Consider the following 115343-nt stretch of genomic DNA (forward strand, 5'->3'; position numbering starts at 1 on the left):
TCTTCGCTTTTTGATAGATGTATCCCTTCATATGTAATAACACTTTTACTTGTTGTTGTTAAGGTTCCAGTTTTATCAAAAACCACAGTATCTATATGAGATAGTTTCTCTAATACATTAGTATTTTTTAGGTAGTATTTATGTTTCCCGTAGATGCGTAATAAATTGCCTAATGTAAAAGGTGCTGCCAAGGCTATAGCGCACGGGCAGGCTACTATAAGTACAGCAGTAAATACATTTAATGCTTTAGAACTGTCGTAAAATAACCAGAATGTCGTAGCTATTACTGCTATAATTAATAAGCTTATTGTAAAACGTTTGCTAATACTATTTGTAATTGTTTCTATTGTACTTGTCTTTGTTTTACTAAAGACTTCATTACTCCATAATTGTGTTAGGTAACTTTGCTCTACAGGTTTTAAAACTTCTAGTTCTATAACTCCAGCTTGTTGTTTGCCTCCAGCAAATATTTTGTCTCCAGATTGTTTACTAACGGGTTCTGCTTCACCAGTTACAAAGCTATAATCTATAAGAGCACTTCCTTTTATTAAAATACTATCTACAGGAATTAATTCGGAGTTTCTAATTATAATACGATCTCCTTTTTTTAAATCGTAAACTTGTATTTGTGTTTCACTTTTTTTATTGGTAGAAGTGTTCGTTAATTTAGTTACTGCAATAGGGAAATAAGATTTGTAGTCTCTTTCGAAAGAAAGAAAAGCATAGGTTTTTTGTTGAAAAAACTTACCTAGTAATAAAAAAAAGACAAGACCAGCCATGCTATCAAAAAAACCGGTTCCCCAGTCCATAATAATTTCAATAGATGAGCGTATAAATAACACAAGGATACCTATGGCTATAGGGACATCTATATTTAACAACTTAGATCGTAGTCCTTTGTAAGCTGAAATTAAATAATCTATACCAGAATATGCAACGACAGGAATTGCAAATGCAAAAGTTAACCAACGAAAAACATGTTTAAAACGTTCTAACCAAAATTCGTTAACTTCAAAATATTCTGGAAAAGACAAAAACATGATATTTCCAAAAGCAAAACCTGCTACGCCTAATTTATAGATAAGACTTCTGTCTGTTTTTGATTGTTTTTTAGTGGCATCTTCTAACGATATGTAGGGTTCGTACCCAATTCTTGATAATAAAATAACAAGTTTTTGTAGTGTTATATCCTCTGAAGAGAATGTAATACGCACAGTTTTCTTTGGGAAATTAACTTGAGAGGCTTTAATAGCTGGATTTAATTTACTTAAATGTTCTAAAATCCAAATACAAGAACTACAGTGAATAGAAGGAATAAGTAAGGATACAATTTGTGTGTTTTGCTCATTGAACTCTAATAGCTTTTCTGCTATTGTTTTGTTTTCTAAAAAATCGAACTTACCTTCAATTTGTAAGGGCGTATTACCAGGCGTGTGCTCTAAATCGTAATAATAAGATAAATCATTATCATTTAAAATATCGAATACCGTTTTACAACCATGACAACAAAAATACTTGTCTTGATGTTGAATAGTATCCGATTTACATAAATCGCCACAGTGGAAACAATTTTCCATACTATTTAAAATTTGCTCAGATTAAAAAAATCTATTATACCTACTGCAAATTTGGTGAAGATTTTTACCTTAAATAATGATATTAGTCACTCTTTAAAACCTTATTAAGTATTATGTTATTTCTTTTTACATTGAAAGCAAAAACTGTAAGGCTTTGTTGTGTAAATATGATGGGAATTAAAAAAAGACAAAAACTAATAAAAGTAAAAAGCCTTCTATTTTATTAGAAGGCTTTCTTTGTTAACTAACTACTTGTTACCCTTATATCTTTACCGTTAAAACTGGTAATTTAGAATGGTTAACAATATCTTCACTTATACTACCAGAAAAGAAGTGTGCTAAACCTCTACGTCCATGAGTAGGAATACCTATAATATCTGCTTTGATTTTTTGAGCGTAATTAAAGACTCCTTTTTCTACAGTATAATCAGAGTAAATAGTAATGTCTTCTGGTAAAACTTTATCTTGTGCGTCTAAATTAATTAAGAAATCTACAATACGTTGGTCTATTGCTGCAGTGCTTAAGTAAGCTTCACCTGGGAGGTTAATAAATACTAAGTTTACTTCCATACCTAGGGCTTTGAATAAACCGGTTGCTTTTTTAAACACCTCAGTACTTTCTAATTTAAAATCGCAAGCAAAAACGGCTTTTTGAGCATTAAAATTAGCTTCTTCTTTAATAACTAAAACAGGAACAGTTGCAGTACGTACTACCTTTTCTGTATTAGATCCAACAAACATTTCGCTAAGTCCGCTACTACCATGAGATCCCATTACTATTAAATCTCCATCATGTTCTTTAGCTACATCATCTAATTCACTAAAAACAGTGTAGTTTTTTACAGTTTGATGTACTGTAATGCCTTCTAAGTAATCCTTGTCAAGGAACTCTTCAAAACGTTTTTGAGCTAATTGTATTTGAAACATACCTTCCATAGAGTTACCTTCTTTGGTAATAACTGCGTCGCTAAGACCCATCATGTGAACAGTAACAATTTCTGCATCTTGTTTTTTTGCAATATTAGCAGCTACTTTTAAAGCGTTTTCTGAATATGTTGAAAAATCTACGGGAACAATAATTGTTTTCATAATTGTACTTTTTAGGGGGTTATTAAAATGATTAACACTTCAAAATTACAGTATATATTTTCTACAGGAGCTGATAAAAATCATATTTTAATAAAAGATTGATACTTGTATTATTTATAATAGTAATTACAATTTTTTTCTTTTATGTAGAGGTGCTTAAATGAACTGTTTCTCTATAGATTCTATAGTGCTTTCACTATCAAAAGTGTAATTAGAGAGCGTTCTGTATGAAGGGTTATGTAAAAGATCATGTAGTCTTTTGGTGTCGTTATCTGAAGCATTAGAACTTAAATAGTCTACAGCTTCTTTTATAGCAAGTACAGGGCGTACATAGATTACTTTTGCATTAAACTCTCTAAATAATTGATGTAATCGATCTAAAAATTTTGGTTGTTTAAAAAAGGTATGCGCTTCATCAAAATTTAAAATAGTACCTGAGTGATTTTTAAGAATATAGTTGGCTAGTTGTAGTTGCATAAACTCCAATTCCTGAATATTAAAAACGCCAGATGTTAACCAGTTTTGGAGCAGTTCAACATCAGAAAATTTTTCGCTTTTTTCAAGTACTTCTACCAATTCTAGAGATCCATAGATTGCTATTTTTTTCTGTTTTATAATCGAGGATTGACTTAAAACGGCTAAGTATAATTCTTTTGAGGTAATACTTGGTTTTTGGTATTGTTTTTCTAAAGCTTTAACTAAATCTGTTTTTTTATCACTGTTAGGGCCAATAATAATTATAGGTTTGTCTTTGTTTGTAATATTGGTTTTAAGAGTGTTTAAAGCTTCTGTTATTTCTTGGTTTGCCCATTTAGAAAATGTAGTTAAAAAGGCATGACCTTGTTCGGTTAGTTTTGCACATTTTTCAATTAAAAACAATCCCTTTTTTACTCTTAATGCATTATGTTCTAATACGTTTAGTACTTGGTTTTTATAATCTGTGTTCCCTTTTTTAAATAGTATGTTATCTAGAGCTAGTACGTGTGTAAAAGCATAGACTCCATGAAATACTGCAGAAATAGGACGAGGAATGTCTAGCCGAATAGGGCTGTCGAAAAGCTCGTGGTCTTCGTTTTTAAATAAAGGACTTTTAGATGTGAAGTGTTGCCCTAAAGCAAAGAGTTTATTGTGCGCCATTTCGTGTACTAATGCCTGCGCTAATAATACAGGGTTATGTACTGTAGCCCAAACTGAACCTAGAGTATTATTTGGTTGATGGCTATTGGAGCCTCCGTAATCTTTCTGGTCCTCAACACCTTGTATTAAAACGGGATTAAATGCAGTAATAATATCTCCAAATTGTGTATAAACTTCTGGCCATAGTTTTATAATGTTTTCGGCTTCTTTTATAGACGGATGATTAAATGGAGCATGTTTAAACCTAGAGAGAAAATTTTCATCCCAAGTAAAATGTCGTAAAGTAACTTTATTATTAAATAATTTGGGCTCGTTTTCTTTGTGTGGAGGTGTTGGTATTAAATTAGAATTTTTAGCATGTTTTAGAATCAACATTGTGTCGCTGGCATCTGGTTGAGGTACAGCCATGATTTCCCAGTCTTTTAAATGCGTTTGTGTTTTAACTGCCATGTTCTAGTCCTGCTTTAAATGATTTTGAATCTGAAATTCTTAAGAAGTTTCTTTTACGATAAGGAAATTGATTTCCTGGTGCACCTTCTTTAGGGTAGCTATTACCTTCAATTTTTATAACATAATTAGTGGCTGTTGCATCTGTATCGTAAGCCATTTTTACAATTGGTGTTCTTAGTTCGCAAATGCCATGGCTAGCGCTCCATGCTACAGGCCAACTATAAATATCTTTAAGCCATAATTGTGCATTATTATAATTGTAATGTGTTAATAATTCTAAGCTTTTGTCTTGTTGATTTTTATAATTCTCACATTCTAAATTACAGCAGTGTTGATTGCCTAAAGTAACCAGCAATTTTTGCCAAAAAATACTTGTATATGTAGTTGCTGGTAATGTTATTTCTTGATGGTCTATAGTATGTAAATTAGATTGTATTGCTGCATTCCAATAGAATTCTTTTCTTTTATCTGCTCTTACAGCGTTACTACAATTTAAGCAACAATTTGGAGTAGCATCTTTTAAGTTTACACCTTTTGTTGTTAGTAGTAATTGATAGTATACTGGGCCTTTTACATTTTTATCTCCTAAAAATAAGGCATCTACCGAAATATTTAAAGTAGCGGCTAGTTCTAATATTTTAAAATACTGCCAACCTTCAACAATAAGATATTGAGAGGTTAATTTGCCCTCTTTTAAGGCTTTAAATGTAGATTGTATTAAAGCATCATTAATTATTTTAAATCTATTATCCCAAATGGTTTTTGCGTTATCGCTAACCCAAGCTACTGTTTTAAAGGGTGGTATAGTATAGTTTAATAGTTCCATACTATGAGGCGTTTTGTTTTTGTGCCACTTGTTCTATCATTCTTTGAATAGAAGGATTTATACCATTACTCCACGATTCTATAAGTTTGGTCTCTATGTAGGGCAATATTGGGTGTTTAGATAGTGGTACTTGTCCGTTGTCTTCCATACGTTTTTCGGTAAGTTCAAATAATGTTTTCCAAACATTACAATGTTCTGTTCTATTACGCCAATCTCCAGATATAGAAGTGCCAGGGCAATGGCCTTTACACATAGAAAAAAAACGACAATCTTTACAACCACCATGTTCTTGTGGTGTATGGTACAATGCAATGTATCTAGAATAGGAGGGAAGCCCTGCTTTTACAAAATCGATACCCTCTTTATTTGTTCTGCCGCAATTACTCCGCTGTCCTTTGCCTTCTACGCCTCTTACAGCTGATGTGGTGTAAGGGTCGCAAGCTTTCCAAACGCAACTTAAACCAAGGTCTTTGGCTTTTAGTAGGTTTTCTATTTCTCCGAATATGTCAAATTTTAAATGCTTCAGTTCGCTTTCTAAGGCATTAAAATAGAGTAGGGTTTCTATATTTTCTTTTTCGGTTAAATGGTAGATGGCTCTTATACTTTCGCTTTCAACTTCCATAAGGTGTAAACGTGCTCCGCCTACTCCCATTTTGTCTAATTTTTTTATCCAAGCCCCCATGCGTTCTCTTTTCTCTAAAGTTCCTACATTACCACGATGTAGTGTTATAATTATAGAGGGTTTTAAACCTTCTTCGCACAATTTAGCAATGGCGTTTTCAGAGTGTTGTGTTAGTTTTCGTGTACGTTCTAAATTACCAGCCCATCTTACATCGTTTAAGTCTTCTGGTCCATCTATAGAGATGCCAACTCCAACATTGTACTTTTTAAATAAATCTATATGTGCATTGGTGATTAAAGAGCCATTGGTTTGTAAAGCATTTTTACCAAAACGTTCTAGTCCCCATTTCCATAGTATTTCTATATCTTCTATAGGCACCATCAAGGCTTCACCTCCAAATAAAGAAAAGTCTGTCCCTTCTTTTAGTATGGCTTCTTTCATTAAATCTATATCGTATTCTTTTTTAGGGTCTTCAACGTCACGTTGCGGATGTTGGTAGCAGTATTGACAAGCAATATTGCATTTTACGCCCATAGGTCTTAGTTCTACTCCCATACTATTTATATTGGGGCATCTATATGAGTGTTTTTATCTCCGTGTACACCTATATGTGCTACATCTGCATGTACCCCTGCATGACCAGTAATATTAAATCTGGCATCTGCATCTAGATTTATATCTGTTAAATCTACAGTAGCATTTACGCCAACAGTTCCAGTAATACCAAGGCTACCGCCTACTAAAGAAGCGTCTAAATGTGGATCTAAACCAATACGTGGTGATGTCGCATTAACATGTACAGAAGGCGGCATAACCATGTCGAAATGTTGTTTAGGGTCTATATCTAAAATAGTAACATCAAAACTGGGAGTAGATATTGTTTTACTTGCACCAAGATCTGCATGTTCGTTAAATTCATGAAAATTAAGCCCCCAATGATCGGTATGTAAATCTGCATGGTGATCTACAATTTTACCAAGATCTACGTGTACGCTTTCTGATGGAATAGAAGGGGCAATCTTTATTGGGAAATCTAATGTTCCATTAACATGGAACTTTGTAGGTAAATTGGCAAGAACTTTAAAGGTGTCTATTATAGAATGTGTATAAACATGGTAGAGTACATTAACTACAAATTCTCCACCAGTAATTAGTCCTTTACCTACAACACTTATATAATTCTCTACTTTAGAAAAATAAGATGAGAATATAGATTCTGCCTCACTTACTATTTTATTTTCTATAACACTTGCTAGGTCTTTTAGGTCTGTAACACTAGCGCCTAAGTCGTAATTAAATCCAAATTTAGTACCATTAAAATCGAAATGTGCGTCTACTTTAGCACTTAAACTGCCATTTATAAACGAAACATCAATTGTACCATTCATGCTATCGTTAATAGGGATTGTACCTAAGTTAATGCCTCCTATTTTTATTGATGGCTTACAAGCTATTGATATGGAAAGGCTACTATCGAAAGCCATAGTGGTTCCTCCATTTTTAAATTCTACACTTAAAGAATCTTCTAAGAATTTTAAGTTAGATTTCATATTAATGTCTAATGCGGTAGGAGATACCTTAGCATTAATAACTTCTGTAATTCCTAATATATCGGCGTCTACGCTTACATCAAAAGATTCTTCAGTTGTATTGAATTTAAAAAAGGGACCGTTAGCTTTTATGCCATGCCCCGCTTTACCTTTACCTGTAAGCGAAATTTTATTGTTAAATAGATGTATTGGATTTACACTAGCTTCTCCACTTATTCCTGAACCTTGATTTATCATTAGCGAAGAATACGTGTCGAATCCCCAAAAATTAATACCAGCATTATAACCTATTCCAACTTGGCAAGAAGTACCGTCTGGTAAGGTCTGCGCTTCATCGCACCAATAGAACATAAGGTCGTTATAGCTAAAATCGCTAAGTACCGAAGGTAATTTTATTCCCGTATCTATTACAGCATTAAATATTACAGGTAAACTTAAGTTTTTAGTTTCGCAATATAATAAAGATGGGTTAGGGGTATCATCGGTAAACTCTATACTAATTGCAAATTTTTCATCTAATTTTGTTTTGCTTTCTCCTAATAGAAAGGCGCCTTCTAAGGTAACACCTGCTCCTGTTTCTGCACCAAAACTAACATCTATACCTATACCAACATCTTCTAGGGTTACACCATAAAAATCGAAAGGTTCATTAATAACCGTATCACTATTTATTGTAGCTTCAGCTCTTACAGTACCATCTGAGTAGGTGAAAGAAATACCACCATTTACATTTATAGAATGTACTGTTGGTTTGGCTGGTATCGTTATAGGTAAACTAACATCTCCTGATAGTATCGCTGTTATTGGAGACGATTTTATCGTCATTGCTATACTGTTTAGCATTAAACTAGAAATTCCAGGAAAAGAGAATGATTTGTCTATTTCTGCTGTAATTTCATAATCTTTTGTTACTGTTAAATCTATAGATATTTCAACAGGAATATCACTTAAACTTTTAGCTAGTTCGTTTACTATTTTTGGTAGCGCAGATGGAGAACTATTAGCTTCTACTGCTAAAGTAGATTTAAATTCTGCACCATCTACAACACCTGTAATACCAGATATTTTTAGTTTTTTATTTGTAAAATCTGAAACAACTATTGCAGAATCTGAAAACTCTAAATCATCAAATAAAGATAAATTACTATCTATTTTTGTTAAAGTAAATCCTTTAGAAACTCCAACGCCTAATGCAGCTCCCCAAACACCTGAATTTTTTTGTACATAAAGCTCTACATCTCCCCAGCTTGTTTTTGCTTTTAAATCTAAAGAGTAATCCTTATCACTAGTATTTATTTTTGCTTGAAAACCAATATTATTTACTGGTAGCCCAGAAAAACTAGAAGGTAAATGGTAAGTTTTAGCTAAGAAGTGGGTAACTATACTATTTATTGTTGAAGCATCATTTGTTGAAGCGCCAAACTGCCACGTAATGGTACCATCTGCACCTTCGCTAAATCCCCAATTTGCAGATAATTGTATTCCAAATAATCTAAAATCGCCTTTAAGTGTAATGCAATTTCCTTTGCACGTTACAGAGGCATTTGTAAAAGCTATACTATCTGTTTTTAAAATATTTTTTAAAAAACTATCAACTTGTACTGCACTGACTTTACTATTAGGCAAACTAAGTTTATTGTCCCCTAATGCTTCTTTTAATTCGGTACAAAGCATAGAAATAGAATTACTCATAATGTTTGGTTTTAATGATTATTTGAATTGACTAGGTTTTAAAAAATAAAAATAGAAAAATATCGATTTCTAAAAATAGGTGTTTATACCTGTTTTTTTAAAGTATTGTTTGATTTATTGCTAAAAAAACGTGTAAATACAGTTTTTTATTAAATGTTTTGTGGAGAAATTTCTTGATTATGGCATCGCTATCTTTTTTAGTTTATAAAAATAGATACTCTATTCTTACTGTGCTGTTAAGTGTAACGTTTCCTGTCTAGGTTTTAACCTAGAAACTCTAAAAGAAAAAGAAAGTAAAAACCCCCAAAAGTAAAATACTCTTGGAGGTTAATGCAACAATCAATGGTAATGAAGACTAATTAAATATAGTATTATGGTATTAATACTTTTTTAGTTATAAATTCTGTACTTGTTTTTAATTTAATAATGTATGCTCCTGTAGCTAATCCGTTAGTAGAAATTAAATGGTTTGTTTTGTTTAAGTCTCCTTGCTGTATTTGCTGCCCTAAAATAGAGTATAATTCAAAAGACTGTAATGGTTTTAAAGTATTGCTATTAATTATTTCTAAATAATTGGGTTTGTTTATAACTTTAATAGTTGAATTTTCTGAGGCTTCAATAGTAGCAACGCTTAACGTTTCTGAAACTTTAAATTTTAATATAAATCGATTACTAAATTCACCATCAAGCATCTCTGCTGTAAATGTTGTGGTATTTAAATCTATTTGAGCACCAGTTTCTAAATCCTCAAGAATGGGTGTAATGGTTTCTGGAAGGTTTACTGCACTTAATAACTTTATAGACATATTTCCTGTTCCGCTAAGTTTTACGTGTAATGGTAAAATAGTCTCTTCTTCTATAGATGGAATCCCCTGAATAACATAATTTTCATCTTCAATAATCCAGTTCATATCATCTGTAGAAGCATCAGAGTTTTTTCCATCGTAAGCTGTATCATATTCTAAAGACGTGTTTTCATCTATAGTTAATAATAACTCTCTAGCTATACCGTTTGGTGAAGTAAACTCTAGTCTTAGTTTTGTTCTATCATCACTAGTATTTGTTGTTGCTGTGCTAGTGTTTTCAGAGTTTCTAAAAAATACAGAATTAGTTACATCTTCTTTTTGAAATGCTCTTTGTCCATTATTAAATGTTATTGCTCCTCCAGAATCGGCTTCAACAAAAAAGCCTTGTGCAACTGCTATGTATTGTTGTGGGGTTTTAGTGGCTACTCCCGCTTGTGATATATTTGGATGTGAAATAGCTTTTACTCCACCAGAAAGGTTGTACACGCCATAACCACCTTGATATTGTGCTGTATTATGAGAGCCTCCTCCAAAATGTTCCCAAAAATATAATGTTCCATTAATTACATTACTAGAGTTATTTCCGCCATCTGCAACAGATATATTGTCTTTTATAAATGCATCTGCATCTAGTGCTGAAGGGTATGGGTTACCAACTAGGTAGTGCTCTCCTGTATTAATGTTTAAATCTATAGTACCATTATTAGGTTTTCCTTTAAAAACATAGTTTTGAGTTTCTGTAACTGAGCCTACTCCAGATCCTTTCATGGTATAGCCTTCTCCTATAATCATGTTGTTAGTGCTTCCTAAATGCGACCAACTGTAGTAATCTTCTGCTGGACCATGAAATTTAAAAATCCAAAAAGAACTTGTTGCGATAGGGTTGGCTACACCTCCATCTGCAGAGGATAATGATGATGAAAAGGCAATGTCTGTAGGGGTGTTAGTATTAGTACCGTCTTTAAGAATTCTATTTATAGCTTCGGGTTTGTTATTTAGTGTTGTGTTTATAGCGCTTACAGGAGAGCTCCAGTAGTTATAAGTATAATTATCTGCAGTACCTTGTTGATCTATTTCTATATAGCCTCTACTACTTGGTACTAATTCACTATTTATATTTTGTATTAATTGAGATTCGCCTTGTAAATCTATAATACCATCTAATTTAAAATACTTTGTATTTTCTATAAATTGGTCATTTTGTACGGTCAACTTAGTATTTTCGTCTAATATTAGTCCCAGTTGTGTATGGCTATCTTTAGTTATTACTTCTGCATTATTAGTAAGGTTTACTATAGCCCAATTTTTATGTGGTGTATTATCTATATCCCAGACATCTCCATGTTTCCATGTGTTTTCATTTGTCCAGTCCCCACTAGTATTAGCTACGTATGGTAATGGTGCATTAATGTCTTGATTGGTTCTCATGTTATGTAAAATTCCACTAACATCAAGACTACTATTGTCCTTAGTGGTTCCCAGCCTACTGTTTACAGATGTTAATTTGTAATATAAACGCAAGCTATTCCATGATAGCCCTTCTATAGTATTATTAATGACTGCTCCTTTAACACTGTTATTGTTATTCTCTATACTTTGGTATACTTGTTCTTGTAATTGTGTTGTTGTTAATGCTGTATTGTATACTCTAGATTCAACAATAGAGCCTTTAAAATAGTTGTTATCATTAAATGTATTTCTTCCTATTTCAAAATCATGGTTGCTATTCCAATTTGCTCCACCTCTTAAATTGTTTCCTAAAACATTATCTACTCTTGAAACTTCTTCACCATTTATATATAAAATAAGAGTTCTTTGATTAGCATTATAAATAGCTGTAAGATGATACCATAAATTAGGTTCTAATGCAGTTAAGTTATTTGCTGGGGTTGTAGCGGTATTTAATACAGGACTATTTGTTTTAACAAAGGCTCTAGGTTTTCTGCTGCTATTAAGAAATAATCTAAAATTACGCTGCCCCATGATTTCTTGAACTCCTGAGGCATCATTGTCTAATTTTATCCAGCTCATCATTGTAACTTCGTCTTCACTTTCTAGAAACGCATCTCTACTAACGTAATCATTAGTACCATCGAAATCTAAAGATTGCGGTGTACAGAAACTAATATTCCCCAAGGCAGAACCGTGTACAAAACCATTAGAACAGGTGTCGCAATCTTGCCAAACCATAGTAATGCTTGTAATGAGGTTCTCGTCGTAGAAATTTAATCCCACTCGTGCGTTATCTCCAGTAGTAGATGGAGCATTAGCGTTAATAACTCCAGTATTATTTGTGGTATAAGATGGTGTTGCCGACTCTGTAAATGTTGGGTATACTGTTTCGCCTAACGTATTAGTTGCTGTAATGGTATATTTATCGCCATTGGTTCCACTTGCATTTACATGGTAGATATCGTAACCTAAACCAAAAACTGGTTCACTAAATGTTATTGTCATTGTTATTCCTTGGTTTGTGTACCCAGATGTAAATAAGTGTAAAATATCGTCTTGACCATTAGTTGCAATATTATCTACATTAGGAGTATCTGGACCTCCAAAAAAATTCCAATCCTCTAAAGCGTATGTGTCTCCTGTAAAAGCAATATTTAAATCGATTCCAGAATTATCTACATTGTTAAAAGAACGATTAATACTTCCTTCTGGAAGCCAGTTATAATTATTGCCACTAGTGTTACCAGAAGTCCAATTTAAGCTAAAATTATTTACACAGCCATTAGTTTCATGGAGTTGCGCAAAGCTTGAAAAAGATAGTATTGTTAAGGCAAAAAATAATGTGTTTTTTAGTTTTTGGGAGCGTATTAGTTTCATGGTGTTAGGTGTAGTTTTTTGTATAAATAGTATGGTTTTTAGTTGTTTTGATTTTTATTAAACACAGATACCTACGTAAAAAGATTAGGGGCGGTTTTATATTTTTTAATTTTTTTTTAAATATTTCATTTTTTTAGTTTTGTAGTATGATAGATAACTTTGAAAATGAATATTTTGGAATAGGTATTCAAAATGGTAAAACACCTGAAAATTTAGGTGTGCTATGGCGTTCAGCACAGAATCTAGGCGCAAGTTTTATTTTTACCATAGGTAATCGTTATGCAAAGCAAGCATGCGATACTCACAATGCTGTGAAATCTATGCCTTATTTTCATTACGAAAATTTTGATGAGTTTTACAATCATTTACCTAAAGGGGCACGATTAGTAGGTGTAGAGTTAACAGATGAAGCAGTAAGCTTAGAGACATTTCATCATCCAAGACGTTGTGTTTATTTATTGGGTGCAGAAGACCACGGACTCTCTAAAAAAGCGATTGAAAAATCTCATTTTTTAATAAAGTTTAAATCTCAATTAAGTTTAAACGTTTCTGTTGCGGGTAGTATTGTAATGTATGATAGAGGAATAGAAAAACCTAGATCGTAGAATTATGAGTTAACTTTCTAAGATTTTTATCATTTTAAATGATTTTAAAAGATGAAATAATCCAGGTATAATTAAGCAGCCGCCAATAATTAATGATATCCCTAGAATATCTATAGTAACTTCTGGAGCCATGCCATCTAGCAAACTTAGCTTGTTTTTATTTGTAATTATTAAGTTTGGATAATGTGTTATAAGGGCTGCGGTTAATATAAAAAAGACTTGCAGGCCAGCAAGTGCACGGCTTAAAATTTGCTTCGCTTTCTTTATGCTTAATAATAAAGGGTATATTAAAATGGCAGAAAGTATTATCAAGCTTATTGTATAAGGATTGTTTATAAATGTGGTAACAAATTGTATCTCATTAAAGAAACCATAACACAATACAATAAAACCTAAAACAATAAGTGTTAGTGTTGCTATTTTGGATTTCCGTAAGTAAATGTTTGTATTAGTAGTATCTGCTTCTCCAATTAATAATATAGAGGATAAAAATGCGCATAATCCTGCAAAAAATAAACCGACTAGAATAGAGAAGGTATTTAGCCAAGGCATAATATAAAGCTGGTTAAAGCTAAAGTTAGTATAGTCTTCTGTAATTATAAGTTTGCCAGATATAGTTGCGCCAAATGTCATTCCTAAAAAAATGGGGGTGACTAGGCTAGAAACTCTAAACATCCAGTCGTAAATTATTTGAGATTTATCTATATAAGCATCATAATGTCTAAACACAAAAGCAATGCCTCTTAGTGTAATGCCTAATAAAGTTAAGGTTAAAGGAATATGTAAATAAATAACTAGAATGTTATAAAATTTAGGAAAAGCAACCCATAAGATAACGACCATAATTATAATCCATATATGATTGGCTTCCCAAACAGGGCCCATAACTCGGTAAATGGTTTTTTTAGTTTGTTCTTGATTTTTTTTTGAAGAGAATAACTCTACAATACCTGCGCCAAAATCTGCACCAGCAAGAACAACATAAAGTAATAATGATATTGCTAAAAACGATAATACAATGTATAACATAGTTGTTAAATTTTAGAGTTATTCAATGCTTTTATTTGGCGAGACATTAACCATGTAACTGCAAGTGTTAAAACAGTATATACAATAACATAAAGATAAAAGCTATACACCATACCTGGCATTGGGGTAACGGCATCTTTAGTTTTCATGATATTATGAATAATCCATGGTTGTCTGCCTACTTCTGTAACAATCCATCCAGCTTCTAATGCAATAAATCCCGTAGGTGCTAATATTATAAATAGAATCCAGTACCGTTTATTAAGGCGCCATTTTTTCTTTTTAAGGCTAATAAAAAAGAACAGGCCAGCTAATAGTAACAGGGTGCCAAGACCTACCATAATTTGAAAAGCATAATGTACCATAGCTACATTTGGTCGTTCATCTTCTGGGAAATCGTTGAGCCCCTTTACTTCTGCATTAAAATCTCCAAAGGCTAAAAAGGATAACGCATTTGGTATTTTAATTTTATAATTTACTTCTTGTGTTTCATTATTTACAATACCGCCAATGTATAAAGGTGCTCCCTTTTCTGTGTTATAATGCGCTTCCATTGCTGCTAATTTTACAGGCTGTCTTTTTGCAATATCTTTAGCAGATAAATCACCACTTATAGGTTGTAATAATGCTGCAATGGCTCCAAAAGTAATGGCGATTTTAAAAGCTTTTTTATGTAGTTCTGGATGTTTGTTTTTATAAACTTGATAGGCATGTATGCCAGCGACAGCAAATCCTGTTGCGGTAAAGGCAGCTAAAGTCATGTGTAACGCCTGTGTAAACCAAGCGGGGTTTAATAAGGCCTTTATAGGGTCTATATTTAGGAACGCTCCATTTACATAGTCAAACCCAGAAGGGGCGTTCATCCAACCGTTAGCGGATACAACTAAAATACCAGAAGAAACACCTGCAATACCAACGATAACTCCTGTAAACCAGTGAAATTTTTCAGGTAATTTTTTCCAACCGTAGAGATAGAAACCTAAAGCTACTGCTTCTACAAAAAAGGCTGCTCCTTCTAGAGAAAAAGGCATACCAATAATGGGGCCAGCGTATCTCATAAACTCGGGCCATAGTAACCCTAATTCAAAAGATAAAGCTGTACCAGAAACGGCTCCTGTAACAAAGAAAATAGCAACTCCTTTTTGCCAAGATTTAGTTAGTGTAAGGTAAATAGGGTTTCTTGTATTTAACCATTTTTTATGAGCAACTATCATAAAAAAAGGCATGACCATGCCTATACAAGCAAAGACAATATGAAAAATTAAAGTGAATGCCATTTGTAGTCTTGCTGCATCTAAATTTTCCATATTTAAAATGTTTAAATTAAACTTTTACAAAGTTAATCTATAACAGTTAATTATGATAAAAAACGAACCTGAAAAAACAAGAAATTTAGATAAAATGATAGTTAATGTATAGTGCAAAAATGGAGTTCAATTCTAGTATCTTTACACCTATTATATTTGAAGCATTTAGTTTAACTATAAATTAATGATTATGCCTTTTCAAAGTTTAAGAACACAGATAGAACAGGTAGATATTTACTTATTAGATCAAATTTTAAAAGGTAGGTATTTAGAAGATGAAATTATTCTTGATGCAGGATGCGGAACGGGTAGAAATTTAAAATGGTTTTATAATAACAATTATACCGTATTTGGTGTAGATGCTAATAAAGCACATATAGACTGTGTAAAGGCTAGATATAATAAGTTTGAAAACAATTTTACAGAAGGTAAATTAGAAACATTAAATTATAAAGCAGAAGCATTTCATCATGTTATATGTAATGCGGTATTACATTTTGCGAAGAGCGAAGCCCATTTTTTTGAAATGTTTTCTGAGCTATTGCGTGTTTTAAAACCCAATGGGACATTATTTATTAGAATGACCTCAATTTTTGGTCTTGAAAATAAAGTACAGGAAATTTTTAATGGAATATATAAGTTGCCTGATGAAAGTGAGCGATTTTTACTAACTAGACCAATTCTTAATAAGCTTTTAGATTTTAATAACTTAGAGCTTCTAGAGCCAATTAAAACTCTGAATGTTTAGGATTTGAGGTGTATGACTACATTAGTGATAAGAAAACGGTAAGTTGTATAGCATCATTTAATTCATAATAAACTCCATATAAAAAATAAATGCAGCCATTATAAAAATAAAATACCCGAAGCCTTTTTTTAATTTTTGTCCGTTTATAAAATTCCCCAGATAGCTTCCAATAAAAATACCTATTAACGAGAGGCTAGTAAATATGGTTAAAAATTGCCAGTCTATTTCCATTTTTAATGCATCTCCTAAAAAGAAACCTAATAGAGATTTAAAAGCTATTATTATTAAAGAAGTGCCTATAGCTGTTTTCATTTCTACATTGGCTAAAATTACCAATGCGGGAATAATTAAAAAACCACCTCCAGCACCAATTAAACCAGTAATACCTCCTACTAATAACCCTTCAGCAAAAATTAAGGGATAATTACATTTTACTTCCTTGTTTACAGGTCTTTCTTTTTTTTCTTTTAGCATAGAAAGTGCAGCCGGAATCATAAGTACAGCAAATAAGCCAAACATTGCCATGCGGCGTGTTAACTCAAAACTTCCAATATTAAAAAGTACTTCTGGTAGTGCAGGCACCACATAATATCTTACTAAGGTAACCCCAAGTATAGCAGGAATACCAAATATTATTGCAGTTTTCCAATCTACATATCCTTTTATATGTTGTTTAAATCCACCAACTAAAGCACTGGATCCTACTATAAATAGTGAATATGCGGTTGCTATTTTTTCGTTTACAGAAAATAAATACGCTAGAACTGGAACGGCCAAAATAGAACCACCTCCACCTATTAGACCTAGAGATATTCCTATAATTAAAGCACATACATATCCCAGAAAATCTAACACATCCATATATAATTTGAATAAAATTATTATTTCAAAAATACGGTTTCATAATGGAGTCTACAAATAGAAAAAACTCGAGTTTTTTCTTTGAGATAGATTTTTTAGATAGGTGTAACTTTTTGTTTATTAGTATTTTGTGTTGTTTTTTGTTAAGGGTTAAATAGTATATTTAATCTATGAAAATACTAGGGTTTTATTGCTGAAAACGCTTAAATAATATTCTGTAGATTTTTGAGCAAAGCATTTTAAAAAAAGCTGACCGAAAATAAAGCCAGCTTTTAAAAAGATAAATGAATTACAAATTATAAATATGGAGAGACATTAAAACTTGATGAAGTGTTTAATGAATAATATGAAATATATTTTGCATAAGTTAAACTTTTATGAAAGTTAAAATCTATTGACTATTATTTAATTTTTTTTATCGATAACATAAAAAGGAATTAGCTTGAAGTTGCTTGTTGCTGCTGGAAAGTAATGATTATAAACTCAGCTGGATGCACAACTGCTACTTTTATTGTAACGGTCATTATACCATCTAAAATATCTTGAGCTGTCATTGTACTCCCTAAACCACAAGCTACAGAAAAAGCATCGGCAGCAGTTGCGCCCTGTAAACCACCTTCTTTCCATATAGAAGTTAAGAAGCTACTAATCATAGCTTTTACAGATTCCCAGGTGTTTTTATTATTGGGTTCAAAAACATAGGCTCTTGCAGCGAGTTTACAGGACTGTTCTAAAAACGTTATTGTTCTTCTTACCGGAAGATACCTCCAATCTTGGTTATTACCGTCTAAAGTACGTGCGCCCCAAATTAAAATACCTAAACCATTAAAAAAACGAATAGCATTTATAGATTTCCCAGATACAGCATCTACATTAAGATTGGCTTGTTGAGTATTAGATAATTTTATAGGTAGAGATACTGCGCTCGTTATAGAGGTATTGGCAGGCGCTTGCCATGGGCCAATTTCATTATCTGTTCTAGTAATAACACCAGCTATTCCACCACTAGGCGGTAGCATGTTAATATCGCTTAATACATGATTAATTATTTTAGCATAAGTACTGCTAGCTTGCATTAAGGCATTGTTATATTGACTAACTGTTAAAGGTTTGCCTGGCGGTATTTCAATATTAGATAAAATAGTATCTACGGTACTATTTGGATTAGATGTGGGACTTAATAAAGGTTGTAGCTTTTTTATAGCACCACCAAATAAATTGGTGTAATCAATGTTAGACGATTGCATTATGGTTGTCTCTATAAAAGGATAGTAAGCAGTGCCATAATTTAATCCATTTGTACCAGTATTATCTCTAAATGTTTCTATGTCATTTGTATATAGAATAGGGTCTGGATCTCGACCGCCTATAATATCGAAAATACAAACTGCGGTTTGCATGCTTTCGGCCTGCAATAACATCTCTTGCATTAAAGTACCATTGTTGTTTACAGACAATAATGTAGCTTCTGGACAAATGTACATGGTAGGTTCTTGTTCTTGTTTTAATAAAGCAAGACCATTGCTAAGTGCATTCAATTCTACATTAGGGTTTATAATGTGCTCTCCAGGTGTTATTCCAGCTCCAGATGGCGCACCATAAGTGCCTACAGAAACAATATAAGCATCTCCACCACCGTTTTCGTAAAATAAGCGAATACTGTTATATAAATAATACACCGTATTTGGGTCTGGTACAATAGAGTAATACGTGCTTTCTATAAGTATATAGTCCCCTTTCTCTGGTTTGCTTTGTTGTGCTACTAAATAGTACTGCGGATTATACTGTTTTGCAAGATCTGCAGGTGCTGGAGGATTAGGATAACAAAAAATAGCCTGAAAATCTGCAAAAGATGTTATTTTTGTTGGTACATTAGTGTAGTCTTTGCCTTCGTATTTTGCTTGCGGTGTGTAGCCAATAAATGCAGGTACGGCTGTAGCTACTGGTACTACAGAATTACCAAAAGCATCTACTTCATTAATGTAAACTCCTGGTGTTTTTATGTTAGGTGAATTCATTGTTAATAGTTGTTATAAGTTTAGATATAAATTAGGTGAGGTTGCCATTATTAATTGAGTATTTCTGTAGGCTTGAATATTGCATCTTTACAGTTGTTATTTTTATAATAACTATAAAATATTTCTACATTAATAAATAAGTTAAATGTATTGGTCATGCATACTGGTTAATTAATAAGGTATAGCTATCAAAAATAAAAATACGGTTTTAAATATATAAGCGTATAAATACGTGTTTTGTTATCCTAAAAAAAACTCATCGGGGTTAATGATATTATTTTGTATAGAATAGATAACCAATCCAGCTGTATTTTTAACACCAGTTTTTAAAAGAATTCGGTTTTTATGTCCCTCTACAGTGCGTTGTGTAATAAATAGTTTTTCACCTATTTCTTTAGCAGTGTATTGAGAGCAAATTAATTTAAGTACATCCATTTCTCGATCTGTAAGTAATTGTTTTTCTTCTAAAATAGGTTTAGGCGAATTGTTTAATATTTGTTCTCTAATAACTTCAATTTGGTTAGGTAAAAAGTAATGCCCTTTTGTATGGACTTCTTCTATTATTTTTAATAAATCATTTAATCCTGTATCTTTTGGTATAAAAGCATTGGCACCAGATTTAAGTATAAATCCTATAAAAGTTGGTTTGTAATGAGAGGATAAAACAATGATTTTAATATCAGGAAAATCCTTTTTTAAAACGGCCATAGTGTCCACTCCATTCATTTTCTGCATGCGTAAATCTAACAAAACAATATCTGGAATTGTTCTACAGCAATGCAATTGTTTTATAAAGTCATGACCATGATGTGCAATTATATTAATGGAAATATGAGTATCTTCTACAAAGAAATTTTTTAGCAGCTCTACTATTAATTTATCATCATCTACTAGAGCTAAGTTTAAGTTTGTTGCGTTCATTGTTTAGGAAGTTGAATTAATATTAGTAAATCTGTCCCTTTATGTATAGTCGATTTTAGCCGGTATTTGCTTTTAAGTAAGTGTATTCTAAGTTCCATGTTTTTTAACCCTAAACCTTTAAATTGTTTTTTAGAATTAAATCCTTTCCCATTATCTTTTATTCTTAAAGCGATATAGTTTTTAGTGATTCGTAAAGCAAAAGACAGTAGGGTAGCATTAGCATGCTTAATGCTATTAGTAATACACTCTTGTAATATGCGTATTAATTGTAGTTTTATGTTTTTTGGTATTTTAAGCTGTAATGTGTTTGAGGTAAATAACTCAATAGTATATTGGTTTTTAAGCGGGTGAGTTATTGTGTTAATCCATTCGGCTATACTAGTTTCTTCTAGTAGCGGAGGTGATAAATCGTGAGAGATTCTACGAGCAGTTGCAATACTCTCTGTTAGCATTTTTTCAGGATTTACAATCTTAGATTTAGAGCTTATAGCTAAAGAAAGTACATTAAGTTTACTAATTAAGTCATCGTGCAAATCGGAAGCAATGCGTTTGCGCTCTCGTTCTTGTATAATTACACTCGTTTTAAGTAATTCTTCTCGATGTGTTAGTTTCTCGATATTTAGTTTTTCTTGCGCTATAAGCATACGTTTTATGTGAATGCGGATAAAAAATACAATGAGAATACCTAAAACTAATATTATTAAGAAAGTGATCATTATCCATAGAGTTAGAGTTTCTGGGATCTGCCAATCTTCCATATGTAAAATGTTAAAAATGAATAAAATAAAGGGGTGGTTGTGATATTGATTAACCAGACATAAGACATGACTTTGTAATTTACTTTTACAAGAAAGTTAGAAATTAAAAACCAAAGACTATTTAGTAAAAAGAATAAAAATACACCAGTATTTAACTTAATTAATTTTGTGTTCAGATTTAAATTTTTGAGTGTGTCCCGGTAAAAGTACAAACTCAAAAATAGTATTGTAAAACCATCTAAAACTCTTCCAAAAGATTGGAACTTTTCAGGAGAGTAAGCATTACATGTAAAAATATCAATTATGATAATAGCTAAAATTAATCCTATGATTAATACAAATAGGCGATTATTTTTAAATATAAGTCGATTATATATCATAGAAAAAATAAATAATTCTATGAAGCCGAAAACGGGTATTAAGATTAGAGTATTGTTATATGTTGCATGTAAAAACCTACTTAGTAAATCGGCTATAAAAGCAGCAAATAAATAGAAAAATAAATGCTTATTAATATAGTTTAGTTTTTTATAATATTTTATCCCAGTGCATATTCCTACAAATGATGTAACAGTTGTAAGTGATATTAATATCTCTAACCACATATTATCATTCAATCTATAGTGTATTAGTTGAATATTTTAGTAAAAAAAACTCAGGCCCTGGAAACATTGGAGGAACTATTCGTACAGTATTATAATAGGTCTGAGGATGTGGAGGTGGTACAGGGTATATAATACTATCGGATACCATATCCCAAACAATCATATCTCCTTTTAAATCAGAAACCAAGCTAGGTTCTGCTTGTGCTTTTTTGTTTAAAGCAAAATAAGCTTGGTAATCCCCATCTTCTTTTAAATAGTGAGTAGGGATTACAAAAATTTGAAAGATTACAATGCCAGTATCTATTTGGTAATCTATCCACTCGTTTCTTTCTGTAATCCAGTTGTTAATTCTTTTTAAAGCTTGTTCTCTTGGTACTTTGTCAGATTTGTCATCTTTTTCTGGAGGTACATCAGTAATAACAGTACATTCCTTAATAAAGTCGGCCATATCACCTCTTTCGTATTGTGATTTTGTATCGTTTGCTGAATTAATAATAAAACATCTTAAAGATTGTTTATGAGTTTCTGGGTCTTTAACAATAGCTACATATACATGCAAAAATGTTTCTAAGCCTATATCGGTAGAGCTGTTGTATTTAAATTGAAAAGCGTTGTGATTGTTTGCAAATAAAGATTTGATAACCTCTTTATCCTTTCCAGAATCAATCCATAATTTTATAGCCTCTTGTATTCTACTTAATTCCATTGTAGTTGGTTTTTACGAGAGTCTACTTCTAGGGAAAGCAGGACAATATGTTTTTAATTAATATGTAAGATAAAACTTTTTTGTTGTGAGTATAAGTAAAACTATAGATTTATTATATTTTTTGCTTTGCAATTCTTTTAATTAAGAATCTAATTTTGCTTTTCACAATAAGTATTATGTTTAATTAAAGTGGAATAAATATAGGAAGGTTGTAACTTTGCAGCGTATTAAAAAAGAAAGACATGAGTCATAAAGCAGGTTTTGTAAATATTATAGGAAATCCTAATGTAGGTAAATCCACACTTATGAATGCCTTTGTGGGAGAAAAACTATCTATAATTACATCTAAGGCACAAACAACACGACACCGTATTTTAGGTATTGTAAACGGTGATGATTTTCAAGTTGTATTGTCAGATACTCCAGGGATAATAAAACCAGCTTACGAGTTGCAATCTTCTATGATGGATTTTGTAAAATCGGCTTTTGAAGATGCAGACCTGTTAATTTATATGGTAGAAATTGGAGAAAAGGAACTAAAAGATGAAGCCTTTTTTAAAAAAATTACTAGTGCTAAAATACCAGTTCTATTACTATTAAATAAAATAGATACCTCTAACCAAGAACAATTAGAAGCGCAAGTACAATTATGGGCTAGCAAAGTTCCTAATGCAGAAATTATACCTATCTCTGCATTAGAAGGCTTTAATGTAAAAGAAGTATTCGATAAAATAATAGAGTTATTACCAGAGTCACCACCATTTTATCCAAAAGATCAATTAACAGATAAACCAGAACGCTTTTTTGTAAACGAAAAAATTAGAGAGAAAATTTTAATGCACTACAAAAAAGAAATTCCTTATGCTGTAGAAGTAGATACAGAAGAGTTTTTTGAAGAAGAAGAAATTATACGCATGCGAGCAGTTATAATGGTAGAACGAGATACTCAAAAAGGAATTATAATAGGGCATAAAGGAAGTGCCTTAAAGCGAGTAGGCGTAGAGGCCAGAAAGGATTTAGAAGTGTTTTTTGGAAAACAAGTACACCTAGAATTATATGTTAAAGTAAATAAAAACTGGAGAAGCAATCAAAACCAGCTGAAACGTTTTGGTTACAATCAGAAATAAAAACTAATAGTTATTTTTTATTAAATTAACATTAAGGTAAAAGAGGAGTTTCATATTTGGGCCTAATTAAAAATCCAAAAAATGAAAACCATTACAAAAGTCGTTTTAGCATGTGTTTTAATGCTTGCTTTTAGTTGTCAAAACGATGACGATTCAGTTTCAGAAGTGCCAGTTAACACCTCTGTAAACTTTCAATACAAGTCTACAATAAATGTAGGAGGAGAAGGAGCAGCAGAAATATCTGCCTACGATGAAGTCTCTAAAAAACTTTTTATAACGAACTCAGAATCTAATATTATTTCTATATATAATATAGAAAATTTAGAAACGCCAATTGAAGAAACAGCAATTGATTTAAGCGCATTTGGAGCACCAAATAGCGTTGCTACCTATAATGGTAAATTAGCTGTAGCTGTAGAAGCACTAATAAAACAAAATCCAGGAAAAATTTTAGTTTATAATACTACCAATTTAGCACTTATAAACCAATATACAGTAGGTGCATTACCAGATATGGTAACGTTTTCTAAAGACGGGGACTTAATTTTATCTGCTAACGAAGGAGAACCAAACGATGATTACACTGTAGATCCAGTAGGAAGCGTAAGCATTATTAATTTAGCAGATAACACTGTAAATACTTTAGGTTTTGAAAGTTTTAACGCACAAGAATCTGCATTAGAAACACAAGGGTTTAGAGTGTTTGGCCCAGGAGCAGACTTAGCAAAAGATGTAGAACCAGAATATATTACTATTTCAGAAGACTCTAAAACAGCATGGGTCTCTTTACAAGAAAATAATGGTATTGCAAAAATAAACCTAGTAAGTAAAACCATAGAAGCTATTTACCCGTTAGGTTATAAAGACTATAACCAATTAGGTAACGAAATAGATGCTAGTGATAAAGATTTAGAAACAGTTCTTAAGAACTGGAATGTAAAAGGAATCTATCAACCAGATGCTATAGTAGCAGTAAATATAGGAGGAATAGAATATGTTATTTCTGCAAACGAAGGCGATTCAAGAGATTACGATGGGTTTAGCGAAGAAGAACGAGTAGAAGACTTAATATTAGACACTACAGTGTATCCCGTATCTGGCGATTATCAAAACGAAATAAATTTAGGGCGCTTAAAAACAACCACAACATTGGGTGACACAGATAATGATAACGATGTAGACCAAATATACAGTTATGGAGCACGTTCGTTTAGTATATGGTCTGCAAACGGTAACTTAGTTTACGATAGCGGAAACAGCATAGCCACAGAAACGTTAGCAATGACACCAGCTAGATTTAATGACGAAGATAAACGAAGTGATGATAAAGGTGCAGAGCCAGAAAGTGTAGACGTATTAAATATAGGAAACCAACGTTATATTCTTTTTGTAGGGTTAGAACGTACAGACCAAGTAATGGTTTACGACATTACAAACCCATTATCGCCAACATTTTTAACAATACTATCTCATAGTGGCGATGAAGCACCCGAAGGATTATTAGTCATTTCGGCAGATAAAAGTCCATCAGGAAAAGATTTACTAGTGGTGTCTAATGAAGACAGTGGAACAGTTAGTTTTTACGAAAATCAGTAATAAACATTATACAATAAACACTAAAAAAACTTCACAATATGTGGAGTTTTTTTATTTAATACCCAATACACTATTCATAAAATTATATAATGTAATCATCTCATCCTTATTAGAAGTACGCCCTATTCTTCCTGCAAAATACAATACAAACCAAAGAATTACCATAAATAACATACCCCATATTTGTAGCATAAAATCTTTATTTAAAGCACTATTAGAATAAGTCCATATAGCTAAAGCAATAAATAAACCAACCACTACAAAATGTAAAAACATAAAAAGAGTCCAAACAGTTGGGTTAGGGCCAAACAACCCTCTAATTAAACTACTGTTAGAATCTACTTTATCTATTTCTAAATGTAATTGTGGTGTCCAAAACTGTTGTTTGCTTTTAGGAAACTTTATAAAAACATGATGATCTACTCTAGAGACTATAAACTCTTTTTGCTCTAGTTTAGCATTTTCAAACTTACTTAAAGCAGTCTCGTTATTTTGTTCTAATGTAAATTTAAACCTAGGCCTTAAAACAATTGTATTAGTAGAACTCATAATTTAGTATGGTTTTTTGAACCTTGAAATTACTATTTTTTCTTTAATAATTGTAAAAAGCTAGTACACATCAGGATATTTCATACTTTTGCAAAAAATTTCTGATTAGATATTTAAAATGTTTTCTATTTATTAATCAGGCAGTTAATACATTATGAGTAATATAGTAGCTATAGTAGGAAGACCAAATGTAGGGAAATCAACATTCTTTAATCGTTTAATACAACGAAGAGAAGCCATTGTAGACGCCGTTAGCGGTGTTACCAGAGACCGCCATTATGGAAAAAGTGATTGGAATGGCAAAGAATTTTCGTTAATTGATACAGGAGGTTATGTAAAAGGAAGCGATGATATTTTTGAAGAGGAAATAGATAAGCAAGTAGAACTAGCAATAGACGAAGCAGACGCCATTATCTTTATGGTAGATGTAGAAGCTGGCGTAACAGGAATGGATGAAGATGTAGCAACACTGTTGCGTAAAGTAAAAAAACCTGTGTTTTTAGTTGTAAACAAAGTAGATAATGGAAAAAGAGCAGAAGATGCAGTAGAATTCTACTCATTAGGTTTGGGAGACTATTATACTATTGCAAGTATTAATGGTAGTGGAACAGGAGACCTATTAGATGCTTTAGTAGAAGCATTACCAGAAAAAGAAGAAGAGGAGATAGCAGAAGAAGATGCATTGCCACGTTTTGCTGTGGTTGGTAGACCAAATGCAGGGAAATCCTCTTTTATAAATGCATTAATAGGAGAAGAACGTTATATAGTTACAGACATAGCAGGAACAACAAGAGACGCTATAGATACTAAGTATAATCGTTTTGGATTCGATTTTAACTTAGTAGATACAGCCGGAATACGTAAAAAATCTAAAGTAAAAGAAGATTTAGAATTCTACTCAGTAATGCGAAGTGTTCGTGCTATAGAACATGCAGATGTCTGTTTACTAGTACTAGATGCCAATAGAGGATTCGATGGGCAAGTACAGAATATATTTTGGCTTGCAGAACGCAATAGAAAAGGAATAGTTGTTTTGGTAAATAAATGGGACTTGGTAGAAAAAGACCATAAAACAACAAAAGAATTCGAGAAAGTAATACGCAGGCAAATGGAGCCATTTACAGATGTGCCAATTGTATTTATTTCTGCACTAACAAAACAACGTATATTTAAAGCAATAGAAACAGCTGTCGAAGTTTATAACAATAGAACTAAAAAAATAAAAACAAGCGAGCTTAATGAGACACTATTACCAATAATAGAACATTATCCGCCACCAGCATACAAAGGAAAGTTTGTAAAAATAAAATACATTATGCAATTGCCAACACCACAACCACAATTTGCATTTTTCTGTAACTTACCGCAATATGTTAGAGAGCCCTACAAACGTTTCTTAGAAAATAAATTAAGAGAAATTTACGATTTTAAAGGCGTGCCAATTAGTGTATATATGCGAAAAAAATAAAACAGTATTTTTTTCTAAAACTTAACAAAAAGATTCTATTGTATACAAAAACAATAGAATCTTTTTTTATACAGGCTTACTTATCAACGCTGCTATGTTTCCAATATAAAAACCTATTTTTTAAATAAATAGATATTATAAGAGTAATCAATATAATACCGTTTAAAGAAGAAAATGGTATTACATCAGTACAAAGAAATAAAGGCGTTAAAAAATAACAACTAGTTATAAAAATTTACCATTCTTTTAAGAAAACGTATACGTTTTTGCATTTATATTCGTTCCCTTAATAATTAAAAAATCATCATCAGTCAAAAAATTAAATTAACACTAACTTATGCGAACCCTATTATTATTCGTTGCACTATTATGTGCCTCATTTTCATTTTCACAATCAGACCCTAAACCCTTTAAAATTTCAGGAAAAATTATAGCAGAAGATGATCAATCTGTTTTAGAGGCCGCAACTGTTTATTTACAACGTGTAAAAGATAGCTCTTTAGTAACATATACAATAACAGATAAAACTGGGGCATTTAGTCTAGAAGATGAAACAGGCGATTCTAGTTTAAACCTATACATCTCTTATGTAGGATATAAAACCTATTTTCAAAATATAAAATTAGATAAAAGAGAAATAGACCTAGAAACCATTCCATTAGAAGTAAATTCAGGCTCATTGGACGAAGTTGTTATTACAGCAACAGCACCAGTAACAATAAAAAAAGATACGTTAGAATTTAATGTTAAATCGTTTAAAACTAAAAAAAATGCCAACGTAGAAGACTTACTTAAACAGCTTCCAGGTGTTGAGGTAGATGAAGAAGGTAAAATAAAAGTAAACGGAAAAGAAGTTAATCAAATATTAGTAAACGGGAAACCTTTTTTTGGAAATGACCCCACAATAACTACTAAAAATTTAACTAAAGACATTATAGAAAAAATACAAGTAGTAGATACAAAAACAAAATCTGAAGCCTTTACAGGAGAAGCAGGAGACTCAGAGAATAAAACGATTAATTTAACAATAAAAGAAGAAAACAATAAAGGTGTTTTTGGACGTGTATCAGCAGGAGGCGGAACCGATAAACGTTACGAATTAGCGGGGATGGTTAATTTTTTTGATAATGACCAACGTATAAGTGTATTAGCTGGAGGAAATAATATAAACTCTCCTGGGTTTAGTTTCGGCGAAATTTCTAAAATGTTTGGAGGTGGTAGAAACCGCTCATTCAACAGCAACGGAGCGTTTTCTATAGATGGTCGTTCATTTGGAGGCGGACAAGGTATTACAACATCGCAAATAGGCGGAGCAAATTATGCCGATAAAATAGGAGAAAAAACAGATGTTTCTGGAGATTATTTTTATTCTTCAAGTAACTCAGAAAACGAATCGGCATCGCAAAGAGAGACCATCCTGTCAGACTCTAGATTCTTTTCTAATTCTAGTTCCCGTTCAGTAAATGATACAGATAGCCATACCGCTAATGCCGAATTTGAAATAAAAGTAGACTCAACGTTTTTAATAAACGTTCGTCCATCATTTAATTACTCAACATCAAAAACAGGCTATACTAGCAGCGATGAAACATTCGATGAAAATAGAGATTTAACCAATGAATCTTCTGTAAACTCTGTAGTAGAAACTACAGCAAAAGAGTTTGGTAATAATTTAAGCTTAACTAAACGATTTGGAAGTAATGGTGCTTTTTTAAGGTTTAGAATGGAAAATAGTTTAAGAAGCGATGATAGCGACGACTTTTTAAACTCTAATACAGAGGTGTTTGGGACAAACCCATCTACAATTATTAGAGATCAATATACAGATGGAGAAAATAATAATTCTGGTTTAGATATAGGTTTAACGTATAGCTATCCAATTATTCCTAAAAAATTATTTTTAAACTTTGAATACGATTACTCTAGAAATAAAGATGAAAACAGAAAAAGTACTTTTGATAAAGATGGTACAACTCAAGAATTTAATGTCTTTAATGAAGCATTAAGTACAGATTTTGAATATACAGATATAGAAAGCTCACCAGGAGTAAGATTAAGATATAGAGGAGAAAAAATGTCTGCAAGATTTGGTGCAAACTATGTGTTTAGAACCCTTAAAAATCAAGACTTATTAAGACCACAGTTTAATGTAGAACGCGATTTTAAAGCGCTAGAGTTAAGCTCTAATATTAATTACAGATTTAGTCCAAAATCATCAGTATACGCAAGTTATAGATTAAGAAATCAACCACCAGGATTACGTCAATTACAAGCATTCGAAGATGTTTCTAATCCATTAAACACTATCGTTGGTAACCCAAACTTAGAACCTTCAAACAGACACTCCCTTTATGCGGGATATAATGCTTACGATTGGAGAAATAGAACAGGATTTTATATATACTCTAACGTAACATTAGTAAATAATAATGTAGTATCTAAAACAATAATAGACCCAGAGACCTTAACAAGACGAACAACTTATACTAACGTAAATGGTAATTATAACGGTTCAGTAGGAGGAGATTATAGTAAGAATTTTAAGTTAGATTCTATTCGTAAAATACGATTAAGATTTGGAGCTAACGGAAGTGTTTCTAAAAACATAAACTTTAATAACGATGTTAAATACGCAAGTAAAGTAAATACATTTTCACCAAGTATAGGTGTAGAATATATTTGGGATAAAGTTATGGAGTTTAAGCCATCATATAGAGTATCATTTACCAATAATAAATACGATATAGATGCATTTGATGATCGTTCGTTTAAAAATCATAACGTACGATTAAGAACCGCTACATTCTTACCTAAAAAGTTTGAATGGCGTAACGATATAAACTATAACTATAATCCAGATGTCGCAGAAGGATTTCAAAAAAGTGCATGGTTCTGGAATTCTACTCTAGTCTATTCATTTTTACAAGACAAAGCATCTTTACAGTTAAAGGTTTACGATTTATTAGACCAAAATACAAATGCTAGAAGAATAGCAACACAAGATTATATAGAAGATTCGCAAAGTACAGTATTAGAACAGTACTTTATGTTTACCTTTAGTTGGAAGTTTAATAGCTTAGGTAAAAAAGGAGAAGTGAGAGATAGAGGTTACTATTCTTTCGATTAAATAGTTAGTTAAGCTAAATAAAAGCAATTAATATAACCCATCCTGAAAAACCGTTACAGTTTTTCAGGATGGGTTATTATATTAAAATATATAACTAATCTTTACAATTACTTAAGGATATAAAACAATATCCTTTAAAAATTTTATAGTATCTTGTATAAAAGATTATAAATATTCAAAATGAAGATTTGTAATTTTGTAACCTACTAATTAATACAAAAAATAACTTTTAGCCTTTAAATCTCATGAAAAGAATAGTCTTATTTGTAGCTGTTTTAAACTTTGTTTTTACTTATGCACAAGAAAATGTAAATGATTTGTTAGCAGCAGGAGTTAGAGATGCACAACGTTTTACTTCAGATTATTTAAATCCAGCTTCAGATGGGTTAATGTTTAGTATGAATCAAGGTTGGTTCAACGGGGCCAAAACAATAAAGAAATTTGGCTTCGAAATTTCTATAATAACCAATGCCGCTTTTGTATCAGACGATAAAAAATCATTTATTTTAGATACGTCTCAATATGAAAATCTTAGATTTAAAGACGGTAGTATACAAAAAGAAGTGGCTACAGCATTTGGCGATATTAATGGTGTTATAGTCGTGGTAGAAGGAGAAAGTTCTGTTCCATTAATACCAGCACAAGATGCAGAATTTGAATTAGTAACTGGCCTAGGAGAATCTAATATTAATTTTGTGCCAACAGCATTTCTTCAAGCAAGCTTTAGCCCATTAAAAGCAACAGAATTGAAAGTTAGGTTTCTACCTAAAATAAATACAAATGACACGGAAATTGGAGTTTATGGATTTGGAATACTACATGAAATTACCTCATGGTTACCTGAGGATAAAGTATTTCCTGTTGCAATATCTGGATTAGCAGCATATACGCATTTAGAAGGAAGCTATGATTTTACTAGTACAAACATAGTAGATGGCGAAAACCAAAAGTTTGAAAATAATACCAATACTTTATTGCTACAAGTTATTGGCTCTACTAAAATGCCTGTTTTTAATGTTTATGGAGGAATAGGTTATATTTCAGGAAAATCTACAACAGATTTAAAAGGAACATATAGAGTGCAATCTGGAATTGTATCTCAAGAAGAAATTGTAGACCCTTTCTCTGTAGAAAGTGAAGTCTCGGCAGTACGAGGAACACTTGGAGCAAAAGTTGCTTTAGGCGCTTTTAAAATAAATTTAGATTATACACTAGCAGAATATAGTGGTTTATCCTTTGCATTAAATCTTAGCTTTTAAAGAAATAGCCAGTTATACATATAGTTACTATTGTATAGTAATCGCAAATAAAAACACTTAATACTTAAACGGTATTTATAACCTTTAAGTGTAGGTGTTACCTTTACCTTTGGCATTCAATTTATCTTCAAAATATAAAATTAAAATAAAGATGTAATGATGTACATCATGGCTGTTGTTACAGCCAAAAAAGGGCGTGAAATCTAAACATGAAATTTATAGGAAATATGGATTATTAAACTATGTAATCTTAACAATTAGCTTTACATAAAAGTCACTTGCTTTTAGTTGTTTACCATCCGCCAGAAGCACCGCCTCCACCGAAGCCTCCGCCACCGAAGCCACCGCCGAAACCACCGCCAGAGCTACCGCCGCCAAAACCACCACCAAAGCCTCCGCCAGAACTGCTACGTCCAGCATTACTTAGTATAATAGTTTCTAGAATACTCCTAGAAGTGTCATTTCTATAATGGCGTCCACCACTACCACCGCCACCTCTACGGTTTTTTGAAATGGAGATTAAAATAATTATAAAAATAATAAAGAGGAAAAAGATAACCCCAAAAGGAAAATCGCCATTAGACGACTGTCTAGAACCTTTGTATTCGCCAGTAAGGACTTCAAAAATAGAATCAACCCCTTTATTTAAACCACCGTAATAATCGCCTTGTTTAAAAAAAGGAATAATATCACGTTCTATAATACGTCTGGACATTGCATCGGTCATTAAATGCTCTACGCCATAACCCGTACTAATGTTTATTTTTCTATCATCTTTAGCTAATAATATAAAAATACCATTATCCTTATTTTTATCTCCAATACCCCATTTGTGCGCCCAATTTGTGCCTAAATAATTTATATATTCTCCTTGAGTAGAGCTTATTACTGCCACTACAATTTGCGTAGAAGTACTGTCGGAATATTTTATAAGTTTGTTTTCTAGGCTGTTTTTTTGACTAGGCGATAATAAGTTAATATAATCATAAACACTAGTTTGAAAACTCGGTTTTTTAGGAATCTCATATTGAGCAAAAGTACTCGAGGTACTTAAAAGTGTAAATATAATTATAAAGCAACTTAATATACTATTTATAGATAAGTAAAAAGGCTTATTAATTATAGGTAATTTATTATAACTGCTCATAGAATATTGTATAAATTAACCTTTAGAAATCGTGTTGGGTAATTCGTCTACATCTGTTGCATCCCAAGGAAAATGCGCCTGTAATTCTTGACCAGCTTTTAAAATACCATCCACCAGGCCTTGTTTAAAATTATTATTTTTAAAATGCGACGCCATAAGTTGAATTGTGTCATCCCAAAAAGTTGAAGAAACAATAGCATTAATGCCTTTATCTCCATAAATAGCAAACGCTTTTTCTTCTACAGAAACATAAATTAAAACACCATTTTGTAATTTGGTGTTATACATTTTTAGCATAGAAAACACCTCTATTGCACGCGCATCTACATGCCCATTAGACGTACTTTCTATATGCACACGAATCTCTCCCGAAGTATTTTTTTCTGCTTCTCTAATAGCAGCTACAACTTCTTGTTCTTCTATGGTTGTTAAAAAGGATTCAACTATATTTTGCATCGTTTTAATTAAAATCGAAGTCTACATCTGGTGCTTTTTCACTACCAGCTTCAGATTGGAAATAGGCTTTTTTATCAAAACCAAATAGACCCGCTAATAAGTTATTAGGGAACGTTCTTATCTTTTTGTTATATGGTTTTACAGTTTCATTAAATCGGTCTCTAGCAACATTAATTCTATTTTCTGTACCTTCTAATTGCGATTGTAATTCTAAAAAGTTTTGGTTAGCTTTTAAATCTGGATAACGCTCTACAGTAACTAATAATCTAGATAAAGCACTACTTAATCCACTTTGTGCTTGGTTAAATTGTTGTAGCTGCTCTGGTGTAATATTAGAAGGGTCTATATTAACAGCCGTTGCTTTTGCTCTAGCATTTATAACAGATTCTAAAGTACTTTTTTCAAAGTCTGCTGCTCCTTTAACCGTTTTTACTAAATTGCCTATTAGGTCACTTCTTCTTTGGTAAGAACTTTCTACTTTTCCCCAAGCCTCTTCTACATTTTCATCTAAACCTATTACTGAGTTGTAAGTACTCATCCCTAATAGCGCAAATATTATGATAATTACGACAGGTACAATCCATTTTTTCATGATAATTAATTTTTTGTTATAGTTGGTTTTTTAATTTTATAAGTTGTGCTTTAACACCCTCTAATTTACTAATAATTTCGAAATTAGTAAGGGTTTTCTGCTTTTCTTCTTTTAAATGTATTTTAGCGCCTTCTAAAGTAAAACCGCGCTCTTTTACCAAGTGGTATATAAACTTTAAATGCTTTATATCATCTGGAGTAAATTTACGGTTGCCTTTGGCATTTTTTTTAGGTTTTAAAACGTCGAATTCTTTTTCCCAAAAGCGAATTAAAGAAGCGTTAACGTCAAAAGCTTTTGCCACTTCACCAATATTATAATAGCGTTTTTCTGGAAGCTCTATATGCATTAGTCTAAAGATTGATTTTCTAAAGACGCTCGATTTAACAACTTGCTAAACTCTTCAGCCGTTAAACTACCATAATAGAAGTTAATAGGATTTATACGTGTACCATCTTTAAAAATTTCGTAGTGTAAATGCGGCGCTTCAGAACGTCCAGTACTACCTACAAAGCCTATTAAATCACCACGTTTTACTTTTTGGTTTTTTCTTATGTTGTATTTGTATAAATGCGCATATAAAGACACATAACCATAACCATGGTTAATTCTAATGTGTTTACCGTAACCAGAAGAATTACTATCCGCACGTTCTACAACACCATCTCCAGAAGCATAAACAGGAGTGCCGCGAGGTGCCGTAAAATCCATGCCCCAGTGCATTTTTCTTGCTTTAGTAAAAGGATCGGTTCGCATACCAAAACCAGAAGCCATACGTGTTAAATCTTCATTAGTTACAGGTTGTATTGCAGGGATTGTTGCTAGAAATTTTTCTTTTTCCTCTGCAAGAACTTTTATTTCATCTAGAGATTTAGATTGTACCACTATTTGTTTTTGAAGTTTATCTATACGCTTATTACTTTCAATAATAAGTTTAGAGTTATCAAAACCCTCAAAAGCTTTATACCTATTAATTCCGCCAAACCCAGCTTTTCGTTGTTCTTCTGGAATTGGGTTAGCTTCAAAATACAAACGATAAATGTTGTTATCTCTATCTTCTATATTGGCTAGAACAGTTTCGGCCTCATCCATTTTTTTATTCAATAAATCAAACTGTAATTGCATGTTTGCCAACTCGCGTTTTAAAGCTTTTTCTTTTGGGGACTCTATGTATAAAGTTGCCAAAAACATAAACAATAAACCAAATAAAGCAGAGGATAATAAAAAACCGAAAAGGTATTTAAAAGCTGTACTTTTTTTGCGTTTTATCTTGCGATAAGACAGTGTGTCAGAATCATAATAATATTTTACCTTACTCATTATCTAATTTATACTATTTTTGCATTTAATTATCACCTAAAAGTTAGGTTAGATTTAAAATAGTTAACGAACAAACCTACAAAAAAAATGCCTTTTTTTGGATATTTTTATAAAAGTAGGTTCACTCTGTCCAAAATTTAAAATAGATTTGCAGAGTAAATATATAAATTGTTTCGCAATGCGAGTAGCAAGCAGAAACAAGGTTATTAACATAGTCCTATGAATTCTCAAGAGATACGCTCTAAATTTTTAAGTTTTTTTGAAAATAAAAAACACAGTATTGTGCCGTCTGCACCAATGGTTTTAAAAGATGACCCAACCTTAATGTTTGTAAATTCTGGTATGGCTCCTTTTAAAGAGTATTTTTTAGGAAACGCCACACCTAAAAATACACGTATTACAGATTCTCAAAAATGTTTACGTGTGTCAGGTAAACATAACGACTTGGAAGAAGTAGGGTACGATACTTACCACCATACCCTTTTTGAAATGTTAGGAAACTGGAGTTTCGGCGATTACTTTAAAAAAGAAGCCATTACTTGGGCTTGGGAATTATTAACTGAAGTTTATGGTATAGATAAAGACATTTTATACGTTACCGTTTTTGAGGGGAGTGATGACGACGATAACCTAAAAATGGATCAAGAAGCATACGATATTTGGAAAAGTATTATTCCAGAAGATCGTATTTTAATGGGAAATAAAAAGGATAACTTCTGGGAAATGGGAGCGCAAGGTCCATGTGGCCCATGTAGCGAAATCCATGTAGATATACGTACACCAGAAGAAAAAGCAAAAGTATCTGGGAAAGATTTAGTAAACATGGATCATCCTCAAGTTGTAGAAATCTGGAACTTAGTATTTATGCAATACAATCGTAAGGCAGATAAGTCTTTAGAGAACTTACCAAACAAGCATATAGATACAGGAATGGGGTTTGAGCGTTTGTGTATGGTTTTACAAGACGTAAAATCTAACTACGATACAGATGTGTTTACTCCAATTATTAGAGAAATAGAAACCATAACCGATACCGATTATGGTAAAGATGAAAAGAGAGATATAGCTATTCGTGTTATTAGCGATCATGTTCGTGCGGTAGCTTTTTCTATTGCAGATGGGCAATTGCCAAGTAACAATGGAGCAGGTTATGTTATTAGACGAATTTTACGTCGTGCTGTACGTTACGGATTTACATTTTTAGATAAAAAAGAACCATTTATATACAGGTTAGTTGATGTTTTAAGTAAAAAAATGGGGAAAGCATTCCCAGAACTTAAAGTACAAAAGCAACTAATTGAAAATGTAATTAAGGAAGAAGAGACTTCTTTTTTAAGAACATTAGATCAGGGGTTAGTATTGTTAGACCGTATTATTGAAACTACTGAAAATAAAATGGTTTCTGGAGAGAAAGCCTTTGAATTATATGATACTTATGGCTTTCCTATAGATTTAACAGCGCTTATTTTAAGTGAAAAAGGAATGACCTTGGATGAGGCTGGTTTTGAAGTGGAATTACAAAAACAGAAAGAACGTTCTCGTTCAGCAAGTGAAATGTCTACAGATGACTGGACAGTATTACTAGAAGATTGTGAAGAGGAATTTATAGGTTACGACTCACTAGAAGCAAATGTAAAACTAACAAGATATAGAAAAGTAGTCTCTAAAAAAGACGGAGAAATGTATCAGTTAGTCTTTAACATGACACCTTTTTATCCAGAAGGAGGAGGGCAAGTAGGAGATAAAGGGTATTTAGAAGTGCCAAACGGAGATGTCATTTATATTCTAGATACAAAAAAAGAGAATAATGTTATTATTCACTTCTCTAAAAACCTACCAAAGCATTTAAATGAAACCTTAAAAGCTGTAGTAGATGCTAAGCAACGTTACAGAACAGAATGTAATCATACCGCAACACACTTACTACACCAAGCACTAAGAGAAGTTTTAGGAACACATGTAGAGCAAAAAGGAAGTGCGGTACACTCTAAATATTTAAGATTCGATTTTTCACATTTCTCTAAAGTAACAACAGAGCAATTAAGAGATGTAGAAAACTTTGTAAACTCAAGAATAGAAGGAAAACTACCATTAGAGGAAAATAGAGCAGTACCAATGGAGCAAGCAATTGCAGAAGGCGCAATGGCATTGTTTGGAGAAAAGTATGGAGATGCAGTAAGAACCATTCGCTTTGGACAGTCCATGGAACTTTGTGGAGGAACTCACGTAAAAAATACAGGCGATATTTGGCATTTTAAAATTGTATCAGAAAGTGCTGTGGCATCAGGAATTCGTAGAATAGAAGCAATTACTAATGATGCAGTTAAAGACTTTTATTTTGATAACAACCGTGCTTATTTTGAAATGAAAGACCTGCTTAATAATGCAAAAGAACCAGTAAAAGCTTTAGTGTCTTTAAAAGAAGAAAACGTAAATTTAAAAAAGCAAATAGAAGGCTTATTAAAAGATAAAGCTAAAAATCTAAAAGGAGAATTGGCAAATGCGTTAACCGAAATTAATGGCGTACAATTTTTAGCGCAAAAAGTAGATTTAGACCCAGCGGGAATTAAAGATGTAGCTTTTGGAATGGGCGAAAAACATAAAAACCTATTTTTATTGTTTGGTACAGCAAACGAAGGAAAAGCGATGTTAACCTGTTATATCTCTAAAGAACTAGTAGCAGATAAAGGATTAAATGCAGGGCAGGTAGTTAGAGAACTAGGAAAACTAATCCACGGCGGTGGAGGAGGTCAGCCATTTTATGCAACAGCAGGTGGTAAAAATCCAGCAGGAATAGATGAAGCTTTAAGTAAAGCAAAAAGTTATATAGAGTAGTCTTAATTTGAAAAAGATATTCGCATACATTTAAGATAAGACGCAAAGCATTTATAAATGAAAGCTTTGCGTTTTTGTTTTTATAACAAGACCATGAAACTATTAACAGAAATAAAACTCGAAAAACAAGAACAACAAATAGATTATAACTCTAAAATGTTGCTGTTAGGTTCGTGTTTTGCTGAAAATATAGGAAAGAAGTTTAACTATTATAAATTTCAAATAGCACAAAACCCATTCGGGATATTATTTCATCCCGTAGCTATTGAAACAATATTATCTAGAGCTGTTGAAGATAGACGCTATACAGAAGCAGATATTTTTAGGCATAACGAGCAATGGCATTGTTTCGAGGCCCATTCTAAATTAAGTGATATCTCAAAAGAAAGACTATTAGAAACGTTAAATAATAACTTAATAACCATTACACAATACCTAAAAGAAGCTAGCCATATTGTTATTACTTTAGGAACAGCTTGGGTTTACAATTATAAAGAAACCAATACAACAGTAGCTAATTGCCATAAAGTACCACAAAAGCAATTCTATAAAAAATTACTTTCAGTAGAAGCAGTAACTAATAGTTTACAAAATATATTTAACACTATACAAACCGTAAATACTAAAGCCTCTCTTATTTTCACAGTATCACCAGTTAGGCATATTAAAGATGGATTTGTAGAGAACACGCAAAGTAAATCGCATTTAATAAGTGCAATTCATCAATTTGTAAAAGCACAAGTATATTATTTTCCATCTTACGAAATTATGTTAGATGAGTTAAGAGATTATCGTTTTTACAAACCAGATTTATTACATCCAAACGATACTGCCGTAGATTATATTTGGGAGAAATTTAAAAGCGTTTGGATTACTTCTAACGCATACAGTACAATGGATACTGTAGATAATATTCAAAAAGGATTAGCCCACAAGCCTTTTAATGAAAACTCAGAGGCACACTTAAAATTCCTTGAGCAATTAGAACAAAAGAAAGAAAAGTTACAGAATAAGTATTCGCATATTAGGTTTTAAACAATAAGGCAGTAAGTCTTAAATTTTTCTTTAAATTTAGACATGAGAAAAATTCTATTTGGAGTCGTTATCACATTAATCGTTTTATTTACATTTAAATATTGCGATGATAAAAAAAGTGAAGCAATAATACTTAAAGAACATTCTGCGCTAATACAAGAACAACTAAAAAATGTTGGGAAACTAGTGGTTACAGAAGGTCATTTTAGTGAAGTATTTAATTATAAAAACTCTAAAGCGATATTGTCTGATTATATTTCGGCAGAGAAAAAAGCATTAGTTGTAGTTAATGCAGATGTTACTATTGCGTACGATTTAAGTAAAATAGAATATGAAATAGATGATGTTTCTAAAACACTAAGATTAATAAAAATTCCTGACGAAGAAATAAAAATTAGCCCAGATTTTGAGTATTACGATATTCAGGCAGATTTTTTAAACCCTTTTGAAGCGGAAGATTATAATGCTATAAAAGAAACAGTAAAAGCATCTTTAATGAAAAAAGTGGAAGCCTCTAGCTTAAAAACAAATGCTAAAAACAGATTAATTAGCGAGCTAGCTAAGTTTTATATTCTTACAAATTCTTTAGGTTGGACGTTAGAATATCAGGCGAACCCAATTACAAACTTTCAGGGTATTAAATTGTAGGCAAAAACTATTTTAATTCATTCAATAGTTTTTTAGCTTTTAAGTAATTAAAGTTGTTTTTATCTTCTATAAGTAATTCTAAAGTTTCGATAGCCTTAACTCTATTATCTTGTTTTAAATAAGTTAAAGCTTTAAACCAATAAGCTTTGTGTGCATCTAAGCTATTGCTTTTTAATAATAGATTTAGCCTCTCTTGGGCCAATTGGTATTGCTCTAGCTCTAAATAACAAACGGCAATATATAGTAGAAGGTTAGGGTTTAACGTATTCTCTAGGCTGTGTTCTGCTATTTTAAATTGCTCTAAAGCCTTTTTATACTGTTTTGTTTTAAATAAGTTTTCTGCCTTGGCTAAAACATTAGCAGTATTACTTTGGGTAGTAAAAGAAGGTAAATCTTCAGTACTATAATAATTATTATATAAGGTTATAGAGGTAGCATCATTGTTTAAGAAATAGTATCCGGAAAATAGAATAATAACGGCAGCTGCTACCGACGAAATGTATTTTATAAAACGTCTTTTTTGGGTTGCAGACTTGTAATTTGAAGCCGCTATTTTAGCATGTTTAGAGAACGATTCAATAGCATCTCCCTTAAATAATTCACTGGTGTTTTTTAGCGTATTATTATCTCCATTATATAGTGCCCAATCAGTATCACTATAAACAGTATTCATAGTTTTTATAATAGATATAGACTGCTTTAAATCTGGGTCTGCTTTAATATCTAATTCAAAACGGGTACGCTCTTCATCGGTCATTGTATCCTCCAAGTATGCTATAATTTTATCATCTAAATTCATTCTAATGCTTAAGTTTAGAAAATCTGAAATCTTCTTTAATTAACTTGCTAAGCCGGGCTTTACACTTAAATACACGTTGTCTTGCAACTGTTTGAGAACTGTAAGAATATTTCTTTACAATGTCTGCATAAGCTTTTTTTTGAAACACCATAGAAAGGATCTCTTTACATTGCGCAGATAGTAATTCAAATTTTTCTTTATATAATTCCCATTGGTTATGTTCTAAATAAAAAGAAGCTTTATCAAGCTCTTCACTAACTAGAGGGATAACGTTATTATTTGTTACCCTATGTTTTGCATTTTCTCTTTTCCATAAATTTTTACAGACAGTAAACAGGTAATTATCGAAAGCTTTAATATTTATGTTGCCTTCTTTTAATTTAACATAAATGATAATAAGGGCATTATGAAACACATCTTCGGCATCTTTTTTAGAACCATTTCTACTAGTAATATAATGCTCTACATATTTAAATGAATTGTCATAGATACTGTTTAAGAGTTTTGAATTTCCTTTTAAAAATTGGCTTACAAAATCATCATTCTCCATACAAGATGTTGATGTATAATTAATTTAAATTCTAAGATAGTTTAAATAAACTGGGTAACAAAAAAATAAATTCTCCTCTTAACTGTGAATTAATTCAATAAAAGGAGGGATCCGAAAAACCTTTATAAAAAACAGAGTAGGAACTTTTAATTAATCAATAAACCCTTAAAATTATGAAGAAAATACTTTTTTTAGCCTTCTTTGTATTGAGTTATATTACAGCTCAATCACAATGTAACCAGGGCAATTGTCAAGATATTCAGGTTAGTAATACCCAACAATGGAGCGACTCGCATGGAACGCCATCATGGGGGAGTAATTCTGTTTGGTTGTGGTCTTATTATTCTGGTTTTACGCAATCTATAACAGGAGAAGGTGTAAACTATTCTGGATATAACTTTGTGCAAGGTGAGCAATACTGTGTGTCTTTTAATTTAGATGCAGCTACTAATACTGGGCAAATACCAAATGTTAATTCTATGATGAATGTTGTATTAACCTCTAATGCCGTTGTAGGTAATACAGGAACCAATACTAACAATGTTATCCCGAATACTCCAACCCCAAACCAGACAATAATGGGACAGAATATATGGGCAAATGGAGCAAATAGCCAGATGTATACATTTAACTTTACAGCTACTCAGAATTTTAACAATATATGGTTTTATCCTACAAACCCATCGGCACCAAATCCTCAAATAGAAGTTCGTATATCTAACTTATCTATCTGTCAACCGTGTACTCCAGACCCAACAACGATAACAATAGATGGAACCGATGTAACAGATACTTTAGAATATACAATACCTTGTGGTACTACTTGTATAAATATTAGTGCTACAAACCTTCAAGATGATGCGTATAATACTAATAGCCCAGTGCTTACAGATTTAAATGGTTTATTTTGTTTAACGAATAACTCAACATTAACTTCTTTTGTAGCAAATATTACAGGAACAGATTCCTGTGGTGATTTCTACAGCCAGAATGTTACTATTAATATAGAGCAAGACTGTCCGCCGCCGCCATGCTGTGATGCCGAGAATAATTTACTTGTAAACGGAGATTTTAATCAAGCAACTTGTGGTGGAAATGGAGCTTTTAATAATGGTTGTGTGCCAAATTGGATAGCAACAGATGGTTCGCCTTCTATTAATAACTTTAGTGCCGATCCTAATGCATGGATGTGGTCTTATGGTGGAAATGGAGAAGGTATTGCTGCTAATTTTGATTTTGAAGAAGGTGTGTCGTATTCTATATGCTTTAGAATAAGAACAGACGATAGAAACTCTGGAGACCCAAATGTTGCTAATAATGCTACAGTAAACTTAGTAGCAACTAATAGCGTAGGGAATATTACAGCAACGCCTACAGGAGAGTATATTTTTAATGATACTATGGGCGGGTATTTAAATACTTGGACAGATATTTCTTTAACGTATACTCCAAATGGAAACTATTCACAACTATGGGTGTTCCCATTTATGGCAAACGCATCAAATGGAGTTAGCCAAGCAGAATTATCAATAGATGATATTATTATTTCCGTTTGTGAAAGTTGTGAAACAACAGCACCTACTAACCTTCAGGTGGTTGGTAATACATTAACATGGGATCCTGTGCCAGGAGCGACATCTTATGTCATAACATCTCCTCCAGGTAATGTTCCGCAAATAGATTGTGGCTGTACAGGAAGTAATGGTATATCTTTAGCGCCTATTACTGTAGGAACTAACAGTTATACTTTACCAGCTTCATTACAAGATATGTGTTTTGTTTGGCAGGTAACTGCAATTTGCGAAGATGGTACAGAATCACCAATTTCTAACCAAGCCTGTCATACACCAAAAGAAAAAGAGTGCGAGGTAACAGCACCTACTAATCTTCAAGTGGTTGGTAATACTTTAACATGGGATCCAGTACCAGGCGCAACATCTTACACCATAACATCTCCACCAGGTAATGTACCACAAATAGATTGTGGTTGTACAGGTAATAATGGCATTTCTTTAGCACCTATTACAGTAGGTACTAATAGTTATACCTTACCTACATCATTACAAAATAAGTGTTTTGTTTGGCAAGTAACAGCAATCTGCGAAAGTGGTAAAAAGTCACCAATTTCTAATCAAGCCTGCCATACACCAAAGGAAAAAGAGTGCGAGGTAACAGCGCCAACTAATCTTCAAGTGGTAGGGACTACATTAACATGGAATCCAGTACCAGGCGCAACATCTTATATTATTAGCTCTCCAGCAGGTAATGTACCACAAATAGATTGTGGTTGTGAGTTTGGTATTTCTATTGCGCCAGTTCAAGTAAACACTAATAGTTACACATTACCAGCATCGTTAGAAGGTAGATGTTTTGTTTGGCAAGTAACAGCCGTTTGCGAGAGTGGTAAAAAGTCGCCAATTTCCAGACAAGCTTGTTATAATAAAGGAAAGAAAGGGCGCGATGCCGACAAAATTTCTATTTATCCAAATCCTAATAAAGGAAATATGGATATTAAATTAAATATTGAAGATGTTGAAAATATTCAATTGAATATTTACAGCTTCGATGGTACTTTAATTAAAACGTTAGAAAATCGTAAAGTAATAAACGGAGAACTTAAGTTTAACTTAAATCTAAGATCTAGCCTTACTAAAGGTGTGTATTTCTTCTCATTTAATACAGGGGAAAATATAATTACTAAAAAAGTTATGATAGAATAACAATTACACAGTAGTCTCAACTTAAGTAAATTAGGTTGAGACTGCTTTTTTTTAAAAAAATCCTAAACCTAAATTAAATTATGAAAACATTAAAACTTACAATAATGTGCTTTGTGTTATTATTACTGGCATGTTGTAGCGATGAGTTAACTGAAGAATCTAATGAGAGTACTTTAAAAAATAACATGCTTAATAAAAAATCTAAGTTAGGGAAGAATGTTAGAGAGTTTATTGTGCACTATAATATAGGAACAACCAATTTGCAAAAAGAAGCATTAAGAAACATGTACGAAGTGCAGAGTTATAAACAGTGTTCATGTCAAGATGATACGTTAGAATTATGGCGTTTTGCTCAGGATTTAACAGAATCACAATTAGAAGAAAAAAAAAGTACAGCTAGTGATGATCCAGATTTAGATGGCGCTTCGTTAAATAATGGAGTGCAATTACCAAATAATTATTTTGGATCGGCAATACCAGATGGAGATATAGATCAAGCTTTAAATTTACAAGTAGAAAGTAATGAAAATATAACTGTTGCTATATTAGATACAGGAGTAAATTACATAGCAGGAGGATTTACAGAACCCTTTTTATATAATAACTCTGCTAATAAGCAATGCGAAGCAACAAACTCAAAAGACCTTTATGGGTGGGATTTTGTAAATGAAGATAATGACCCTTTTGATGACCATAACCATGGAACTCAAATTGCAAGTATAATAAATAGTAATTTAATAAATAAAGGCATAAGTCATCAAATTTTACCGGTAAAAGTGTTTGATGCAGATGGTAAAACAAATACATTTCGTATTCTATGTGGATTAAAATATGCATTAAGTAAACCCGAAGTTGCAATTATTAATATGAGTTTTGGTAGTTATAGTTATCAAGAATTATTTGATAGGATCCTTGCTAATTACAGCAATCGTGTATTAATTGTAGCATCTGCGGGAAACCAAACTAACGATAATGATGAGATACCACATTATCCATCATCGTACGAGCATGATAATATTATTTCAATTGCTGGAATGGAAACAATAACAGATTATACAGCAGAAAGTTATAATAATAGTAATCTTTTAGCATGGTATTCTAATTATGGTGTAAGTAATGTAGATATAGCAGCTCCTGGAAATGATTATTCGTTTACAATAAATGGACAAAGTACAACGGTTCAAGGAACGTCTTTTGCAAGTGCCTTTGTAGCTTATAAAAGTGCAGCACTATATTCTATAGGGGATTCACCATTAGTTTTAAAAAATAAAGTTATAGATAACAGTACGGAGTTTGTATCTGGTTTAGAGACCATAAAACATAGAGCAGCAGTCTTAGAATAAATTTTAGTTTAATAGGGTTTAGGTCACTTTTTTTAAACTATAAGCAGAGAGTGTTTAATTATGCTCTCTGCTTTAAATATATTACACCATTTTACAACTTGATTTTAAATAAAAATAGAAAGATGATTTTTTATTATTAAATTTAGATGAATTCTACTAAAAGTAGAGTAATCAATAATGTTATGAGAAAAGGTAAATTATAAATAAATGTGTTATAAAGTTACTTTTGTATTTCTAATACTTATACCATTTAGTATTAGTTCTCAAACAAAAATTTTAGAACAGTTTGATTCTATTATAAAATTATCGACACTCTCAAAACAACAAAAAGTAGTAAAAACAGAAACTTTAATAGAAGAAAGTAAAGCAGATGAATTGAGTGTATCTCAAGTTTACCATGATTTAGCAAAATTTATATACAAGAAAAACCTTTCTCTAGACGATGCTATTTACTTTACCGAAAAAGCATCAGAAATACGAAAAAACTACATTAAAGAGAGCCCTTCGCTTTTTAAAGGAAGCTTTAATAATCTAGCCAAATTTCAATACGAGAAAGGGCTTTATTCAAAAGCTATTAAAACATGCGATAGTTTGCTTAGTTATTGTAATGCTACAGAAGTTAGAGTAGCAAAAGTGAATTGGCTAAAAGCAAGAATTTATGAAGCTATAGGAGATTTTAAAAAAGCCCTAGACTGCTACGAAAAAAGTGAGTCTATTTATAAAGCTTTAGGGAAACATCAAAAACTCCTGAGTATTTACAAAAATGTTTTAGCAATTTATGCAGGCTTTGATGATGTTAAATATAAAGAAGCATTTTTTTTAAACTATAGAAAAGTACAAGCCTTAAGTAACTATTTTGATATCTCCGAGAAAGATTTAATTGGCTTAAAGCTTAATTGTGGTAATTTTTATGATACGCTTAAAGACTATAATAATAGTAAAGAGGCCTATAAAGAGGCGTTAGCATTGGCTTATAAATTAAACGACTCTGTATATGCAGCTAAGAGCTTGAATAACCTGGGAGTCGTTTACAAAAAAACGAATAACATTAATAAATCTATAGAAAGCTTACATGCTGCATTAAGCTATGCGTCTAATTTGCCTAGTCAAAAAGCAGAGTCTTACGATAACTTAGGCGATATTAAATTACTTCAAAACAATTATGTAGCGGCTCTTAAAAATTATCAAAAAGCAATATACTTAACGACATATAATGCTAGTATAGATTATACTACATTACCCAAATTTCAAGATATAGAAATATCTAATTTAAAAATAGATATCCTAGGGTATTTAAGAGATAAAGCAGGTGCTTGGATTGTATATTATAACAAAACAAAAAATAAAGTACTTTTAAAAAAAGCTCTGGAAACGTTAGAACTAGCAGATAAAGTAGTTAATCTTATTTATTTTGAAAGTAGAGAAGATTTATCAAAGTTATTTTGGCGAGAAAAAGGGAATGATTTATATCAAAAAGCAGTAGATGTATCTTACTTATTAAATGAGCCAGAAAAAGCCTATTGTTTTATAGAAAAAAGTAAAGCCTTATTGCTTTTAGAAAATGTAACCAATTTAAATGCAAGAGTATTAGCTAAATTACCAAATGCAACTATAGAAAGAGAAGTTAAATTATTAGAGGAAATTAATAATTATAAAGCAGAGTTAGTAACAAACAACTTATTAAAAAGAAAGAGAATAAAAGATAGTTTTTTTACAAAAAAAAATGAGTATTCAAAATTTTTAGATTCTTTAGAAACAACCTTTCCAAAATACCATAATTACAAAAAAGGGATTCAAATTTATGATGCTAAAACGACTCAAAAACATTTAAAAGAAAATCAATTAGTTCTTCAATATAAAATAGATAAAAATAAAGCATACGTTTCTTTGGCATCTAACACAGAAATTAAAACATATAAAATAGAAGAAGCAGAGCTTTTAGAAAAAAGAATACTAGCATTTCATGATGCTTTAAAAAAGCCATTTTTAAATAAAAAAGATCAAGAGGATTATAAAAGCTTAGCCTATACATTATATAATCAATTGCTACCTTTTATGAAGAGCAAACTAAAAGCATTTCAAGGAAAACAGCTCTTAGTTATACAAGATGGGATGCTGCAAAATATACCTTTGGAACCATTAATAGTAGATAATAGAGAAAGCCCCATAAATGAACTGTATTTAATTAATTTTTGTAAAATAAGTTATGCATACTCATTTTCGTCTCTTATGGTTACTAGTAAATTAAAGAGAACGTATAATGCAGACTATTTAGCTATGAGTCCTACTCTATTTAAAGACAAATCTTTATCCTCTTTAATTATATATAGAGAAGAATTGCAAAAATTAGAAAGTACTCTAGAAACAAAGTTTTTAACCAGATCAAACACAACTAAGCAAAAATTTATTGAAGCCTACGGTGGTTATAAAGTAGTGCACCTATCTACACATGGCGGAGTAACGGAGGATAAAAAACCATGGTTAGCTTTTTATGATGATAAATTAGAATTAGGAGAAATGTATTTTAATAATCAATATACAGACTTAGTTGTTTTAAGTGCATGTAAAACGTCTAAAGGAGAATTGAGAAAAGGAGAAGGTGTTATGAGTATTGCTAGAGGATTTGTTAACTCTGGAGCAAAAAGTGTTTTAGCTTCACTTTGGGATATCGATCAAAAATCTAATAATGAAATTATTTATTCGTTTTATAACTATTTAAACCAAGGGTACACTAAAACAGAAGCATTAAATAGAGCAAAATTAGATTACATCTATAAAAATAAAAATACAAGCGAAGTATCTCCATATTATTGGAGTGCGATAACATTAACAGGTAATAATGAGGCTATTTTTAAAAAAGGCAATAATTTATATTATTTCTTGCTTTTATTAGTGCCAATATTTTACGTGTATAAGCGTAGAAAACAAATAAAAAAATCGGCTTAAATTGGTTATATAAGTTTATTTAATAAGTTTAGAAAGTTTTAACCAGCCACCACCATTTATAGCTTCAATATTATTAAGGTTTAAATATTTAGATGCTTTGGCAGACCTAACACCGCTTTGGCAATACACTATAAAAGGTTTGTTTAAAGCTCTTAATTCTTCAATACGCCTATGTAATTCTTGTAAAGGTACATGTTTGGCACCTTTTATAGCACCGTTATCATATTCTCTTTGTGTTCTAACATCTAAAATTAGAGCTCCTTTTTTTATAAAGTTTTCAACTTGACGTTTTTTTGCTCCAAATAAAAAATCTAAAAATCCCATAGTTTTAATGTGTTACATGTTCTTTAACTAAAGCGATGCCATCTACAATTAAATGCGCAATTTTTGGACGCTTCTCCTTAAGCGTATTTAAGTACTCTAAAATACGTATTTTTAAATTGTAATTTTCATTAGTACTTAAAAGTTCATAGAGTTCTAAAGACAATAGCCAGTCATTAGGGTGTTCCTGTTGTAAGTTACTAAAAATAGTTTCAATCTGCTTACCATCAATATTATTTTTAGCTCTTAGAGCGCTAACCTGTTGATATAGGTTTTCTAATTTTACTGTGTTTTCATCTTTATGCTCTTTAATAGTTTCAGTAGAAGAGACATGATATAAATTATTAAACGATCTAAAATCTGCCGAACCAGCAAAGGCAGAAACAATAGAAGAACCAACGGCTAACCTAAACGTGCCTTGATCTGGAGAAAATAACATTTTATTTTTATAAGTAACGGTACAATCTTCAAATTCAATAAGTATTAATTTTCCAAAAACATTTCGTATCCCTGTAATATTTAGCCCTTCAATAGTAATTCCGCTTTCATACTCAATAGCAATACGTTTACCATCGTAAAAATTATAGGCTTTTAAATCCCTAGGACCCATATCTTCAATAGCCAAACTAATACCCTTTAGTTTACCAATAGGAGAGCTAAAGCCATTAGGGTTTGCTTCTTTGCCATGGCCTATAAGTTCTTTTTCTCTATTAGCTAAAGCAGTAGGGCCTTCAGTTTTAAAGAAAACAACATTGTTGTCTTCATCTGTAATCATTTCTGTAAATACACCCGAAATTTGTAGCCCAGTATTAAGCTCTATACTACCAATTTTTTTAGAATCTATAAGTTTTTGTAAGCCTCTAAAACCACCTTTTCTCATAGCCATGGTATTAGAGAACTCTTCTAAAACCTCCATTAAATATGCGAAATCTGGAGTAACAAATAGTTGGGGTTGCGGTTTTGTGATGTCAAATTCCATTTCTGCTGCGTCTATACTATATAGCCTTTTTTCAACAGCATCTGTCATACACCATTTACTTTCACCAATAGACGATAATAATCCCGCACCATAAATTTTAGGGTTCTCTAAAGTTCCTATTAATCCGTACTCAACAGTCCACCAATGCAGGTTTCTAATCTTTGCCATTTCAGAAAGTGGCACTTTTTTATTTTGTAAAGTATTCACTAAATCTTCCGCATCTTTAATGTCCTTATCTGTAGAATCTGCGGCCTCTTTTAAAATAGATAGCGTTCTTACGGCTTCATACATGTCGTTGTCATGAGACGATAAAATAGCTTTAGAGCCAATTTCTCCAAAACGTCTTAAATATTCGGCATAATCAGGATTGGCAATTATAGGGGCATGTCCTGCCGCTTCATGAATTATGTCTGGAGCAGGAGTGTATTCCATGTTTTCCAATTGGCGAATGTCTGAAGCAATAACAAGCACTTTATAAGCCTGAAACTCCATAAATGCATTAGGAGGAATAAACCCGTCTACAGCTACAGCTGCCCAACCAATATCTTTAAGAATACGATTCATGCCATACATACTTGGTATAGCATCTACAGAAATACCAGTCATGTCCAAACCTTTTAAATACGATTCATGAGCAACTTGGCTTAAATAAGAAACATTTTTTCGCATTACATAACGCCAAACGGCTTGATTTATTGGCGAGTAATGCTCGTAGTTTTGTGGTTTAATAAACTGTTTTAGATGTGGCGGAAGCCTATCTATAAAGGGGTTAGTTTCTATTCCGGTATTCATAAAAATGCTTAAAATATGTTGTCTTTAGCTTACAACAAAGTTATGAATTAATATATTGCAGAAAGTAACAAGCTTTAGGATAGTTTTTCTAGCAAAAATTGAATCTGTATATTAGTAACCAATGAAACAAGAAACTCGCAAGCAACAAATTATAAATACAGCAGCAATCCTTTTTAAGGAAAAAGGTTATAGTGCTGTAACGATGAGAGATATAGCTAAGGTTATGGGGATAAAGGCTTCTAGTCTTTATAACCACATACAGTCTAAGCAAGATATTCTTACTTGCATAATTATTTCTTTAGCAGAAGAGTTTACAGAAGGCATGGCGGTTATAAAATCATCTCAAATTACAAACATTGAAAAGTTAAATCGAATTATAAAACTACATGTAGATATTACAACACAAAATACACATGGCATGTCTTCAATGAATAGTGATTGGATGCATTTAGAAGAACGTTTAGACTATTATTTAGAGCTAAGAGATGATTACGAAAATAATTTTAGAAACATTATTGTTAAAGGAATTGAGAACAAAGAGATCGTTAATAAAAACCCCGAAGTTATGTTGTTTTCAATACTGTCTACTCTACGATCGTTGTATCTATGGATCCCTAAAAAGGAAGATTTAAACCCAGCAGATTTGTCTGAAAATTTGAGCCAAGTACTAATACATGGGGTAAAAATTTAATTTTCAAAACTTTTGTATATTTGTAAACCTAACTAACAAGTGTTAGTTAAAATATACAAATGGCAGAATTTTATAACATACAAGTAAAAGATATCTACAAGGAAACTAAAGACTGTTCTGTAGTTACTTTCGATATTCCAGAAAATTTATACGAAACTTTTAAGTTTAAGCAAGGGCAGCACCTTACTTTACGTAAAATAATTAATGATGAAGACGTTCGTCGCTCTTACTCTTTATGCTCTAGTCCTCTAGATAATGAGTGGAAAGTAGCTATTAAGCAAATTCCGGGCGGTGTGTTCTCTACCTATGCAAATCAAGAGCTAAAAGCTGGAGATGAGTTGGAAATAGCAGAGCCATCTGGACATTTTTATATAGAGACAGAACCAGAAGCGTCAAAAAATCATATAGCTTTTGCGGCGGGCAGTGGTATAACACCAATGTTGTCTATAATTAAAACACATTTAATAGCTGAGCCTAACAGTACATTCAAATTATTTTATTTGAATCGAACAGTAAAATCAATTATCTTTAAAGAAGAAATAGAGCAACTTAAAAATAAATTCTTTGGGCGTTTTCAAGTGTTTTATTTTTTAACAAAAGAGCAACGCGATATTCCTTTGTTAAATGGGCGTTTTGATGAAGAGAAGCTACAAGTTTTATCTAAAACATTTATAGACATAGAAGATACTAATAGCTGTTTTATATGTGGGCCTCAAGATATGATTTTTTTAATTCGTGATGAACTAGAAAAAGCAGGATTAGAAAAAGAAAAAATACACTATGAGTTATTTTTCTCTGGAGATGTAGATGATACTAAAATAGCAGAAGTTTTAGAACATAAGGTAGATGGAACAGATGTAACTATTATAGATGGAGGAAAAGAATTTCATTTCATCATGGAAGATGAGTACGATAATATATTAGATGGGGCTTTAGCAGCGGGAGCCGATTTACCATTTGCATGTAAAGGAGGTGTATGTAGTACTTGCAAGTGTGAAGTAAAAGAAGGAACAGTAGAAATGAAAATTAACTACGCATTAGATGAAAAAGAAGTCGCAAGAAACCTAGTGTTAAGTTGCCAAGCGGTGCCAACATCAGAAAAAGTAGTAGTAGATTTTGATGTGTAAGCCATTCGTTAACATTCCTAAGAATGTGGTAATCTTATCAAATAAAATATATAGAAAAAGAAAATAAAGTTTCACCAGCTAAAAGCAAATAGCTAATAGCCAAAAGCTAATAAAAATGAGTGAAGAACAAATAAAAAACTTAGAAGCTCAATTTGAAGAACGTATAGCACGTGATGAAAAAATAGAGCCAAAAGATTGGATGCCAGAAAAGTATCGAAAGACACACATAAGGCAAATGTCGCAACATGCGCATTCTGAAATTATTGGAATGCTTCCTGAAGGAAACTGGATTACCCGAGCACCATCATTAAGACGAAAAGTAGCCTTGTTGGCAAAAGTTCAAGACGAAGCTGGACACGGTTTGTATTTATATAGCGCTTGCGAAACTTTAGGAGTTTCTAGAGATGAACTGTATGAACAATTACACACAGGAAAAGCAAAGTACTCTAGTATTTTTAATTACCCTACAATTACATGGGCAGATATGGGAGCTATTGGTTGGTTAGTAGATGGCGCAGCCATTATTAATCAAGTACCATTATGTAGTACATCGTACGGGCCTTATGCAAGAGCAATGATTCGTGTGTGTAAAGAAGAAAGCTTTCACCAACGTCAAGGTTTTGAAATCATGATGAAGTTAGCGCAAGGCACGCCAGAACAAAAAGAAATGGCTCAAGATGCATTAAACCGATGGTGGTGGCCATCTTTAATGATGCTAGGGCCAACAGATGCAGAGTCTGTGCATACAGAGCAATCAATGAAATGGAAATTAAAACGTAAATCTAACGACGATTTACGCCAGCAATTTATAGACCAAACGGTACCACAAGCAGATTTAATAGGTCTTACCATACCAGATCCAGATTTAAAATGGAATGAAGAACGTAAAAGTTACGATTTTGGACCAATAGATTGGGATGAGTTCTGGCAAGTTGTAAAAGGGCATGGACCATGTAATAAAGAAAGAATGAATGCTAGAGTAGGCGCATGGGAAAGAGGAACATGGGTTCGAGATGCAGCGATGGCACATGCAGAAAAGAAGCAACAAAGAAAAGAGAAACAAGCAGTATAATAAAAGCTGTCTTATACTGAAATAAATTCAGTACTACATAGAATAAAAATTAAAGTTTAATTAAAAATATCCCCACTGTTGTGGGCAATAATATGTCAGCAAAAAAGAATTGGCCATTATGGGAAGTGTTCGTAAGAAGTAAAAACGGATTAGAACACAGGCACTTTGGTAGCCTTCATGCAGCAGATGCAGAAATGGCTTTAGAAAATGCAAGAGATGTATATACAAGACGAAATGAAGGCGTAAGTATTTGGGTTGTAGAATCTAAAAATATTACAGCATCTAACCCAGAGCATAATGGAGAATTATTTGAACCAGCTCAAGATAAAGTATACCGTCACCCAACATTTTACGATTTACCAGACGAGGTAAAGCATATGTAAAATTCCTGTGGTAGGTAGGAATCTCATGAATAGAAACTAAATGTCACGCTGAGCGCAGTCGAAGCGTCTCAATTAAATTACTCACTATTGTGAGGTATTAACATGAAACAAAATTTATATAAATACATTCTAGGTATTGCCGATAATAGTTTAATTCTTGGGCAAAGAATGGGAGAATTAACAGGACATGGACCAAGCCTAGAAACAGACATAGCATGCACAAATATCTCGTTAGATTTATTTGGACAAGTACGAAGCTATTACCAATATGCAGCTAAAATTGCAGGAGATAATAGAACAGAAGATGATATTGCAATGCTACGTAAAGAACGCGAGTATGTAAATGTGCTATTGGTAGAGCAACCAAATACCGATTTTGCATACACTATTGCACGTCAGTTTTTATTTGATGTCTATCACTTTATGTTTTTAACAGAATTGCAAAAAAGCCATGATGTAACACTATCTGCGATTGCAAAAAAATGCATTAAAGAAGTAAGCTATCACCAACGTTTTTCATCAGATTGGTTAATACGTCTAGGAGATGGAACAGAAGTAAGTAAAGTAAAAATACAAGAAGCCATTAATGGTTTATGGACATATACAGATGAGTTGTTTCATCAAACAGAAGCCGATAAAGCAATGGTTAGCGAAAATATAGGAGTAGATGTTACTAAATTAAAAGAAGCATATTATTTAAAAGTAAATGAAATTTTAACAGAAGCAACATTAGATATTCCAGAATCAAAATGGTTCCAAAAAGGTGGTAAAATTGGTGTGCATACGGAACACTTAGGATATTTGTTAAGTGATTTACAATACATGCAACGCGCGTATCCAAATATGGAATGGTAATAAATTCCTGCGAAGGCAGGAATCTTTAATACCGTGAGCAATGTCACTTCGAGTGATTTATGAGAGAAGAATAAATTGTATCGAGAAGCTTTTAAAATAAACCTTCTTTTAGAAGAAATAATATGATAAGTACCGAGCAAAACATAGATAAAATACTATACCCAATATTGGAACAGGTTTCAGACCCAGAGATTCCAGTATTATCCATTATGGATATGGGGGTAGTACGTTCGGCAGTTATTGAAAATAATATCGTAAAAGTTGAAATAACACCAACTTACAGTGGTTGTCCAGCAATGGATGTTATTGGAGACGATATAAAAAAAGCATTAAAAGAAGCAGGGTATAATTCAGAAATAGAATTAATATTAGCACCCGCCTGGACAACCGATTGGATAACACCCAGAGGGAGAAAAGCGTTAGAAGATTACGGAATTGCAGCACCACTTGACGCAGAAGCAGATAAAGATGTATTACTAAACGGGAAACGCATAGTAAAGTGTACTAATTGTGGTTCTCAAAATACTAGATTAGTAAGTCAGTTTGGTTCAACAGCATGTAAAGCACAGTTTCAATGTGATGACTGTCAGGAACCTTTCGATTATTTTAAATGTTTAAAGTAATTAATTAGTGAGAGTATGAGCAATAAAGCATCTTTTATGTTAGGACTTCGCACTACAATATACATGGTCACCGATATAAAAAAAGCTACGGAATGGTATTCTGAAGCTTTTTTCGTTAAACCCTATTTCAACGAAACCTTCTATGTTGGATTTAATATTAAAGGGTATGAATTAGGCTTACAACAAGAAGAACGAGATAGTAGTACAAAAACAGAAAATGTATTCTCATATTGGGGAGTCGAAGACATAAATAAAGCCTATCAACATTTTATAGATTTAGGAGCAACAAAGCATGAAGCACCAAATGATGTAGGAGGAGATATAATGGTTGCAAGTCTCTATGATCCTTGGAATAATATTATAGGATTAATTTATAATCCCCATTTTAAAGTAGAAGAATAAGTAAATTTAAAAGGAACGTCAGTTCGAGTGAAATTCTTTTTTTAGAATTTTGTATCGAGAATATATAAAAAAATATAATAGCTATGGCTAATAATTCAATAGAATTAAAAATAGAAAATAAGGTAGCATACATTACTTTAAACAGACCAGGAGTATTCAACAGTTTTAATAGAGAAATGGCATTAAAACTACAAACTACTTTTGATGATTGCGAAACAAATGAAGACGTTAGAGCAATTGTTTTAACTGGAAATGGAAAAGCATTTTGTGCAGGTCAAGACTTAAAAGAAGTAACAGATCCAGAGTTAAATCCAGGGTTTAAAAAAATATTAGAAGAACATTATAACCCAATCATTACAAGAATACGAGCTATTAAAAAACCAGTAATAGCAGCAGTAAATGGTGTGGCAGCAGGAGCAGGAGCAAATATTGCATTAGCATGCGATATTGTAGTAGCTCATGAAAAAGTAAGTTTTATACAAGCCTTTAGTTTAATAGGCTTGGTTCCAGATAGTGCAGGAACCTTCTTTTTGCCTAGACTAATAGGGTTTCAAAAAGCATTAGCATTAGCCATGTTAGGCGATAAAATCTCAGCAGAAGAAGCAGAAAAAATGGGAATGATTTATAAATCGGTTCCGTTAGGCGAATTTGAAGAAACGATAAGTAAATTAGCTGTAAAACTAGCTAATATGCCAACTAAAGCATTAGGGTTAATTAAAGAACTATTCAATAAATCTATGACAAACGATTTAGAAGCACAATTAGCTTTAGAATCGAAATTACAAATAGAAGCAGCACAAAGTAACGATTATGCAGAAGGCGTATCAGCATTTATAGAAAAAAGAAAACCAGAATTTAAAGGGAATTAAAAAATATAGAATATCGAATAAGAGAATATTGAATGATGAAGTCGATTTCGGTAAAAAATTAGATTAATGAGTCGAAAGTATGATTTAGAAAATAGGTTAATTCAATTCTCCGTAAATATTATTTCTCTCTGTAAAACAATGGAGAGTAATTTTGCGTCTCAGCATTTATCAAAACAATTAATTCGTTCTGCAACATCTTCCGCTTTAAATTATGGGGAAGCCCAAAGTGCTGAATCAACAAGAGATTTTCTTCATAAAATGAAGATTTGTCTTAAGGAATTAAGAGAATCTTTAGTGAATTTAAAAATCCAAAAAGGAGCAGGTCTTCTTAAAGATTCTGAAAAATTAGAATTACTTTTAAAAGAAAACAATGAACTAATTGCAATTTTCGTTTCTAGTATTCGAACTTCGCAAAATAAAAATAAATAGTAATGAATGCCTATCAGTTAGTTGAAATTAAAAACTTCGATATTCTGTATTTAACATTCGATATTCAATATTAAAAAATATGAACGTAGGAATTATTGGTGGTGGTACAATGGGAAGTGGTATTGCACAAGTAGCAGCAACTTCTGGATGTAAAGTGAAACTATACGATACCAATCAAAACGCATTAGATAAAGCCAAAGCCGCTTTAGAAAAAATATTATCACGTCTTATAGAAAAAGGACGTATTGATGACGCTGAAAAAACAAGAATACAAAGTAATATATCTTATGTCAATACTTTAAAAGATTTAGCAGATTCTAATTTAACAATAGAAGCTATTATTGAAAATCTTGAGATAAAGAAAAAAGTATTTTCCGAATTAGAAAGCTATGTCTCAGAGGATTGTATCATCGCATCAAACACATCAAGTCTATCTATAGCATCAATAGCAGCATCGTTAGAAAAACCAGAACGTTGTGTTGGTATTCACTTTTTCAACCCAGCACCATTAATGAAATTGGTTGAGGTTATTCCTGCAATACAAACCTCTAAAGAAGTCTTAGATAAATCAATACAAACTATTTCCGATTGGAAAAAAGTAGTAGCAGTAGCTAAAGATACACCAGGGTTTATAGTAAACAGAGTAGCACGTCCATTTTATGGAGAAGCTTTAAGAATATATGAAGAAGGATTAGCCGATTTTGCAACAATAGATTACAGTTTAAAAACAATGGGAGGTTTCCGCATGGGGCCTTTTGAATTGATGGACTTTATAGGAAACGATGTGAATTATACCGTAACCGAAACGGTATTTACAGCATTCTATTTCGATCCAAGATACAAACCAGCATTTACACAAAAACGTTTTTCAGAAGCAGGTTATCTAGGTAGAAAATCAGGAAAAGGATATTATGACTATTCAGAAGGAGCAGTAAAACCAGAACCTGTAAAAGATAATGCACTAGCAGAGCAAATATTCAATCGTGTATTAGTTATGTTAATTAATGAAGCAGCAGATGCTTTATTTTTAAACATAGCCTCAGCAGAAGACATAGATAACGCAATGACAAAAGGAGTAAATTACCCAAAAGGATTATTAACATGGGCAGACGAAAAAGGAATAGATTGGTGTGTTTCAAAATTAGATGAACTATATAATGAGTACCATGAAGATAGATACCGTTGTAGTCCTTTATTAAGAAAGATGAATAAGGAAGGGATGAGGTTTTTTGAGTAGGTTTGAGGTATGAGGAAATCTAAGTATCATTTTAAATTTGAAGATTTAGGAATATATACCAAAGCGATGGAGTTTGGAGAAACTGTAAATCGTTTAGGAAAGAAATTTCCGAAAGAAGAACGTTTCGAATTAACATCTCAATTTAAAAGAGCAGCAGATTCAATAGCCTTAAATATTGCGGAAGGTTCAAGTGGAACAGATAAACAGTTTCATAATTATTTAGGAAATGCGTGGCATAGTGCTCATGAATGTATAGCATGCAGTTCGAAAGCACAAATGAGGAATTATATTACAAATGAGGAAGATGAAGATGTTAGAAGAATGATAACTGAGTTATCAAAAATGATAACGGTACTACGCTCAAGAATAGCATCAAGAATCAATAAAACAAAATAGAAAGAATAAATAAGATGTCAGAAGAATTAAAACCTATTCCCTCACACCTCATACCTAGAAAGATGCTAAGTCAAGATGCCTACAGCACTTGGTTAGGAATAGAAATTCTAGAATGCGAAATCGGTCGCTGTAAAGTAGGGATGACTATTCGTAAGGAAATGCTTAACAGTATGAATAAAGCACATGGCGGAATAAGTTATAGTTTAGCAGATACCGCATTTGGTTTTGCAGCAAACACACATGGTAAATATGCCGTTTCAATAGAAACAAGCATTAATCATATAGAAGCATTAAGTGAAGGCGATTATATAGTAGCAGAATCTGTAATAGAAAAAGTAAATAACAAACTAGGCTTTAATATAATAGAAGTAAAAAGAGAAGAAGAATTAGTAGCTTTGTTTAAAGGAGTTGTATATCGGACACAAAAAGAATGGGAATAATTCCTGCGAATGCAGGAATCTCAAAATAAATAAAAGTGAAACATTGGTATGTCTACATAATGGCGAATAAACCCAACGGAGTAATTTATATTGGAGTAACTAATAATATTGATGAAAGAGTAAAAGAGCATAAGTTTAAAGTTTACCCAAAATCTTTTACTGCAAAATATAATTGCGATAAATTGGTGTATTTTGAAGAATTTGAAGATGGAGAAAAGGCATCGATTAGAGAAAAACAATTCAAGAAATGGAAAAGGTAATGGAAGGTGAATTTAATTCAAGAAATGAATCCCGATTGGACAGGTTTAAGCGTGAATTGGAATTTAGAAAACAAAATATTTAGAAATAATAATTAATAAGATACCTGCCTGCGCAGGCATTTAACATGAAACAAGCATATATAATAGACGGTGTGCGTACACCAATAGGAAATTACAAAGGCACATTATCGGCAGTAAGAACAGACGATTTAGGCGCATTGGTTATTAAAGAAGTTGTAGAACGTAATCCAAGTATTCCAAAAGAAGCATATGACGATGTTATTATGGGCTGTGCAAATCAAGCAGGAGAAGATAACCGTAATGTCGCTAGAATGTCATCATTATTAGCTGGATTACCATTTACAGTTCCAGGCGAAACGGTAAACCGTTTATGTAGCTCAGGCTTATCTGCAATAATACATGCTAATAGAGCAATAAAAGCAGGAGATGGCGATTTATTTATTTCTGGAGGAGTTGAGAACATGACGAGAGGACCATACGTAATGGCTAAACCATCAACAGCATTTGGAGGAGACTCAAAAATGTATGATTCAACATTTGGATGGCGTTTTATAAACCCTAAAATGCAAAAGTTATACGGTACAGATGGCATGGGAATGACGGCGGAAAACCTTGTAGAAAAGTATAACATATCTAGAGAAGATCAAGATAAGTTTGCGTATTGGAGTCAGATGAAAGCAGCCAAAGCACAAGAAAATGGGCGTTTAGCAAAAGAAATAGTAACTGTTGAAATTCCACAACGTAAAAAAGACCCAATACAATTTTCAAAAGATGAATTTGTAAAACCAAATTCATCATTGGAAGTATTAGGGAAACTAAGAGCAGCCTTTAAAAAAGAAGGAGGAAGCGTAACAGCAGGAAATGCATCAGGATTAAATGATGGGGCTGCTGCAACTATTATAGCATCAGAAGATGCTGTTAAAAAATATAACCTAAAACCATTAGCAAGAATAGTAAGTTCTGCGGTAGTTGGTGTAGAACCAAGAATAATGGGGATAGGCCCAGTACAAGCATCTAATAAAGCATTAGAAAAAGCAGGTTTAACCATGGACGATATTGATGTTATTGAGTTAAACGAAGCTTTTGCAGCACAGGCACTAGCCTGTACAAGAGCATGGGGATTAGCAGACGATGATGCAAGATTAAACCCAAACGGAGGCTCTATAGCAATAGGTCATCCACTCGGAGTAACAGGAGCAAGAATAGCTTATTCAGCAGCATTAGAGCTGCAGGAGCAAAACAAAAAGTATGCATTAATAACGATGTGTATTGGTGTTGGGCAAGGGTATGCGGCTATTATAGAAAATGTGAATTTATAGATGTTAGTCAAACTGAACTAGATAAGGAGAGATTATTAAATATTAAGATTCCCGTTCATAAAGGAATGATAAGAATACGATGAAAAAAATAGTAGAGATTTATTTTCCTGTTTCGAACAAGAGTGTTTATGAAATAGTCAAAGATATTTCAAATGCAAAACGAGAATCCATACAAATTAAATTTTCTATACCCAAAAGGACAGATTTAATATCAAAGAATGATATTCTTTATGAAATGAACAGTCAATTAATTTCAAGAAATAAAGATTGGTTTGAAATATCTAATGAAAATTTAGTCTGTAAACTAAAGAATATTAAAAACATAAATAACTTAGGTCATTTAGATTGGTTGACAGGTGAATTAATAATAAAACCAGAGGTTGATTTATCTGATAAAAAATATAATAATGTTACGGTAGATATAGATAAGCAAGCAGTGATGAATGAAAATAAAAAAAATAAAATATTCTTAAGCCATAAGACAGCTAATAAAGAATTGGTTAGAGAATACAAGAAAACATTATCTCTTTTAGGTTATGAACCTTGGTTAGATGAAGAAGATATGCCGGCAGGAACTATACCTCATAGAGGTATTTTAAGCGGTTTTCAGAATTCTTGCGCTGTTGTTTTTTTTATTACAAATGAATTTAAAGATGAAAGATATATAGCAAATGAAATCAATTACGCAATAACTGAGAAAACAGAAAGAGGTAATGAATTTTCCATAATTACTTTAGTGTTGTCTGACGAAGCTGTTGTTCCTGATTTGTTGAAAGCATATATCTGGAAATCACCAAAAAGTGATTTAGAAGCATTGCGAGATATTATTAAGGCTCTACCATTTCAATCAAAATAAATTTATCGATGAATAAAATTCAACACTACGTCCAAGGGCAATGGACAACAGGAAAAGAAGAAGGAACACCAATCCACGACGCCATAACAGGTGAAGCATTCACAAGTGTAGCAATCGAAGGGTTAGATGTCCCAGAAATACTAAACTACGGAAGAACAAAAGGAGGTGAAGTTCTTAGAAAAATGACTTTCCAAGAGCGTGGAAACATGCTTAAAAGTTTAGCATTGTACTTAACAAAACGTAAAAAAGATTTTTACGAATTAAGTTACAGAACTGGAGCAACAAAAGTAGATAGTTGGATTGATATAGAAGGTGGATTTGGAAATCTATTTGCTAATGCATCATTACGAAAATTATTTCCTAATCAATCGTATCACGTAGAAGGAGATCCAATCGATTTATCTCGAGGAGGCCGTTTTATGGCACATCATATTATGGTGCCTAAAAAAGGAGTAGCAGTACATATTAATGCCTTTAACTTTCCAGTATGGGGAATGTTAGAAAAATGTGCAGTAAACTGGATGGCTGGTGTGCCAGCAGTAGTGTTACCAGCGCCATCATCATCTTATTTAGCAGAAGCAGTAGCAAAAACAATAATAGCTTCAGGTATTTTGCCTGAAGGTGCATTGCAAATTATTAACGGTACAGTTCGTAATATTTTAGATACAGTAGAATCTCAAGATGTTGTAACCTTTACAGGATCAGCAACAACTGGACGGTTATTAAAAGCGCATCCAAGAATTATTCAAGAAGCAGTGCCATTTACAATGGAAGCCGATTCATTAAACGCTTCTATTCTAGGAGAAGATGCAACACCTGGAACTCCAGAATTCGATTTGTTTATAAAGGAAGTACGGAAAGAAATGACGGTAAAAGCTGGGCAGAAATGTACAGCGATACGCCGAATAATAGTGCCAGAAAATAGAGTAGAAGATGTACAAGTAGCTCTAGGAAAAGCATTAGATAAAGTAACTATAGGAGATCCAAGATTAAAAGAAGTACGAATGGGGTCTTTAGTAAGTAAGCAACAAGTAGAAGCTGTAAGAGATTCTGTAAACGATTTAGCAAAAGAAGCGCAAATAGTTTACGGAAGTTTAGATACAATAGAAACGATTGGAGCAGATGCTAAAAAAGGTGCATTCATTAGTCCAATATTATTAAGAGCAGACCATCCGTTTCAAAACACAATTATTCACGAACGTGAAGCCTTTGGACCAGTAAGTACAATAATGCCTTATAAAAATTTAGATGAAGCTATTACTTTAGCGCAAATGGGTAAAGGGTCTTTAGTATCATCAATAGCAACTAACGATGATAAAATAGCCAAAGATTATGTAGTAAATGCAGCAAGTCACCATGGCCGTATTATGGTAATAAATCGTGAAATGGCAAAACAAAGTACAGGGCACGGATCACCATTACCAAGTTTAGTTCATGGTGGACCAGGACGTGCAGGTGGAGGAGAAGAGATGGGAGGTATGCGAGGTATTAAGCATTACTTACAACGTACAGCCATACAAGGTTCGCCAACAACGTTAACAGAAATTACAGGAATATACCAGCCAAAAGCGGCATATAAAGCCTCTCCAAAACATCCATTTGCATACCATTGGGAAGATATTCAACCAGGAATGTCTTTAAAAACACATAACCGAACCATTACAGATACAGATATTGTAAACTTTGGTAACATTACATGGGATCATTTCTATGCGCATACAGATATTACAAGTTTAGATGGAAGTATTTTTGAAAAACGAACAGCACACGGCTATTTCATTATTTCAATGGCAGCAGGATTATTTGTATACCCAAACAAAGGCCCAGTTGCAGCAAATTATGGTTTAGAAGAAATTAGATTTTTACGCCCTATTTATCATAACGATACCCTTTATGTACGATTAACATGTAAGCAAAAAGTAGATAGAGATAGTAGAGGGCAAGAACACCCTAGTGGTATTGTAAAATGGTATGTAGAAGTTTTTGATGCTAACGTAGATGCAGCTAATGCTGTATTGTCAGCAGGAGCAGAAAAAGAAGACGCATTAGTATGTGTAGCTACAATATTAACAATGGTAGAAAAGAAACAAGAAGTATTTACAGAAATGACTTCAGAAGTTATAGACGCTTGTTTAGCAAAACTAACAGAAGATAGTAAGCCTAAATGGGGAATTATGACACCACAGCATATGCTAGAACATTTAGAATATACATACAAAATTGCAGGTGGTGAGATTCAAGATTTTGAAATTGCTACGCCAGAAAAGATATTAGAAAAAGTACACGACAGTTTGTATAATTTTGAAAAGTTTCCACAGAATTCAAGATTCCCACAATTAGAGAAAGATACTTTAGCACCTTTGGTACACCCAGATTTGCAAACAGCAAAAGAAAAATTTATAGAACAACGCTTTAAGTATTTAGCCTTTTTTAAAGATAATCCAGAAGCAGTTTTAAAGAATTTAGTCTTTGGCGAATTAAATAAATATGAATCGTATTTGTTGGAGCGTAAGCATCTTAATCATCATTTCGAACAATTTGGATTATTCTAAGGATGTCACTGCGCACCTGTTGCGCAGTCATATCAATGTTAACGAAAGCGTTAAAAGCAGTCGCATAAAGAGAAACTAAATGTCTAAAATATATTATACTTACATCTTAACACATGAAAGAAATCATATTTTTTATGTTGGAGTAACAAATAATATTGAAAGAAGAATGAGTGAACATAAAGCAGCAACTTTTGGAACTCATGTTGGGCGTTATAATATTAAAAAATTAGTTTATTTTGAAGAGCATTCAGATATACGAATTGCTATAAGAAGAGAAAAGACTATTAAAAAATGGAAAAGAGAATGGAAGATTAATCAAGTGACCGAAATGAATCCAGATTGGATTGATTTAAGTGATGATTGGAATCTTTCAAAATATAAAATAGATAATAATAAAATGAATGCGCAATAAATGCGCATTGACACACTAAGAGCATGACACAACCATACGTTAAAATAAACATAGAAAACGAAGTAGGATACATAGAATTCTTTCATCCAGCACACAACTCTTTACCAGGAGATGTGTTAGCAAAACTAGCACAAACAATAACAGAAGCAGGAAAAAACGATGCTATAAAAGTTATAGTCTTAAAAAGTGGAAAAGACAGAACATTCTGTGCAGGAGCAAGCTTTAAAGAGTTAATAAATATTAATGATGCAGCAACAGGAAAAGTGTTCTTTTCTGGATTTGCAAATGTTATCAATGCGATGCGTAAATGCCCTAAATTTATAATAGGACGCATACAAGGAAAAACAGTAGGAGGCGGTGTTGGTTTAGCAGCAGCAACCGATTATTGTATGGCTTCAAAATATGCAGCGATAAAATTAAGCGAGCTAAATATAGGAATAGGACCATTTGTAGTTGGGCCAGCAATAGAACGTAAAATGGGCTTAAGCGCGATGTCTCAAATCGCTATAGATGCTAATTCATTCTATCCAGCAGAATGGGCCATGCAAAAAGGATTATTTACAAAAGTATTTGAGAGTAACGAAGAATTAGACGAAGCAGTAAAAACAACAGCAGAGCACTTATGTACGTATAATACAGATGCTATGACAGAAATGAAAAAAGTATTCTGGAAAGGTACAGACGATTGGGACGAATTACTAGCAGAACGTGCACAAACAAGTGGACGATTAGTGCTTTCAGAATTTACTAAAGAGAAATTGAAAGGGTTTAAGTAACAAATTCCTGCGTAGGCAGGAATCTTTTAGTACAAAAGATAATATAAAAACCTTTATAATGATTAAGCCGGAAATAGTTAAATTGTCAAGAATACCACTAAATAAACTTATTCTTAATAACATTATTTATTCTGAAATAGCAGAAGGAGGAGCTATGGGCAATGATGGTGGAATTATTATTTATGTTATGAAAGGAGATCAGTTTATTCTCTATGAAACAAATTTGTATACAGATGAGAGTACATATATAGATACAAGAACTTTATTACTTAAATACCAGAATGGATATAAGAATGATGATAATCAAATAAATAAAATTTTATTTGATTATCATTATGGAGGTATGGGAAATCATATTCTTATAAATAAGAATGTTTCTCTAAAAAATGGAGATGGTTTTTTTGTCTATAGAGGAGAAAATAATAAAGAATATCAGATTTCCTGTTCTGTAGAAGGCGTATTTAATTGTGTGAAATATTCAATGGAGAATTCTAAGACTGATTAAAGTAATATAATTGAAGAAATGAGCCTAAGTTGGTCGGATTTAAGCACCAATTGGAATTTAGATAATAAGAGAATTTAAAACTAATAAATAATAAGATTCCTGCCTGCGCAGGAATATGATATGATATACGCATTCAAAGGATACATCCCTGTTGTACACGAAAGTAGTTTTGTCCACCCATTAGCGGCTGTAACAGGAAATGTTATTATTGGTAAAAACTGTTATATTGGCCCAGGAGCAGCTATTCGAGGAGATTGGGGGCAGATTATTTTAGAAGATGGGGTTAATGTACAAGAAAATTGTACAGTGCACATGTTTCCAGGTAAATCTATTACATTAAAAGAAAGTGCTCATGTAGGACATGGAGCAATTATTCATGGCACTAATTTAGGACGTAATTGTCTTATCGGAATGAATACAGTAATAATGGATGATGCCGAAATAGGAGACGAAAGCATTGTAGGAGCCATGGCATTTGTAAAAGCCGAAACCAAAATACCAAACAGAAGCTTAGTTGTTGGGAATCCTGCAAAAGTAATAAAGCAAGTAAGTGATGAAATGATTGCTTGGAAAACTAAAGGCACACAATTATATCAGCAATTACCTGCAGACTGTCACGAAACATTAAAAGCAGTAGAACCTTTACGAGAAGTGCCAAAAGACTTACCAACACAAGAAGAAGCCTATAAAACGTTGAGAGATACTTTTAAGAAATAAAATCAGTGTTAGCTTAAAAATCAATAATTATGAAAAACATAAAATTAATTATTTTATTAATTGTTCCATTATTTCTTTATTCTCAAGAAGAAAATGGAATTCTATTTTTTAAGCTAGATAAAAAAGTAGTATATGTAGACAATTCACCCGCTACACATTTTACTATGACAATTCCTGGAGATAGTATACAAGAAATTGAGACCCCTAATAGTTTTTTAATAAATAATAAAGTTATTCAAGTTCTTAAACGAGGTTATGATAGTAAGGATTATAATAATAAACAGCCAACTTCAAAAGAAGTAGAACTTTTAAAAAAGGCTATGAAGTTTGAAGTGGATTACTTTGAAGATGAGATATTTAATAAAGAATTAGAAGTTCAAGAAGATATTTTTTTAAATGCTTCAGGGAAAAGATTCCACTTATGGTGGTTTAAAATTCCACATATTGAAATAAAAGGTAAACCAAATTCCACAAAGACAGAATACACCTATTATTTAAATTGGGTTGCAAACGATTATATTTCTGTTATGAGCTCTTATTCATTAGAAGGAGAAGATTTTAATGACAAAATTAAAGAAATAAAGGACATTGCAAATTCTATTAATGTTTTTGGAGCACCTATAGATATTGAAGGGACTTATCAAAAAATGAAAACAGAACAAGAAGGTAAAACGTTGGAATTTGTTAATCCAGATAAGAATTTTACTATAGATATTCCTAAATGGGCTAATATTGTTAAGACTAATTTAGATACAGATTGGGCGATAACTTTTCCTGATATTGATAATGTTAAAAACGTGGCATTAGTAACTTGGAATAGCAAAGAAGAATTTGATTCTCTAGAGAAGTTTAATGAGCATTTTATTCTTAATCTTAAAATGGGTGATAAAATAGGAAACGCCACTGTATTATTAAAAAAAGAATTAAAACCACTTGATAATTGTAATGGAGTTGCTTATAAAATTCAACTTATGTTAGGTAAAACTATATACGATTGCCAGTACGTGACCTTCGAAACAAAAAGCCATTATATACTTACAAAATTTGTGGCTACTCCAGAAACTTACGATAAGAATATATCTAAGTTTGAAGAGTTAGTTACAAACTTTACAATTTCAGATTAAAAATTAAATAACATCTAGAAAGTCTTTAACTAATACTACTCAAATCAATCTCATTAGTATCCTTTCCAGTAGAAAGCGCAATCAAACTCTGTACATTACCTAAATAAGGAAGCAATGTTAATTTGGTAATAATAAACGTTTCATAAGCCTCAATATCTTCAACAACCAATTTTAATAAATAATCATAGTTTCCACTTACCCTGTGGCATTCAATAATTTCAGGGAAATTATTAATCTGTTTAACAAACTTTTCAAGATAACTTCTGGTGTGCCCTTGTAATGTAATACCAACAAAAACAGTTTGTTTCAACCCTATTTTTTTATGATTTAGCAAAGCGACATATTTTTTTATATAGCCGTGCTTTTCTAATTTTTTAATGCGTTCAAAAATAGGAGTTGTGGTCATGCCTAATTCGCTAGCAATACTTTTAGTTGTTCTATCGCTATTTTCTTGTAGTAACGACAGAATTTTAAAATCAATTTTATCTAGAGAATATTGCATAGAAAAAAGTTATTTAAAGTCTTACAAATATAAAATATAAAAGAATAAAATTCTGTATTAATTAAGTTAAAAGATTAAAATTCTTTGATAGAAATAAAATAAAGATTTTAACAAAAGTATTTTAGTTAGTTTGTTATTTTTAATTCTTTAAAACAAAAAGTCTTGGCTGAATTTACACTTAAAATGCCCAAAATGGGCGAAAGCATAACAGAAGGAACTATTATTAATTGGTTAATATCTGAAGGAGACAGTTTCGACGAAGGAGATATTATTTTAGAAGTAGCAACCGATAAAGTAGATAATGAAGTACCAGCACCATCGGCAGGAACTTTGATAAAAACACTATTTGGAGCCAAAGATGTTGTTCCAGTTGGAGAAGCTATAGCTGTATTAGAAGTTTCAGAAAGCACGGCTAAGAAAACAAAAGAAGCACCAAAAACTTCCGAAGCAAAGAAGGAAAAGCCTAAAGCACCAAAACGACCAAAACCTGCTCCAGTAGCATCAGTTTCAGGTACAACCTCATTTTCAACTTCAAATACAAACACATTCTTTTCGCCTTTAATTATAAAAATAGCAAAAGAACAACATATAAGTTTCGAAGAATTAGCACGTATTCCAGCAACGGGACACGAGGGTAGATTACGAAAAAGTGATGTCTTTCAATATATAGAAGATGGTAGACCGTATAAATTTGCGCAACCAGTTGCACAACAAGACCCAACAGCATATAGAATTCCTCAGCTAAGTTTCGACAAAGGGAAAGGTAAGGTGATAGAAATGGATAGAATGCGCCAAATGATAGCAGATCACATGGTGTATTCAAAACACACGTCACCACACGTAACAGCATATGTAGAAGCCGATTTAACCAATATGGTAAAATGGCGTAATGCAAATAAAGTTGCCTTTCAAGAAAAATACGGCGAACGTTTAACCTTTACACCATTATTTGTAGAAGCTGTAGCAAAAGCAGTAAAAGATTTTCCAAATATAAATGCATCGGTAGATGGTAATACCATTATAGTAAAAGAAGATATAAATATAGGTATGGCAACAGCTTTACCAAGTGGAAACTTAATTGTCCCTGTTGTAAAAAATGCAGATACAAAGGACCTAAAAACAATAGCTACTAATGTTAATGCATTGGCAGGAAAAGCAAGAGAAAATAAATTAGGAGGAGACGATATAAAAGGAAGCACGTTTACCATATCTAACGTAGGTACTTTTGGTAGCGTTATGGGAACCCCAATAATAAATCAACCGGAAGTAGCTATTCTAGCATTAGGAATAATAAAGAAACGACCAGAAGTAATAGAAACGGAAAACGGAGACGAAATAGCAATACGAAGTATGATGTATTTATCACTGTCTTTTGATCATCGCGTAGTCGATGGCTTTTTAGGAGGATCATTTGTACGCCGTGTAGCCGATTATTTTGAGCAATTCGATATTAATAGAACAATTTAATTCCTGCAAAGGCAGGAATCTCATAATAAATAGAAACTAAACTTAAGGAAAACAAAAAACTTATAAATAGATTTCTAGAGCAAGAGTAATTAAAAAAAACTGTCATTCCTGTGAAAACAGGAATCTAGTAACAGATAGATAAAAAATGTTTAACCCTACAAACTCTTATTTTAAAGGAGTTTAAAAGATACCCGCTTGTACGGGCCCGACATGAATTATAACATAGCAATCACTAAAGTAGCAAAATCTAGAGTAGACGATTTAGACTTTAATAACATTCCATTAGGAACAACATTTACAGATCACATGTTTATTTGTGATTTTGAAAACGGAGACTGGACTAACCCGAGAATAGAGCCCTTAGAACTAATTCCTACGCATCCAGCAGCAATGGCTTTACACTACGGGCAAGCTATTTTTGAAGGTATGAAAGCCACAGTAGATGGCGATGGAAATCCAATGTTATTTCGTGCCGATAAAAATGCAGCACGATTAAACTTTAGTGCGGATCGTATGGGAATGCCAGATTTTCCAGAAGACCTATTTGTAGAAGGCTTAAAACAATTAGTCGATTTAGAACGCAGTTGGATTCCACCAGCAGATGGGAGCGCATTATATTTAAGACCATTTATGTATGCAGACGAGCCATTTATAGGTATGCGTGCGGCAACACACTATAAATTTATAATAATGGCCTCGCCAGCCGGACCATTTTTTAGTAAGCGTATAAAACTATGGGCAGAAAAAAAATACATAAGAGCCGCTAACGGAGGAACAGGAGAAGCAAAAGCAGCAGGAAACTACGCCGCAGCCATTCGCCCAACAGAATTGGCAAAAGCAAAAGGATACGACCAAGTATTATGGTTAGATGCCGTAGAACATAAATACATACAAGAAGTAGGAACCATGAATATTTTCTTTAAAATAGATGGTAAAATGGTAACCCCAAAACGCGATGGCTCTATTTTAGATGGAATAACCAGACTAAGTGTTATCTCAGTATTAAAAGACAAAGGCTACGAAGTAATAGAACGCGCCATTACAATAGACGAAATAAAAGAAGCATCAGTAAACGGAACGTTAGAAGAAGCCTTCGGAACAGGAACAGCAGTAGGAATTGCCTATATACAAGAAATAGGCTTAGAAGGAGAAGTAATCCATGTATCCGATGAAAGTCCAGTAGGAAAAGACGTTAACGAAACTTTAAATGCAATAAAAACAGGAAAAGTAGCCGATAAGTTTAATTGGATGATTAAAATAGAAAACCAATTAGCTTAAAATAATTAGGGCGTTACCACAAGGGTCGGGCTTTCCGCTATATCTTTTGCAGAAAAAGCAAAAGGATGTCGCTACAATCCCTAACGCAACAAAACCCTTTAAGAAACAAACCTGTAACATAGAATATATTTTACATTAAAGGGCTTTTACTTAATGTGAAAAATAGAAACTAAAAATAGAGACCTGCTGTAGTAGGAATGATAGAAATGGAGAAAAAAGTATTAGAAAAAGGATTTTCAAAACTCTGTACAGCTAAGGCTATGGCAGAACTATACGAAGCTAATTTTAAACAAGTCTCAAAGTATGTACATGCTACCTCAAGAGGACATGAAGCGATACAAATAGCATTAGGCTTGCAATTATTACCGCAAGATTATGCCTTTCCCTATTACAGAGATGACGCCATGCTATTATCATTTGGTGTAACACCGTATGATTTAATGTTACAGTTATTAGCAAAAAAAGAAGATCCATTTTCTGGCGGACGTACCTATTATTCGCACCCCAGTTTAAAAGACGACGATAAACCAAAAATACCGCACCAATCCTCTGCTACAGGAATGCAAGCCATTCCAGCAACAGGAGTAGCTATGGGGATGCAGTATAAAGAATTACAAGGATTAAATAACAATTCTATAGAAAACCCAATCTCTGTATGTAGTTTAGGAGATGCCTCGGTTACCGAAGGAGAAATAGCAGAGGCTTTCCAGATGGCAGCCTTAAAGCAAATGCCAATACTATATTTAGTACAAGATAATGGTTGGGATATATCAGCAAATGCAGCAGAAACAAGAGCGCAAAACGCTTACGAATACGCACAAGGATTTGATGGCTTAGAAGCTATAACTATAGATGGCGCTAACTTTACAGAAAGTTACGAAGCACTAGAGAAAGTAATCGCTACAATACGTAAAGAACGTCGTCCGTTTTTAGTACACGCCAAAGTCCCATTATTAAACCACCATACCTCTGGCGTAAGAATGGAATGGTATCGTGACGATTTAGAAGAAGCCAGAACAAGAGATCCCTATCCAGTATTAAAACAACAATTATTAGATGCAGGTTTTTCTGAAAAAGAAGTAGAAGGTATTGAGGCAGCTGCAAAAGAAAAAGTACAATCAGACTTTGAAAGAGCATTACAAGCAGAAGACCCAATACCAGAAGATTTATTTACAAACGATTTTGCACCAACACCAATAACAGAAGAAAAAGGCGTGCGCGCTCCAGAAGGCGCAGACAAAGTGGTTATGGTTGACTGCGCATTATTTGCTGTAGAAGAATTAATGAAACAACACAAAGAATGTCTATTATATGGGCAAGATGTTGGAGGGCGCTTAGGAGGTGTGTTTAGAGAAGCTGCAACGCTAGCGCAAAAATTTGGAGACGACCGTGTGTTTAATACACCAATACAAGAAGCCTTTATAGTAGGGTCTACCGTAGGAATGAGTGCAGTAGGTTTAAAACCAATTGTTGAGGTACAATTTGCCGATTATATCTGGCCAGGACTAAACCAGTTATTTACAGAAGTAAGTAGAAGTTGTTACCTCTCTAACGGAAAATGGCCAGTAAGTATGATATTACGTGTGCCTATTGGAGCTTACGGAAGCGGAGGACCATATCACTCGTCGTCTGTAGAAAGTGTCATTACAAATATTAGAGGTATAAAAATAGCATACCCAAGTAACGGAGCCGATTTAAAAGGCTTAATGAAAGCGGCATACCATGATCCAAATCCAGTTGTTATTCTAGAACATAAAGGATTATACTGGAGTAAAGTACCAGGAACACAAGGCGCAACATCTGTAGAGCCAAGTGAAGATTATGTATTGCCTTTTGGAAAAGCATGGGTATTACAAGAAATCTGGAAACAAGATAACCTAGAAACCTTAACTATTGTTACTTATGGTATGGGCGTGCATTGGGCAATGAACGCTTCAGAAGAACTAGGTATGCAAGACCAAATAGAAGTGATAGATTTACGTACACTCTATCCTTTAGATGAAGATGCAGTTATGAAGTCTGTAAAGAAAACAGGAAAATGTTTAGTGGTTACCGAAGAGCCTTCAAATAACAGTTTTGCAAGAGCTTTATCTAGTAAAATACAAGAAGAATGCTTTAAATATTTAGACGCGCCAGTTATGGTTATTGGTAGTGAGAATATGCCAGCCATTCCATTAAATTCAACTTTAGAGCAAACAATGATTCCTTCTACGGAAAAAGTGAAGGCTAAAATAGAACAGTTGTTAGAGTATTAGTGTATCGTCATTTCGGGAAGGGACATTTATAACAAAAAAAAGCGACTTTTAAGTCGCTTTTTTTTGTGTTTATTGCTCAGCTCCTGGAGGGTATTGCGTCATTATTTCTGCAACGAACTCTTTTATTCTAGCTTCTTTTTTATCTATATTTCTATAGTTTGCTAGAGTTCCAGAACCTTTACCTTGCCATATTAGCTCTTTTTTATTGGCATCTATTAAATCTATGTATAAACTACCTTCTGTAGTAGATCTAATAGAACTACTATTTCCCCAGTAATAAGGACTCCACCCCCAGCCGTAGCCATAAGGACCAAAACCACCATTGTTATACACATTAACTTGTTCTCTAGATTTAGTAAAAATACTAACTAATATATCTGGAGATTCAGATTTAGTAAATCCTTTAGCCAACATTTCTGTTTCAATAGCTCTAAGAATTCTACGTTTATCTAAATCGCTAATTTCTGCTTTATCAATTCCAGTCTTAAAAAATGCAAATGTTTTGTAATTGTTAAAATCTGCATTTTTATCGTAATCTGAAACAACACGAACAGAGGTACAGGAGCTTACTATTACAATTAGTAATAAAAAGGGTAATGTTTTAAGTAACTTTCTCATAGATGATTTTTTTAGTTTCCATATTAAAGGGAAACGGTTAATGGTTATAACGAGTCTATAATGGCATCATCGACAATGTTTGGTAATGTTACTTTTAAGTTAGGCTCGATTTCCATAGCGCGTTTTATTGCAAAAACAGCACCTTCGTTTCTAGCCCAACTTCGTCTTGAAATTCCGTTATTAACATCCCAGAATAACATTGATTTTAAACGTTTTGATGCTTCTTTAGTACCATCAAGAACCATACCAAATCCTCCATTAATAACTTCTCCCCAGCCAACGCCTCCACCGTTGTGAATGCTTACCCAAGTTGCTCCTCTAAAGCTATCTCCAATAACATTATGTATTGCCATATCTGCCGTAAAGCGTGAACCATCATAAATATTTGATGTTTCGCGATATGGAGAGTCTGTTCCAGAAACATCGTGATGATCTCTACCTAAAACAACAGGACCAATAGCTCCTTTTGCAATAGCTTGGTTAAAAGCTTCTGCTATTTTTGCTCTTCCTTCTGCATCTGCATATAATATTCTTGCTTGCGAACCTACTACCAATTTGTTTTCTTGAGCGCCTTTTATCCATTGGATATTATCGGCCATTTGTTGTTGGATTTCTTTAGGAGATTGCGTCATCATTTCTTCTAGAACATCACAAGCTATAGCATCTGTTTTTGCTAAATCTTCTGGGTTTCCTGAAGCACAGACCCAACGGAAAGGCCCAAAACCATAATCGAAACACATAGGCCCCATAATGTCTTGAACGTAACTAGGGTATTTAAAATCGATACCATTGTCTGCCATAATATCTGCTCCTGCTCTAGAAGCTTCTAATAAAAAGGCATTTCCATAATCGAAGAAGTATGTCCCTTTTGCAGTGTGTTTATTTATAGCAGATGCATGACGACGTAAAGTGTCTTGAACTTTAGTTTTAAATAACTCAGGGTTATTTGCCATCATATCGTTAGATTCTTCAAAAGATAATCCTACAGGATAATAACCGCCAGCCCAAGGGTTGTGTAATGAGGTTTGATCGCTTCCTAAGTCTATATGGATGTTTTCTTCATCAAATTTTTCCCAAACATCTACTATGTTTCCTAAATAAGCAATAGAAATAACTTCTTCGTTTTTTTGAGCTTCTTTTACGCGAGCTACTAATAAATCTAAGTCGCTAATTTTTTCATTAATCCAGCCTTGATCTAAACGAACTTGAGTTATTTTTGGATTGACTTCTGCACAAACGGTAATACAGCCAGCAATATTTCCTGCTTTTGGTTGCGCGCCAGACATACCGCCTAAACCAGAAGTAACAAACAAGTTTCCTTTAGGGGCTTTTCCTATTTTTCTAAAGCCGTTTAAAACTGTTATTGTTGTACCATGAACAATACCTTGTGGGCCAATATACATATAGCTCCCCGCAGTCATTTGCCCGTATTGCGTAACACCTAAGGCATTAAATTTTTCCCAATCATCTGGTTTAGAATAATTAGGAATCATCATACCGTTAGTAACAACAACTCTTGGTGCTTCTTTGTGCGAAGGGAACAACCCCATTGGATGTCCTGAGTACATCACAAGTGTTTGCTCGTCTGTCATTTCGGCCAAATATTTCATAGTTAGCCTATATTGTGCCCAATTTGAAAAAACTGCACCATTACCTCCATAAGTAATTAATTCATGTGGGTGTTGGGCAACAGCATAGTCTAAATTGTTTTGAATCATTAGCATTATAGCTGCTGCTTGCTTAGACTTTGAAGGGTATTCGCTAATGGGTCTAGCATACATTTTGTAATCTGGTCGAAAACGAAACATATAAATACGACCATACCGTTCTAGTTCTTCTTTAAACTCTTTGCTTAATGTTTTGTGGTGTTTCTTATCGAAGTAACGAAGGGCATTTCTTAATGCTAACTTTTCTTCTTCTTTAGAAAGAATAGCTTTTCGTTTCGGAGCATGGTTAATCGAGGTGTCGTATGGTTTTGCATTAGGTAAACTGTCCGGAATACCTTCTAAAATTTGTTCTTTAAATGACATGGTATTTGTTTTTAATTAATAATTAGTTTGCGAAATCTAGTTATTAACTATGGGTACCGTATGTCTGCACGATGATAGCTCGTCGCGATTAATATCTTGTATGTTTTAAAGTAATTGTCCAATGTTACTTTTGTGTGTTTGTTTTTTTGTCATATCCATATGGGCAATGCCTACAGCCACTTTCGCAACAATACCCTCTTTTTAAATGGTATTGTTCGGTAAAACAGCGGTAACCTTCTGGGGTTAAATAATAGTCGCCCTCCTCTACAGGAATTATTTTTTTCATATTGTCGCAAAGATAATGTAAATTAGAATGATTTTTGAATGCTATTAACCAATGATTTTATTTTCTAAATATTTAGTACCTAAAGGATATACAGGCATTACTATTTATCCTTTCGTTTTTTTGAAACATAAAAAACTAAAAAACGATGTAGTACTCATTAATCATGAGAAAATACATTTAAAACAGCAATTAGAACTATTAATTGTGCCTTTTTATACATTGTATTTAATTGAGTTTATTGTAAGGTTGGTTCAATACAGAAATTGGTATAGTGCTTACAGAAATATCTCTTTTGAACGTGAAGCTTATAGAAATGAAAACGACCTTAATTATTTAAAATCAAGGCCGTTTTGGAAGTTTATAAAGTACTTGTAGTACTTAATTATTTTTTTTCTAATTTTTGAAGACGTGCTTCGAAAGCATCAATGATTTTTTGTTGTTCATTCACACGATTTTCTAAAGTTTTAATTTGCTCTTGTTGTTCTTGAGTAGCTTTTATAAGTACTGGTACCAAAGAGATGTATGACACTTTTATATTTTTAAGTTTAACAGATTCAAATGTGCCATCCTCCTTCTTTTTATAAGTTTCGGTTTTTGAAGCCTCTTTAACCAATTTATTAACTTCTTGAGCAACTAAACCTATTCTGTTTTCTTGAAAAGGATCGTCTTTTAATTCGTATGAAATAGTACTTAATTGCATAATTTCATCTAGACCATAAGTCATCGGTTTTATATTTTTCTTGGCATTTATATCTGAAGTAGTGAAAATGTTTCCTGCATAAATATTCCTCCATTCGTTAGCAAAACCTAGATCGTATGTTAAATGCTGGGTAGGAGAAAAAGTGTCACTTATGTATAATTCGGCTTCACCATCTACAAGAAATTCAATAGAGCCTAAACCCATAGTGGTACCTCTAGAAAGACCATTATCAAAATCAGCTACATAATCTATAGTTGTTGTATAGGCATCGGCAGCTGCAAGTGTAGTTGTATTAAAAGCATTTCCATCTGCAAATAAGGCTCCAGTAGAACCAAAAATAACAGCATCGTTACCTGCGTCAACAAACATTACGTTTTCGTTATTGTTAGATTCAATTCTTAAATCTAAATCTGAACCTAATTCATTAAATATCGTTGTATTGTTACCAGATATTTGATGGTTTACTGCATTATCTTGGTATATGTTTACTATACCATCATCATTAGAATTTGTTAGTTCTACTAATACATCTCCAGAATTTGCTGCGCCATCTCTAATTTGTACTTTGTCCATAAAAGAAGTTTCTGTAGTGTTTAAGCGCATCTTTTCAACAGATTGTCTTCTAAAAGAAACATCATTATCATCTACAGTTCCAATAAAATTAATAGTTGGGTTTGTGCCTGTATTACCAACAATAGTCCAGTCTGTAGAAGGTCTGGTTGTTAGCATAACCCATGCTGCTCCATCCCAATAGTAAAAACCAGCAACATTTACACCTCCAGCACCATTATTATATATTAAAGTACTTGTTATTGGTCCGCCACCTTGTGGATTTGTAAAAGTAGTGGTATCTGTTAATGATGCTAAGCTACCTCTGGGGATAAGTAAGCCAGCATTTGCTGTTGTAATGTCTAGTGCGCCCTCAGGAGTTGTTGTGCCAATTCCAACTTGTGCAGTTGTGGTGTAACTTATAAATATACTAAGGATTAATGTAAGTGTTATATTTTTAATCATGTAGGGAGATTTCATTGTAATAGAATATTTTTATTTTGGCGAGCAAATGTGAGGTTTTTTACTAGTTAATAAAAAATATTCCTGTTTTTTTCGTTTAAGTGTAGCACCGTTATTTAGAAATGGAGTTGTGTAAGTGGTGTAAATAACTTGTGTAGTTATTTTAATTTACTGATTTAATGTGAATTGAGTTTTAATCTATAGGTTTTGTAGAATTATAAAACAACTTTGTAATATAGTGCATAAATAAAATTTCGAATATTACTATATAGTTATCGACGAAATACAGTTGAGGGTTAGTGAGATAATCGGGTGTAGGGATAAAGAAAAAGCCTTTACTTGGTGTAAAGGCTTCTTGAATTATTTACTTGTAGTTATAGTGGATTATTTTTTCTTTAATGTTTTTAATTGACTAGCTCTTAAGTTCTCTCTTCTTGGTGTTCTTTTCGCTTCGTCATAACGTAAAGCTGTTTTTTGATTACTTATATTTTCTGTTTTAGCCGGGTTAACTGGTGCATTACCAAATTTTACTGTTCCGTTTTCGCTCCATATAGCTACTTTACTATCTTCTGAATTTTCATCAGACATTACAGCATTTATATTTCTGTCGAAATCTGAACTTAATATTTCTGTCGAAATTGGAGTTGCTTTGATTTTCTTTTCTGCAATAGCTATCCAATTGAAAGATACATTAGATTGTCCTCCTTTATTCTCCTTTATAGTAAATCCATTTTTGTCTACAGAAACAATGTGTACGCCATTACTTTCTCCATAAGGTGTAACAGTAACTATAATTGGTGCGCTTTCGTCTATTATTTGAGAATAATCTTTATTAAAAGGAATGTAACTTGTTCCATTTGTTAGTTTACCTCTTCCTTTATCTTGAATATCTTGACTCATTGATGTGTTAGCGTATGAGACAGCTCTTGAGCCATCTTGTTTTTCATCTAATACAATAAAGGCTTCGTTAGTAATTGTTTTTCCTTGATTGTAATTAGCAAAACGGTCTCCAGTAAATACTGTACCATACTCATGGCCTTTAACCCAAGCACCAATAACACCACCATGAACACCTAAACCTATTGATGTGTCTACATAATTACTTGTAGTTTTTCCTCCAGCTCCACCATCTATACGAGTACCTCCAAAAGCATATACTGCATAGCTTGTTCCGTTATTAGCATAATAGCCTAAACTACCACTAGCTAAAAAATCTGTACCTAAAACACCTCCAGTTCTTCTTTGTAAATTTGCTCCTGTGTCTCCTTTAACTCCAAAAGTGTAAGATGTAATACTACCGCCTCCCATTTGTCCGTGTACTCCAGCTCCTACATCGGTGGTAAAGTTACTACCAGATGTTGTTGTAGTGGTTAAACCTCTAACCCCAGGTCCTTGCGAATTTGTACCACTGTATTCACCTTGTACGCCTGCAAATAAAGTAGTTCCACCAGTAACAGCTCCATATACACCTCCTCCATTTTGGTCTGTGTACCCGTTTACTGCCCATGGGAAAACTGCGTTACCTTCACTAACACCATTCATTAAATCCCCAGGTAGTACCGTTTCTAGTGCTCCAATGAAAAATTCACCTAATGAAGATGCTCGAGCGGCATGGAGTCCAGATGTTCTTATATCAAAATTTGTTGTGTCGTATGTTCCAACAAAATGAGTTCCTTGTGTAGCTGGTACACCAGTAACACCAGTAACACCGCCGTCTATTCCTCCATTTCCTATAATAGACCAGTCTAACCCTCCAGGTGACCCTGCTACAGATATCCATCTTGTACCTAACCAATAATAAAGTCCTGGTGATACGTTGTTTGGAATTGTACCAGCTGTATTGGTATTCCATACCAATGTTCCATCTGGTATAACACCTCCTTGCGGATTAACTACAGGAGCTTGTACTGTTAAGCTTGTTAATGCTACCTGAGGCGGCACCATTCCTTGAGTTGTAGATGAAATATCTAAAGCTCCTCTGGGAGTTGTAGTACCTACTCCTACTTGAGCAGATAATTCAAAGGTTAAAAATGAGCATATTATAATGCTTAATAAAATTGCTTTATTTTGAATTTTATAAGTCATAACGTTGGGAATTATGATGTTAATAATAATTAGTTTGTAACAGTTAATGTGCTACAATATATCATTAAAATTCATTCCTAACATACTTTATGTATATATAATCGATAAAATGCGCTTAATCGTGATTCTGTGAATATTTATTCGGTATATGTGTTTTTTGTTAGATTAAAAGTGTTTTACAAATGATGAACCGTATTGGTTGGTTAAAAAGTATTATAATATGGTGTTGTTATTTTGTGTTTAGTATATGGGTTTTTTGTAAATAATAGAATCATCGTTAAGTGTTATTTTTATAAGTAGAACTCTATTCGCTTTTTGTATACCTGTTAATGAGATGGTATTAGTGTTAATTGTATTGTAGGTTTGTAATGTTCTACCTAAAACATCATAAACAACAATATTTTTTATGTCTTTAGTATTGGATATAACATCTAATGTTTCGTTATTTATTATTTTAACTGTATTGTCGTTAAGTGTATATTCTTCAATTGATAATAAATTGGGGTTCTTGTAAATTAATTCAAAACGATTATTATAGGTGCCTATTTCTGAAGTAAAGATATATGGAGCAGATTTTAAATCATGTATAAAGCCTGTATTGTTATCTTTTATAAATATGTCTTGGTCGTTAAATAAATCGTCTAAATGGTCTATGCCAATTCTATAAGTGTTGGCAACTGTAGCTTTAAACCCTAGTTGTACAGTATCTTCATCGTTAAATGGAAGGGGTCTGCCTTGAATAGCTAAATTTCCATCTGGAATAATAGAGTAGAAAGATACAAAATTGCCGCCATTGGCTAAACCATCTAATCCTCTATCCCATTCTAGAGAGGCACCATCGGCATAACCAATTAATATTTGACTAAAAGCACCTTCGTCGTTGCTTAAATTTAACCATAGTCTATGTTTTTCAATATCTAGATTGGTTGTACTAAAACTGCTTTCTGTAGTCCTTAAAAATGTATCGTTATTTCCTGAAACTCTCATAGTGTTATTAAAAGTAGCCGTACCGTTTGCTAAGCCCATAACAAAGAAGGATTGGCCTGAAGCAATGTATCTCGTAGGGGTTAATCCGCCAGAGGCAGCTGTTGCTGTAGCTCCTAAAGAATTAACTGTAGCATAATCACTTCCTGTGTAATTAGCTCCAAAATCTGCATAAAAAGGATCTGAGTAAGAATCGTCTGGGGCTGTATTATGTGTCCATAAATATGCGGTACCATCTAAAATAGCAGAATTTGTATTTAAAAAATCTACTAAATCTACTGCGGATGCATATGGGTTGCCTATTAGGTGCCATTGGTCGTCATCTGCTCCAACGACTGTATCTCCATAAGAAAATCCAATGTTTGCATCTGTACCTATAGTAATTGGCACATTTACATCTCCGTTTGTTGGTGTTCCTGAAAAAGTAGCTGTATATACTGCTTTAGTAAATTGATCTGGACTGTAGGTTTGAGGTGCTCTAATAGCATAGCCAATACCGCTAACCATATCTGTGGAGGTTGCGTTTTCTAATATCCAGTTTCCATTACCATTTGCGACTGTAGATTGCCAGCTAAAAAATTTATCGCCTAAAGTATCTGGAGATAACTCTAGCAATTTATAATTAGAAGCCGTTGTTAAAGGAGAGGACCAGTATGTGTAATCGTATCTGTAAATTGGTTGGGTGTCTCTTTCTATTCTAACATCTCCAATATTTGCATCATTATTTATTTGTATTAAACTGGCACTATTTCTAATGTCGAAAATTCCACCAGTATTTACATTTACCCATTCTGTGACTGTTATGTTATTATTAGATTGCAATTCTAAATTTCCTGTCGATTTTACTTTTAAATTTCTTGCGTATGCATCGTAACCAGAACCTGTAATAATACAATCATCAGGTATTATTACACAGTTACTAGAAGTTGGTACGCCAATTGGTAACCAGTTGTTTGGATTGTTCCAGTTTGTTGACACTGAACCTGTCCAAAACTGCGTTCTGTTGTTTATAGATACATTTTCACTTACAGAACACCCATTTGATAGAATAGCTGTGGCTGTGAATGAGAATGATGTAGATTCTAATTGTGTAGCATTAGGCTTAATATATACTGTACTTGCAGTGTCTCCCTCTATGTAAGGTATTGTTGCTGCGGCATCTACATAAGCATCAATTGTAGAGGTACTACCAGACCAAGTAAAAGATGATGTTAAGGGTCTAGTTCCAAATAATTGTATATTATCTATAGCAACTCCATCACACCAATAATTTGCATAATAACGAAACCTAATTCTTAAATCTGGTTCGTTTACATAGGCAGACAAATCCAAGGAAACACTCGCGAAAGCAGTACCATAGCCTACATCATCATCATAGTATTGTATGCTAGTCCAATTTGTTCCTCCATCTGTAGAGGCTTCTATTGTTACATTTTCTGGAATAGATGCGTTTACTAAATAACGAGAAAAATACATGTCGAAGTTTAATGTTAAGTCTGTAAATGTAGAGGTGTTTAGAGATGCAGACTCGAGGGCATTTTCAGTAATATTTGTTGTTCCTGCATCAGACGTAGCCATTACAAATTTGTTTGTCCCAAAACCAGATGAAATTGCAGGGAACCATACCTGTTCAGAAGGAATGAATGTGCTTTCTCTTCGAACCCAATTTGTAATGTTATTTTCTGCTGCTCCGTTGTCTTGTATATTGTTGTTAGTAAATACGCCTAGCCCACTTAATCCTGAATCTTCAAAATTTTCATCAATTAAATAGGCAACTTCGTTAGAGGCCGAGGCAGATAATTCTATAAAGTCATCCTCTCCACAGACTTCAGGGACAGATGGTGTAAATGTTAAAACGGTTGTAGGCATAATAATAGCTCTTACTTTTGTTCTTACTAAAGATTCACAAAAACCATTATCTGCTGTAACATAATATGTATGAGATGATGTTAATGCAGGGGTGGTCCATGATGTGGATGCTGTTGATGCAATTGGAGTTGCATCTGTATCATTTGCATACCAATGGTATAGTAGTGTTCCTGTGCTTCCTACTGCTTCTAAATCTACTGTTCCATTACCACAATTTGAACCTTCTGTAATGCTGTCTATTATAGCTGGACAGCTTTGTATGACTGTAAATGTGTAGTCTTCTGTTTCTCCATATTCTGTATATCCAGCGTTGGTGTTTATGTCTTCACAAGAATCAAAATCATATCCAAAATACTCATTAGTGCCTGCAAAACTGTTATATAGACGTATACGAATTGTGTAATCTCCTAGAGGTTGAGTAGGAGGTATAACGAAACCAAAAGTTGTACTAGAGGTTCCTATTGTTGCAGAATCGAAAACTTCTTCTGTGTTAAAATCGTAAAGGCCATCTAAATTCCAGTCAACCCAAGCTTTAATATGACCTCTTCCTCCAACTGTTTCTACAAATACGTTAATACCTTCACCTTGTGCTTGTATGCTATTGGTTAATCCTGACCAATCTTGATAACCTTGTGATCCGGCTGTGCTATTATATCCATTATTTAAATTAGTAACATCATTTAGCGTACCAATAAACTCAACATCATCAAAATATAAGGTAGTTTCGTTAGAAAGCGTTTCTGGAACACAAGGGCCAATAGGAGCATTTACTGTAACATTATAATCTTCGAATTGACCATAACTTGCAGATTGGCACGCTCCTCCAGTATAGTTATAATAATGCATAATTCGCATTCGTGTGGTGCCTAACGATGCTGTGGGAGGGACAGCAATATTAGCAGTTAATGTAACACCATCTGTTGCGTTAGAGGCAGGCATATTACCTAAGTAGTATACCTCTCCAGCATCTACATATGATCCGTTTTGATTCCAATCGAAAAAGGCATATTCTTGGAATAAACCTGTATTACTTGTGTGTGCTTGTATATTTAAATTATAGGAGCCGCCTAGTTCAACGGTAGCATTATCACAAAAAGCTTGAAAGCCTGCTGTGGTACCAATTCCAGGGTCTGTTGAGTTATTTATGCCAGCAAAAGTGATATTTGATATAGGAAAAACTCTACTAGGAGCAGAAATAGTTGGAACGCAATAGCTTCCTTCGCAAGCCATTAAAGCTGTTAAGGGGGCTGTTACACTTGTTTTATTTACTGATTTTGTGGAAATCGCTTTTTCTAATATTTCTAATTCCTCATGTTCGTTAGGTGTAATAAAAGTATTATCTGTTTTTATTCTTTTAGACTGGGACTCTATTGCTCGTTTGTTATTTACTTTGTTTTGAGCTTGAATAGAAGAAATAGAGAGGCCTACAATAAAGAAAAGAATTAAACACAGAGAGCCTTTTAAATTAAACTTTATAAAGTTTAAAGTTGGGAGTAGTTTTTTTTCCATAGTATATGGAGTTTTGGTTAGTTTTAGATTAAGGGGTTAAAAACTCGATAAAATAACTATTAGGGAGCGTTATAAAACCAAATTATAGATTAAATGTATAAAAAAATCTATGAAATACAAAAATAAATTTTTAATGTAAAAGATTTTGAAGTGTTAATAAGTCGGATTTTATAGAGAATATAACTCTATAATTTATAGGTAGATAATTAGGTTATGGGGTTAATTTTATTGCTCTTATCGCTAGTTTTTATAGAACGTAATGTGTGTTGATAAGTTATTAAATGAAAAAAAAGCTCAATTTTAAAATTGAGCTTTTTTTTCATTTAATATTTATTTAAAGTTTAGTAAATAGGTTTTTTGTAAATTATAGTGTTATCTGTTAGTGTTATTTTTAATAGTAGCATTTTGTTGGCTTTTTCTATACCATTTAAATCTAAGTTTTTTGTGTTTAAATTATTGTATGTTTGAAGCTTTCTTCCTAAAATATCATATGCAACTACACTTTTTATATGCTTGATAGTGGATGTGATACTTAAGTGGTCGTTATAAATAACTTTAATTATGTTGTTGTTTATGTTAACTTCATCTATAGATAATGTCTCATTAGTATAAACTATCTCAAATCGATCATTAAATGTTCCTATTTCTGAATTGAAAATATATGGAGCAGTTTTTAAGTCATGAATACTATTTAAGTCTTTGTCCTTAAGATAGATGTTTTGATCTAAAAATAATCCATCTATATGATCTAACCCTATTCTGTAGGATGCTTCTTCAGTTGATTTGTATCCTAATTGAACAACATCTGCCTCATTAAATGGTAAAGGTCTTCCTTGGATAGCAAGATCGTTATTAGGAATAATAGAGTAGAAGGTAACAAAGTTGCCACCGTTTACTAAACCATCTAGGCCGCGATCCCAATCTAATGTAGCTCCATCTGCATAGCCTATTAAGGTTTGGCTGAATGCTTCATTTTCATTACTTAAGTTTAACCATATTCTATGTTTTTCAAAGTCGTTATTTGTTAAGTTAGTTGTATTTTCTACAGTTCTTAAAAACACATCATTGTTGTTGGTTACACGCATGGTGTTGTCAAATATTACAGTACCGTTACTTAAGCCCATTACAAAGAAAGATTGACCAGATGCAATGTATCTTGAAGGTGTAATACCACCTGTAGCAGCTGTGTTTGTAGCGCCTAAAGAGTTTACTGTTGCGTAATCACTACCTGTATAATTAGCTTGGAAGTCTGCATAAAAAGGATCTGTTATTGCTGTAGATGGAGCTGTATTGTGAGTCCATAAGTACACTGTTCCATCTAGTAAAGGGCTATTGTTAGCACTATTTAAGAAGGATACAACATCTATTGCAGAAGCGTAGGGATTTCCTATAAGATGCCATTGGTCGTCATCTGCTCCAACAGTTGTGTCTCCATAGGTGGATCCTATATTAGCATCGGTTCCAATAGTTATAGGTACATTTACGTCTCCATTGGTTGCGGTACCAACAAATGTTCCCATATATGTTGTTTTTATTGCAGAGTCAGCGCTATATGTTTGTGGTGCTCGAATAGCGTATCCTTTGCCGCTTTCCATGCTTGTGGTTGTTGCATTCTCTAATATCCAATTACCATGACCGTTTGCTACTGTAGATTGCCAACTGAAATATTTGTCATATAAGGTGTTTGGGGATAGGTCAGATAACGTAAAGCCAGATGCCGTTGTTAGTGGCGACCCCCAATATGTATAATCATATCTGTAAATTGGTTGAGTTTCTCTTTCTATTCTAAAAATACCACTGTTGGCGTCATTATTAATTTGTACTAAACTAGCTGTATTTCTAATGTTGAAAATTCCGTTAGCATCCACGGTTACCCAATCTGAAACTGTTAAATTGTTACCAGATTGTAGTTCTAAATCTCCAGTAGGTCTTATCGTTACATTTCTGGCATATGCATCATAGCTTGTTCCAGATATTATAGTTTGATCTGGAATAATAACACAGTTATTAGAGGTTGGTACTCCACTAGGAAGCCAGTTTGAAGGATCGTTCCAATCTGTAGAAGAAGCTCCTGTCCAATATTTAGTTCTGTTATTAATAGATATTGTTTCACTTACATCACATCCATTATCTAAAGTTGCGGTTGCTACAAACGAAAAAGTATTAGATTGTAGTTGTGCTGTTGTTGGTTTTACATATACTGTATTTACAGCTGTACCAGAGTATGGAATTGTTGCTGCAGCATCAATGTAAGCATCAATTGTTGTTGCGCTTGTCCAAGTAAATGATGATAAAACAGGTCTAGATCCGTACAGTTCAATATTGTCTATTGCAACTCCATCACACCAATAATCAGCAAAGTATCGAATACGGATTTTTAAATCAGTTTCATTAATATAAGCGTCTAAGTTAAATGATACATTAGACATGTCGGTTCCATAGCCTATGTCATCATCATAAGTTTGAATTGTAGTCCACGCTCCGCCTCCATTTGTTGAAACTTCAATGTTTACATTTTCTGGAATAGTGCTAAAATAACGTGAGAAATAAATATCAAAACTTAAGGTTAGGTTGGTAAAAGTTGAAGAGTCTACAGTTGCAGATTCTAATGCGTTTTCTGTTATGTTAGTGGTTCCAGAATCTGATGTAGCCATAACAAATTGATTAGTTCCAAAGCCAGAAGAGATAGCGGGAAACCAAACTTGTTCTGAAGGGATAAATGTACTTGTACGCTGCTGCCACATTGTTATAGCGCTTTCTCCTGCACTATGATTGCGTATGTTGTTATTTGTAAATGTGCCTAATCCTGTGCCTTCAAAATCTTCATCTATTAGATACGCAATTTCGTTTGCACTGGCTGCAGAGATTTGAATAATATCATCTTCACCACAAACTTCAGGTACAGAAGGCGTGAAAGTGAGAGATGTTATTGGTCTTATAGTTGCAGTTAGTTTTGTTCTGACTAAAGATTCGCAAGAACCATTATCTGCTGTAACATAGTAATCTGTGGTAGTACTAAGGCTAGGGGTAATCCAGTTTCCTGTTGAGGTTGTTGCAATTGGAGTTACGTCTGTAGTATTAGCATACCAGTTGTATTCTATGGTTCCGCTACTACCGGTAACAGAAAGGCCTACAGTTCCAGGACCGCAATTTGAACCTTCGCTAATACTTGTTATTTTTGCATCGCAACTTTGTATCACTGTAAAAGTGTAATCTTCTGTTTCTCCATATTCTGTATACGATCCATTAGTGTTAAAATCTTCGCAAGAATCAAAATCATAACCATAAGATTCTGTGCCTCCAGAAAAGCTATTGTATATTTTAACACGCATTCTATAGTTTCCTACGGCTTGGTTAGCTGGGATTATAAAGCCAAATGTTGTGCTTGATGTGGCAATAGTTCCTGTATCATAGACTAATTCAGATGCGGTTTCTTCAAAGAGGCCATCTAAATCCCAATCTACCCATGCTTTTATATGGCCTCTATAAGTACCAGATTCTAAAAACACATTAATACCTTCTCCTTGTGCTTGTATGCTATTGGTTAAGCTAGTGAAATCTTGGTAACCAACTGTTCCTACAGATGAGTAACTGTTATTTAAGTTTGTAACATCATTAAGGGTTCCTATGAATTCTACATCGTCTATATATAAGTTAGATTCATCATTTGATGATGTTGGCTCACAATAAGTAGCTATACTAGAAGTTGTAGTATTACCTGTTAATGGAAGGGTTGTGTTATATATTGGGCCTCCTGTACAACCTATATTGTTGTAAGAGTAAATAAAGAAATAATAGGTTGTTGTTATTGTAAGTCCTGAGGTAGAGAATGTTAAGTTGTTGTCGTTATCTATTACTGTATTGCCTGCTCCAATAGTATCTCCTATGTTATATGATGTAGCATTAATTGGTGTTGGTGGTAAGCCAGTAGTGTTCATTACTATTAGGTAGTTATCTGGTGTAGGTGATGCAGCAGTAAAGCTTCCAGATATCGTGCTACTTGTAACAGAGTTAAAGGTTAAAGCTGTAGGTTGAGCTATTGGAGCTGTACAAGGTAATGGGGTGCCAACAACTAAAGTGTAATCTTCGGCTTCTCCTCTTGTTGCAGAGAAAAAACAGGAATCAGGGTTGGTGTCGAAGTAATCAATAAGTATTCTCATTCTATAACTTCCTGCTGGTGTAGCGGGAGGGATAACAAAACTTCCAGTTATTCCAGTTACGTAGGCTCCAGAGCCAAATACTTGCTCTCCAGCATCAGTAAAATCAGAATCATTATTATAGTCTATCCATATATTTGCTCCAAATGTTGGGATGCCTGTACCAACAAAAGTACTACTGAAATTTACTGTGCCTCCTGCTATTTGAGTGACGATCATGCTCGTAAAGTCTCCATAGCCAGTACCAGAATATCCAGATCCATTGTTGGTTATGTTTGTAGAGCCTCCTGTAGTGCTAAAATCATCTATATAATTGTTCGTATCTGATGAGGTTGGTATACAGTAACTAGGAGTTACAGTTGTTGCGTTTCCTGTTAATGGATTTGTTGTATTGTATAAAGGGCCTCCGCTACATGCTGTATTGTTGAATGAAAAAATGAAAAAATAATAAGTTGTCGTAGTGTTAAGACCAGTCGCTGTAAATGATAGGTTAGCATCATTATCTACTACAGTATTTCCAGCTCCTATAGTATCTCCAATATTGTATGTTGTTGTATTTGTAGGAGAAGGAGGTATGTTAGTGGTGTTTGCTACTACTAAATAATTGTCTGGAGAAGGGGATGCCGCTGTAAAACTACCATCTATAGTACCGCTTGTTATTGTTCCAAAAGTTAAAGCAGTGGGTTGTGCTGTAGGAGTAGTACATGGTACTATGGTTAGTGTTGTTGCGTTACCTGTTAGTGGACTTGTCGTATTGTATAAAGGCCCTCCGCTACATGATGTATTATTAAAGGAGTATAAAAAGAAATAGTAAGTTGTATTATCGGTAAGACCAGATGCTGTAAATGCTAAATTAGTATCGTTGTCTACAACAGTATTGCCTGCTCCAATAGTGTCACCTATGTTGTAGGTTGTTGTGTTAACTGGTGAGGGCGCAATGTTAGTAGTGTTCATTACCACTAAGTAATTATCTGCAGTGGGAGATGCTGCTGTAAATGTAGCGTCTATTGTAGATGTTGTAATAGCTCCAAAGGTTAAAGCAGTGGGTTGGGCTGTTGGTGTAGAGCAACTAGGAGTAGGGTCGGTTATACAAATATCAAATGTGCCATTGTTATTATTGCCATATTCAAAAAGACGAATATATAATGTGCTTCCTGGTGTTTGGCCTGTTAAAGAAATGTATGACATGTTACCATTAGTACTAGAATCGTCATCACAAGAAACTAATGCTAAGGAACCACAGCTTCCTGAGTATACAGCCATTCCACTATCTGTAACTACTCCAGTGTTTGTATCAATATTAAGGTTTCCACTAGCAGGTACAGTTACTGTAAACCAAACATCTCCACCTAAGTAGCTAGAACAGCCAGGTGCTGGAGTTTCTCCACTATCTGTTGCGTTTTCATTTGTGTAAGTAGCAAAACTACAACTAGTGTTAACAGGTAAGGCTATGGCATTGCTACAATCGTTATTAGTAGGAGCAATAGGTGCTGATGTAAGTGTTACAACAATGTCTCCATTTAAAGCATTTGTGGTGGCGCAATTATATCTGTTTAGTTGTATTCTATAATCTCCAGTTGTAGCTGGTGTGAAATCTATTGAAGCTTCAGATCCGCTACAAGCTGGGCCATTATCGTCATTGTAAGCTACAGATGTGCCACCGAGATCTCTAATAGTCATTTGTGTGTCAAAGCCAGATCCGCAATTAGAAATTCTATAAGTGGCTCCAGCAATCATATTGTTTACTCTAAAGTTCCTCCTTCCTCCTTGATTAGCAGGGGGCGTACAAGAAACACTTGTGCTTACTACTGTAGGTGCCGCGGAGGTGCAAGCATCATCTGTAATATTTGCACATTGACTATAACTGTTTATGGAAAAAATAAAGAGAATTAAAATACAAGTAATGTATTTGAGAGGCTTTGGTGTCTTAGTTATTTTAACTAAGGTAGGAGTGTAAAGTAATTTTTCAATCATAGAAGGTTAGTTTGGGGTTAACAATCAAATAGATATTTAGCACACATTAAATATTAAAGCATATTTAATACTTAAATAGAAATTAAATTAAGGGGAGTTTTAATATTGTATTTTAACTATTTTAGGTTCAACAACCATTATGTTAAAAGTGCACATTAAATTATAATAAATGCCCTGGGAGTAGCGATAATTATAACTTATATATAAAATACATATTCTTGATTCAAAAGATAGTTAAAATAAATGAGTTATTTTTTGAAAATTCTTTCAAATGCATTTTTTGTCGTTTAAATGCATTTTTTTGTATGTATTTATGTTGTGTATTGGTAATAAAATCGATAAAAGGTTTTTTTTAAGGTTTAATAAAATGTTATAGTCTTGATTTTGTTATAGATATATTTTTATGCGCTTTTTTTTGAGTATATTATTCTATTGCTCTTGTATGTTGAATATTGAAGAGTATACTGTAAAGTTGTACGTAGGATAAGGTAGATTTTAAACTATTATTTAAATACAGTATATGTAAACCGTATTTGTAAATTAAAAGTATTTATAAGTAAATTTGAACATTAATGTATTAACTATAATAATGTAGAGGGATGAATACTAAAAGGTGTATGGCAGTAAGTTTTGTTATTAGTTACTTTCAAGGTGAAAATTAAATCATAAAAAATGATGGTGAGTTTATGGAGAATTTAAGTGGTGTTTTTTTTGTGGAGACTACTCAAGTAAAAGGAGTGTCTAGTGTTGTGGAGTTGTATGTAAAAAGAGAAGACAAAATCCATTTAGAAGTCTCAGGTAATAAGTACAGGAAATTAAAATATAATATTGAGAAAGCTTTAGCAGATGGCGTTAATACATTATTAACTTTTGGCGGAGCATTTTCTAATCACATTGCTGCAACTGCTGCTGCAGGAAGACTTTATGGAATAAATACAATAGGTGTTATTAGAGGTGAAGAATTAGAAAAACAAATTAATAACAATCCAACATTATTATATGCTCAACAATGTGGAATGCAGTTTAAATTTGTTAGTAGAAGTGATTATAGGAACAAAGACTCAGAATTATTTATTGAGAGTTTAAAAAAAGAGTTCAAAGATTTTTATATTGTACCTGAAGGCGGAACAAATGCTTTAGCAATTAAGGGTTGTGAAGAAATTTTAACAGCAACTGACAATATTTTTGATTATATATGTGTTCCTGTTGGAACAGGTGGCACAATTTCTGGTATAATTAATAGTGCATTACCAAATCAAAAAGTTTTAGGATTTTCGGCATTAAAAGGTGATTTTTTAATTGAAGATATTAGTAAGTTTGCAAAACAAGATAATTGGCAGTTAATTAGCGATTATCATTTTGGTGGCTATGCTAAAATAAATACTGAATTGGTAACGTTTATTAATCAGTTCAAAGAAAGACATAATATTTCTTTAGATCCGGTTTATACAGGGAAAATGATGTACGGTGTTTATGATATGATAAAAAACAATTATTTTCCACCAGATTCTAAAATACTAGTTATCCATACAGGTGGATTGCAAGGAATTAAGGGAATGAATATAAGATTAAAACAAAGAAAACTGCCTTTAATACAATGAAATTAATGAGACATATATTTATTATTCTAGGTTTATTAGCGCTGCTTTCTAGTTGTGGCTCTCAAAAACGAGTAACAACAACTAAAAAGAGGAATAAAAAAGTAAGGGTTGTAAAAACTAAACCAAAGGTTGTCGTTAAAACTACTCCAAAGACTAAACCAAAAGTAGAAGTTACAATAAAAGACACACCAGAAGTATATGCAACACCTACAGATGAATATATTGCAATTTATAGTGATATAGCTCAAGACGAAATGCGTAATTATAATATACCAGCGAGTATAACTTTAGCACAAGGTATTTTAGAATCGGCCTCAGGAAAAGGGCGTTTATCTGTAGAAGCAAATAATCATTTTGGGATAAAGTGCCATAGCGGATGGAAAGGAGGTCGTATTTATCATGATGATGATAAAGATCAAGAGTGCTTTAGAAAATATAAAAATTCGAAATACTCATTTAGAGATCATTCTCTATTTTTAAAAGGTCGTAAGCGTTATCATAAGCTTTTTAAACTTAAAAAAGATGATTATAAAGGCTGGGCTAGAGAGCTAAGAGCTGCGGGTTATGCAACAGATAGAAAGTATCCTCAAAAACTAATTAGTTTAATAGAACGTTATCAATTATATCGTTTTGATGCAGAAGTTTTAGGTAAAGATACAGGTGTAAATGAGAAGCATATTGTGGTAAAAGGAGATACGTTGTATTCGTTATCTAGGCGCTATAATTTAACAGTACAAGAACTTAAAGATTTAAATAGTTTAGAAAATAATGATTTGTTTGAAGGACAAGCATTATTTGTTAAACCCTTACCAAAAGATTAATAATAGTTTATGATTTATAAACGAAGTAGTGCATTGTTTGCACAAGCAGAACAAGTTATTCCAGGAGGTGTTAACTCTCCAGTTAGAGCATTTAAAGCAGTAGGCGGAACTCCAATTTTTGTAAAAGAAGCAAAAGGAGCCTATTTATATGATGAAGACGGAAACCAATTAATAGATTATATTAATTCATGGGGGCCAATGATATTAGGACATGCTTATGAGCCTGTAGTTAGTGCAGTAATAGAAAAGACTAAAAAAGGAACCTCTTTTGGTATGCCAACTCAAATAGAAACTGAAATTGCTGAACTAGCAGTTTCTATGGTGCCCAATATAGATAAAATTAGGTTTGTTAATTCTGGAACAGAAGCTTGTATGAGTGCTGTGCGTTTGGCACGAGGCTACACAGGAAAAGATAAAATAATAAAATTTTCGGGATGTTATCATGGGCATAGTGATTCCTTTTTAATACAAGCAGGTAGTGGTGCAGTAACGTTTGGCTCTCCTAATAGCCCTGGTGTAACTAAAGGCACTGCAAAAGACACATTACTTGCTAAATACAATGATTTAGATAATGTGGCAGCGCTTATTGAAGCTAATAAAAATGAAGTTGCTTGCATTATTATAGAACCCGTAGCTGGGAATATGGGGTGTATTCCTCCTAAAAAAGGATTTCTAGAAGGCTTAAGAGATTTATGTGATAAACATGATGTTTTATTGATTTTTGATGAGGTTATGACGGGGTTTCGTCTGGCAAAAGGAGGTGCTCAAGAATTATTAGGAATTAATGCAGATATTGTTTGCTTTGGAAAAGTTATAGGAGGCGGATTACCTGTAGGAGCATTTGCAGCTAGAGAAGAGATTATGAATTATTTAGCGCCTTTAGGACCAGTATATCAAGCAGGAACATTAAGTGGAAACCCATTGGCAATGGCAGCCGGTTTAGCAATGTTAACAGCATTAAATAATGATGATGTAATTTTTACAAGACTAGCAGAAAAAACAGAATATTTACATAAAGGATTATCTAATGTTTTAAATAAACATAGTGTAGCCCATACTATAAATAGAGTAGGCTCTATGATTTCTGTTCATTTTGATGAAGGAGATGTTTTTGATTTTGAAACAGCAGCTAAAGGAAATAATGAAACATTTAAGCGTTTCTTTCATGGTATGTTAAATCAAGGTATATATATAGCGCCTAGTGCTTTTGAAACATGGTTTATTACAGATGCCTTAACTTATAATGATTTAGATAAAACAATAGCTGCATGCGATGTAGTTTTTAGTAATATGTAAGTTGCTAAAAAAATAAGATAAACATCAATAAAAAAAAGATTATCTAACTTAATAGATAATCTTTTTTTTTATGTAGAAAAGCAAATATGCTTTTATTTTTTTTGAGCAGCTCTTTGGCGTACTTGCATTCCAGTTCTATCAACTTTAGCTCCTGGTTGATCTGTAGCTATTAAGTATCTATTATATAATGCCTCATTATTTAAAGCATTTTTCATAGAAGACATTAAACGATCTTGTACTAATTTAGTGTTTTTTTTGTGAGCTTCTGTGCCAACTTCATTTGTAGCTTTTATGGTAGCTGTTTTACTATTATATTCTCTATAAGCCTCATAGACTTTAGATAGAGTAGCGTCATCAAATTGCAATAATTGTTGTAGTTTTTTAGCAGTATTAACTGCTTTTTCATTAGTTTCAGCTTTGCTTTGAGCTGTTGCAGATTGAGTTCCTATAACCATTGCAAAAGCAAAAAAACATAAAGTAAATATTTTCTTCATCATTTTTAGATAATTAGACGTTAATTACCCAAAGTAAAGCTATTTACATAATATTAGCAAATAAAAAAGATGCCGATTAGATAATCGGCATCTTTTTACTGCTTAAAAAACTAATTCATTAAGCTGTTTTGTTATTCTTTATGCTCCTCTCTGTGTTTAGGTCTTTTCATAGCTTTTCTTTTACCCATAGTTCTTTTCTTTCCAGCTCTTTTTCTTTTAGCTTGCATGTTTTCCCATTTTTTATATTGCTCTGTATTAAGAATGGCTTTCATCTCTTTCTTATGGGCTATTTGCGCATCTAATCTTTCATTCATAAGCTTTAAACGTTCTTCTTGAGAGCGTTTTTTAGCAGCTTCTTTAGCTTTCATTCTAGCTTCCATTTTTGCCTTTTTAGCTTTAGCATGTTTAAGGTTTAAAGCATTAACCTTTTTTTGCTGTGCTTCAGTTAAATCTAAAGCTAATGTTAACTTTTTAGTATGTAATTGAGACATGTCTTCTGCACTTATGTCTTTCATGTTGTGGCGTCTTTCCTTTTTATGCTCGTCATGTCCCTCTTTTCTGTGTTGGGCATTAATTTGAAACGCTATTAAAGCGATTAATACAAAAACTATTTTTTTCATCCTACTTATGTTTTTAATTGTTATTTGCTTCTAAGACCAACAAAAAAATAAAAGGTTTAAACAGAACGTTATTTTAACGACTAATTAACAGTTTGTGCTTGTTTTATTAATTGCAATGTAGTGTTATATAGCGGCTTGTTTTCCATTTTACTTTTAAGCCAAGCATAATAACTCATCACAAAAATATCTTCCTGTTTTGCCTCTACCCAATCAAAGGCATGTTCTACTTTATTGTAAAAAGCTTCTGTTGTTACTTGTTCGGGTTTTTTATAATAGTCTTCTACTAAAGCTAGGTAAGTAATAACACGTTGTTGATTTATACTTTTTAGGTATTTAAAATGTAGTCTTTTAAAGCTCAATAATCTTGAGTCTACATAATTTATGTTATGTAATTCTATATGTAAAATAATTTCTATTAAGTTCTTTTTTAAAACCCATTCTTTACCCGCTTTAGCTTCATAGTAATTATCTGTATGATAAAATTTTGAAAATAATTGATGAGATTTGTTATAGTCGCCAGACTGGATATAAAACATAATTAAGGTTAAATGTATGTCTAATAAGTTTTCGGTATCTTGGTGTTTGTAGGTTGTAAATGGTTGTAAAATAGTTATAGCTTTAGTTTGTTGGCTAGAGTAGTTGTAGTTGAGGGCAAGTAATAAATTGTATTTAAGTAGAAATGTTTTATAATGCTTTTTTCGTTTTAGTAGCATATGATTGTGCATTTGTTCTAAATAGAAAAGAGAATCGTTAAATTTTTTATTTCTAAAAAGGGTATTAGCGATTAAGTATAAAACTTGTATATGATAAAATAATTGCTTGTCTTTATTTTTATGTGTTTGTATCGTTTTATATGTATGAATTAAAAAAGGCTCTATTTTTAAGTAGTTTTTAGAAACAAATGCAGAAATACTAACTATAGATATTAACTGATAAAGTGATTTAAAAGACATTAAATCGTTACTATTTATATTGTACTCCTTTAAAGTCGTGTTTAAAAGAGTTTCAAAATCTAATACCTCTCCTTTATATGCAATATTATTTAAGATTTGTTTAATTTTTGCATAAACGATATTTAATTGATCCTCTAGGTAATGATTTTTCTGATTGTTTTTAAACTTAATAATAAGCCTATCTAAATCTAATTGAGGATTGGCATAAGCATATTGAATTTTTGTGTGGTAGATTTCATTTAGTATAGCGAATAAATGATGCTCTGTAGCTATGGCTTCTGCTTTATCTAAAATTTTATAAGCTACTTTATAGTGTTTATGATTTAGAAAAGTACGAGACGCTAAAATGTATTTAATAATTTGCATATCTACAGAATTCTCCTCTTTTAAATTAGAATTAGCTATAAAATCTATAATAGATTGGTATAAACGTTTCCTTAAAGCGTGGTATGCATCTTTATTATAGTTTTTATATATAGTGTTGCATATTGTTTTAGAATCGAATTCATTTTTGACTAGAAGCTTAAATAATATTATGTTTTTTGTGTCATTACGTTTGTTTTTTCGCTCTAAATAATTAATAAACTGTTGTTGCTCTTCAGAAGAAAGCGTAGATATTATATCGTTTAAATTTGTCATTATATCGTCAGTTTTTTATTGTTTTAAATACTAATTATAGTGTTATAAAGATATTGAATATAAATTATATCGTCAGTTTTTAATTGAAATTGTGTTTTGTACAATTATAAAGTATTGCACTTTTGTCCTGTAATCATTAAAAACAAAACAATATGAATCATTATCTAAAAACCACCGTATTAATAGTTGTATTTGGAACAATGACCGTTTTTTCAAAAACAATTAAGAAAAAAACAATAAAAAGCTATAGTAAGTGTGTTGCATTTATGAGTTGTAATAATACAACCATTATAAACCCTTTAGGTATATAGAAAATGAAGCTAAAGCAAGTAAATGCCGCTTTTATTGTAACTACTGGAATTTCAGTTTTAGTATTTGTCTATTTAGTATTTTTAGGATACGACGAAATAAAAACATTAAAAGATGTTATAAAAATAATTGCATCTATACTGTTTCCTATCCCAATGCTATTTTTTGTTCGCTTTATTTTAATAGAGCATTTTCTACCCAAAAATACAGACGAGTATAAACTTAAAAACCAAAGACCCGCTACTATTTTATTAATAGTCGCTATTGTTTCTAGTTTAGCAATCATGCAGGTGTTAGAACTAATAACACAACAAAAATTAGAACAAAATTTAATTTTTGCACATTTAATAAACTCTACAACAATAAGTAGCTATGTGCTTAATTATATACTGTATAATAACCTAAAAGTAAACGGGGTTTTAAGTGGCGTATTATTAGCGTTGGCTGTACACGTTTTCTTTTTATCAAACTAAACAACATTAAATCATCAAAAACAATAATATTATGAATCAAATATTTAACAACACAGAGCAAAAAGATAATACTAAAAAGAGAGAATTATTATTCACATTTCAATCTATAATAGTAACAGGCTTATTAGCATTTACAGCTATGGCATTTTTTTACTACAATAGTTTAACCATTGTAAAAGGGATTAAAGTCGTTTTTGCACCATTTTTATCGGTAGTACCATTATTATTTATACTCTCTGTATTAAGAGATTTAAGAAAAGGATTTAAAGAAGGGAATTATTCTAAAGACGAAATTATAAAGTTTGGACTTATAACATTAGGAGTAACCGCTGCATTTACAGGAATAACGTATTTATTATCTGAGATTGGTGCTTTAGAAATATTGCTAGCCGCTATTATAGCAATATTAAGCACCGTTTTCTTTTTAAGAAGTAAAATAAAAGATATTCTTGGAATGTCTATAATAACAGGAATTGCTGAAGGAATTATCGTGTATATGATCTTTTTGTTTTGATGATTGGTTACGTTAGTTAACCAAAAAAAATGGCGTAGCAAATATGTTGCGCCGTTTTTTAAACAAAAATTAAAAACATTACATGATGACATCAAAAAACATAACGTTAGAAAAACTAATATTAGCGTTTTCAATTTTTGCACCTTTATTTCTATTTTTAATATATTTAAACCATACCGTTTTTAAATCGCGGTATGTGCTAATAGGAGTTATGCAAGAAATGTTTACTATACCTTGTATTTTAGGACAACCCTTATTATTGATTCTTGCTATAATTGGACTCTATAAAAAAAAGTTTAAAACGCCTAACTATGTTTATCTTTCTATAATAATTTTGATTATGGGAATAAGTTTAACAGTTGTACAATTTATTATAGGGCAATCAAACTAAATATGAATAAGGAATTAAGATTCGCCATTTTTCTAATAAGTTCTATTATTCAAATAATAATGAAAGCATATTTCCCTGTAGTTGGAGGAGGAACTTCATTAGTACTAGTATTTTCAATTCCTATTTTAATTGGGTTAGGAATAATGTTTGCGCTAATCGATTATTATTTTATTATAAAAATTAATAATCAGATAATAAGGAATCTACTTTTTCTACTTTTAGAATTTATATTACTTGGTTTAGCTATTTGGTCTTATCCTTTTGCGTAAAAAAGCCATATCATTAATATTAAAGCAATAACAATGCATTCAAAACTTAAAAAAGAATTACCAGAATTGGTAAAAGAAGGCGTGATATCTCAAGACATTGCTTCCAAAATAGAACATTACTATAACTTAAAACAACCAACAAACCCTAACCGATTATTTACTGTGTTTGGAGTATTAGGTTCTATTTTAGTCGGGTTAGGAATTATTTTAATACTAGCACACAATTGGGATGATTTTCCGAAAACAATAAAAACATGTTTTGCTTTCGCCCCATTAATTATAGGGCAATTGCTGGTTGGCTTTTCCATTTTAAAACAAAAAAGTAAAACATGGAAAGAAGCATCAGGTGTATTTTTGTTTTTTGCAGTAGGTGCTTCCATGGCAATGGTGAGTCAGATATATAATATTCCAGGTAATTTTAGTCGTTATATGTTAACTTGGATATTATTGTGTGCACCATTAATATATTTGTTAAAATCTCATGCCTTAGCATTATTACATTTATTATTTGCTACAATATATGCTTGCGAATATGGCTATTCGTATAATAGTAATATCCCATGGATGTATTTGGTGCTTCTACTAGTGTTATTACCATATTATTATACTCTACTAAAACATAAATTTGAAGCGAATATAACATCTGTTTTTAATTGGCTTTTACCATTAAGCTTAGCAATAACCTTAGGTGCATTTATTACTAAATTCGATGAATTAATATTTCTCTCTTATATTATTCTATTTGGTTTATTCTATAATATAGGAAAGTTAGGCGTTTTAGAAAATTTAAAACTAAGACAAAATGGCTATTTAGTTCTTGGCTCTTTAGGCTCTATAGTCTTGTTATTAACTGCAAGCTTTAGATGGGTATGGAAAGATGTGTTAAGAATTAAACATGCTTTTATTAGTGAAAGCTCACTTGTTGTTGTCTTATTTATACTAACCACGTTTGTACTAATACGTTTACTATTAAAGAAACGGTTGGAAACCTTTAACCTTTTTCATTATATATACATAATAATGAGTGTCTTGTTTTTTGTAGGACTAACAGACGATGTTATACCAACAGTAATAACAAATATATTATTATTTGTTTTAGGTATAAATGCTATAAAAATAGGAGTAGATAAAATGCATTTTGGAGTTTTAAATTACGGATTATTAATTGTATCCGCTCTAATATTTTGTAGATTTCTAGATACTAACATGAGTTTTGTAGTTAGAGGGTTATTATTTGTAGCCGTTGGTGTTGGTTTTTTTATAACCAATTACATCATGCTTAAAAAGCAAAATGCAAACAATGTAAAACACTAAAATAACACTTATGCAAGCTATAAAAATAAAACACATATTTATACTATTTGTATTAATCGCATTAGTACAATTGTTTATTCCAATACAAATGATTTTAGGTCAAGAAACTATTTTAGATTCTGGAACTGCCTATAAGTTTAGAACAGAACCTATAGATCCAACAGATCCTTTTAGAGGAAAATACATAACATTACGCTATAACATAAATTCGGCGATTACACCAGATACTACTTGGTTGCGACAAGACGATGTTTATGTGTATATAAAAAAAGACAGTTTAGGGTTTGCTCAGTTAACCCAAGTTAGCAAAAAACCATTACCAGTAAAGGAAGATTATGTTATAGCTAAAGCAAGTTGGTATAATTATAACACCAATACATTAAGATTTAACTTACCATTTAATCGTTTTTATATGGAAGAAAGTAAAGCTAAACCTGCCGAAGAGGCTCATAGAGAAGCACAACGCGATACAATACCAAATAATACTTATGCCTTGGTATACGTTAAAGAAGGTGATGCAGTTTTAAAAAATGTAATAATTAATAAAGTCCCAATTGCCGACTATGTAGAATAGCAATATAAAAATAGCTAACTTTGGAAGGTAATGTATAATATTATAGCAATGAAAAAAACGATAGGAACCTTATTGTTAATGACCGTTTTATGGTCCTGTAAAAAAGATGGAGATAAAACAACTATAGAGTCTACAACTAAAGATGTTGTTAAAACCGAAAAAACAGCAATGCAAATGAATTTAGATAAATATGTAAGTGTAAAATTAACATCCAATCTAAATACATTAACAGCAAAAGAGCGCCAAATGCTCCCTATTTTAATTAAGACTGCAGATAAAATGAATAAGTTATTTGCATATGAAGCCTATGGCGATTTAGATGCTTTATTAGAAAATACAACAGATGACGATACTAAAAAGTATATAAAAATTAATTATGGACCATGGGATCGATTAGACAATAATAAACCTTTTGTCGAGGGCGTAGGAGAAAAACCTAAAGGCGCAAATTTTTATCCAGCAGATATAACAAAGGAAGCATTTGAAAAAGCGACGATGAAAGACAAGTCTAGTATTTATAATTTTGTTCGCCGTGATGAAGAAGGTAAATTGTACACCATACCATACCACAAACAATTTGAAAAAGAAGTAAAAGAAGTTTCAGTACTATTATTAGAAGCAGCAAGTTTAGCGGAAGATAAAGGACTAAAAAAATATTTAGAGCTAAGAGCAAAAGCACTATTAAATGACGACTATCAAGCTAGTGATTATGCATGGATGGATATGAAAAACAATACACTAGATATTGTGATTGGGCCAATTGAAACCTACGAAGACCAATTATTTGGAAACAAAGCCGCTCATGAAGGCTATGTGCTAATTAAAGACCAAGACTGGAGCAAAAAACTAGAGAAGTTTAGTAGCTTTTTACCAGAATTACAAAAAGGTTTACCAGTGGGTGAAAAATATAAGCAAGAAAAACCAGGAACAGATAGCGACTTAAATGCTTACGATGTGGTTTTTTATGCAGGAGATTGTAACTCTGGAAGTAAAACGATAGCAATTAATTTACCTAATGATGAAGAAGTGCAACTAAAAAAAGGAACAAGACGCCTACAGCTAAAAAATGCAATGCAGGCTAAGTTTGATAAAATTTTAGTACCTATTGCAGATGTTTTAATAGATCCTGCTCAAAGAAAACATATTACTTTCGATGCATTTTTTGCTAATACCATGTTTCATGAAGTAGCACATGGATTAGGAATTAAAAATACAATAACAGGAAAAGGAACAGTAAGAACAGCACTTAAAGAACACGCTAGTGCTTTAGAAGAAGGAAAAGCAGACATTCTTGGCTTATATATGGTACAACAACTGCATGCAAAAGGTGAGTTAAAAGAAGATTTAAAAGACAATATGGTAACCTTTATGGCGGGTATATTTAGATCTGTTCGTTTTGGAACCTCTAGTGCACATGGAAAAGCAAATATGATTCGTTTTAATTTCTTTAAGCAAATGGGCGCATTTACTAGAAATAATAATGGAACCTATACCGTTAACTTTCAAAAAATGGAGTTTGCAATGGAAACACTTTCCGAAGTTATTTTAAGTTATCAAGGAGATGGAGATTACAATGGTGTAAATAATTTTGTAGCTAATTATGTAAGCATTTCTAAAGAACTTCAGGGAGATTTAGATAAACTTAGTCATGCAAATATTCCAGTAGATGTGGTTTTTGAACAAGGAACTTCAGTTTTAGGATTATAACATAATTTTATAATATTAAAAAAAGACTTTAGAGCCTCTAAAGTCTTTTTTTTGTGTTTTCCTCTGTTTTTTAACTATTTATTATTGATTATATAGATAATTAACATTACTGCAAAATAAATGGAGGTGTTATGGCGAATTTTTATGCTTTTTAGCGATTTTAATAGTCGATTTATCGATTTATGGAAGTAGATTGATGCTTTCTATTTTATTATTTATTAATGTTGTATAATTATGGGGGCAATTTTAACGGTTAGTACAATAGTAATTCTTCTGTTAATAGTTTTAAAAATTATAAAAACTATTAATAGAATTAAAGCTTTAAGAGAGCGTGGTATAAATGTCTCTAATAAAAATATCTTTTACAAGTGGGTAACTAATACATTTCTTAAAAACTTACCACTTTAACTTCCTTTTTTTACTTTCATTATTCTTATTTATTTTAATAACGACCTAAAGTATTGGTGTTAGATTTAAAATAATATGTTTTAATTAAAACAAAGGTTTTATATATAAAATAGACTATTGGAATACCTAAAACAAAGGTTAATGCAACAAGTACCAATGTAAATTTAAAACCTATAAATGGAATTTTATTTGTTTCAGAATATAGAGATACATTCTTAATTAAATAATACCCACTACCAATAGCAATTCCTCCAATAAAACTCCATAGCAAATTAATTGTTTCTAATTGGTGCGCTGTTGAGAAAAAGAAAATAGAATAAATAATAAGCACTATAATACCTATTAATAAAGCATGTTTAACTTCTTGCATGTTAGTGTAATAATCTGGAGTAAAATAACGCTCTTTAATACAAGAAGCGCAAACTGTTTCATTATTGTTAATACATGTATGGCACATACCTCGCCTACACAGTTTGCAGTTTTTATGAGAAAATAAAAAAGGATGTGTATTACAAAAATATAACGCTTTGTCTGTAGTTCTCAAAATATACTGTTAGGCTTATTGTTCGACAATATCCATAAATAGTGATGATATTACAAACTTACTTTAAAATAATAGATATGGATGTAAAAAAATGTAAGGCATCTATTTTCTGTTCGACTTAATAGAAAAGAAAAATAAATTAAAGCTATGAAAATTATTCAATCCCTCCTTATGCTTTTTTCAGACACTTTAGATAGTGATTTTGAAACAGAAGACTTAACAAATTCTTAAGCATTTGAATTAAACCCTTAATTAAATTAATCCAAATTTAGTTTATAGTTTAGAGCCAAGAAAGCGCACATTATTTAAATAATATGCGCTTTCTATTTTAGTTCTACTCTTTTGTATTACGTGTTTGCGATTACAACACATTGTACCCAGCCATGAAAACGATCATCTATATGACCGCTACTATCTCTTAATAGAAAATCTGCAGCTACAGTAACAGTGTTACCTACAATTTTAGTGATATCTAAATCTATTTCTTGTTCTAATACATGATGATCTCCATCTGTATAGCGAATATTAAAACCTTTTAAAACTGCTTGAGCCGATTTAACTTTCGATTTAAAAACTGCAGTAGCAATCTCTCTTTGTTTTTTTCCTTTTGTAGAATCAAATGTAATTGATAATTCTTTAAATGAAACCATTATATTTTTATTTGCCTACCTACTCTGTTTAATATTGGCTTTTCGGTTTGCGCCATATCAATTGATTATGCAAATATGTATATATAAGTGGTTGTAAAATAGAGTTTTATAATCCTTAATAGCTAGTGGTTTTTCCTGTTTTTTATACAGGAATTATCTTTTGCTAATATTGTAATATTCAGCAATTAATAGTTTGTGGTCAGAAACAGTATATTCATAACTATTAAGAATATTAGGTTTTAAAGGTTGGGAAACCCATATTTGATCTAGTTCTAATAACGGAAGGCTATAGGGCCATGTTGCAGAAAAACCATTATTGTAATTATGGAAACTAGAATACCATTTAGTATAATTTGTAAAGTGAACGCTTTCGTAAGGTGTATTAAAATCTCCAACAATAATATCTATGTTATGAGTATTGGCATAATCAAGGACTTCTATAAGTGGTTGCTTCTTATTAATAAAAGGACTAGCATAAATATCTACAATTAAAACACTTGTGGGTACATTATTTATAGAGGTTTTAATGTGGTTAAATTTGTATTGTTTATCTACATATTTATAGCTAATAGAATCTATAGTGCCTTTTACTCCTAATAACATATCACCTCTTAATTTTTTTATACTATAATTAGGTAGGTTTGTATTTAAGCTTTCTAAATCCTGTTCATTAACATAAAGCGCTTCAACTAAAGTAATAATACTACAACTGTTGTTTTTAGTATGCGTAATGATTGGATGAATAGGAAATTGTTTCCTTTTAGCAACATTCCAAAATAAAACAGAATTAGTTTGTGATAGAGGTTTTTTGGTTTGAGTAAAATAATACTGGTTAAACCAGTAAAAAGATAATACAAACTGAAATATTATAATTGGGTAAACTATTGTTTTTTGTTTCCTGTAAAAGAATACTATAAGGCATCCTAACAAAATAATTAAAATTAAAGGTGTAGCATAGAAAATAATACTTATTGGAAATAGCCTGTCTTTTAAAACAAAATGGATAAAAATTAAAAAAGCATATAGTCCAAGACTATATGCTTTATATTGTTTTAACAGTTTCATGTAGTAGTTATACTATTTCTACAAACAAACCATCATCTGTTTTATTTACTTTAGCAACACCAAGCTTAGTTAAGCCTTTAATGGTTTTATCCCACTTTTTGTTGCTTAAACCAGATTGTGCTTTTAAATCATTTAATACAATAGGCGTTTCTTTTTTCAAAATTTCGAATACCGCTTTCTCTTCATCGCTCATAGGAACAACTTTCTTTTCTGGGCGCATTTGTGGGAAGAATAACACTTCTTGTATCGATTGATTATTGGTTAAAAACATAATTAAGCGATCCATACCAATTCCCATTCCAGAAGTAGGAGGCATACCATACTCTAAAGCACGTAAAAAATCATGATCTATAAACTCAGTAGCTTCATCATCTCCTTTTTGAGCTAATTTTAATTGATGCTCAAAACGCTCACGTTGATCTATAGGGTCATTTAATTCAGAATAAGCATTTGCAATTTCTTTTCCGCAAACCATTAATTCAAAACGCTCCGTTAGTTCAGGGTTGTCTCTATGTTCTTTACATAAAGGACTCATTTCTTTAGGATAATCTGTAATGAATGTTGGTTGTATGTAATTTCCTTCGCATTTTTCACCAAAAATTTCATCAATTAATTTTCCTTTACCCATAGTATCATCTACAGCAATGCCCATACCTTCGGCAGCCGCTCTAATCTCATCTTCAGTTTTACCAGTAATATCAAAACCAGTAAACTCTTTAATAGAATCTGCCATAGTAATACGCTTGTAAGGCGCTTTAAAATCTACCTTGTGTTCTCCAAAAGTAGCTTCCGAAGTACCATTTACTGCAATAGCACAATGCTCTAAAAGACGTTCACAGAAATCCATCATCCAATTGTAATCCTTATAAGCAACATATATTTCCATTGCTGTAAATTCAGGATTATGTGTACGGTCCATACCTTCGTTTCTAAAGTTTTTAGAAAACTCATAAACACCATCGAAACCACCAACAATTAAACGCTTTAGGTATAACTCGTTTGCAATTCTCATATATAATGGAATGTCTAAACTGTTATGGTGTGTAATAAATGGTCGTGCAGCAGCACCACCAGGAATAGGTTGTAAAATAGGCGTTTCAACCTCAAAATACCCCGAGTCGTTAAAAAACGAACGCATGGCATTAAAAAGTTTTGTACGTTTTACAAAAACCTCTTTAACATGTGGGTTTACAGCTAAATCTGCATAACGCTGTCTGTAACGCATTTCTGGGTCTGTAAATGCATCATGAATTTTTCCGTCTGCATCAGTTCTTGGCATCGGTAAAGGTTTTAAGGCTTTACTTAAAAGCGTAAAATCTTTAACCATTACAGTTTTTTCACCAACTTTAGTAGTAAATAACTCACCTTCTATACCAATAAAATCGCCAATATCTAGTAATTTTTTGTAGACATCATTATACTTGGTTTTATCATCTCCTGTACAAATTTCATCTCTATTAAAGTAAACTTGTATACGCCCTTCACTATCCTGTAGTTCTGCAAAACTAGCATTACCTTGAATACGACGAGACATTAAACGTCCAGCAATAACTACCTGTTTGCCTTCCTTATAGTCCTGTTTGACTTGTTTTGAGGTTTCAGAAACAGGAAATAAATCTGCTGGATAAGGATTAATCCCTAACGCACGTAATTTTGCTAGTTTTTCTCTTCGTACGAGCTCTTGCTCAGATAACTGTGACATAATATAATATGATGTATAATTAAGCCAGCAAAGATAGAATTAAAACAGATGAATTAAAACTAATTTTTACACAAGAAACATTAATAAACTATTTTATAAAGTTTATAAATAATAAAAGTGTAACAAAATATAAAATGCTGCGTCATATGAGCACATCAATCATCAATCTACAGAAATGTAGAATTAAATTAAATCAAAATTATTATGAGTTTTTGGAGAGTCGTACTTTCAATTTTATGCCCACCTTTAGCAGTCTTAGATAAAGGTTGTGGTTCTATCGTTATTGTGTTTCTATTGTGGCTTTGTGGCTGGGTTCCAGGTGTTATTGCAGCATTGGTTATACTTAATAACCCTAACAGATAAATCGTTATCTTTGTAGCCTAACTATAACCATAAATAAACCTATTAAAATGAAAAGATTTACTGTTTTATTAGCATGCCTTTTAGTGTTTGTGCTAACTAGTTGTCAATTTTCTGAAGACATATATATTAATGAAGATGGTTCTGGTAAAATGTCGTTTTCTTTTGATGGGTCAGAGTTAATGCAAATGGCAGGCGATGAAATGGGAGGCAAAGAAGAAGTTATAGATTCTACATTTAGTTTTAAAGAATTATTTGACACTAAAAGAGACAGTATCTCAAAATTATCGGCCGAAGAGCAAGAAAAATTAAAAAGTCTTGAACCCTTTAATATGCACATGGTAATGAATACTAAAACTTCGGAAATGAAGTTTGATATGTATCGAGAGTTCAGTAAAGCTGATGAATTGCAGGATATGTTTAAGGCTATGAATAACTTTAGTAATATGAAAGGCAAAGGAGCCGCTAAAGTGAATGACCCTAATAACCCTTTCTCGTCTTTAGGAAAGAACGGAAGTACAGAATTAAGTTATTCTTACAACGGTAGAGTATTTACTAGAACAGCTAAGATTTTAGATAAAGAAGCTTACAAGCAAATGACAGATAGTATAAGCAAAATGAGTATGATGTTTGCCAGCTCTAAATACAAATTAAATTACCACTTCCCTAAGCCAATTAAGTCAGTATCTAACGAGAAGGCATTATATAGTGCAGATAGAAAAAGTGTTACTGTAGAGTATGGGTTTATGGAGTATGTAAGTAATCCTGAAGCTTTAAATTTAGAAGTTATTTTAGAAGATTAAATTGTGAACAAAACAATAGAACTAAAAGATTTAGGGTCTAAAGACTTTAAAGACACTTGGGATTACCAAGAGAGTTTATTTAAAGACATATTAGATACTAAAATTAAGAACAGAAGAGAAAATGCTGGTTTAGAAACTAAAAATCACTTTCTGTTTGTAGAGCACCCGCATGTTTATACTTTAGGTAAAAGTGGGGATATGTCTAACCTATTATTAAGCGAGGCTCAATTAGTAGAAAAGGGAGCAACGTTTTATAAAATTAATAGAGGAGGAGATATTACATATCACGGACCTGGACAAATTGTTGGGTATCCTATTCTAGATTTAGAAAACTTTTTTACAGATATACATAAATATTTACGTCTTTTAGAAGAAATGATTATTCTTACCTTAGAAGAATATGGCCTTAAATCTGAAAGAAGCCCTGGTGAAACAGGTGTTTGGTTAGATGTAGGGACGCCATTTGCTAGAAAAATATGTGCAATGGGTGTTCGCGCTAGCCGTTGGGTTACTATGCATGGGTTTGCACTAAATGTAAATGCAGATTTAGGATATTTCGATAATATTATCCCGTGTGGTATTCGTGATAAGGCAGTAACCTCTCTTAATGTAGAATTAGGAAAGAAAACAGTAGATGAAAACGAAGTGAAAGAAAAACTACTGAAACATTTTAAAACACTTTTTGAAGCAGAGTTTATTAACTAATTTAATCGTTATTTATATACCATATTAAAAGTAGATATAGGGATATAACCAAACTCCATAAGTTCACTTTTGTCTTTTATAGGTTTTAAAAATCCATTATTTAAGAAAACTATAGTATCTGCTAAGTTGATAACGTTTTCATAATCATGATCGGTTATAATAAAACCTTTAGAAGCTTTCATTGTATTAATATAGCTAATAATATATTCTCTAATAATAGGACTTACACCATTGAAAGGCTCATCTAGTAAAATAAATTGAGCATTAGAATGTATAATTAATAATATCTCAATAATTCTCTTTTCTCCACCAGATAAATCTTGATTGCGCTTATAAAGTAGTGGTTTTACATGTTCATTATTAAGTACTATGCTACTTTGCGTTTTAGGAAGAAATAATTTTATTAAAGAAGCTATAGTTACATTATTGGGCAAGAAATTATTTTGAGGTAGGTAGTTAATTAGATGTCTTCCATCTGCAACGGTTTTAATAACTTTACCACCAGCCCGAACAAATTTAGAATCTGCTTTTTCTGTTCCAAAAATTATTTTTAATAATGTCGATTTTCCAGAACCATTACGCCCGATGAGACCCTTTATTTCTCCTTTTTTACAGGAAATAAAAATGTCACTTAATAACATTCTATTGTTATAAGATTTTGTTAAGCTATCTATATGTAAACCTGTCATATTAGTGATAGTATTAATAAGTTTATAAGCGCTATTACAAATGTTGAACCCCATAAAATAAGTTTGGTTAAACCTAAATTATAATAGTAATAATATTCATTTTTGTTTTTTATTTCATAAATGAACAAATGAGTCATTGGTGCTATATATAGATAATAAAGTCCAATAATATTTAAACTTACACTAAATATAAATCCAATAGCTACAGCAATTATAGCAGAAGTAAAAACTATTTTTTTCTGAAATAGTAATATGTTTTTAAGTAATCTCAAAAGATTCTTTTTAGATTATGAGATGGGAATATAAAGAAAGCTTTTAGGAGTTTTATATCTTTTTTAAATGATTTAACATAAAATCATATCCTAAAGCAGAGAACAATTAAAATAGAATAAGAACTGGAAGTTTTTATACCAGAAATTCTAGAGTTAATTTAAGTCGTTGAGTTCGTAATTAATTTCCGTCCTTTAATAATCCAAAGAATAGGACCTATAAAGCCAATCATAGAAATTAAAATCCATTTACTTTTTGAGTCTTTAAAGTTATTACTTAATATTTGAATAATAGCAATAGTAGTAATTGCTACAGAGCCAAAAGAGATTATAATAAATAATAGGGCTAGAAGTATTTTCATTAGTAAAGTTTAAAATTTTAACAAGTACATAAACTAATAATAACAGATTTTAAACAATTACAGTCTTTAATAAGTTTAGATAGTGCCGAGTTTTGTGCTTTATAAATAAGTTGAGTATTCTTACGATATAAATCCTCATAATTTTCTGAGGTATTAAGAAGTTCTAATTCCTTTTGTATTTTTATTTCAGTTTCCTTTACAATTGTTTTAATTTTTGTAATTAATTCTTTAGGTGTGGAGCCTGTTTTATGTATGAAAATATCATAGGTACACAGATCTTCATGTTCAGAATATTTTATAATTGGCTCAGTTTGCATCCAAAGTTGATCTTCTGGATTATAGTCTCCTACAATTTGTATAGCGTACGAAGCGACTATCATTTTAGTAATGCTTACTATTTTTATACTAGTTAACTTTATTTCGGTAGGTTTAATTAGTTTATAGACAGAGACACCATTATAATTATAACTTAAGCGCTTGGTATAAAAACTATGCGTTCCAGGTTCGTAAGTGAATTGGTTTTGTAAAAAAGTACTGTAATTTTTTTCGAGATGCTTCCTGTAATCTTCCGTATTCTTTCCATGAGCAACATATTTATAACCATGAACCTTGCTACCATCATTCAGTTCAATATCAAATTCTAAATGAACACCATTATATTCGGCAAAAACAATGGCGGGAAGGCAAAATATAAAAAGTAAGAAAAAGTTTTTCATTTAGGTTTCAATTAGCAAAGTGCATAAATCATTATATATCTAACACTAACAAACTTACCTAAAAAAAGCTCATAACAAACGAGAGTGTATTTGTTATGAGCCTTAATACTATTTAGTATAATAGAATAAACGCCTTCTTTTACTGCCCTTCCTCGTTAAAAAACACCTTGTAATAGAACATTTTTTTCTCTTCATCGTATCCTTTTTCTAAATGTTCACTTGCGGCATCTGGCGCATCAATATCTAATTTTATTTGTATATGAGTATCTAGCTTAATATCGGTTTTAATCTTTTTCTTTTCCTTATTAACAACAGCTTCAGCTAAATCAAACTGATTGCGTAATACAACATTTAATTCTTTCTCGTAGTCCTTTTTATAATCCTCGAACATTTGGATGTGTTTCTCCTCTTCAAAAACCTCTTCCTTAAAATTCTCAACATTTATTGTTTCATTATCCTTAAAATAATCAATAGTTTTTGCTAAAAAAATATTACGCTCTTGCTCACCATAACTAGACTTTAAAACATCTGTAGAAAACTCTTTACATAAATCTAGATAGTTATGCGTATGGTTATTCATATCATCAGCATACTTAATATTTAAAAAATGATCGGTCCAATATTGCGCATCGTAATTATTATTATCCGCACTAAAAATAATATTACCTTCCATGTCGGTCTGGTTTAAAATTAAACAAGCCTTATCCACTTTTTTAGAACTAATACCATTTTGTACAAATACATCATAACTACCACCCTCTAAAAAAGTTTGAAAAAACTTAATCTTACTTTCAATTTTAAAAATACCAACAGCATTGGTTACCATATCTCGGTATTCTATACCTTCAAACATAGCAATTAAAACATCACCAGTTTTTATTTGTGCAGAGTTAGACTGCTCAAACAAATGCTTCACAATATTCTTAGAAGTTTCTACAAAAGTATCTTCATCCTCTTTAAACAACTGTCTAGCATATGCATTAATTTCATTAAGCTCTACGTTAGAGTGGTGATTAAAACGGAAACTCTGCACAACAGATCCAAAAGGACGTAATAAAAAAGGCAACATTAAATTATAACTTTCCTCATCAAACTGTACTTCCTGTTCAGAAAAGGCATTTTTAGTATCGTTATGTTTATTACCAACCTTATGAATTATAAATTTTGAAATACTGGCGTTAGTACGTTTTATCATTTTTTTTATATGCTTTTATTGTAAAGTGCAATAGTATAAAATACCATGCAAAATTTAATTAATCTCGTAAACTAAAATGGAGTTACTTTCACCTTTAGTAACAAACTCTAAACTTCTGTCTTTATCTATGTTGTTTAAGTCAATAGAAGAGTTACCATAAACAGGGAAATTAGCAATAGATTTTGCTTGACTATCAAATAATAATACTTTTTGCGATTGTAAATCGGTAACCGAAACATATATTTTATCGTTAATATAAAAAAGTTTTGGTTCGCTATACGTTGCAAAATCTAAATCTATAGTTCTTCCTTTTATACTTAGTTTATTATCGCTTAGAGTTACTAATGTTTTAGAGGTCGCAGTAATGTTATGCCCTTCTGAAAGCTGTAACGGTGTTGTTTTTACATTACCAGACTGGTCAATAGAAACCAAATTACCATCAGTTGTTGTAGTTGTAAAAGTGTTTTTGTAATTATAAATAGGCTCTTTAGAGTATTTTAGTTGGTTTTTAACAGTAACTCTAGCAGTACCGCGTCTGCTCAAAATGTTTAACTTGTTATCAGTTTTTATTAAAATAAAATCTTTGCTGCCCATTCGTATATGTTGAGGCTGCGAGTTAATAGTAGCATCAGCACTTTTAAATTTAAACCCTTTAACCGATTTTCCTTTAGCATCATATAATAATACAGATTTTCCTTGTGTAACAAATAATCGGTAATTTTTATTCCTATCATAATCAAAAACCGAAAGCGGTTGTGTAATAATATCATTAAACTCTAGCGGGTACCCAGTAACATCCTTACCATCTCTACTAATTAAATACACCCGATTAGGTGTTGCAAAAGCTAACTGTAAACGCCCATTTTTGTAAATGTCTATTTGCTTAATAGCCCCTAAAATAGGACCGTTTAATTGGCGTTTCCATAGAATACTACCAGTATTAGAAATTAAATAAAGCTTATGGTTAACATCTTGCACAACAATATCTTTCCCGCGAGTACGATGGTTAGTTACAAAATGAGGTGTGTTTAATACGTTAGCATCTAATTTAATATTTAAAACTTCAGTAACAGCGTTACTAACAGCTTTAGATTTGTTCTTTTTAATAACAGCATTAAAGTGTGCATAATTAGTATCGTAAATAAACTGAAGCGCAGAAGATTTGTACGATTTTAAAGACGCTTCAATAGCTACATTTAGGTTAGTCTCTAAAATTTGTTTTAAAGAAGCAGCGTTAGTAACATACAAAATAGAAGCAGCACTACTTAAATTAGAAATAGACGATTTATAATACCCTCGAGAAGCAAGAGTTGTTTTATTCTGGTAATTAGCTATAATATTCTGTATAGCATCCAAGCTATTAGCAAAAACAAAAAACTGATCGATAACACAATAAAACTGAGCGTTATCAAAAGACACTAAAGGAGCAAACACATCCTTAAAAAACGAAGGCATACTAAAACTATAAATAGGAATTTGCCTATAATTATCAACACTATTTTGTTCGCTTAATAAAGCATCTTTAGTGCTAATAACATCTATAGAATTTAAAACAATAGCAGTATTATTATTCTCGAAAATAGTACCAACCTCAATAATATTATCAAACAATGGTATAGAAATACTATAAGAAGCGTTAGAGTTAAAAGCATCTAAATTATTTTTAAAAACAGAAAAAGTGTCAAACGTAAAACTTAAAAAACCATCGCTATTAGAAGGTGCAATTTTAGCCAATTCATTTTCTTGAGGAATAGTGTTTTTAAAAACGTTTATAAGACTATTGGTAGAATCTGTAGCTTTTGTAATACCATTTAAAACCATTTGGTCTTGCGTAATTTCAGTATCAAAAGCAAGATAATTGGTAAAATCAGAAAAAGGTAAAACATCAGAATTAAAAAGAGAAGTAATAAAATTGTTTTTAGTAGCATTAATCACAACCGATAAATGATTACTTCTATTAGTGGTGTTTAGTAATTTATCTACTACGGTTTTATTCTCACTTTTCTCAGAAGAACTTAAAACAGAAGCTAAAGCATTTACATTAGAGCTACCAACCAGAATACTATCCTTAATAGAAGTAAATAAAATCGAGTTATTATAAGTAATACGTTTTGCGGCATACTTACCAGCAGTAGCATCTACAATAGTTACATTAGGAATAGAGTCTGTATTAAAAACATCGGCAGTAAACTTAGTAGCAAAAACATATTGTAAACTATCATTATCATCTTTTAATAATGAAATAATAGTAGAATTTGTAGTATTTAAATACTCCAAACCCGAAAGCATGCCTGTTAGCTTTTTATAAGCAGGAGTAGGAGCGACAGCATTAATTAAATCACTATTATTTAAATTACTCGCTAAGCTTTCAATCGTGTTGGTATTAAGAATAACAGAAGCATCTTCCGAAATAAAATCATAAATAGAAGCATTTTTGTTTTCAGTATTACAACTAATTAATAAAAAAGAAAGCAAAAAACAGAACCAAAGGTATTTCATTATATCAATATAAGATTTCGGTAAAAATACCCATTTGTTTTAGTAAGTAAAAACTAAAAATTTAATTTTAATTGTTCAGGCAGAAGTTTAAAGCTTTTTCTGTGATATTTAGTAGCGCCATACTTTCTAATGGCATCACGATGTTCTTTAGTTGGATAACCTTTATTTTTTTTCCAATTGTACATAGGGAACTCTTCATGAATTTTATTCATGTAATCATCCCTGTATGTTTTTGCTAAAACAGAAGCAGCAGCAATGCTCATAAACTTACTATCACCTTTAATAATAGTCTCATAAGGAATAGTATTTAAAGGCTTAAACCTATTACCATCCACAATAATAAATTCGGGAGTAGGAGTTAACTTTAAAATAGAACGCTGCATCGCAATAATAGAAGCATTCAAAATGTTTATAGAATCAATCTCTTCCTCATAAACATGAGTAAAAGCAAAAGTAAGCGCATTAGCCTCAATAATAGGCCTTAAAAGCTCTCGCTTCTTTTCGGTAAGCTGCTTAGAATCGTTAAGAATACTATTCTCAAAAGTTAGAGGTAAAATAACAGCAGCAGCAGTAACAGGCCCCGCCAAACAACCACGACCAGCCTCATCAGTACCACACTCTAAAATAGTACCAGAAAAATTTAATTTTAGCATTTATATAAATCTTAACACTATAGTTATATAAAATAGTGTAATTATGTGTTAATAGATAAAGATTAAGAGAGTTCATTACTGTAAAATGAAAAACCCTTTAAGATATTTCCTATTTTTGGCAAAAATTCCAAATAAATATAAAACCCGTTTTTATATTTAAGGTTTAAAAATAAATATGATTTGAAGAATAAAATAATTTTAGTAGTCTTTTTATTAAGTTTCTCTATAACAGCCGGTGCACAAGAAATAAAAGACCCAGCATTGAGAACACAAAACGGATCTGTAAACCAAGGCATAGGAACAATAAACGATACAGTACAACGTAGAGGAGGGAAAAGTACGAGCAATAAAAATATAAAAAATAAAGACGCTAAAATAACCGACTACCTAATAATATCTCATGCAAACGATACAACACATGTAGATACAACCCTAACAATAAAAAAAGAATACAAATATAACTACCTAAGAAAAGATAATTTCGAGTTAATGCCATTCTCTAACTTAGGGCAAACATATAACACCCTAAGTTATAATTTTGAAGATACAAGCCTAATGCCAAGGTTTGGAGCAAGAGCTAGACATTTCAATTTCATGGAAGCCAAAGATATAAACTACTACCATGTACCAACACCATTAACAGACCTTTTCTACAAAACAGCTTTTTCCCAAGGGCAATTAATAGATGCCTTCTTTACAGTAAATACCACTAAGCAATTTAATCTGTCTGCCGCCTATAAAGGACTGCGATCATTAGGAATATACCAACACATACTAACAAGTACAGGTAATTTTAGATTCACCAGTAGTTACAAAACAAAAAACAAACGCTATATAGCAAATGCGCACTTCGTATCTCAAGATTTACTAAATCAGGAAAACGGAGGATTAACCGATGAAAGCGTTGCTTTTTTCGAATCAGGAGACGACGAATTTAAAGACCGTGGCGTGTTAGAAGTAAATTTCGAAGACGCAGAAAATGTATTAAAAGGAAAGCGGTTCTATTTAAATCACACCTATGCAATAATTAATCAAAACGATTCAGTAGCAAAAAACAATTTAAACGTAAAGCATATTATGCTATTTAAAGACAAAAGCTTTACATTCGATCAAACAACGGCAAATACCTTTTTGGGAAACGCCTTCCAATCCACACTATTAAGAGACCGTGTAACATTAGAAGAATTACATAATCAAGTACAATTAAACTACTCA

98 protein-coding genes (2 of these 98 cut by a window edge) are annotated in these 115343 nt (G+C 32.2%); 53 read left to right on the forward strand and 45 right to left on the reverse strand.

Annotation, left to right across the window (positions count from 1 at the left end; all coding sequences use genetic code 11):
* The 7 genes from ACVC08_RS05740 to ACVC08_RS05770 all read right to left on the reverse strand — a co-directional run.
* Nucleotides 1-1577, reverse strand: partial view of a heavy metal translocating P-type ATPase gene (locus tag ACVC08_RS05740; RefSeq protein WP_452597488.1) — the 5' portion only. The gene continues 829 nt to the left of window position 1, outside the view; 1577 of the gene's 2406 nt are visible here — the first part of the coding sequence; it begins with the start codon at nucleotides 1575-1577; its stop codon lies beyond the left edge, outside the window.
* 261 nt (nucleotides 1578-1838) lie between these two features.
* Entirely contained in the window at nucleotides 1839-2666 is an 828-nt protein-coding gene (locus ACVC08_RS05745) for a universal stress protein (protein WP_452597487.1), read from the reverse strand.
* A gap of 156 nt (nucleotides 2667-2822) precedes the next feature.
* Nucleotides 2823-4253 (reverse strand): aKG-HExxH-type peptide beta-hydroxylase, encoded by a 1431-nt coding sequence (locus ACVC08_RS05750; protein ID WP_452601348.1) that lies wholly within the window; start codon nucleotides 4251-4253, stop codon nucleotides 2823-2825.
* Entirely contained in the window at nucleotides 4243-5079 is an 837-nt protein-coding gene (locus ACVC08_RS05755) for a hypothetical protein (protein ID WP_452601349.1), read from the reverse strand. The genes ACVC08_RS05750 and ACVC08_RS05755 overlap by 11 nt, the downstream gene beginning before the upstream one ends.
* 1 nt (nucleotide 5080) lies before the next feature.
* Nucleotides 5081-6256 (reverse strand): radical SAM protein, encoded by a 1176-nt coding sequence (locus ACVC08_RS05760; RefSeq protein ID WP_452597910.1) that lies wholly within the window; start codon nucleotides 6254-6256, stop codon nucleotides 5081-5083.
* 5 nt (nucleotides 6257-6261) lie between these two features.
* A complete protein-coding gene (locus ACVC08_RS05765) occupies nucleotides 6262-8943 on the reverse strand; it encodes a hypothetical protein (RefSeq protein WP_452601350.1) in 2682 nt (893 codons plus the stop codon).
* 371 nt (nucleotides 8944-9314) lie between these two features.
* Nucleotides 9315-12578 carry a LamG-like jellyroll fold domain-containing protein gene (locus ACVC08_RS05770; RefSeq protein WP_452601351.1) on the reverse strand — a complete coding sequence of 1088 codons (3264 nt, stop codon included), beginning with the start codon at nucleotides 12576-12578 and terminating at the stop codon, nucleotides 9315-9317.
* A gap of 146 nt (nucleotides 12579-12724) precedes the next feature.
* Between ACVC08_RS05770 and ACVC08_RS05775 the strand changes: the two genes are divergently transcribed.
* Nucleotides 12725-13183 carry an RNA methyltransferase gene (locus ACVC08_RS05775; protein WP_452598442.1) on the forward strand — a complete coding sequence of 153 codons (459 nt, stop codon included), beginning with the start codon at nucleotides 12725-12727 and terminating at the stop codon, nucleotides 13181-13183.
* 9 nt (nucleotides 13184-13192) lie between these two features.
* Here ACVC08_RS05775 and ACVC08_RS05780 read toward each other — a convergent pair whose 3' ends face one another.
* A complete protein-coding gene (locus ACVC08_RS05780; protein WP_452601352.1) occupies nucleotides 13193-14212 on the reverse strand; it encodes a cytochrome d ubiquinol oxidase subunit II in 1020 nt (339 codons plus the stop codon).
* Nucleotides 14213-14217: 5 nt separating this feature from the next.
* Nucleotides 14218-15519, reverse strand: a complete 1302-nt coding sequence (locus ACVC08_RS05785; RefSeq protein ID WP_452601353.1) for a cytochrome ubiquinol oxidase subunit I — start codon at nucleotides 15517-15519, stop codon at nucleotides 14218-14220.
* A 190-nt stretch (nucleotides 15520-15709) separates the two neighbouring features.
* Here ACVC08_RS05785 and ACVC08_RS05790 point away from each other — a divergent pair, with 190 nt between their 5' ends.
* Nucleotides 15710-16267 (forward strand): class I SAM-dependent methyltransferase, encoded by a 558-nt coding sequence (locus tag ACVC08_RS05790; protein ID WP_452601354.1) that lies wholly within the window; start codon nucleotides 15710-15712, stop codon nucleotides 16265-16267.
* A gap of 57 nt (nucleotides 16268-16324) precedes the next feature.
* On the opposite strand, the gene ACVC08_RS05795 is transcribed toward ACVC08_RS05790, so the two are convergent.
* The 4 genes from ACVC08_RS05795 to ACVC08_RS05810 form a co-directional block, all read right to left on the reverse strand.
* Nucleotides 16325-17128 (reverse strand): sulfite exporter TauE/SafE family protein, encoded by an 804-nt coding sequence (locus tag ACVC08_RS05795; protein WP_452598526.1) that lies wholly within the window; start codon nucleotides 17126-17128, stop codon nucleotides 16325-16327.
* 437 nt (nucleotides 17129-17565) lie between these two features.
* Nucleotides 17566-19146 carry a phage tail sheath family protein gene (locus ACVC08_RS05800; protein WP_452601355.1) on the reverse strand — a complete coding sequence of 527 codons (1581 nt, stop codon included), beginning with the start codon at nucleotides 19144-19146 and terminating at the stop codon, nucleotides 17566-17568.
* Nucleotides 19147-19386: 240 nt separating this feature from the next.
* A complete protein-coding gene (locus ACVC08_RS05805; RefSeq protein ID WP_452597654.1) occupies nucleotides 19387-20067 on the reverse strand; it encodes a response regulator in 681 nt (226 codons plus the stop codon).
* A complete protein-coding gene (locus ACVC08_RS05810) occupies nucleotides 20064-20711 on the reverse strand; it encodes a sensor histidine kinase (RefSeq protein ID WP_452601356.1) in 648 nt (215 codons plus the stop codon). Before ACVC08_RS05810 ends, ACVC08_RS05805 begins: the two co-directional genes overlap by 4 nt.
* Before the next feature lie 417 nt (nucleotides 20712-21128).
* Between ACVC08_RS05810 and ACVC08_RS05815 the strand changes: the two genes are divergently transcribed.
* Nucleotides 21129-21320 carry a hypothetical protein gene (locus tag ACVC08_RS05815; protein ID WP_452601357.1) on the forward strand — a complete coding sequence of 64 codons (192 nt, stop codon included), beginning with the start codon at nucleotides 21129-21131 and terminating at the stop codon, nucleotides 21318-21320.
* A 123-nt stretch (nucleotides 21321-21443) separates the two neighbouring features.
* Here the strand turns inward: ACVC08_RS05815 and ACVC08_RS05820 are convergent, their stop codons facing one another.
* Nucleotides 21444-22136 (reverse strand): hypothetical protein, encoded by a 693-nt coding sequence (locus ACVC08_RS05820; RefSeq protein WP_452601358.1) that lies wholly within the window; start codon nucleotides 22134-22136, stop codon nucleotides 21444-21446.
* Between the two features lie 242 nt (nucleotides 22137-22378).
* Here ACVC08_RS05820 and era point away from each other — a divergent pair, with 242 nt between their 5' ends.
* On the forward strand, nucleotides 22379-23263 hold the full coding sequence (gene era / locus ACVC08_RS05825) for a GTPase Era (RefSeq protein ID WP_452601359.1): 885 nt from the start codon (nucleotides 22379-22381) through the stop codon (nucleotides 23261-23263).
* Between the two features lie 81 nt (nucleotides 23264-23344).
* On the forward strand, nucleotides 23345-24859 hold the full coding sequence (locus ACVC08_RS05830; RefSeq protein ID WP_452601360.1) for a choice-of-anchor I family protein: 1515 nt from the start codon (nucleotides 23345-23347) through the stop codon (nucleotides 24857-24859).
* A 51-nt stretch (nucleotides 24860-24910) separates the two neighbouring features.
* Here ACVC08_RS05830 and ACVC08_RS05835 read toward each other — a convergent pair whose 3' ends face one another.
* Complete coding sequence (locus ACVC08_RS05835; RefSeq protein ID WP_452597835.1) at nucleotides 24911-25408, reverse strand: GTP-binding protein; 498 nt, start codon at nucleotides 25406-25408, stop codon at nucleotides 24911-24913.
* 154 nt (nucleotides 25409-25562) lie between these two features.
* Here ACVC08_RS05835 and der point away from each other — a divergent pair, with 154 nt between their 5' ends.
* The 3 genes from der to ACVC08_RS05850 all read left to right on the forward strand — a co-directional run bounded on the left by der (nucleotide 25563) and on the right by ACVC08_RS05850 (nucleotide 31262).
* Nucleotides 25563-26876: a ribosome biogenesis GTPase Der gene (gene der, locus ACVC08_RS05840; RefSeq protein ID WP_452597834.1), complete on the forward strand. Its 1314-nt coding sequence runs from the start codon at nucleotides 25563-25565 to the stop codon at nucleotides 26874-26876.
* 337 nt (nucleotides 26877-27213) lie between these two features.
* Nucleotides 27214-30003: an outer membrane beta-barrel protein gene (locus ACVC08_RS05845; RefSeq protein WP_452601361.1), complete on the forward strand. Its 2790-nt coding sequence runs from the start codon at nucleotides 27214-27216 to the stop codon at nucleotides 30001-30003.
* A 245-nt stretch (nucleotides 30004-30248) separates the two neighbouring features.
* Entirely contained in the window at nucleotides 30249-31262 is a 1014-nt protein-coding gene (locus ACVC08_RS05850; RefSeq protein ID WP_452597832.1) for a DUF6588 family protein, read from the forward strand.
* A gap of 292 nt (nucleotides 31263-31554) precedes the next feature.
* Here the strand turns inward: ACVC08_RS05850 and ACVC08_RS05855 are convergent, their stop codons facing one another.
* From ACVC08_RS05855 to ACVC08_RS05875, 5 genes are read right to left on the reverse strand one after another with little or no spacing between them, the layout of a single operon-like run.
* Complete coding sequence (locus ACVC08_RS05855) at nucleotides 31555-32409, reverse strand: TPM domain-containing protein (protein ID WP_452601362.1); 855 nt, start codon at nucleotides 32407-32409, stop codon at nucleotides 31555-31557.
* A 15-nt stretch (nucleotides 32410-32424) separates the two neighbouring features.
* Nucleotides 32425-32865, reverse strand: a complete 441-nt coding sequence (locus ACVC08_RS05860) for a TPM domain-containing protein (RefSeq protein ID WP_452601363.1) — start codon at nucleotides 32863-32865, stop codon at nucleotides 32425-32427.
* 4 nt (nucleotides 32866-32869) lie between these two features.
* Nucleotides 32870-33457, reverse strand: coding sequence for a LemA family protein (locus tag ACVC08_RS05865; protein ID WP_452601364.1), 588 nt, complete (start codon nucleotides 33455-33457; stop codon nucleotides 32870-32872).
* Between the two features lie 16 nt (nucleotides 33458-33473).
* A complete protein-coding gene (locus ACVC08_RS05870) occupies nucleotides 33474-33803 on the reverse strand; it encodes a MerR family transcriptional regulator (protein WP_452597828.1) in 330 nt (109 codons plus the stop codon).
* Nucleotides 33803-34774, reverse strand: coding sequence for a M23 family metallopeptidase (locus ACVC08_RS05875; RefSeq protein ID WP_452597827.1), 972 nt, complete (start codon nucleotides 34772-34774; stop codon nucleotides 33803-33805). The genes ACVC08_RS05870 and ACVC08_RS05875 overlap by 1 nt, the downstream gene beginning before the upstream one ends.
* A gap of 219 nt (nucleotides 34775-34993) precedes the next feature.
* Here ACVC08_RS05875 and alaS point away from each other — a divergent pair, with 219 nt between their 5' ends.
* The 3 genes from alaS to ACVC08_RS05890 all read left to right on the forward strand — a co-directional run bounded on the left by alaS (nucleotide 34994) and on the right by ACVC08_RS05890 (nucleotide 39292).
* Nucleotides 34994-37609 carry an alanine--tRNA ligase gene (gene alaS, locus ACVC08_RS05880; protein WP_452601365.1) on the forward strand — a complete coding sequence of 872 codons (2616 nt, stop codon included), beginning with the start codon at nucleotides 34994-34996 and terminating at the stop codon, nucleotides 37607-37609.
* A gap of 93 nt (nucleotides 37610-37702) precedes the next feature.
* Nucleotides 37703-38644 carry a GSCFA domain-containing protein gene (locus ACVC08_RS05885; RefSeq protein ID WP_452601366.1) on the forward strand — a complete coding sequence of 314 codons (942 nt, stop codon included), beginning with the start codon at nucleotides 37703-37705 and terminating at the stop codon, nucleotides 38642-38644.
* 42 nt (nucleotides 38645-38686) lie between these two features.
* Nucleotides 38687-39292, forward strand: coding sequence for a DUF4230 domain-containing protein (locus ACVC08_RS05890; RefSeq protein WP_452601367.1), 606 nt, complete (start codon nucleotides 38687-38689; stop codon nucleotides 39290-39292).
* A gap of 7 nt (nucleotides 39293-39299) precedes the next feature.
* Here the strand turns inward: ACVC08_RS05890 and ACVC08_RS05895 are convergent, their stop codons facing one another.
* Both ACVC08_RS05895 and ACVC08_RS05900 read right to left on the reverse strand, forming a co-directional pair.
* Nucleotides 39300-40091, reverse strand: a complete 792-nt coding sequence (locus tag ACVC08_RS05895) for a tetratricopeptide repeat protein (RefSeq protein WP_452601368.1) — start codon at nucleotides 40089-40091, stop codon at nucleotides 39300-39302.
* A gap of 1 nt (nucleotide 40092) precedes the next feature.
* Nucleotides 40093-40641 (reverse strand): RNA polymerase sigma factor, encoded by a 549-nt coding sequence (locus ACVC08_RS05900; protein WP_452597822.1) that lies wholly within the window; start codon nucleotides 40639-40641, stop codon nucleotides 40093-40095.
* A gap of 173 nt (nucleotides 40642-40814) precedes the next feature.
* Between ACVC08_RS05900 and ACVC08_RS05905 the strand changes: the two genes are divergently transcribed.
* From ACVC08_RS05905 to ACVC08_RS05915, 3 genes are all read left to right on the forward strand, one after another.
* Entirely contained in the window at nucleotides 40815-43361 is a 2547-nt protein-coding gene (locus tag ACVC08_RS05905) for a T9SS type A sorting domain-containing protein (protein WP_452601369.1), read from the forward strand.
* Between the two features lie 80 nt (nucleotides 43362-43441).
* Complete coding sequence (locus ACVC08_RS05910) at nucleotides 43442-44704, forward strand: S8 family serine peptidase (protein WP_452601370.1); 1263 nt, start codon at nucleotides 43442-43444, stop codon at nucleotides 44702-44704.
* Nucleotides 44705-44911: 207 nt separating this feature from the next.
* Nucleotides 44912-47650 (forward strand): CHAT domain-containing protein, encoded by a 2739-nt coding sequence (locus ACVC08_RS05915; RefSeq protein WP_452601371.1) that lies wholly within the window; start codon nucleotides 44912-44914, stop codon nucleotides 47648-47650.
* Nucleotides 47651-47665: 15 nt separating this feature from the next.
* On the opposite strand, the gene ACVC08_RS05920 is transcribed toward ACVC08_RS05915, so the two are convergent.
* The gene (locus ACVC08_RS05920; RefSeq protein WP_452597818.1) at nucleotides 47666-47974 is read right to left on the reverse strand and encodes a rhodanese-like domain-containing protein; all 309 of its coding nucleotides are present in this window, start codon (nucleotides 47972-47974) and stop codon (nucleotides 47666-47668) included.
* A 4-nt stretch (nucleotides 47975-47978) separates the two neighbouring features.
* Nucleotides 47979-49742 (reverse strand): aromatic amino acid hydroxylase, encoded by a 1764-nt coding sequence (locus ACVC08_RS05925; protein ID WP_452601372.1) that lies wholly within the window; start codon nucleotides 49740-49742, stop codon nucleotides 47979-47981.
* A gap of 121 nt (nucleotides 49743-49863) precedes the next feature.
* Between ACVC08_RS05925 and ACVC08_RS05930 the strand changes: the two genes are divergently transcribed.
* From ACVC08_RS05930 to ACVC08_RS06030, 21 genes are all read left to right on the forward strand, one after another.
* Complete coding sequence (locus ACVC08_RS05930; RefSeq protein WP_452597816.1) at nucleotides 49864-50433, forward strand: TetR/AcrR family transcriptional regulator; 570 nt, start codon at nucleotides 49864-49866, stop codon at nucleotides 50431-50433.
* 59 nt (nucleotides 50434-50492) lie between these two features.
* The gene (locus ACVC08_RS05935) at nucleotides 50493-51560 is read left to right on the forward strand and encodes a 2Fe-2S iron-sulfur cluster-binding protein (protein ID WP_452601373.1); all 1068 of its coding nucleotides are present in this window, start codon (nucleotides 50493-50495) and stop codon (nucleotides 51558-51560) included.
* 115 nt (nucleotides 51561-51675) lie between these two features.
* Nucleotides 51676-52632 carry a 1,2-phenylacetyl-CoA epoxidase subunit PaaA gene (gene paaA / locus ACVC08_RS05940; protein WP_452597814.1) on the forward strand — a complete coding sequence of 319 codons (957 nt, stop codon included), beginning with the start codon at nucleotides 51676-51678 and terminating at the stop codon, nucleotides 52630-52632.
* Nucleotides 52633-52724: 92 nt separating this feature from the next.
* Nucleotides 52725-53015 carry a 1,2-phenylacetyl-CoA epoxidase subunit PaaB gene (paaB, locus tag ACVC08_RS05945; protein WP_452597813.1) on the forward strand — a complete coding sequence of 97 codons (291 nt, stop codon included), beginning with the start codon at nucleotides 52725-52727 and terminating at the stop codon, nucleotides 53013-53015.
* Between the two features lie 102 nt (nucleotides 53016-53117).
* On the forward strand, nucleotides 53118-53870 hold the full coding sequence (gene paaC / locus ACVC08_RS05950; RefSeq protein WP_452601374.1) for a 1,2-phenylacetyl-CoA epoxidase subunit PaaC: 753 nt from the start codon (nucleotides 53118-53120) through the stop codon (nucleotides 53868-53870).
* A 122-nt stretch (nucleotides 53871-53992) separates the two neighbouring features.
* Nucleotides 53993-54493, forward strand: a complete 501-nt coding sequence (gene paaD / locus ACVC08_RS05955; protein WP_452601375.1) for a 1,2-phenylacetyl-CoA epoxidase subunit PaaD — start codon at nucleotides 53993-53995, stop codon at nucleotides 54491-54493.
* Nucleotides 54494-54508: 15 nt separating this feature from the next.
* A complete protein-coding gene (locus tag ACVC08_RS05960; protein ID WP_452601376.1) occupies nucleotides 54509-54895 on the forward strand; it encodes a VOC family protein in 387 nt (128 codons plus the stop codon).
* A gap of 83 nt (nucleotides 54896-54978) precedes the next feature.
* Complete coding sequence (locus ACVC08_RS05965) at nucleotides 54979-55764, forward strand: enoyl-CoA hydratase-related protein (protein WP_452601377.1); 786 nt, start codon at nucleotides 54979-54981, stop codon at nucleotides 55762-55764.
* A gap of 66 nt (nucleotides 55765-55830) precedes the next feature.
* Nucleotides 55831-56193: a four helix bundle protein gene (locus ACVC08_RS05970; protein WP_452601378.1), complete on the forward strand. Its 363-nt coding sequence runs from the start codon at nucleotides 55831-55833 to the stop codon at nucleotides 56191-56193.
* Between the two features lie 79 nt (nucleotides 56194-56272).
* Complete coding sequence (locus ACVC08_RS05975) at nucleotides 56273-57430, forward strand: 3-hydroxyacyl-CoA dehydrogenase NAD-binding domain-containing protein (RefSeq protein WP_452601379.1); 1158 nt, start codon at nucleotides 56273-56275, stop codon at nucleotides 57428-57430.
* 9 nt (nucleotides 57431-57439) lie between these two features.
* Nucleotides 57440-57826, forward strand: a complete 387-nt coding sequence (locus tag ACVC08_RS05980; RefSeq protein ID WP_452599281.1) for a four helix bundle protein — start codon at nucleotides 57440-57442, stop codon at nucleotides 57824-57826.
* 14 nt (nucleotides 57827-57840) lie between these two features.
* Nucleotides 57841-58266 carry a PaaI family thioesterase gene (locus ACVC08_RS05985; protein WP_452599280.1) on the forward strand — a complete coding sequence of 142 codons (426 nt, stop codon included), beginning with the start codon at nucleotides 57841-57843 and terminating at the stop codon, nucleotides 58264-58266.
* Nucleotides 58267-58301: 35 nt separating this feature from the next.
* Entirely contained in the window at nucleotides 58302-58526 is a 225-nt protein-coding gene (locus ACVC08_RS05990; RefSeq protein ID WP_452599279.1) for a GIY-YIG nuclease family protein, read from the forward strand.
* Between the two features lie 125 nt (nucleotides 58527-58651).
* Nucleotides 58652-59866, forward strand: a complete 1215-nt coding sequence (gene pcaF, locus ACVC08_RS05995) for a 3-oxoadipyl-CoA thiolase (protein ID WP_452601380.1) — start codon at nucleotides 58652-58654, stop codon at nucleotides 59864-59866.
* Nucleotides 59867-59945: 79 nt separating this feature from the next.
* On the forward strand, nucleotides 59946-60722 hold the full coding sequence (locus ACVC08_RS06000; protein ID WP_452601381.1) for a toll/interleukin-1 receptor domain-containing protein: 777 nt from the start codon (nucleotides 59946-59948) through the stop codon (nucleotides 60720-60722).
* A gap of 8 nt (nucleotides 60723-60730) precedes the next feature.
* Nucleotides 60731-63274, forward strand: a complete 2544-nt coding sequence (paaZ, locus tag ACVC08_RS06005; RefSeq protein WP_452601382.1) for a phenylacetic acid degradation bifunctional protein PaaZ — start codon at nucleotides 60731-60733, stop codon at nucleotides 63272-63274.
* A gap of 79 nt (nucleotides 63275-63353) precedes the next feature.
* A complete protein-coding gene (locus ACVC08_RS06010; protein ID WP_452601383.1) occupies nucleotides 63354-63686 on the forward strand; it encodes a GIY-YIG nuclease family protein in 333 nt (110 codons plus the stop codon).
* 23 nt (nucleotides 63687-63709) lie between these two features.
* Nucleotides 63710-64462 carry an enoyl-CoA hydratase/isomerase family protein gene (locus tag ACVC08_RS06015; RefSeq protein WP_452601384.1) on the forward strand — a complete coding sequence of 251 codons (753 nt, stop codon included), beginning with the start codon at nucleotides 63710-63712 and terminating at the stop codon, nucleotides 64460-64462.
* A gap of 82 nt (nucleotides 64463-64544) precedes the next feature.
* On the forward strand, nucleotides 64545-64967 hold the full coding sequence (locus ACVC08_RS06020) for a hypothetical protein (RefSeq protein ID WP_452601385.1): 423 nt from the start codon (nucleotides 64545-64547) through the stop codon (nucleotides 64965-64967).
* A 120-nt stretch (nucleotides 64968-65087) separates the two neighbouring features.
* Nucleotides 65088-65684: an acyltransferase gene (locus ACVC08_RS06025; protein ID WP_452601386.1), complete on the forward strand. Its 597-nt coding sequence runs from the start codon at nucleotides 65088-65090 to the stop codon at nucleotides 65682-65684.
* Nucleotides 65685-65713: 29 nt separating this feature from the next.
* Nucleotides 65714-66808: a hypothetical protein gene (locus ACVC08_RS06030; RefSeq protein WP_452601387.1), complete on the forward strand. Its 1095-nt coding sequence runs from the start codon at nucleotides 65714-65716 to the stop codon at nucleotides 66806-66808.
* A gap of 25 nt (nucleotides 66809-66833) precedes the next feature.
* Here the strand turns inward: ACVC08_RS06030 and ACVC08_RS06035 are convergent, their stop codons facing one another.
* Entirely contained in the window at nucleotides 66834-67310 is a 477-nt protein-coding gene (locus ACVC08_RS06035; RefSeq protein WP_452599269.1) for an Lrp/AsnC family transcriptional regulator, read from the reverse strand.
* A gap of 192 nt (nucleotides 67311-67502) precedes the next feature.
* Here ACVC08_RS06035 and ACVC08_RS06040 point away from each other — a divergent pair, with 192 nt between their 5' ends.
* The 3 genes from ACVC08_RS06040 (at nucleotide 67503) to ACVC08_RS06050 (ending at nucleotide 72310) form a co-directional block, all read left to right on the forward strand.
* Entirely contained in the window at nucleotides 67503-68777 is a 1275-nt protein-coding gene (locus tag ACVC08_RS06040) for a dihydrolipoamide acetyltransferase family protein (protein ID WP_452601416.1), read from the forward strand.
* 210 nt (nucleotides 68778-68987) lie between these two features.
* On the forward strand, nucleotides 68988-70055 hold the full coding sequence (locus ACVC08_RS06045) for a branched-chain amino acid aminotransferase (protein ID WP_452601388.1): 1068 nt from the start codon (nucleotides 68988-68990) through the stop codon (nucleotides 70053-70055).
* A 206-nt stretch (nucleotides 70056-70261) separates the two neighbouring features.
* Nucleotides 70262-72310 carry an alpha-ketoacid dehydrogenase subunit alpha/beta gene (locus tag ACVC08_RS06050; RefSeq protein ID WP_452601389.1) on the forward strand — a complete coding sequence of 683 codons (2049 nt, stop codon included), beginning with the start codon at nucleotides 70262-70264 and terminating at the stop codon, nucleotides 72308-72310.
* Nucleotides 72311-72379: 69 nt separating this feature from the next.
* On the opposite strand, the gene ACVC08_RS06055 is transcribed toward ACVC08_RS06050, so the two are convergent.
* The 3 genes from ACVC08_RS06055 to ACVC08_RS06065 form a co-directional block, all read right to left on the reverse strand.
* Complete coding sequence (locus tag ACVC08_RS06055; RefSeq protein ID WP_452601390.1) at nucleotides 72380-72928, reverse strand: DUF4136 domain-containing protein; 549 nt, start codon at nucleotides 72926-72928, stop codon at nucleotides 72380-72382.
* Between the two features lie 44 nt (nucleotides 72929-72972).
* Nucleotides 72973-74958: a urocanate hydratase gene (locus ACVC08_RS06060; RefSeq protein WP_452601391.1), complete on the reverse strand. Its 1986-nt coding sequence runs from the start codon at nucleotides 74956-74958 to the stop codon at nucleotides 72973-72975.
* 124 nt (nucleotides 74959-75082) lie between these two features.
* Nucleotides 75083-75244: a DUF5522 domain-containing protein gene (locus tag ACVC08_RS06065; protein ID WP_452601392.1), complete on the reverse strand. Its 162-nt coding sequence runs from the start codon at nucleotides 75242-75244 to the stop codon at nucleotides 75083-75085.
* Nucleotides 75245-75295: 51 nt separating this feature from the next.
* Between ACVC08_RS06065 and ACVC08_RS06070 the strand changes: the two genes are divergently transcribed.
* Nucleotides 75296-75619, forward strand: coding sequence for a hypothetical protein (locus tag ACVC08_RS06070; protein WP_452600173.1), 324 nt, complete (start codon nucleotides 75296-75298; stop codon nucleotides 75617-75619).
* Between the two features lie 7 nt (nucleotides 75620-75626).
* Here the strand turns inward: ACVC08_RS06070 and ACVC08_RS06075 are convergent, their stop codons facing one another.
* From ACVC08_RS06075 to ACVC08_RS06090, 4 genes are all read right to left on the reverse strand, one after another.
* Nucleotides 75627-76973, reverse strand: a complete 1347-nt coding sequence (locus ACVC08_RS06075; protein WP_452600174.1) for a tail fiber domain-containing protein — start codon at nucleotides 76971-76973, stop codon at nucleotides 75627-75629.
* A 366-nt stretch (nucleotides 76974-77339) separates the two neighbouring features.
* The gene (locus tag ACVC08_RS06080) at nucleotides 77340-79040 is read right to left on the reverse strand and encodes a hypothetical protein (RefSeq protein WP_452601393.1); all 1701 of its coding nucleotides are present in this window, start codon (nucleotides 79038-79040) and stop codon (nucleotides 77340-77342) included.
* Nucleotides 79041-79280: 240 nt separating this feature from the next.
* Nucleotides 79281-83402 (reverse strand): GEVED domain-containing protein, encoded by a 4122-nt coding sequence (locus ACVC08_RS06085; protein ID WP_452601394.1) that lies wholly within the window; start codon nucleotides 83400-83402, stop codon nucleotides 79281-79283.
* Between the two features lie 341 nt (nucleotides 83403-83743).
* Entirely contained in the window at nucleotides 83744-89533 is a 5790-nt protein-coding gene (locus ACVC08_RS06090) for a GEVED domain-containing protein (RefSeq protein WP_452601395.1), read from the reverse strand.
* A 686-nt stretch (nucleotides 89534-90219) separates the two neighbouring features.
* Here ACVC08_RS06090 and ACVC08_RS06095 point away from each other — a divergent pair.
* Genes ACVC08_RS06095 through hemL form a run of 3 tightly spaced genes read left to right on the forward strand, consistent with a single transcriptional unit; the run spans nucleotide 90220 to nucleotide 93251 of the window.
* Nucleotides 90220-91134, forward strand: coding sequence for a 1-aminocyclopropane-1-carboxylate deaminase/D-cysteine desulfhydrase (locus ACVC08_RS06095; RefSeq protein ID WP_452601396.1), 915 nt, complete (start codon nucleotides 90220-90222; stop codon nucleotides 91132-91134).
* A gap of 5 nt (nucleotides 91135-91139) precedes the next feature.
* Complete coding sequence (locus ACVC08_RS06100; protein WP_452601397.1) at nucleotides 91140-91955, forward strand: glucosaminidase domain-containing protein; 816 nt, start codon at nucleotides 91140-91142, stop codon at nucleotides 91953-91955.
* Between the two features lie 9 nt (nucleotides 91956-91964).
* Nucleotides 91965-93251 carry a glutamate-1-semialdehyde 2,1-aminomutase gene (hemL, locus tag ACVC08_RS06105; RefSeq protein ID WP_452601398.1) on the forward strand — a complete coding sequence of 429 codons (1287 nt, stop codon included), beginning with the start codon at nucleotides 91965-91967 and terminating at the stop codon, nucleotides 93249-93251.
* A gap of 92 nt (nucleotides 93252-93343) precedes the next feature.
* On the opposite strand, the gene ACVC08_RS06110 is transcribed toward hemL, so the two are convergent.
* The 3 genes from ACVC08_RS06110 to ACVC08_RS06120 form a co-directional block, all read right to left on the reverse strand.
* The gene (locus ACVC08_RS06110; protein ID WP_452601399.1) at nucleotides 93344-93748 is read right to left on the reverse strand and encodes a hypothetical protein; all 405 of its coding nucleotides are present in this window, start codon (nucleotides 93746-93748) and stop codon (nucleotides 93344-93346) included.
* Nucleotides 93749-93876: 128 nt separating this feature from the next.
* The gene (locus tag ACVC08_RS06115; RefSeq protein WP_452601400.1) at nucleotides 93877-94365 is read right to left on the reverse strand and encodes a hypothetical protein; all 489 of its coding nucleotides are present in this window, start codon (nucleotides 94363-94365) and stop codon (nucleotides 93877-93879) included.
* An 80-nt stretch (nucleotides 94366-94445) separates the two neighbouring features.
* Nucleotides 94446-95957, reverse strand: coding sequence for a hypothetical protein (locus ACVC08_RS06120; RefSeq protein ID WP_452601401.1), 1512 nt, complete (start codon nucleotides 95955-95957; stop codon nucleotides 94446-94448).
* A gap of 152 nt (nucleotides 95958-96109) precedes the next feature.
* On the opposite strand from ACVC08_RS06120, the gene ACVC08_RS06125 reads away from it, so the two are divergent.
* The 7 genes from ACVC08_RS06125 (at nucleotide 96110) to ACVC08_RS06155 (ending at nucleotide 101916) form a co-directional block, all read left to right on the forward strand.
* Entirely contained in the window at nucleotides 96110-96268 is a 159-nt protein-coding gene (locus ACVC08_RS06125; RefSeq protein ID WP_452601402.1) for a hypothetical protein, read from the forward strand.
* Between the two features lie 3 nt (nucleotides 96269-96271).
* A complete protein-coding gene (locus tag ACVC08_RS06130) occupies nucleotides 96272-96739 on the forward strand; it encodes a hypothetical protein (RefSeq protein ID WP_452597619.1) in 468 nt (155 codons plus the stop codon).
* A gap of 31 nt (nucleotides 96740-96770) precedes the next feature.
* Complete coding sequence (locus ACVC08_RS06135) at nucleotides 96771-97253, forward strand: hypothetical protein (RefSeq protein ID WP_452597620.1); 483 nt, start codon at nucleotides 96771-96773, stop codon at nucleotides 97251-97253.
* A gap of 693 nt (nucleotides 97254-97946) precedes the next feature.
* Nucleotides 97947-99227 carry a DUF2157 domain-containing protein gene (locus ACVC08_RS06140; protein ID WP_452601403.1) on the forward strand — a complete coding sequence of 427 codons (1281 nt, stop codon included), beginning with the start codon at nucleotides 97947-97949 and terminating at the stop codon, nucleotides 99225-99227.
* A 10-nt stretch (nucleotides 99228-99237) separates the two neighbouring features.
* Nucleotides 99238-99801, forward strand: coding sequence for a GDYXXLXY domain-containing protein (locus ACVC08_RS06145; protein ID WP_452601404.1), 564 nt, complete (start codon nucleotides 99238-99240; stop codon nucleotides 99799-99801).
* Nucleotides 99802-99849: 48 nt separating this feature from the next.
* Nucleotides 99850-101508 (forward strand): dipeptidyl-peptidase 3 family protein, encoded by a 1659-nt coding sequence (locus ACVC08_RS06150; RefSeq protein ID WP_452601405.1) that lies wholly within the window; start codon nucleotides 99850-99852, stop codon nucleotides 101506-101508.
* Between the two features lie 234 nt (nucleotides 101509-101742).
* Nucleotides 101743-101916 carry a hypothetical protein gene (locus ACVC08_RS06155; RefSeq protein ID WP_452597625.1) on the forward strand — a complete coding sequence of 58 codons (174 nt, stop codon included), beginning with the start codon at nucleotides 101743-101745 and terminating at the stop codon, nucleotides 101914-101916.
* 34 nt (nucleotides 101917-101950) lie between these two features.
* Here ACVC08_RS06155 and ACVC08_RS06160 read toward each other — a convergent pair whose 3' ends face one another.
* The 4 genes from ACVC08_RS06160 to lysS all read right to left on the reverse strand — a co-directional run bounded on the left by ACVC08_RS06160 (nucleotide 101951) and on the right by lysS (nucleotide 105877).
* The gene (locus tag ACVC08_RS06160; protein ID WP_452601406.1) at nucleotides 101951-102373 is read right to left on the reverse strand and encodes a hypothetical protein; all 423 of its coding nucleotides are present in this window, start codon (nucleotides 102371-102373) and stop codon (nucleotides 101951-101953) included.
* 434 nt (nucleotides 102374-102807) lie between these two features.
* A complete protein-coding gene (locus tag ACVC08_RS06165) occupies nucleotides 102808-103110 on the reverse strand; it encodes a hypothetical protein (RefSeq protein ID WP_452597627.1) in 303 nt (100 codons plus the stop codon).
* Between the two features lie 153 nt (nucleotides 103111-103263).
* Entirely contained in the window at nucleotides 103264-104175 is a 912-nt protein-coding gene (locus ACVC08_RS06170) for a hypothetical protein (protein WP_452601407.1), read from the reverse strand.
* A 7-nt stretch (nucleotides 104176-104182) separates the two neighbouring features.
* Nucleotides 104183-105877, reverse strand: coding sequence for a lysine--tRNA ligase (lysS, locus tag ACVC08_RS06175; RefSeq protein ID WP_452601408.1), 1695 nt, complete (start codon nucleotides 105875-105877; stop codon nucleotides 104183-104185).
* A gap of 204 nt (nucleotides 105878-106081) precedes the next feature.
* On the opposite strand from lysS, the gene ACVC08_RS06180 reads away from it, so the two are divergent.
* Genes ACVC08_RS06180 through lipB form a run of 3 tightly spaced genes read left to right on the forward strand, consistent with a single transcriptional unit; the run spans nucleotide 106082 to nucleotide 107745 of the window.
* Nucleotides 106082-106240 (forward strand): YqaE/Pmp3 family membrane protein, encoded by a 159-nt coding sequence (locus tag ACVC08_RS06180; protein WP_452597630.1) that lies wholly within the window; start codon nucleotides 106082-106084, stop codon nucleotides 106238-106240.
* Between the two features lie 47 nt (nucleotides 106241-106287).
* On the forward strand, nucleotides 106288-107040 hold the full coding sequence (locus ACVC08_RS06185; RefSeq protein ID WP_452601409.1) for a hypothetical protein: 753 nt from the start codon (nucleotides 106288-106290) through the stop codon (nucleotides 107038-107040).
* A gap of 3 nt (nucleotides 107041-107043) precedes the next feature.
* Complete coding sequence (lipB, locus tag ACVC08_RS06190) at nucleotides 107044-107745, forward strand: lipoyl(octanoyl) transferase LipB (RefSeq protein WP_452601410.1); 702 nt, start codon at nucleotides 107044-107046, stop codon at nucleotides 107743-107745.
* Nucleotides 107746-107753: 8 nt separating this feature from the next.
* On the opposite strand, the gene ACVC08_RS06195 is transcribed toward lipB, so the two are convergent.
* From ACVC08_RS06195 to ACVC08_RS06220, 6 genes are all read right to left on the reverse strand, one after another.
* Nucleotides 107754-108488, reverse strand: coding sequence for an ATP-binding cassette domain-containing protein (locus ACVC08_RS06195; RefSeq protein ID WP_452601411.1), 735 nt, complete (start codon nucleotides 108486-108488; stop codon nucleotides 107754-107756).
* Nucleotides 108489-108864: 376 nt separating this feature from the next.
* Nucleotides 108865-109065 carry a hypothetical protein gene (locus ACVC08_RS06200; RefSeq protein WP_452597634.1) on the reverse strand — a complete coding sequence of 67 codons (201 nt, stop codon included), beginning with the start codon at nucleotides 109063-109065 and terminating at the stop codon, nucleotides 108865-108867.
* A 17-nt stretch (nucleotides 109066-109082) separates the two neighbouring features.
* Nucleotides 109083-109781, reverse strand: a complete 699-nt coding sequence (locus ACVC08_RS06205) for a hypothetical protein (protein WP_452601412.1) — start codon at nucleotides 109779-109781, stop codon at nucleotides 109083-109085.
* 139 nt (nucleotides 109782-109920) lie between these two features.
* On the reverse strand, nucleotides 109921-110976 hold the full coding sequence (locus ACVC08_RS06210) for a nucleoid-associated protein (RefSeq protein ID WP_452601413.1): 1056 nt from the start codon (nucleotides 110974-110976) through the stop codon (nucleotides 109921-109923).
* 54 nt (nucleotides 110977-111030) lie between these two features.
* On the reverse strand, nucleotides 111031-113475 hold the full coding sequence (locus tag ACVC08_RS06215) for a DUF3352 domain-containing protein (protein ID WP_452601414.1): 2445 nt from the start codon (nucleotides 113473-113475) through the stop codon (nucleotides 111031-111033).
* A gap of 53 nt (nucleotides 113476-113528) precedes the next feature.
* Entirely contained in the window at nucleotides 113529-114128 is a 600-nt protein-coding gene (locus ACVC08_RS06220; protein WP_452597638.1) for a ribonuclease HII, read from the reverse strand.
* Between the two features lie 180 nt (nucleotides 114129-114308).
* Here ACVC08_RS06220 and ACVC08_RS06225 point away from each other — a divergent pair, with 180 nt between their 5' ends.
* Nucleotides 114309-115343, forward strand: partial view of a putative porin gene (locus ACVC08_RS06225; protein ID WP_452601415.1) — the 5' portion only. The gene runs 948 nt beyond the window's last position; the window shows 1035 of its 1983 coding nt (coding positions 1-1035); it begins with the start codon at nucleotides 114309-114311; the stop codon falls past the right edge of the window.

Source organism: Pontimicrobium sp. MEBiC06410, assembly GCF_053601615.1.

What these genes read in the sequence shown, in the direction of transcription:
- ACVC08_RS05745 (WP_452597487.1), bottom strand. Translation starts at nt 2,666, where the DNA reads ATGAAAACAATTATTGTTCCCGTAGATTTTTCAACATATTCAGAAAAC.
- ACVC08_RS05750 (WP_452601348.1), bottom strand. Translation starts at nt 4,253, where the DNA reads ATGGCAGTTAAAACACAAACGCATTTAAAAGACTGGGAAATCATGGCT.
- ACVC08_RS05755 (WP_452601349.1), bottom strand. Translation starts at nt 5,079, where the DNA reads ATGGAACTATTAAACTATACTATACCACCCTTTAAAACAGTAGCTTGG.
- ACVC08_RS05760 (WP_452597910.1), bottom strand. Translation starts at nt 6,256, where the DNA reads ATGGGAGTAGAACTAAGACCTATGGGCGTAAAATGCAATATTGCTTGT.
- ACVC08_RS05765 (WP_452601350.1), bottom strand. Translation starts at nt 8,943, where the DNA reads ATGAGTAATTCTATTTCTATGCTTTGTACCGAATTAAAAGAAGCATTA.
- ACVC08_RS05770 (WP_452601351.1), bottom strand. Translation starts at nt 12,578, where the DNA reads ATGAAACTAATACGCTCCCAAAAACTAAAAAACACATTATTTTTTGCC.
- ACVC08_RS05775 (WP_452598442.1), top strand. Translation starts at nt 12,725, where the DNA reads ATGATAGATAACTTTGAAAATGAATATTTTGGAATAGGTATTCAAAAT.
- ACVC08_RS05780 (WP_452601352.1), bottom strand. Translation starts at nt 14,212, where the DNA reads ATGTTATACATTGTATTATCGTTTTTAGCAATATCATTATTACTTTAT.
- ACVC08_RS05785 (WP_452601353.1), bottom strand. Translation starts at nt 15,519, where the DNA reads ATGGAAAATTTAGATGCAGCAAGACTACAAATGGCATTCACTTTAATT.
- ACVC08_RS05790 (WP_452601354.1), top strand. Translation starts at nt 15,710, where the DNA reads ATGCCTTTTCAAAGTTTAAGAACACAGATAGAACAGGTAGATATTTAC.
- ACVC08_RS05795 (WP_452598526.1), bottom strand. Translation starts at nt 17,128, where the DNA reads ATGGATGTGTTAGATTTTCTGGGATATGTATGTGCTTTAATTATAGGA.
- ACVC08_RS05800 (WP_452601355.1), bottom strand. Translation starts at nt 19,146, where the DNA reads ATGAATTCACCTAACATAAAAACACCAGGAGTTTACATTAATGAAGTA.
- ACVC08_RS05805 (WP_452597654.1), bottom strand. Translation starts at nt 20,067, where the DNA reads ATGAACGCAACAAACTTAAACTTAGCTCTAGTAGATGATGATAAATTA.
- ACVC08_RS05810 (WP_452601356.1), bottom strand. Translation starts at nt 20,711, where the DNA reads ATGCTTATAGCGCAAGAAAAACTAAATATCGAGAAACTAACACATCGA.
- ACVC08_RS05815 (WP_452601357.1), top strand. Translation starts at nt 21,129, where the DNA reads ATGATAATAGCTAAAATTAATCCTATGATTAATACAAATAGGCGATTA.
- ACVC08_RS05820 (WP_452601358.1), bottom strand. Translation starts at nt 22,136, where the DNA reads ATGGAATTAAGTAGAATACAAGAGGCTATAAAATTATGGATTGATTCT.
- era (WP_452601359.1), top strand. Translation starts at nt 22,379, where the DNA reads ATGAGTCATAAAGCAGGTTTTGTAAATATTATAGGAAATCCTAATGTA.
- ACVC08_RS05830 (WP_452601360.1), top strand. Translation starts at nt 23,345, where the DNA reads ATGAAAACCATTACAAAAGTCGTTTTAGCATGTGTTTTAATGCTTGCT.
- ACVC08_RS05835 (WP_452597835.1), bottom strand. Translation starts at nt 25,408, where the DNA reads ATGAGTTCTACTAATACAATTGTTTTAAGGCCTAGGTTTAAATTTACA.
- der (WP_452597834.1), top strand. Translation starts at nt 25,563, where the DNA reads ATGAGTAATATAGTAGCTATAGTAGGAAGACCAAATGTAGGGAAATCA.
- ACVC08_RS05845 (WP_452601361.1), top strand. Translation starts at nt 27,214, where the DNA reads ATGCGAACCCTATTATTATTCGTTGCACTATTATGTGCCTCATTTTCA.
- ACVC08_RS05850 (WP_452597832.1), top strand. Translation starts at nt 30,249, where the DNA reads ATGAAAAGAATAGTCTTATTTGTAGCTGTTTTAAACTTTGTTTTTACT.
- ACVC08_RS05855 (WP_452601362.1), bottom strand. Translation starts at nt 32,409, where the DNA reads ATGAGCAGTTATAATAAATTACCTATAATTAATAAGCCTTTTTACTTA.
- ACVC08_RS05860 (WP_452601363.1), bottom strand. Translation starts at nt 32,865, where the DNA reads ATGCAAAATATAGTTGAATCCTTTTTAACAACCATAGAAGAACAAGAA.
- ACVC08_RS05865 (WP_452601364.1), bottom strand. Translation starts at nt 33,457, where the DNA reads ATGAAAAAATGGATTGTACCTGTCGTAATTATCATAATATTTGCGCTA.
- ACVC08_RS05870 (WP_452597828.1), bottom strand. Translation starts at nt 33,803, where the DNA reads ATGCATATAGAGCTTCCAGAAAAACGCTATTATAATATTGGTGAAGTG.
- ACVC08_RS05875 (WP_452597827.1), bottom strand. Translation starts at nt 34,774, where the DNA reads ATGAGTAAGGTAAAATATTATTATGATTCTGACACACTGTCTTATCGC.
- alaS (WP_452601365.1), top strand. Translation starts at nt 34,994, where the DNA reads ATGAATTCTCAAGAGATACGCTCTAAATTTTTAAGTTTTTTTGAAAAT.
- ACVC08_RS05885 (WP_452601366.1), top strand. Translation starts at nt 37,703, where the DNA reads ATGAAACTATTAACAGAAATAAAACTCGAAAAACAAGAACAACAAATA.
- ACVC08_RS05890 (WP_452601367.1), top strand. Translation starts at nt 38,687, where the DNA reads ATGAGAAAAATTCTATTTGGAGTCGTTATCACATTAATCGTTTTATTT.
- ACVC08_RS05895 (WP_452601368.1), bottom strand. Translation starts at nt 40,091, where the DNA reads ATGAATTTAGATGATAAAATTATAGCATACTTGGAGGATACAATGACC.
- ACVC08_RS05900 (WP_452597822.1), bottom strand. Translation starts at nt 40,641, where the DNA reads ATGGAGAATGATGATTTTGTAAGCCAATTTTTAAAAGGAAATTCAAAA.
- ACVC08_RS05905 (WP_452601369.1), top strand. Translation starts at nt 40,815, where the DNA reads ATGAAGAAAATACTTTTTTTAGCCTTCTTTGTATTGAGTTATATTACA.
- ACVC08_RS05910 (WP_452601370.1), top strand. Translation starts at nt 43,442, where the DNA reads ATGAAAACATTAAAACTTACAATAATGTGCTTTGTGTTATTATTACTG.
- ACVC08_RS05915 (WP_452601371.1), top strand. Translation starts at nt 44,912, where the DNA reads ATGTGTTATAAAGTTACTTTTGTATTTCTAATACTTATACCATTTAGT.
- ACVC08_RS05920 (WP_452597818.1), bottom strand. Translation starts at nt 47,974, where the DNA reads ATGGGATTTTTAGATTTTTTATTTGGAGCAAAAAAACGTCAAGTTGAA.
- ACVC08_RS05925 (WP_452601372.1), bottom strand. Translation starts at nt 49,742, where the DNA reads ATGAATACCGGAATAGAAACTAACCCCTTTATAGATAGGCTTCCGCCA.
- ACVC08_RS05930 (WP_452597816.1), top strand. Translation starts at nt 49,864, where the DNA reads ATGAAACAAGAAACTCGCAAGCAACAAATTATAAATACAGCAGCAATC.
- ACVC08_RS05935 (WP_452601373.1), top strand. Translation starts at nt 50,493, where the DNA reads ATGGCAGAATTTTATAACATACAAGTAAAAGATATCTACAAGGAAACT.
- paaA (WP_452597814.1), top strand. Translation starts at nt 51,676, where the DNA reads ATGAGTGAAGAACAAATAAAAAACTTAGAAGCTCAATTTGAAGAACGT.
- paaB (WP_452597813.1), top strand. Translation starts at nt 52,725, where the DNA reads ATGTCAGCAAAAAAGAATTGGCCATTATGGGAAGTGTTCGTAAGAAGT.
- paaC (WP_452601374.1), top strand. Translation starts at nt 53,118, where the DNA reads ATGAAACAAAATTTATATAAATACATTCTAGGTATTGCCGATAATAGT.
- paaD (WP_452601375.1), top strand. Translation starts at nt 53,993, where the DNA reads ATGATAAGTACCGAGCAAAACATAGATAAAATACTATACCCAATATTG.
- ACVC08_RS05960 (WP_452601376.1), top strand. Translation starts at nt 54,509, where the DNA reads ATGAGCAATAAAGCATCTTTTATGTTAGGACTTCGCACTACAATATAC.
- ACVC08_RS05965 (WP_452601377.1), top strand. Translation starts at nt 54,979, where the DNA reads ATGGCTAATAATTCAATAGAATTAAAAATAGAAAATAAGGTAGCATAC.
- ACVC08_RS05970 (WP_452601378.1), top strand. Translation starts at nt 55,831, where the DNA reads ATGAGTCGAAAGTATGATTTAGAAAATAGGTTAATTCAATTCTCCGTA.
- ACVC08_RS05975 (WP_452601379.1), top strand. Translation starts at nt 56,273, where the DNA reads ATGAACGTAGGAATTATTGGTGGTGGTACAATGGGAAGTGGTATTGCA.
- ACVC08_RS05980 (WP_452599281.1), top strand. Translation starts at nt 57,440, where the DNA reads ATGAGGAAATCTAAGTATCATTTTAAATTTGAAGATTTAGGAATATAT.
- ACVC08_RS05985 (WP_452599280.1), top strand. Translation starts at nt 57,841, where the DNA reads ATGTCAGAAGAATTAAAACCTATTCCCTCACACCTCATACCTAGAAAG.
- pcaF (WP_452601380.1), top strand. Translation starts at nt 58,652, where the DNA reads ATGAAACAAGCATATATAATAGACGGTGTGCGTACACCAATAGGAAAT.
- ACVC08_RS06000 (WP_452601381.1), top strand. Translation starts at nt 59,946, where the DNA reads ATGAAAAAAATAGTAGAGATTTATTTTCCTGTTTCGAACAAGAGTGTT.
- paaZ (WP_452601382.1), top strand. Translation starts at nt 60,731, where the DNA reads ATGAATAAAATTCAACACTACGTCCAAGGGCAATGGACAACAGGAAAA.
- ACVC08_RS06010 (WP_452601383.1), top strand. Translation starts at nt 63,354, where the DNA reads ATGTCTAAAATATATTATACTTACATCTTAACACATGAAAGAAATCAT.
- ACVC08_RS06015 (WP_452601384.1), top strand. Translation starts at nt 63,710, where the DNA reads ATGACACAACCATACGTTAAAATAAACATAGAAAACGAAGTAGGATAC.
- ACVC08_RS06025 (WP_452601386.1), top strand. Translation starts at nt 65,088, where the DNA reads ATGATATACGCATTCAAAGGATACATCCCTGTTGTACACGAAAGTAGT.
- ACVC08_RS06030 (WP_452601387.1), top strand. Translation starts at nt 65,714, where the DNA reads ATGAAAAACATAAAATTAATTATTTTATTAATTGTTCCATTATTTCTT.
- ACVC08_RS06035 (WP_452599269.1), bottom strand. Translation starts at nt 67,310, where the DNA reads ATGCAATATTCTCTAGATAAAATTGATTTTAAAATTCTGTCGTTACTA.
- ACVC08_RS06040 (WP_452601416.1), top strand. Translation starts at nt 67,503, where the DNA reads ATGGGCGAAAGCATAACAGAAGGAACTATTATTAATTGGTTAATATCT.
- ACVC08_RS06045 (WP_452601388.1), top strand. Translation starts at nt 68,988, where the DNA reads ATGAATTATAACATAGCAATCACTAAAGTAGCAAAATCTAGAGTAGAC.
- ACVC08_RS06050 (WP_452601389.1), top strand. Translation starts at nt 70,262, where the DNA reads ATGGAGAAAAAAGTATTAGAAAAAGGATTTTCAAAACTCTGTACAGCT.
- ACVC08_RS06055 (WP_452601390.1), bottom strand. Translation starts at nt 72,928, where the DNA reads ATGAGAAAGTTACTTAAAACATTACCCTTTTTATTACTAATTGTAATA.
- ACVC08_RS06060 (WP_452601391.1), bottom strand. Translation starts at nt 74,958, where the DNA reads ATGTCATTTAAAGAACAAATTTTAGAAGGTATTCCGGACAGTTTACCT.
- ACVC08_RS06065 (WP_452601392.1), bottom strand. Translation starts at nt 75,244, where the DNA reads ATGAAAAAAATAATTCCTGTAGAGGAGGGCGACTATTATTTAACCCCA.
- ACVC08_RS06070 (WP_452600173.1), top strand. Translation starts at nt 75,296, where the DNA reads ATGATTTTATTTTCTAAATATTTAGTACCTAAAGGATATACAGGCATT.
- ACVC08_RS06075 (WP_452600174.1), bottom strand. Translation starts at nt 76,973, where the DNA reads ATGAAATCTCCCTACATGATTAAAAATATAACACTTACATTAATCCTT.
- ACVC08_RS06080 (WP_452601393.1), bottom strand. Translation starts at nt 79,040, where the DNA reads ATGACTTATAAAATTCAAAATAAAGCAATTTTATTAAGCATTATAATA.
- ACVC08_RS06085 (WP_452601394.1), bottom strand. Translation starts at nt 83,402, where the DNA reads ATGGAAAAAAAACTACTCCCAACTTTAAACTTTATAAAGTTTAATTTA.
- ACVC08_RS06090 (WP_452601395.1), bottom strand. Translation starts at nt 89,533, where the DNA reads ATGATTGAAAAATTACTTTACACTCCTACCTTAGTTAAAATAACTAAG.
- ACVC08_RS06095 (WP_452601396.1), top strand. Translation starts at nt 90,220, where the DNA reads ATGGAGAATTTAAGTGGTGTTTTTTTTGTGGAGACTACTCAAGTAAAA.
- ACVC08_RS06100 (WP_452601397.1), top strand. Translation starts at nt 91,140, where the DNA reads ATGAGACATATATTTATTATTCTAGGTTTATTAGCGCTGCTTTCTAGT.
- hemL (WP_452601398.1), top strand. Translation starts at nt 91,965, where the DNA reads ATGATTTATAAACGAAGTAGTGCATTGTTTGCACAAGCAGAACAAGTT.
- ACVC08_RS06110 (WP_452601399.1), bottom strand. Translation starts at nt 93,748, where the DNA reads ATGATGAAGAAAATATTTACTTTATGTTTTTTTGCTTTTGCAATGGTT.
- ACVC08_RS06115 (WP_452601400.1), bottom strand. Translation starts at nt 94,365, where the DNA reads ATGAAAAAAATAGTTTTTGTATTAATCGCTTTAATAGCGTTTCAAATT.
- ACVC08_RS06120 (WP_452601401.1), bottom strand. Translation starts at nt 95,957, where the DNA reads ATGACAAATTTAAACGATATAATATCTACGCTTTCTTCTGAAGAGCAA.
- ACVC08_RS06125 (WP_452601402.1), top strand. Translation starts at nt 96,110, where the DNA reads ATGAATCATTATCTAAAAACCACCGTATTAATAGTTGTATTTGGAACA.
- ACVC08_RS06130 (WP_452597619.1), top strand. Translation starts at nt 96,272, where the DNA reads ATGAAGCTAAAGCAAGTAAATGCCGCTTTTATTGTAACTACTGGAATT.
- ACVC08_RS06135 (WP_452597620.1), top strand. Translation starts at nt 96,771, where the DNA reads ATGAATCAAATATTTAACAACACAGAGCAAAAAGATAATACTAAAAAG.
- ACVC08_RS06140 (WP_452601403.1), top strand. Translation starts at nt 97,947, where the DNA reads ATGCATTCAAAACTTAAAAAAGAATTACCAGAATTGGTAAAAGAAGGC.
- ACVC08_RS06145 (WP_452601404.1), top strand. Translation starts at nt 99,238, where the DNA reads ATGCAAGCTATAAAAATAAAACACATATTTATACTATTTGTATTAATC.
- ACVC08_RS06150 (WP_452601405.1), top strand. Translation starts at nt 99,850, where the DNA reads ATGAAAAAAACGATAGGAACCTTATTGTTAATGACCGTTTTATGGTCC.
- ACVC08_RS06155 (WP_452597625.1), top strand. Translation starts at nt 101,743, where the DNA reads ATGGGGGCAATTTTAACGGTTAGTACAATAGTAATTCTTCTGTTAATA.
- ACVC08_RS06160 (WP_452601406.1), bottom strand. Translation starts at nt 102,373, where the DNA reads ATGTGCCATACATGTATTAACAATAATGAAACAGTTTGCGCTTCTTGT.
- ACVC08_RS06165 (WP_452597627.1), bottom strand. Translation starts at nt 103,110, where the DNA reads ATGGTTTCATTTAAAGAATTATCAATTACATTTGATTCTACAAAAGGA.
- ACVC08_RS06170 (WP_452601407.1), bottom strand. Translation starts at nt 104,175, where the DNA reads ATGAAACTGTTAAAACAATATAAAGCATATAGTCTTGGACTATATGCT.
- lysS (WP_452601408.1), bottom strand. Translation starts at nt 105,877, where the DNA reads ATGTCACAGTTATCTGAGCAAGAGCTCGTACGAAGAGAAAAACTAGCA.
- ACVC08_RS06180 (WP_452597630.1), top strand. Translation starts at nt 106,082, where the DNA reads ATGAGTTTTTGGAGAGTCGTACTTTCAATTTTATGCCCACCTTTAGCA.
- ACVC08_RS06185 (WP_452601409.1), top strand. Translation starts at nt 106,288, where the DNA reads ATGAAAAGATTTACTGTTTTATTAGCATGCCTTTTAGTGTTTGTGCTA.
- ACVC08_RS06195 (WP_452601411.1), bottom strand. Translation starts at nt 108,488, where the DNA reads ATGGGGTTCAACATTTGTAATAGCGCTTATAAACTTATTAATACTATC.
- ACVC08_RS06200 (WP_452597634.1), bottom strand. Translation starts at nt 109,065, where the DNA reads ATGAAAATACTTCTAGCCCTATTATTTATTATAATCTCTTTTGGCTCT.
- ACVC08_RS06205 (WP_452601412.1), bottom strand. Translation starts at nt 109,781, where the DNA reads ATGAAAAACTTTTTCTTACTTTTTATATTTTGCCTTCCCGCCATTGTT.
- ACVC08_RS06210 (WP_452601413.1), bottom strand. Translation starts at nt 110,976, where the DNA reads ATGATAAAACGTACTAACGCCAGTATTTCAAAATTTATAATTCATAAG.
- ACVC08_RS06215 (WP_452601414.1), bottom strand. Translation starts at nt 113,475, where the DNA reads ATGAAATACCTTTGGTTCTGTTTTTTGCTTTCTTTTTTATTAATTAGT.
- ACVC08_RS06220 (WP_452597638.1), bottom strand. Translation starts at nt 114,128, where the DNA reads ATGCTAAAATTAAATTTTTCTGGTACTATTTTAGAGTGTGGTACTGAT.